General features: G+C 29.2%; 105 protein-coding genes, 1 other RNA gene and 7 pseudogenes (1 of these 113 cut by a window edge). 100 read left to right on the top strand and 13 right to left on the bottom strand.

Features of this window, described 5'->3' with window-relative positions; all coding sequences use genetic code 11:
* From ACYUDJ_RS03310 to ACYUDJ_RS03260, 11 genes and pseudogenes are all read left to right on the top strand, one after another.
* Positions 1-331 (top strand): annotated as a pseudogene (locus ACYUDJ_RS03310) (VanZ family protein); the annotation flags it as partial.
* Positions 214-567, top strand: a complete 354-nt coding sequence (locus ACYUDJ_RS03305; RefSeq protein ID WP_347477339.1) for a VanZ family protein — start codon at positions 214-216, stop codon at positions 565-567. The pseudogene ACYUDJ_RS03310 and the gene ACYUDJ_RS03305, both read left to right, overlap by 118 nt.
* A 127-nt stretch (positions 568-694) precedes the next feature.
* Positions 695-1,060 (top strand): hypothetical protein, encoded by a 366-nt coding sequence (locus ACYUDJ_RS03300; RefSeq protein WP_030035407.1) that lies wholly within the window; start codon positions 695-697, stop codon positions 1,058-1,060.
* Between the two features lie 203 nt (positions 1,061-1,263).
* Positions 1,264-1,935: an HAD family hydrolase gene (locus ACYUDJ_RS03295; RefSeq protein WP_085333425.1), complete on the top strand. Its 672-nt coding sequence runs from the start codon at positions 1,264-1,266 to the stop codon at positions 1,933-1,935.
* Positions 1,936-2,221: 286 nt separating this feature from the next.
* Positions 2,222-4,955 (top strand): annotated as a pseudogene (locus tag ACYUDJ_RS03290) (CehA/McbA family metallohydrolase).
* Positions 4,930-5,145 (top strand): sortase family protein, encoded by a 216-nt coding sequence (locus ACYUDJ_RS03285; RefSeq protein ID WP_321161465.1) that lies wholly within the window; start codon positions 4,930-4,932, stop codon positions 5,143-5,145. Before ACYUDJ_RS03290 ends, ACYUDJ_RS03285 begins: the two are co-directional and overlap by 26 nt.
* A 525-nt stretch (positions 5,146-5,670) precedes the next feature.
* Positions 5,671-6,459 (top strand): YwqG family protein, encoded by a 789-nt coding sequence (locus ACYUDJ_RS03280; protein WP_093481299.1) that lies wholly within the window; start codon positions 5,671-5,673, stop codon positions 6,457-6,459.
* A 125-nt stretch (positions 6,460-6,584) separates the two neighbouring features.
* A non-coding RNA gene (ssrS, locus tag ACYUDJ_RS03275) (6S RNA) lies at positions 6,585-6,772 on the top strand.
* A gap of 412 nt (positions 6,773-7,184) precedes the next feature.
* Positions 7,185-8,291, top strand: coding sequence for a tRNA 2-selenouridine(34) synthase MnmH (mnmH, locus tag ACYUDJ_RS03270; RefSeq protein ID WP_460289520.1), 1,107 nt, complete (start codon positions 7,185-7,187; stop codon positions 8,289-8,291).
* Between the two features lie 156 nt (positions 8,292-8,447).
* Positions 8,448-8,687, top strand: coding sequence for a DUF1963 domain-containing protein (locus ACYUDJ_RS03265; protein ID WP_460289519.1), 240 nt, complete (start codon positions 8,448-8,450; stop codon positions 8,685-8,687).
* Between the two features lie 156 nt (positions 8,688-8,843).
* Entirely contained in the window at positions 8,844-9,572 is a 729-nt protein-coding gene (locus tag ACYUDJ_RS03260) for a LysM peptidoglycan-binding domain-containing protein (RefSeq protein WP_460289518.1), read from the top strand.
* 238 nt (positions 9,573-9,810) lie between these two features.
* On the opposite strand, the gene ACYUDJ_RS03255 is transcribed toward ACYUDJ_RS03260, so the two are convergent.
* Entirely contained in the window at positions 9,811-10,710 is a 900-nt protein-coding gene (locus tag ACYUDJ_RS03255) for a GNAT family N-acetyltransferase (protein ID WP_460289517.1), read from the bottom strand.
* A gap of 106 nt (positions 10,711-10,816) precedes the next feature.
* Here ACYUDJ_RS03255 and ACYUDJ_RS03250 point away from each other — a divergent pair.
* A pseudogene (locus ACYUDJ_RS03250) lies at positions 10,817-11,068 on the top strand (MFS transporter); the annotation flags it as partial.
* A gap of 108 nt (positions 11,069-11,176) precedes the next feature.
* On the opposite strand, the gene ACYUDJ_RS03245 reads toward ACYUDJ_RS03250, so the two are convergent.
* Complete coding sequence (locus ACYUDJ_RS03245) at positions 11,177-12,478, bottom strand: MATE family efflux transporter (RefSeq protein ID WP_460289516.1); 1,302 nt, start codon at positions 12,476-12,478, stop codon at positions 11,177-11,179.
* Positions 12,479-13,001: 523 nt separating this feature from the next.
* Here ACYUDJ_RS03245 and ACYUDJ_RS03240 point away from each other — a divergent pair.
* The 39 genes and pseudogenes from ACYUDJ_RS03240 to tnpA all read left to right on the top strand — a co-directional run bounded on the left by ACYUDJ_RS03240 (position 13,002) and on the right by tnpA (position 54,002).
* Entirely contained in the window at positions 13,002-14,144 is a 1,143-nt protein-coding gene (locus ACYUDJ_RS03240) for a 1-propanol dehydrogenase PduQ (RefSeq protein ID WP_043032020.1), read from the top strand.
* A gap of 102 nt (positions 14,145-14,246) precedes the next feature.
* Positions 14,247-15,077 carry a MerR family transcriptional regulator gene (locus ACYUDJ_RS03235; RefSeq protein ID WP_043032019.1) on the top strand — a complete coding sequence of 277 codons (831 nt, stop codon included), beginning with the start codon at positions 14,247-14,249 and terminating at the stop codon, positions 15,075-15,077.
* 485 nt (positions 15,078-15,562) lie between these two features.
* Positions 15,563-16,675 (top strand): membrane protein, encoded by a 1,113-nt coding sequence (locus ACYUDJ_RS03230; protein ID WP_043032018.1) that lies wholly within the window; start codon positions 15,563-15,565, stop codon positions 16,673-16,675.
* Complete coding sequence (locus ACYUDJ_RS03225) at positions 16,662-16,928, top strand: hypothetical protein (protein WP_003358216.1); 267 nt, start codon at positions 16,662-16,664, stop codon at positions 16,926-16,928. Before ACYUDJ_RS03230 ends, ACYUDJ_RS03225 begins: the two co-directional genes overlap by 14 nt.
* A gap of 314 nt (positions 16,929-17,242) precedes the next feature.
* Entirely contained in the window at positions 17,243-17,539 is a 297-nt protein-coding gene (locus ACYUDJ_RS03220; protein ID WP_003358244.1) for a BMC domain-containing protein, read from the top strand.
* A 23-nt stretch (positions 17,540-17,562) separates the two neighbouring features.
* Positions 17,563-17,871: a BMC domain-containing protein gene (locus tag ACYUDJ_RS03215; protein WP_012343795.1), complete on the top strand. Its 309-nt coding sequence runs from the start codon at positions 17,563-17,565 to the stop codon at positions 17,869-17,871.
* 37 nt (positions 17,872-17,908) lie between these two features.
* Entirely contained in the window at positions 17,909-19,402 is a 1,494-nt protein-coding gene (locus ACYUDJ_RS03210) for an aldehyde dehydrogenase family protein (protein WP_045518182.1), read from the top strand.
* Positions 19,403-19,451: 49 nt separating this feature from the next.
* Positions 19,452-21,992 carry a choline trimethylamine-lyase gene (gene cutC, locus ACYUDJ_RS03205; protein ID WP_042384851.1) on the top strand — a complete coding sequence of 847 codons (2,541 nt, stop codon included), beginning with the start codon at positions 19,452-19,454 and terminating at the stop codon, positions 21,990-21,992.
* Positions 21,993-22,155: 163 nt separating this feature from the next.
* On the top strand, positions 22,156-23,109 hold the full coding sequence (gene cutD / locus ACYUDJ_RS03200) for a choline TMA-lyase-activating enzyme (protein ID WP_012100101.1): 954 nt from the start codon (positions 22,156-22,158) through the stop codon (positions 23,107-23,109).
* Between the two features lie 39 nt (positions 23,110-23,148).
* Complete coding sequence (locus ACYUDJ_RS03195; RefSeq protein WP_003358362.1) at positions 23,149-23,502, top strand: BMC domain-containing protein; 354 nt, start codon at positions 23,149-23,151, stop codon at positions 23,500-23,502.
* A complete protein-coding gene (locus tag ACYUDJ_RS03190) occupies positions 23,499-23,945 on the top strand; it encodes a EutP/PduV family microcompartment system protein (RefSeq protein WP_003358207.1) in 447 nt (148 codons plus the stop codon). The genes ACYUDJ_RS03195 and ACYUDJ_RS03190 overlap by 4 nt, the downstream gene beginning before the upstream one ends.
* A 6-nt stretch (positions 23,946-23,951) precedes the next feature.
* Positions 23,952-24,680, top strand: coding sequence for a cobalamin adenosyltransferase (locus ACYUDJ_RS03185; RefSeq protein ID WP_265203316.1), 729 nt, complete (start codon positions 23,952-23,954; stop codon positions 24,678-24,680).
* A complete protein-coding gene (gene eutJ / locus ACYUDJ_RS03180; protein ID WP_460289515.1) occupies positions 24,662-25,507 on the top strand; it encodes an ethanolamine utilization protein EutJ in 846 nt (281 codons plus the stop codon). Before ACYUDJ_RS03185 ends, eutJ begins: the two co-directional genes overlap by 19 nt.
* Positions 25,508-25,584: 77 nt before the next feature.
* Entirely contained in the window at positions 25,585-25,887 is a 303-nt protein-coding gene (locus tag ACYUDJ_RS03175) for a BMC domain-containing protein (protein ID WP_003358168.1), read from the top strand.
* Complete coding sequence (locus tag ACYUDJ_RS03170) at positions 25,884-26,147, top strand: EutN/CcmL family microcompartment protein (RefSeq protein WP_003361873.1); 264 nt, start codon at positions 25,884-25,886, stop codon at positions 26,145-26,147. The genes ACYUDJ_RS03175 and ACYUDJ_RS03170 overlap by 4 nt, the downstream gene beginning before the upstream one ends.
* A 198-nt stretch (positions 26,148-26,345) precedes the next feature.
* Complete coding sequence (locus ACYUDJ_RS03165) at positions 26,346-27,008, top strand: cupin domain-containing protein (RefSeq protein ID WP_106901317.1); 663 nt, start codon at positions 26,346-26,348, stop codon at positions 27,006-27,008.
* A 20-nt stretch (positions 27,009-27,028) separates the two neighbouring features.
* Entirely contained in the window at positions 27,029-27,832 is an 804-nt protein-coding gene (locus ACYUDJ_RS03160) for a BMC domain-containing protein (RefSeq protein ID WP_460289514.1), read from the top strand.
* A gap of 34 nt (positions 27,833-27,866) precedes the next feature.
* Positions 27,867-29,465 (top strand): acetaldehyde dehydrogenase (acetylating), encoded by a 1,599-nt coding sequence (locus tag ACYUDJ_RS03155; protein WP_460289513.1) that lies wholly within the window; start codon positions 27,867-27,869, stop codon positions 29,463-29,465.
* Positions 29,465-30,115 (top strand): phosphate propanoyltransferase, encoded by a 651-nt coding sequence (locus ACYUDJ_RS03150; RefSeq protein WP_040108433.1) that lies wholly within the window; start codon positions 29,465-29,467, stop codon positions 30,113-30,115. The genes ACYUDJ_RS03155 and ACYUDJ_RS03150 overlap by 1 nt, the downstream gene beginning before the upstream one ends.
* A 73-nt stretch (positions 30,116-30,188) precedes the next feature.
* On the top strand, positions 30,189-30,479 hold the full coding sequence (gene eutM, locus ACYUDJ_RS03145; RefSeq protein ID WP_003358305.1) for an ethanolamine utilization microcompartment protein EutM: 291 nt from the start codon (positions 30,189-30,191) through the stop codon (positions 30,477-30,479).
* A gap of 253 nt (positions 30,480-30,732) precedes the next feature.
* A complete protein-coding gene (locus ACYUDJ_RS03140) occupies positions 30,733-31,125 on the top strand; it encodes a bacteriohemerythrin (protein ID WP_460289512.1) in 393 nt (130 codons plus the stop codon).
* Between the two features lie 243 nt (positions 31,126-31,368).
* A complete protein-coding gene (locus ACYUDJ_RS03135; RefSeq protein WP_003358414.1) occupies positions 31,369-31,644 on the top strand; it encodes a metal-sensing transcriptional repressor in 276 nt (91 codons plus the stop codon).
* 181 nt (positions 31,645-31,825) lie between these two features.
* Positions 31,826-33,688, top strand: coding sequence for a heavy metal translocating P-type ATPase (locus ACYUDJ_RS03130; protein ID WP_460289511.1), 1,863 nt, complete (start codon positions 31,826-31,828; stop codon positions 33,686-33,688).
* 409 nt (positions 33,689-34,097) lie between these two features.
* Positions 34,098-35,684: an AAA family ATPase gene (locus ACYUDJ_RS03125; protein ID WP_460289510.1), complete on the top strand. Its 1,587-nt coding sequence runs from the start codon at positions 34,098-34,100 to the stop codon at positions 35,682-35,684.
* Between the two features lie 573 nt (positions 35,685-36,257).
* A complete protein-coding gene (locus tag ACYUDJ_RS03120; RefSeq protein WP_460289509.1) occupies positions 36,258-38,213 on the top strand; it encodes a GTP-binding protein in 1,956 nt (651 codons plus the stop codon).
* A 52-nt stretch (positions 38,214-38,265) separates the two neighbouring features.
* Positions 38,266-39,435 (top strand): HNH endonuclease domain-containing protein, encoded by a 1,170-nt coding sequence (locus ACYUDJ_RS03115; RefSeq protein WP_460289508.1) that lies wholly within the window; start codon positions 38,266-38,268, stop codon positions 39,433-39,435.
* A gap of 564 nt (positions 39,436-39,999) precedes the next feature.
* Positions 40,000-40,161, top strand: a complete 162-nt coding sequence (locus ACYUDJ_RS03110) for a hypothetical protein (protein ID WP_460289507.1) — start codon at positions 40,000-40,002, stop codon at positions 40,159-40,161.
* Complete coding sequence (locus ACYUDJ_RS03105) at positions 40,158-40,550, top strand: AAA family ATPase (RefSeq protein WP_460289506.1); 393 nt, start codon at positions 40,158-40,160, stop codon at positions 40,548-40,550. Before ACYUDJ_RS03110 ends, ACYUDJ_RS03105 begins: the two co-directional genes overlap by 4 nt.
* Before the next feature lie 224 nt (positions 40,551-40,774).
* Positions 40,775-41,392, top strand: coding sequence for a DUF4435 domain-containing protein (locus ACYUDJ_RS03100; RefSeq protein ID WP_460289522.1), 618 nt, complete (start codon positions 40,775-40,777; stop codon positions 41,390-41,392).
* 90 nt (positions 41,393-41,482) lie between these two features.
* Positions 41,483-43,150, top strand: coding sequence for a DUF262 domain-containing protein (locus ACYUDJ_RS03095; protein WP_460289505.1), 1,668 nt, complete (start codon positions 41,483-41,485; stop codon positions 43,148-43,150).
* Between the two features lie 818 nt (positions 43,151-43,968).
* Positions 43,969-46,719 (top strand): type I restriction endonuclease subunit R, encoded by a 2,751-nt coding sequence (locus tag ACYUDJ_RS03090; protein WP_460289504.1) that lies wholly within the window; start codon positions 43,969-43,971, stop codon positions 46,717-46,719.
* 139 nt (positions 46,720-46,858) lie between these two features.
* Positions 46,859-48,394: a type I restriction-modification system subunit M gene (locus tag ACYUDJ_RS03085; protein WP_460289503.1), complete on the top strand. Its 1,536-nt coding sequence runs from the start codon at positions 46,859-46,861 to the stop codon at positions 48,392-48,394.
* Between the two features lie 12 nt (positions 48,395-48,406).
* A complete protein-coding gene (locus ACYUDJ_RS03080; RefSeq protein ID WP_460289502.1) occupies positions 48,407-49,573 on the top strand; it encodes a restriction endonuclease subunit S in 1,167 nt (388 codons plus the stop codon).
* A 17-nt stretch (positions 49,574-49,590) separates the two neighbouring features.
* Positions 49,591-49,812: a YdbC family protein gene (locus ACYUDJ_RS03075; protein ID WP_460289501.1), complete on the top strand. Its 222-nt coding sequence runs from the start codon at positions 49,591-49,593 to the stop codon at positions 49,810-49,812.
* Between the two features lie 337 nt (positions 49,813-50,149).
* A complete protein-coding gene (locus ACYUDJ_RS03070; protein ID WP_460289500.1) occupies positions 50,150-50,464 on the top strand; it encodes a hypothetical protein in 315 nt (104 codons plus the stop codon).
* 44 nt (positions 50,465-50,508) lie between these two features.
* Positions 50,509-50,868 (top strand): hypothetical protein, encoded by a 360-nt coding sequence (locus tag ACYUDJ_RS03065; protein ID WP_460289499.1) that lies wholly within the window; start codon positions 50,509-50,511, stop codon positions 50,866-50,868.
* 206 nt (positions 50,869-51,074) lie between these two features.
* Positions 51,075-52,094 (top strand): restriction endonuclease, encoded by a 1,020-nt coding sequence (locus ACYUDJ_RS03060; RefSeq protein WP_460289498.1) that lies wholly within the window; start codon positions 51,075-51,077, stop codon positions 52,092-52,094.
* Between the two features lie 428 nt (positions 52,095-52,522).
* Positions 52,523-53,149, top strand: coding sequence for a hypothetical protein (locus ACYUDJ_RS03055; RefSeq protein ID WP_460289497.1), 627 nt, complete (start codon positions 52,523-52,525; stop codon positions 53,147-53,149).
* Between the two features lie 427 nt (positions 53,150-53,576).
* Positions 53,577-54,002: pseudogene (tnpA, locus tag ACYUDJ_RS03050) on the top strand (IS200/IS605 family transposase).
* A gap of 246 nt (positions 54,003-54,248) precedes the next feature.
* On the opposite strand, the gene ACYUDJ_RS03045 reads toward tnpA, so the two are convergent.
* Positions 54,249-55,520 (bottom strand): hypothetical protein, encoded by a 1,272-nt coding sequence (locus tag ACYUDJ_RS03045; protein WP_460289496.1) that lies wholly within the window; start codon positions 55,518-55,520, stop codon positions 54,249-54,251.
* A gap of 600 nt (positions 55,521-56,120) precedes the next feature.
* Here ACYUDJ_RS03045 and ACYUDJ_RS03040 point away from each other — a divergent pair.
* From ACYUDJ_RS03040 to nagB, 11 genes are all read left to right on the top strand, one after another.
* Entirely contained in the window at positions 56,121-56,342 is a 222-nt protein-coding gene (locus ACYUDJ_RS03040) for a YdbC family protein (protein WP_043031998.1), read from the top strand.
* 229 nt (positions 56,343-56,571) lie between these two features.
* Positions 56,572-57,600 (top strand): DUF1835 domain-containing protein, encoded by a 1,029-nt coding sequence (locus ACYUDJ_RS03035; protein WP_043031997.1) that lies wholly within the window; start codon positions 56,572-56,574, stop codon positions 57,598-57,600.
* A gap of 151 nt (positions 57,601-57,751) precedes the next feature.
* Positions 57,752-58,678: a GntR family transcriptional regulator YhfZ gene (gene yhfZ, locus ACYUDJ_RS03030; protein WP_003485475.1), complete on the top strand. Its 927-nt coding sequence runs from the start codon at positions 57,752-57,754 to the stop codon at positions 58,676-58,678.
* 95 nt (positions 58,679-58,773) lie between these two features.
* Positions 58,774-59,127 carry a PRD domain-containing protein gene (locus ACYUDJ_RS03025; protein WP_460289494.1) on the top strand — a complete coding sequence of 118 codons (354 nt, stop codon included), beginning with the start codon at positions 58,774-58,776 and terminating at the stop codon, positions 59,125-59,127.
* Positions 59,128-59,214: 87 nt separating this feature from the next.
* Positions 59,215-59,574, top strand: a complete 360-nt coding sequence (locus ACYUDJ_RS03020) for a DUF2620 domain-containing protein (protein ID WP_061329521.1) — start codon at positions 59,215-59,217, stop codon at positions 59,572-59,574.
* Between the two features lie 30 nt (positions 59,575-59,604).
* Positions 59,605-60,903: a YhfT family protein gene (locus tag ACYUDJ_RS03015; protein WP_003485483.1), complete on the top strand. Its 1,299-nt coding sequence runs from the start codon at positions 59,605-59,607 to the stop codon at positions 60,901-60,903.
* Positions 60,904-60,970: 67 nt separating this feature from the next.
* Positions 60,971-61,843 (top strand): phosphotriesterase family protein, encoded by an 873-nt coding sequence (locus ACYUDJ_RS03010; protein WP_098927053.1) that lies wholly within the window; start codon positions 60,971-60,973, stop codon positions 61,841-61,843.
* A gap of 68 nt (positions 61,844-61,911) precedes the next feature.
* Entirely contained in the window at positions 61,912-63,021 is a 1,110-nt protein-coding gene (locus ACYUDJ_RS03005; protein WP_460289493.1) for an aminotransferase class V-fold PLP-dependent enzyme, read from the top strand.
* Positions 63,022-63,066: 45 nt separating this feature from the next.
* Complete coding sequence (locus ACYUDJ_RS03000) at positions 63,067-64,227, top strand: YhfX family PLP-dependent enzyme (RefSeq protein WP_460289492.1); 1,161 nt, start codon at positions 63,067-63,069, stop codon at positions 64,225-64,227.
* Positions 64,228-64,580: 353 nt separating this feature from the next.
* Positions 64,581-65,789 carry a phosphopentomutase gene (locus ACYUDJ_RS02995; RefSeq protein WP_460289491.1) on the top strand — a complete coding sequence of 403 codons (1,209 nt, stop codon included), beginning with the start codon at positions 64,581-64,583 and terminating at the stop codon, positions 65,787-65,789.
* A 381-nt stretch (positions 65,790-66,170) separates the two neighbouring features.
* The gene (gene nagB, locus ACYUDJ_RS02990; protein WP_460289490.1) at positions 66,171-66,896 is read left to right on the top strand and encodes a glucosamine-6-phosphate deaminase; all 726 of its coding nucleotides are present in this window, start codon (positions 66,171-66,173) and stop codon (positions 66,894-66,896) included.
* Between the two features lie 84 nt (positions 66,897-66,980).
* On the opposite strand, the gene ACYUDJ_RS02985 is transcribed toward nagB, so the two are convergent.
* The gene (locus tag ACYUDJ_RS02985; RefSeq protein WP_460289489.1) at positions 66,981-67,943 is read right to left on the bottom strand and encodes a helix-turn-helix domain-containing protein; all 963 of its coding nucleotides are present in this window, start codon (positions 67,941-67,943) and stop codon (positions 66,981-66,983) included.
* Between the two features lie 350 nt (positions 67,944-68,293).
* Between ACYUDJ_RS02985 and ACYUDJ_RS02980 the strand changes: the two genes are divergently transcribed.
* The 7 genes and pseudogenes from ACYUDJ_RS02980 to ACYUDJ_RS02950 all read left to right on the top strand — a co-directional run bounded on the left by ACYUDJ_RS02980 (position 68,294) and on the right by ACYUDJ_RS02950 (position 73,590).
* Positions 68,294-68,905, top strand: a complete 612-nt coding sequence (locus ACYUDJ_RS02980; protein WP_043031988.1) for an MptD family putative ECF transporter S component — start codon at positions 68,294-68,296, stop codon at positions 68,903-68,905.
* A complete protein-coding gene (locus ACYUDJ_RS02975) occupies positions 68,902-69,627 on the top strand; it encodes an energy-coupling factor transporter transmembrane component T (protein ID WP_460289488.1) in 726 nt (241 codons plus the stop codon). Before ACYUDJ_RS02980 ends, ACYUDJ_RS02975 begins: the two co-directional genes overlap by 4 nt.
* Positions 69,628-69,641: 14 nt before the next feature.
* Positions 69,642-71,105 carry an ABC transporter ATP-binding protein gene (locus tag ACYUDJ_RS02970; RefSeq protein ID WP_460289487.1) on the top strand — a complete coding sequence of 488 codons (1,464 nt, stop codon included), beginning with the start codon at positions 69,642-69,644 and terminating at the stop codon, positions 71,103-71,105.
* 226 nt (positions 71,106-71,331) lie between these two features.
* Positions 71,332-71,526, top strand: a pseudogene (locus ACYUDJ_RS02965) (hypothetical protein); the annotation flags it as partial.
* A gap of 68 nt (positions 71,527-71,594) precedes the next feature.
* Positions 71,595-71,945, top strand: coding sequence for a hypothetical protein (locus ACYUDJ_RS02960; protein ID WP_043031985.1), 351 nt, complete (start codon positions 71,595-71,597; stop codon positions 71,943-71,945).
* Between the two features lie 214 nt (positions 71,946-72,159).
* Positions 72,160-73,284, top strand: coding sequence for a radical SAM protein (locus ACYUDJ_RS02955; protein WP_043031984.1), 1,125 nt, complete (start codon positions 72,160-72,162; stop codon positions 73,282-73,284).
* Positions 73,285-73,458: 174 nt separating this feature from the next.
* Positions 73,459-73,590, top strand: a complete 132-nt coding sequence (locus ACYUDJ_RS02950) for a hypothetical protein (protein ID WP_043031983.1) — start codon at positions 73,459-73,461, stop codon at positions 73,588-73,590.
* Between the two features lie 118 nt (positions 73,591-73,708).
* Here ACYUDJ_RS02950 and ACYUDJ_RS02945 read toward each other — a convergent pair.
* A pseudogene (locus ACYUDJ_RS02945) lies at positions 73,709-73,822 on the bottom strand (transposase); the annotation flags it as partial.
* A 91-nt stretch (positions 73,823-73,913) separates the two neighbouring features.
* Between ACYUDJ_RS02945 and ACYUDJ_RS02940 the strand changes: the two are divergent.
* Both ACYUDJ_RS02940 and ACYUDJ_RS02935 read left to right on the top strand, forming a co-directional pair.
* Positions 73,914-75,155: an RNA-guided endonuclease InsQ/TnpB family protein gene (locus ACYUDJ_RS02940; protein ID WP_003485517.1), complete on the top strand. Its 1,242-nt coding sequence runs from the start codon at positions 73,914-73,916 to the stop codon at positions 75,153-75,155.
* Between the two features lie 61 nt (positions 75,156-75,216).
* Positions 75,217-75,447: pseudogene (locus tag ACYUDJ_RS02935) on the top strand (cytosine deaminase); the annotation flags it as partial.
* A gap of 47 nt (positions 75,448-75,494) precedes the next feature.
* Here ACYUDJ_RS02935 and ACYUDJ_RS02930 read toward each other — a convergent pair.
* Together ACYUDJ_RS02930 and ACYUDJ_RS02925 are read right to left on the bottom strand one after the other, a co-directional pair.
* Positions 75,495-75,863, bottom strand: coding sequence for a transposase (locus ACYUDJ_RS02930; RefSeq protein WP_431732702.1), 369 nt, complete (start codon positions 75,861-75,863; stop codon positions 75,495-75,497).
* A 79-nt stretch (positions 75,864-75,942) separates the two neighbouring features.
* Positions 75,943-76,353, bottom strand: coding sequence for a transposase (locus tag ACYUDJ_RS02925; protein ID WP_003485518.1), 411 nt, complete (start codon positions 76,351-76,353; stop codon positions 75,943-75,945).
* A 288-nt stretch (positions 76,354-76,641) separates the two neighbouring features.
* Here ACYUDJ_RS02925 and ACYUDJ_RS02920 point away from each other — a divergent pair, with 288 nt between their 5' ends.
* From ACYUDJ_RS02920 to ACYUDJ_RS02855, 14 genes are all read left to right on the top strand, one after another.
* Positions 76,642-78,807, top strand: a complete 2,166-nt coding sequence (locus ACYUDJ_RS02920) for a radical SAM peptide maturase, CXXX-repeat target family (RefSeq protein ID WP_042384874.1) — start codon at positions 76,642-76,644, stop codon at positions 78,805-78,807.
* Between the two features lie 64 nt (positions 78,808-78,871).
* The gene (locus ACYUDJ_RS02915; protein ID WP_003485526.1) at positions 78,872-79,159 is read left to right on the top strand and encodes a CXXX repeat peptide modification system protein; all 288 of its coding nucleotides are present in this window, start codon (positions 78,872-78,874) and stop codon (positions 79,157-79,159) included.
* 85 nt (positions 79,160-79,244) lie between these two features.
* Entirely contained in the window at positions 79,245-79,397 is a 153-nt protein-coding gene (locus tag ACYUDJ_RS02910) for a hypothetical protein (protein ID WP_187648971.1), read from the top strand.
* Between the two features lie 42 nt (positions 79,398-79,439).
* Positions 79,440-79,595, top strand: coding sequence for a hypothetical protein (locus ACYUDJ_RS02905; protein ID WP_003485531.1), 156 nt, complete (start codon positions 79,440-79,442; stop codon positions 79,593-79,595).
* Between the two features lie 185 nt (positions 79,596-79,780).
* Complete coding sequence (locus ACYUDJ_RS02900) at positions 79,781-81,547, top strand: peptidase domain-containing ABC transporter (RefSeq protein ID WP_043031982.1); 1,767 nt, start codon at positions 79,781-79,783, stop codon at positions 81,545-81,547.
* An 812-nt stretch (positions 81,548-82,359) separates the two neighbouring features.
* On the top strand, positions 82,360-82,665 hold the full coding sequence (locus tag ACYUDJ_RS02895; RefSeq protein ID WP_042384877.1) for an AbrB/MazE/SpoVT family DNA-binding domain-containing protein: 306 nt from the start codon (positions 82,360-82,362) through the stop codon (positions 82,663-82,665).
* Positions 82,658-83,839: a macrolide family glycosyltransferase gene (locus ACYUDJ_RS02890; RefSeq protein WP_043031981.1), complete on the top strand. Its 1,182-nt coding sequence runs from the start codon at positions 82,658-82,660 to the stop codon at positions 83,837-83,839. The genes ACYUDJ_RS02895 and ACYUDJ_RS02890 overlap by 8 nt, the downstream gene beginning before the upstream one ends.
* Before the next feature lie 797 nt (positions 83,840-84,636).
* Positions 84,637-86,028, top strand: a complete 1,392-nt coding sequence (locus tag ACYUDJ_RS02885) for an RNA-guided endonuclease TnpB family protein (RefSeq protein WP_003485538.1) — start codon at positions 84,637-84,639, stop codon at positions 86,026-86,028.
* 324 nt (positions 86,029-86,352) lie between these two features.
* Complete coding sequence (locus ACYUDJ_RS02880; RefSeq protein WP_003485540.1) at positions 86,353-86,982, top strand: VanZ family protein; 630 nt, start codon at positions 86,353-86,355, stop codon at positions 86,980-86,982.
* Between the two features lie 1,032 nt (positions 86,983-88,014).
* On the top strand, positions 88,015-89,304 hold the full coding sequence (locus ACYUDJ_RS02875; protein ID WP_043031980.1) for an esterase/lipase family protein: 1,290 nt from the start codon (positions 88,015-88,017) through the stop codon (positions 89,302-89,304).
* A gap of 103 nt (positions 89,305-89,407) precedes the next feature.
* Entirely contained in the window at positions 89,408-90,172 is a 765-nt protein-coding gene (locus ACYUDJ_RS02870; protein ID WP_043031979.1) for a MerR family transcriptional regulator, read from the top strand.
* A gap of 62 nt (positions 90,173-90,234) precedes the next feature.
* A complete protein-coding gene (locus ACYUDJ_RS02865) occupies positions 90,235-90,954 on the top strand; it encodes an ABC transporter ATP-binding protein (protein WP_043031978.1) in 720 nt (239 codons plus the stop codon).
* Positions 90,954-91,697 carry an ABC transporter permease gene (locus ACYUDJ_RS02860; RefSeq protein ID WP_043031977.1) on the top strand — a complete coding sequence of 248 codons (744 nt, stop codon included), beginning with the start codon at positions 90,954-90,956 and terminating at the stop codon, positions 91,695-91,697. Before ACYUDJ_RS02865 ends, ACYUDJ_RS02860 begins: the two co-directional genes overlap by 1 nt.
* 485 nt (positions 91,698-92,182) lie before the next feature.
* Positions 92,183-92,683, top strand: a complete 501-nt coding sequence (locus ACYUDJ_RS02855) for a nitroreductase family protein (RefSeq protein WP_003485549.1) — start codon at positions 92,183-92,185, stop codon at positions 92,681-92,683.
* Between the two features lie 207 nt (positions 92,684-92,890).
* Here the strand turns inward: ACYUDJ_RS02855 and ACYUDJ_RS02850 are convergent, their stop codons facing one another.
* The gene (locus tag ACYUDJ_RS02850; RefSeq protein WP_043031976.1) at positions 92,891-93,358 is read right to left on the bottom strand and encodes a RidA family protein; all 468 of its coding nucleotides are present in this window, start codon (positions 93,356-93,358) and stop codon (positions 92,891-92,893) included.
* 19 nt (positions 93,359-93,377) lie between these two features.
* Positions 93,378-94,157 (bottom strand): PhzF family phenazine biosynthesis protein, encoded by a 780-nt coding sequence (locus tag ACYUDJ_RS02845; RefSeq protein WP_043031975.1) that lies wholly within the window; start codon positions 94,155-94,157, stop codon positions 93,378-93,380.
* 117 nt (positions 94,158-94,274) lie between these two features.
* Between ACYUDJ_RS02845 and ACYUDJ_RS02840 the strand changes: the two genes are divergently transcribed.
* The 3 genes from ACYUDJ_RS02840 (at position 94,275) to ACYUDJ_RS02830 (ending at position 97,709) form a co-directional block, all read left to right on the top strand.
* Complete coding sequence (locus ACYUDJ_RS02840) at positions 94,275-95,669, top strand: aminotransferase-like domain-containing protein (RefSeq protein ID WP_043031974.1); 1,395 nt, start codon at positions 94,275-94,277, stop codon at positions 95,667-95,669.
* A 404-nt stretch (positions 95,670-96,073) separates the two neighbouring features.
* A complete protein-coding gene (locus ACYUDJ_RS02835; protein WP_043031973.1) occupies positions 96,074-97,567 on the top strand; it encodes a sodium-dependent transporter in 1,494 nt (497 codons plus the stop codon).
* A 16-nt stretch (positions 97,568-97,583) separates the two neighbouring features.
* Complete coding sequence (locus ACYUDJ_RS02830; RefSeq protein ID WP_043032414.1) at positions 97,584-97,709, top strand: MetS family NSS transporter small subunit; 126 nt, start codon at positions 97,584-97,586, stop codon at positions 97,707-97,709.
* A gap of 149 nt (positions 97,710-97,858) precedes the next feature.
* Here ACYUDJ_RS02830 and pepI read toward each other — a convergent pair whose 3' ends face one another.
* Complete coding sequence (gene pepI / locus ACYUDJ_RS02825) at positions 97,859-98,740, bottom strand: proline iminopeptidase (protein WP_003401983.1); 882 nt, start codon at positions 98,738-98,740, stop codon at positions 97,859-97,861.
* Between the two features lie 80 nt (positions 98,741-98,820).
* On the bottom strand, positions 98,821-99,909 hold the full coding sequence (locus ACYUDJ_RS02820; RefSeq protein ID WP_043031972.1) for a M24 family metallopeptidase: 1,089 nt from the start codon (positions 99,907-99,909) through the stop codon (positions 98,821-98,823).
* A gap of 496 nt (positions 99,910-100,405) precedes the next feature.
* Here ACYUDJ_RS02820 and ACYUDJ_RS02815 point away from each other — a divergent pair, with 496 nt between their 5' ends.
* From ACYUDJ_RS02815 to ACYUDJ_RS02795, 5 genes are all read left to right on the top strand, one after another.
* Positions 100,406-101,752 (top strand): peptide MFS transporter, encoded by a 1,347-nt coding sequence (locus ACYUDJ_RS02815; protein ID WP_003485564.1) that lies wholly within the window; start codon positions 100,406-100,408, stop codon positions 101,750-101,752.
* A 322-nt stretch (positions 101,753-102,074) separates the two neighbouring features.
* Positions 102,075-103,427, top strand: coding sequence for a peptide MFS transporter (locus ACYUDJ_RS02810; protein ID WP_042384898.1), 1,353 nt, complete (start codon positions 102,075-102,077; stop codon positions 103,425-103,427).
* A 403-nt stretch (positions 103,428-103,830) separates the two neighbouring features.
* Entirely contained in the window at positions 103,831-104,226 is a 396-nt protein-coding gene (locus ACYUDJ_RS02805; protein WP_003485570.1) for a hypothetical protein, read from the top strand.
* 4 nt (positions 104,227-104,230) lie between these two features.
* Positions 104,231-104,434: a helix-turn-helix transcriptional regulator gene (locus tag ACYUDJ_RS02800; protein WP_042385521.1), complete on the top strand. Its 204-nt coding sequence runs from the start codon at positions 104,231-104,233 to the stop codon at positions 104,432-104,434.
* Between the two features lie 221 nt (positions 104,435-104,655).
* Positions 104,656-105,366: an alpha/beta hydrolase gene (locus ACYUDJ_RS02795; protein WP_003485572.1), complete on the top strand. Its 711-nt coding sequence runs from the start codon at positions 104,656-104,658 to the stop codon at positions 105,364-105,366.
* 358 nt (positions 105,367-105,724) lie between these two features.
* Here the strand turns inward: ACYUDJ_RS02795 and ACYUDJ_RS02790 are convergent, their stop codons facing one another.
* Positions 105,725-106,138 carry a hypothetical protein gene (locus ACYUDJ_RS02790; protein WP_003485574.1) on the bottom strand — a complete coding sequence of 138 codons (414 nt, stop codon included), beginning with the start codon at positions 106,136-106,138 and terminating at the stop codon, positions 105,725-105,727.
* A 468-nt stretch (positions 106,139-106,606) separates the two neighbouring features.
* On the opposite strand from ACYUDJ_RS02790, the gene ACYUDJ_RS02785 reads away from it, so the two are divergent.
* From ACYUDJ_RS02785 to catA, 4 genes are all read left to right on the top strand, one after another.
* A complete protein-coding gene (locus tag ACYUDJ_RS02785) occupies positions 106,607-106,828 on the top strand; it encodes a YdbC family protein (protein WP_003485575.1) in 222 nt (73 codons plus the stop codon).
* A gap of 279 nt (positions 106,829-107,107) precedes the next feature.
* On the top strand, positions 107,108-108,043 hold the full coding sequence (locus ACYUDJ_RS02780; protein ID WP_003485577.1) for a DMT family transporter: 936 nt from the start codon (positions 107,108-107,110) through the stop codon (positions 108,041-108,043).
* A 258-nt stretch (positions 108,044-108,301) separates the two neighbouring features.
* On the top strand, positions 108,302-108,514 hold the full coding sequence (locus tag ACYUDJ_RS02775; RefSeq protein WP_003496114.1) for a zinc ribbon domain-containing protein: 213 nt from the start codon (positions 108,302-108,304) through the stop codon (positions 108,512-108,514).
* Positions 108,515-109,083: 569 nt separating this feature from the next.
* Positions 109,084-109,749: a type A chloramphenicol O-acetyltransferase gene (gene catA, locus ACYUDJ_RS02770; RefSeq protein WP_042385525.1), complete on the top strand. Its 666-nt coding sequence runs from the start codon at positions 109,084-109,086 to the stop codon at positions 109,747-109,749.
* 362 nt (positions 109,750-110,111) lie between these two features.
* Here catA and ACYUDJ_RS02765 read toward each other — a convergent pair whose 3' ends face one another.
* Positions 110,112-110,468: a hypothetical protein gene (locus tag ACYUDJ_RS02765; RefSeq protein ID WP_460289486.1), complete on the bottom strand. Its 357-nt coding sequence runs from the start codon at positions 110,466-110,468 to the stop codon at positions 110,112-110,114.
* Positions 110,469-110,813: 345 nt separating this feature from the next.
* Here ACYUDJ_RS02765 and ACYUDJ_RS02760 point away from each other — a divergent pair, with 345 nt between their 5' ends.
* From ACYUDJ_RS02760 to ACYUDJ_RS02750, 3 genes are all read left to right on the top strand, one after another.
* Positions 110,814-111,953: a pyridoxal-phosphate-dependent aminotransferase family protein gene (locus ACYUDJ_RS02760; RefSeq protein ID WP_042384902.1), complete on the top strand. Its 1,140-nt coding sequence runs from the start codon at positions 110,814-110,816 to the stop codon at positions 111,951-111,953.
* 374 nt (positions 111,954-112,327) lie between these two features.
* Positions 112,328-113,608: a lactate racemase domain-containing protein gene (locus ACYUDJ_RS02755; protein WP_042384906.1), complete on the top strand. Its 1,281-nt coding sequence runs from the start codon at positions 112,328-112,330 to the stop codon at positions 113,606-113,608.
* A gap of 86 nt (positions 113,609-113,694) precedes the next feature.
* Positions 113,695-114,445, top strand: partial view of an ABC transporter substrate-binding protein gene (locus tag ACYUDJ_RS02750; protein WP_003485591.1) — the 5' portion only. 68 nt of this gene lie beyond the right edge of the window; the window shows 751 of its 819 coding nt (coding positions 1-751); it begins with the start codon at positions 113,695-113,697; its stop codon lies off the right edge, out of view.

Raw genomic sequence — 114,445 nt, 5'->3', positions numbered from 1 at the left:
TGTGACTTTCTTGATATTCAATAATATGAATAAACGTAAGGGTATATTAACATCAAGAATTCATTGTGGAATTACTATTGCTTTTGCAATTTATATAATTTCCGTATTTTATTTTACAGGAACAGGAACTTTATATGATATACTTCATTATCGCTTTGAAATAACGCAAAAGCTAAACTTTATGCCATTTTCTAATGAAATTGATATAGTGGCATATTTACAAAACATATTACTTTTTATTCCTTTTGGTATTTTACTTCCTTTTTATGGAAAAAGCAAGATAAAGTGCTCTATATTCTCGTATCAGGATTTTCATTTTCAATGTTTATAGAAATCACTCAATTATTAAACAATAGAAGTACTGATATTGATGATTTAATATTGAATACGATAGGTGGACTCATTGGATATGGTATATATAAAATGTTTACTTGTGTAATAAAAAGTGAACCCGAATCATACGATTGCTGTAAATGGGAGCCCATCATATATATAGTTGTAATGTTTATGGGACGTTTTCTTTTATTTAATCAATTTGGATTTGCAAAATTACTTTATGGATTTTAAATGATTAGACAAATTCCAATCTGAGATTGAGTAATATAAATAAGAATTTGTCAGTGGGCTGTTTTCGGTTAAGAACAATTGTATTATAATACAAGCTAGATAAATTATGAATTTGAGGTGAAATGCTATGGACAAATATACAAAAGAAGAATTGATAGAAGCACTACGAGTTGTATCCTCAACTATCAGTAAGTGTGAAAAAATACAGCCAAAATTTGCAGAAGGTACCTCTCAGCACACACTCCTTAAGAACAGGATAAAAGCAATGTATATTTCAAAATCATTAATAACAGATGAAAATGTTATGGATAAATATACAAAAGAAGAATTGGTAGAAGCACTACGCCCAGTATCTTCAGTTATCAGCAAATGTGAAAAAGCACAGCTAAAATTTGCGGAGGGTACCTCTCATTACAAGCGCTTTAAGAACATAATAAAAGCGATGTATATTTCAAAATCATTAATAACAGATGAAATTAGTAAAAGAGGTTAATTCCAGTTTTGGGTGAAAATGTGAGTATAACTCGAAGCTAGACAAATTCTAATGTGTAGAGTTGAGGAACATAATTTTAGATTCAGTTCTATCATAGTTATATTAAGAAAGTCTAAGCTGCCCATTATCCATAAAATGTGACATATGAATGATATAAACAAGTAAATAAATAGTAAGTTTATAAGAAAGAGGGTAGATTTATTATGAATATAAAGGGTGTAATATTTGATTTTAATGGAACTATGTTCTATGATGGAGAAATTCAAGAAATATCTTGGAGAACATATTTACAAAGAAAAATAGGTAAAAAAGTGACAGATGATGAATTTCAAGAATACGTTCATGGCAGAAATGCAGATGTTACATTACCATATTTTTTAGGGACAGAGTTGTCTAAAAAAGAAATAGAAGAATTAGCAGAAGAAAAAGAAGTAACATACCGTGAACTATGCCTAGCAGATAATAATAAATTCAAATTAGCTAATGGATTAATAGATTTTTTAAATTATTTAAAAGAAAGTAAAATTCCTTTTACAATTGCTACTGCTTCAGGATTGAATAATGTTAAATTCTTTTTTGAGCATTTAGATTTAGCAAAATGGTTTAATATATCTAATGTAGTGTATGATGATGGAACAATTCCAGGAAAGCCAGAGCCAGAAATTTATATTAGGGCTGCTAATAAAATCGGAATTCATATAAATGAATGCATGGTTTTTGAAGACGCAAAGTCTGGCATAATGTCGGCACATAGAGCTGGTGCTTATAAAATAGTTGGAGTTGCTTCTATGCTTGATAAAGAAGCAATGTTAAAAATAGATGGTGTAGATGAAGTGATTGAAGATTATACAAACGTTATAAATTTACTAAAATAAATTTTAATTTAAGGTTAATTATTATTAATATTAATTTACAATTTAATTTAATGAGTTAAAAATTTAAAATATAAAAAAGCACTTTGATTTTATTGGGAGTTGTGTTACAATTTACAATAAAAAGAATTAATATAGGTTATATTGCATTTTTTACCTATCAGTTAATTAATATAATTTGTAAGTTTTTTTATTAACTCAAGTATTAAATAGAAACAAGTTAACTTTGATTGTTAATTTTTAAATTAATATAAAATTTTTTATTATCCGAATTAAGGGGGACATAATTATGAAATCTAAGAAATTAAAATTATCATTGTTATTGGGTGCTTATGCATTGTGCTCGATGTTATTAACAAGGCCTGTCAAAGCAGATGTTGGAGTTGTTGAGGGTGCTACACCTATTAATCAAGGTATGGCTATTCACGCAGACGACTTTACAATATACAATGATAAAATTGCTGCATCTTTTGCAGTAGGAACAAATAACTACTGGAACATGACAAATGGAAGTATCCTTGATGTTGCCATTATGAAAGATGGTAAATTTGGTGTTGATTTAGTAAATGATATTGAATTTTTAAACAATTACTGGACATCTACAGGAGCATTTAACGGTGAAAATCTACAGAAAAATCCAAAGGAAAATATTACATACAAAAAAGAAGAGAATAAGGTTGTTGTTACTGCTAAAACAAGATATTGGACAGCGGGACATAAATTACCTTTAAATGTCACAATTGAGTATACATTAGAAGATGGTAAAAATTATATTGGTTTAAAAACAACTGTTGAAAATCCAGCAGGAAATGATGTTTATGAAAACATGTATGGAGGATATTCAGTTAGTACTTTAGCTGCTAGCACTTTTGGACCTTTTGGATATTATCCTGACAAAAAAATAACTGGTATCGGAATTGGTGCTGATAAAGATGTTAATGAAAGATTTGGAAATTACGTTGTAACTTATGATAAAAATTATGCTGTTTCCGTTCAATTAGATGGGGCAAATACATATAAAGGGTCAAGTGGATATAAGGATGTCTATGTAAATAATACAATTGAACCAGGAAAGAGCTGTATTTATACAGGTGAAATTTTAGTCTCAGATAAAGGTGAAACAACACCTATTATTGAACGTTTCATAGAAAAAGATCCAACAATTCAATCAGCGAATGTAAACGGTGTAGTTAAGGATTCGAAGGGAAATTCTGTGAAAGATGCATTTGTAGTAATTAGTAAAAAAGGTTCTTATAAGGAAACTGTAAAATCTCATGGTAAAGAACAACTTAAAAAAGATATTATGCAGCCATTTGCTTGGAAAATAACAGATGAAAATGGTCACTTTGAATTTGATTTACCAGAAGATGAATATGAGGTTCATGTTGAAGCTAAGGGATATACACCGTCAGATATTCAGAAGTTAAACTTAACAGGAGATTCAAAGTTAGATTTTATGGTTAAAGATGGAGCTCACGCTTCTCTTAAAGCTGTTGATGAAAATGGAAATCCAGTTGATTTCAAGGTAACTGTATCAGGAATTACATCAACATTTAAAACACTTGGGGGAACTGTATTCTTTACAGATTCAAAAACCCATGAAGCTAAATTTGAGGTATCAGCTCCTGAAAATCCTGTAACGTTTACAATTACACGTGCCAGTGATTATGAATCACTTCCAGCTACAATAACAAAAACAATAAAGCCAGGTGAAACGATTGATGAAAAAGTTGTACTTCCTACATTAATAAAAACAAATTCAAGAAATTGGTATAGTATGGACAACCATCAACATGCAGACTTTGGTGATGGTGCAACACCAGTTGAAGAACTATATAAAGCTCAAGTTGCAGCAGGTTTAAATTATAACCTTGTTTCTGATCATGATTCAGTAGTAAATGATCCTCTTATGGCTAAATTAGCTAAAGAAGGTAACAGGCCATTTATTCCAAGTATTGAAGTTTCTCCAGGTTGGGGTCATTGGGGTATTTTAGGTGCTGATTATACAAAGAATCCGATTTCACCAGACTTAACCCCAGCAGAAATAATTAAAGCTGGACATGATATGGGCGCTCTTGTAGTTGTTAATCATCCATATACAGAATATGGTTTCTTCTATAATAGAGATAGCGTTAAAGGTGGATATGATGAAGGTACTGAAGATTTCGATTTACTTGAATTACAATCTACAATTGATTTAACTGACAGTACTAACATGGATAAAAGAGCATTAGATTCTGCAATGGGATATTGGAATAAAGGTATTAAAAAATATTTAAGTGCAGGTTCAGACCAGCACGATGCAACTTCAGGATTATACCCAGGAATTATCAGATTATACGCTTATATTGAGGGTGAAAATACAACTGAAAAGTATCTTCAAACAATAAAAGATGGTCATAGTTATGTAACAATGGGACCTATATTTACACCAAAAGCAAACACAATGTTTGGTACAACACAAAAAGTTAATGCAGGTGAAAAATACACATTAAATACAGAAATCCAAGCTGTTAATGGATTAAATCATATTGACGTTTACAGCGAAGGTAAGATTATTGCATCAAAAGACTTTAATAATACACAAGATACTGTTAACTATAAACTAGATGTAGAACCAACAAAAAATACATGGTATAGTTTTGTTGCAACTGATGGAAAAGGTCACTATGCAGTTACAAATCCTATTTGGGTAGAGATTGCGGATGATACTAAAAACCAGGGTCAACAGAAAAACCGGGGTAAACAGAAAAACCGAGGTCAACAGAAAAACCAGGGTCAACAGAAAAACCGAGGCCAACAGAAAAACCAGGGTCAACAGAAAAAACAGGGTAAACAGAAAAGTCAGGGTCAACAGAAAAGCTAGGGTCAACAGAAAAACCAGGATCAAATAAAGGGACAAAAGCGACTACAGTTGGAAAAGGGAAACTTCCAAATACTGTACATACGGAATATTACTAGCAGGTTCTATATTATCATTACTAGGTGCAGGTGTATTTGTATTTAAAAAGCGTCATGAGTAAATTTAAGTTATCATTTAAAAAGTTATCATTGGTAAAAGTCTTAAGTCTAGGAATTATAGTCATAGGCCTAGGATGTATTTCTTGGTCATTTAATGCGAAACTTACTATGACCACTTGTTATCCATTTTATTTTATTGGATATGCTCCAGAGCGTTATATAGTTTTGGCAAACTTAGTGAAGAATAAATAAAACAGCATCTTAGGATGCTGTTTTTTCTTATGGATAATTTCAGAACAATTTATAGTGAACCGGTGCAGCTGAGCTAGGTTATGTAATTTAAATGGTGGAAATCTATTTAAAAAAAGTTTTATATCCTTCAATAAATTCTAGATAAAGTATTATATAGTTCATAACTAAATAACTAAAAATAGACCTATATTTAATAAAATGATAAGTAGTACCAAAAATGTACACAAAATTAATAAATTTAAACGTAAAAATACCAAAGATTTCATCTTAATGGTCGAAAATAGTAAAAGAGGGTTAAAAGAGGAATTTAATTTTTGATGGATAATGGATGCGTAATTATAATGAGATATATAAAAAAAGATGTTTAATTGATTTCAAAAACATAAAAAGATGAATTAAAAAAGTACTTTTAATGGACAAGATTTTATGAATTTACTAATACATAAATAGAAAATCTTAAAGGTAGATAGAGTATAACTAAAGTGATTAGTGTATGGTGAGATTAATTTTAGTAAGAATGGAGAGATATTAATGAACAAATTAGAATTACCTAAAAGCTTAGAAAAATTTAGAGGCGAAATAGAAAAAACCATGAAACCTCATATAAAAATTAAATTACAAGAAAAAGAAACTATGCCCTGGGAAAGTAAATTAGGAGGAGATCCTTATTTAGAAATTGGTATGGAATACCCTAAAACATCCAATGGAGAATATTTGCGATTACTAGCTCAGATAAATTTTGAGGAAGTTCCACACTTAGAGTCCTTCCCACAAAAAGGCATATTGCAGTTTTACATATTAGCTGATGATGTTTATGGACTTGCTCTTCAGGATCAGTGCATACAAGATACATTTAGAGTAATATACATACCTGAAGTTGTAAAAAATGAAGAAAACTTAATAAAGGACTTTTCATTTTTAGGAGAGTTAGAAGAAGACTGGTACATGCCTTTTAGCCATGAAGGAAAAATGGAGTTTTCATCAGAAGAATATATGCCTGTATCCTGGGAGGATTATAGATTTAATGAGATATATGGTAGCATTAATTTACCAGAAGAAGTAGTAGATGATTATATGGAGAAATTAAGCTCTGATGGATGTAAAATAGGAGGGTACCCTGCTTTTACTCAATGTGATCCAAGATATTATGATAAAAATCTAGAAAGATTCAATACATTATTGCTTCAATTAGATTGTGAAGATGAATGTGATTTAATGTTTGGAGATGCTGGAGTAGCCAACTTTTTTATAAATGAAGAAGATTTAAAGAAACTTGATTTTACTAAAGTTTTATATAATTGGGATTGTTGTTAAGTATAAATTTTTTTAAAAAAAGTTCTTTTCTTACCATTAAAAACTTATTGAATTTTATTTGTAATCTTTATATAATAGTTTTACAAAGAAATTGTTCCAACAATTTTAGATATAAACAATTGAAATATGGTCTGGAATATTTGTAGAGCTTTTATTTTGAACCTACATTATTTATACGGGAGTTCAATACTTAAATGTGGATTAGTCTTATAAGACCAACTATTGAGTGGCAAAGACAGCAAAGCATTTGTGAGAACACCCACCTATCGAGAGATAGGTGTCAAAATTGGAGCAGCGGTATTTTGGATGCATAACTTTAAAAATATAGCATGAATGTTGTTATGAGAGGAAGGTAACCTCTCTTTTTATATTTTCCTCAAGGGGGAAAATTTTATATAACAAAAATAAAGATGAATATGAAATGATTAATGGTGCAGGGGTTAAGTTTGCAGATAGAGATATTCTTAATAAATACTAAAATTAAGTTCTAACTACAGATAATGTAGTTAGGCTTTTTTTATTTTTTAAAAGACAAAAGATGTCCATGTTGTTTCATTATAATCTAGACATAAATTAAGGTTAAAGGGGCAAAGCTTAGATGATAAGAAATAAAATGTTAATCCTTATTTAGTACTAAATAATAACCATTTATTTTTTCATAAAAGAAATGTATAATTTATAGTGGCAAAAAATAATATGAAAAATATGAAACAGAAGGGTAACAAATGAATAATTTAAGGGTAACAAATGATTTTAAAAGTATAGTATTAAATGATACAAAGTTAATAGATGTTAGAGCTCCAATTGAATATGAAAAAGGAGCAATATTAAATTCAATAAATTTACCTATATTATCTAATGAAGAGAGACATATTATAGGTATATGCTATAAAGAAAAAGGTAATGAGGAAGCTACAAAGCTTGGATTTAAGCTTGTATCTGGAAGTGTAAAAGAAGAAAGAGTGAATTCATGGGTAAAATATTTTAGGGAAAATACTAATACTATAATTCATTGCTTTAGAGGGGGGTACCGTTCAACTATAGCACAGGAGTGGATATATGAAGCAACAGGTCAATATATAGTAAAGCTAGAAGGGGGATATAAGGCATTTCGTAATCATCTTATAAACTCATTAGAGCCTGAAAATATTAAATCAAAGCCTTTAGTTTTAACTGGATATACAGGTTCAGGTAAAACAATATTATTAAATAAACTAAAGAATTCTATAGATCTAGAGGGAATTGCACATCATAGAGGCTCCACCTTTGGTCATTTTATTACACCACAAAAAACACAAATAAACTTTGAAAATAGCTTAGCCTATAGCGTAATCAAACATGAGGATAAAAATTATAAATATATGATTTTAGAAGATGAAAGTAAAAACATTGGGAAGAATTTCATACCAAAAGGTTTTTATAATCATTTTCACAGTGGGGATGTAATATTCTTAGATGCTACTGTAGAAGAAAGAGTGGAAAATATATTACAAGAATATGTGGTAAATGGTCAAAAGGAGCATATTGAAGCACTAAAATATAGAGATTTAGCATTAGAATCTTGGTTAAATGATATGGTTTCTAGTATAGAAAGAGTTAAAGGCAAGCTTGGCGGAGACAGAATGAAGGTAATAATAGAAGAGCTTAAACTAGCTTACAAAACTCAAATAGAAACTAATAGCATTGATAGGCACAGAAATTGGATAGAATTATTTTTAACTAATTATTATGATCCTATGTATAAGCATTCCATAGATAAATCTAATAGGAATGTAATATTTAAAGGTAATAGTATAGAAGTATTAGAGTATATAGAAGAATTAGAAAGATAATGGATAAACAGAGTTTTAAGCTTTAGAGGGAGTTTTTACGCCCTCTAAAGCTTAAAAATCGTTATCTAGGGGCGTATCTGCTCTTTACTCCAACTTTGAAGAAGATGAGAGTATTAGAGCAGGTAGTCATCAGATAAAAGTAGAAGTGAATCTTTAATGAAAAAATTTACAGGCGAAATAAAAAAAGCTATAAAACCTTATATAAAGATTAAATTAGAAGAACAGAAGACAATGCCTTGGGAAAGTAAATTAGGAGGATATCCTGCTTTTACTCAATGTGATCCACGATATTATGATAAGAATCTAGAAAGATTTAATACATTATTGCTTCAATTAGATTGTGAAGATGAATGTGATTTAATGTTTGGAGATGCTGGAGTAGCCAACTTTTTATAAATGAAGAAGATTTAAAGAAACTTGATTTTACTAAAGTTTTATATAATTGGGATTGCTGCTAAGTATAAATTTTGATATATATGTAAGAATACATGTAACTTTGTTCCTCACACGACCATATTATAAAATGTAAAGATTATTAAAGTGGTGAGAAGGATGTATTTATATCCAATGACAAATTTTTATGGTAGTGAACCATATGGCACAGATGAATTGTTAGAACAAATATATGCTACAAACATTTATCCAGTTACCGAAGCAGATTCAGGAGTAGACCCTAATTATATATATCCCGAATACAGATCTATAGATGATATGGATTATATTGATATGTTTAGAGTTACTGAATCAGAAATGGCCCTAAGAGATACCATGCGTATGCTTTGGGAACAACATTCTGTTTGGACAAGATTGGCTATAATGAGTATAGTAGCAGGTTCACCTAATGAGGATCTTGTTGTAGCTAGGCTTCTTAGAAATCCTAAAGATTTTGAGGAAGCATTAAGACCTTTCTATGGCGATGAGGTTGCTGCTGAATTTAATAAGTTGCTTACAAATCACCTTGTTATAGCTTCAGAAATTGTTAAGGCCTCTAAGGCAGGAAATACTGATGCAGCAGCAGATGCTGAAAAAAGATGGTACGAAAATGCAGATCAAATTGCTGAGCTACTTAGCAAAATTAATCCTTATTGGTACTTTGAAGATTGGCAAGCAATGTTACATGAACATTTAGCACTTGTTAAAGCTGAAGCAGTTGCTATACTTACATCAGATTATGAAAAAGGTATTTCTATATATGATGATCTTGAAATGCAGGCTTTAGAAATGGCAGATATGATGGCAGATGGCATTGTAAAACAGTTTCCCGAAAGATTTCAAGATTAAACTTTAAAACAATTAATTTTTTATTAAAAAGATCTATTAGATTAAAAGATTGATTTATAACACAAAATAAGGTAGTCAACACTGACTACCTTATTAAAACTTTATTTATCTTTAATTAAATTTACATGGATTTTTCCTTTTGTTAAGCAATAACACATATACACTCCAAGTCATTATAAATACAAAAGAAATCCCTTCGCAGAAGCCAAATGTAAAATCAGATAATGATTTGTTTTACCTATTTTGTTTGTTGTTTTATCTTATTTATAAAATCCTGCTTCTTTATTACAACAGGGGTAACTGGCTCACCGTAAAAATCTATTGGTTTTCCTAATACTTCACACCCAAGCTGTTTTAATATTATTACAGTTACATCTCTTGCATCTATAAAAACTTCTTCTACATTAAGATTAAAAATTTCATTTAGAGAAAATATAGCCATTTTTTTGCCTATTCCTAAGCCACGGAGCCTTTTATCCACTGCAAATCTTCCCCAATGCCATTGATTATCTTGGCACCAACAGGCTACTACACCGATAATGTCTTCACCTATTCTTGCACACCACCAAATTTGCTTCAAATCTTTATTTAGAGGTATTAATTCTTTAGGGATATTTTGTTCATAAGCAAATATTTCTGTGGTTAACCTTATTGCATCATCCAGATAATTTGATGATAATCTTTCTATTTTTATTCGAGAATCATCCTTCATAAGATTATTTTTTAATGCAAGAATACGAAATTCTTTTAAGGATTTTGAAATGTCATCATTAACAGTGTCATTTCCTAGATCTAGAATTTCATTGATAAACTTATTAGCTTCCATATCTCCATTTATCATAGCTTCCAATCCTGATGAAAGAAGGCTAATGTGTTTTATTCTTTTGTCATTAGGAGACTTTTCTATTTTAATAAAATTTTTAGCTTTTAAACTATTAAGAATTCTACTTAAGGAAGCTTTATCAATTCCTAATTGTATTGCCAATTCGTTAAAAGGAGTAATGCCATTCTGTTTAAGATAGTCCAATACATGGGCTTGTACTAATGTAAGTCCAGAGTTTAGACAATTATAATTAAGTAGTCCTAATTCTCTTATAATTAGTCTTAGTTCTTTTCTAACTATTTCTGCCTTATTCAATTTAACACCTCACTTTGTTGATATTATCAATGAATTTATTTTATTATATTATATTGAGATTTATGCTGCAATATATAAAAGGGCAAATATGATAAAATTATCTTTACTATTTTTGAGGTTTTTTAGTTTACGTACGGAAAATTCAAATGAAGCGGCTCAACTGTCTGGAATGGCACAGTCATTTGGATATCTGCTTGCCGCCTTTGGACCAATATTGTTCGGATTTCTTCACGATGTAACTAATGGCTGGAAGGTTCCACTTCAAGCACTAATCGGTATTACAGCCTTATTATTTATATTTGGTCTAGGCGCATCTCGTAATAGGTATATAGGTTCATCCTTAAAAGTGGTAAGGTAGATGAAATCTATGTAAAACAAAAAGAAAACTCTCCATCATTATAACTATGATAATGATGGGGAGTTTTGATAATTTTGGGTTATTTTGATTTTCAGCTTATGTGTTTGCTCATAATCTTTTGAAGGATTTTTTAGCAAGGAATACTCCTAAAATTAGTGTTATTATTTCTGACAAAGGAAAACTTAGCCATATTCCAATCATTTGAAAGAAATAAGATAGAAATAAAGCTACAGGAGCAATAATGCAACCACTACGTAAAATTGAAATAGTGAAAGCATGTCTTGGTTCATTTATAGAACTTAATACAGCTGATGTAATAATATTAATTCCTGCAAAGAAGAAACCAGCAAAATAAATAACCAATCCATTAGATGCAGTTTTTGAGAGAATTTTTATATGATCTCTATTGAATATTTCTACTAATTGATTATTAAAAATAACAACAAGAAAATATAAAACAACTGAAACTACAAAGGATGCATAGATTGCATATTTAAATAATTGTAGAATTTTTTTATTATTTCCTTGCCCAAAATTTTCACTCAATAAAGGTTGTGTTCCTTGAGCAATGCCTGTGAAAATAGAAGTTGCTACCAAAGCCAAATTAGCCACAATACCATAGGCTGCCACACCTATATTCCCGGAAATATTTAATATAAGTAAATTAAATACAATAAGAATAATACCAGAAGCAATTTCCGTAATGAAGGATGATATTCCTAAACTACAAATATAAGTTATCTGCTTTATTGATAATTTTGACTTATGAAAATGGAAGTGATTTTTCTTTTTAATATAGTGCCTTGTTAAAATACACATACTAATAATAGGTGCTAGTCCTGTTGCAAAAGCCGCTCCAAACATTCCCCACTGAAGAGGAAAAATAAAAACATAGTCTAAAATAATGTTTGCTAGACTTCCGATTAACATTCCAGCCATTGACAGCTTAGGATTTCCGTCATTTCTAATAAAAGCTATAAAAATATTATTAAGAATAAAAAAAGGTGCAAAACACAGTAGTGTTTTTAGATAGGTATTTGTCATACGAAAGATATTTTCATCTGCTCCTAATAAACTACTAAGTGTTGAAGATCCCAATAAACCAATCAGTAAAAAAAATATTCCCAAGAGAATCCCAATTTTAATGGAGTTGGTAAAAATAATATTTGCTTTGTTATGCTTATTTCGTGCTTGATAAATAGAATATTTTGTAGCACCACCAATTCCAATTAAAAGTCCTGTCGCATTAATAAAACTGTAAATGGAAATTGATAAATTTAGAGCTGTTAATCCCGTTACTCCTAATCCGTTAGATACAAAAAAAGTATCCGCTAAAATATAGCATGAAAGACCAAGCATTCCTATAACATTTGTTAAAATATAGCGCATAAATGTATTTTTAATACTCATTTTCATGATTCCTCCTAAAAATAAACATAAAAAAATACCTAACATTTATTCCTACTAAGACCTAAAGGAATAAAGTTAAGTACTATGAAATGAGTTACCCGGTGGCAACTTATTGGTGTTTAATTATTAAATTTTCTAAATAATATCATATTCCATTAGATTTTGTCAAGAAGATATAAACTTAAAAGCTGATGCGGATAAAAGAATAAAGAAAGGTAAGTATAACCCTATACAGCAAACAAGTATGGCATTTACAGGTGACTATATAACTAAGAGAAGAAAATGCAGAAAGAAACTTTGGCGAGCTTATTTATTTAGAGGGAAATCACAATTTTTCACTATAATTTGACACAAATCCCGTTGTAATAGTATTGTATTCTTAATATAATATTGGTATAATACATTAAGAAAAGTTTATTATAAACTTAGTTTGATTGTTATAATTGTAGGTTAATTTTATATTTAAGTTAAAGAATACCAAATTCATTCATATCTTGATATTTTTTTATAGGAGAAAATGCATATGAAAGAATTTAGTATTAATACAGATGTCTATTTTGGAGAAGGATCTTTAGATAGACTAAAGGAAATTAAAAATAAAAGAGTACTAATTGTATGTGATAAATTTATGGAAACTTCAGGTATGGCTGCAAAAGTACAACAAAAACTTGTTGATTGTGAAGTAGCTATATATAGCGATATTGTACCTGATCCATCTGTAGAAGTTATTGCATCTGGTATTCAAAAACTTCAAAGTTGTAATGCAGAGGTTATGATAGCTCTTGGTGGAGGTTCATCAATTGATGGAGCTAAGGCCATGAAAGAATATGCCAAAAAAATTACTGGAGGAGTTTCCACTATAGAAGAGTTTTATGCTATACCTACTACAAGTGGTACAGGCTCTGAAGTAACTGAATATGCAGTAATTACAAACAAACAAGAAGGATTAAAGTATGCTCTTACAGATAAATCACTTCTTCCTACGGTTGCTATTCTTGACCCTGAGTTGGTTAAATCTGTACCCAAAGCTATAACTGCGGATACAGGAATGGATGTAATCACACATGCCATGGAGGCCTATGTTTCAAAAAATGCTACTGATTTTTCAGATGCTCTTGCAGAAAAAGCCTTTACTTTAGCTTTTAGATTTTTACCACAGGCTTATGCTGATGGGAATGATATTATAGCAAGAGAAAAACTTCACAATGCATCATGCCTTGCTGGTATGGCTTTTAATGCAGCAGGACTTGGAATTACTCATAGTTTAGCTCATGCAGTAGGTGGGAAGTTACATATTTCTCATGGAAGAAGTAATGCAATAATACTTCCTTATGTAGTTGAATATAACGCTAGTTTAAATAAAGAAACCTTTAATGTTGAATATGACGTAGCAGCTAAGAAATATCAAAGGCTTGCTAAGTTATTAAAATTGCATGCGCCAAATGTAAATATTGGTGTTAATAATCTAATTAAAAGTATTGTAGAACTTCAAAATACATTAATGATTCCAGCCACATTAAAAGAACAAGGCGCTGATATGGCTTTGGCTGAAGCGTCAAGAGAAGAGATTGTTAATGCAGCTCTTAAGGATGTGTGTACAACAGCAAATCCTAGAGAAGCTACAAAGGAAGATTTATTAAAAATTTTAGAAAAAGTTTTAGGATAGACTATTTTATACCACTCAGTAATGGGTGGTATTTTGCTCAAATTTTCAGAAAAATTGAAAAATTAAATACAATTTATAATATAAAAAATAAGGGGGATTAATATGGAAGATGAATTATATTCAATAGGTAAAGTTGGTAAGATATGCAAAATAACAAAAAAAGCATTAAGATATTATGACAAAATGGACATATTATCACCTGATAAAGTAGCTGATGAAAGTGGTTACAGATATTATAGCAAGAATACTTTATTATCTGTTCCAGTTATAAAATATTATAAACAAAGTGGATTTAAGCTTGAAGAAATGAAAGGTTTTTTAGAGGGGAAGACCTATGATTTTTTTCATACAAGTTTTAGAAATAAAATAGATGAATTAAAAGATCTTGAAAAAGAAATAAATTTAAAATTAAGATCCGTTAAGGATTGGGATGATCTTATAGTTGAAGCCCAAATGGTAATTGAAAATAATGTTTCTGATGTAGCTATAAAATATATAGATAATCGTACTTTAACTTTTTTAGATCAAGATTTTGAATATGACTATATGGATTCTATAATTAACATAGAATTTACAAATTACATAGATAGTATAGATAATGCAATAACAGGGCCTGTAATCATACGTTTTCCATGCTTTCAAGATAAAATGAATGGAAAATGCAATAAGATGAGGATAATGCAGGAGACAATTTTAAAATGTAAGGAAGAATTGAGTGTGGAATTTGGTGGTTGGATGGTAGCCGCTTGTTATCATATAGGACCTCATGAAACTATTAATGAAACATATAAAAAAATAAAGGATTGGACTGAAAAACATGGTTATATATGTTCTGAAGAATCCTATGAAAGATATGTAACAGATTATTGGACAACTAAAAATAGAAATAGATTTGTAACAGAAGTTTTAATAAAAATCAGTAGAGAAAAATAATTTAGCTCCGGTGAAAACGTTGACCCTAGGGTAGACTATAAAGGGTTAATAATACTCCTTTTGTTAAAAAAAACACAATAATATCAAACAAAACACAAATTTATTGTTTTTATAGAATTGAAAATACCTGGATTATTATCCAGGTATTTCTATATTTATCCCTTAAGAACATCAAATGTAACTTTAACTTAATGAAGGGTTTAGAAGTATTTATTGAGTTTCCATTGGTAGATATAATACTAATTTTTTTAATCTTATTTAAATATTCTTGAAAAATACATATTGACCTTACCCTATAGGGCAGGGAATATAATCTACTTAAGAATAAAGTACCTACAAGATAAAAAGTGAAAAGGTGTTCAGTAATTTTAATGTAGAATGCACCAAATTATAACAATCTTAATGTATATTTATTATAAATTTTTATTTAACAATATGAATTTATAATATTATTAATTTTTTACAAGCGAAAGGAGAATTATTTTATGAATGGAGATTCAAAAGCAGTAAGCTTAGAAGCGGTTGCTGCGAAGAAGAAATTATCAAGTGATTTCTTCAAAAAGGGTATATCCCTGGCTTTATTTTCAGGACTTGCCTATGGATTATATACCGCGTTTTTAACTATGGGTATGACTAAAGGAGTTTGGGGGGACTGGTATGGCCCTAATACAGCAGGTTTATCAGCATTTGCTATAGCATATTTGCTTGCAGCCCTTGGTAATGCCATAAACGACACATGTAGTGCTGTTTGGGCACTTTTGTATGCAGGAGTTAAAGGTAAATTTGGAGACTTTTTAAGATGCATCAATACAAAGCCAGGTCGTATTATGATAGTTGCAGCACTTATTGGAGGTCCTATAGCTGGTACTGCTTATGTTGTAGCTCTTCAAATGGCTGGTGCAATAGTTGTTCCAATATCAGCTCTTTGTCCTGCAATTGCAGCTATATTAGGAAAAATTTTATATAAACAAGAATTAAATAAACGTATGGCTTTTGGTATTTTAATATGCGTATGTGCTAGTTTCCTAATTGGTAGTACAGGTTTTAGCGGTGGCGCTTCAGCAAGCACATTAATCGGTATTGCAATAGCTATTATTGCAGCTTTAGGATGGGGATTTGAAGGTTGCGTAGCTGGATATGGTACAGCAATGATTGATCCTGAAATCGGTATTTGTATTCGTCAAGTAACATCAGGTATAGCAAATTTATTCATATTAGTTCCTATTTTAGGAATGATGGCTGGTGGAATTGGAATTTCTACTGATCTTGCTGCAAAAGCATTCACAAGTTCTCCTGCAATGGTTTGGTTTGCATTAAGTGGACTTCTATCATTTGTAACATTTATGACATGGTATGCTGGAAACAGTATGTGTGGAGCAGGACTTGGTACTGCATGCAATGGTACATATTCTTTCTTTGGACCATTATTCTGCTTATTAGTATTAGGAGTATATGGTGGAATGGACGGATGGTCATTACCTCCTGTAGCCTGGATTGGAGCTGTAATAATGATGGTTGGTATCCTTACAATATCTATGAATCCACTTGATTTATTCAAAGGAAAGAAGATGGAGGTAGATATAGATGAAACCGCTTAATTATGCAATTTTAAAATATTTTACTAAAGTTTCAGAAGCTTGTGCTGATGATGTTATAAAGGCGTTAAAAGGACAATATGGAAATTTTAAGGCTCTAAACAAGAAGGCTGTAATTAATGCACTACTTACAGCAGAAGCCAATGGTCTTATTGAAGAAACAAAATTCGATTTAGATAATAACAATGAGTTAAGAGTTTACTATCATGCACATGCAGAAGGTGCGGAAACAATCAACAAGTATATTCCGGATTAATTTCTAACATTAACCATAGGGGAATCCTTGTGAAAAATAAATCTTATGAAATTCTATAATAATAGCTTTAAATATTTAATTTTAGTAAGCATAATAATTAAATTTCAACTTAAAATATAAGATTTACTATAAGTTTTTTCAATATTTTTACTATAAAAAATATATTGACTTTACCCCAAAGGGTAAGGGATATAATCAAAATATAGTAATAAAGAATGCATGAAAACCTACACAGAATATATAGAAGAGTTAATAATAGAAGTTATAGTTAATAAAAAGTATATTGGGCTAAAATTAGGAAGGAGGAATTAAAAATGAGATATTATGGAGATGAGGCTTTAGGCCTTGTGGAAACAATAGGATTAGTTCCTGCACTTGAGGCTGCAGACAAAATGCTTAAGGCAGCTAATGTTGAATTAATTTCTTATGAAAATATTGGTTCAACCCTTGTAACAATTATGGTAAAAGGGGATGTTGGTGCAGTAAAATCTGCTGTAGAAGCAGGTGCTGAAGCAGCTAGAGCTATCGGTAAATTAACAGCACACAATGTTATGCCACGTCCTATTAGAGAAGTTGGAGATATTGTTTCAGTACACGATATCGATTCATAAAATAGAAAGGAAATGATATACATATGGCAAGATATGAAGCTTTAGGATTAATCGAAACTTTTGGTCTGGTTTTTGCTTTAGAAGCAGCAGACGCTATGTGCAAATCAGCAGATGTTGAACTTATAGGATATGAAAATGTTGCATCAGGTTATATATCTGTATTAGTTCGTGGTGATGTTGGTGCTTGTAAAACAGCAGTAGATGCTGGTGTTGCAGCAGTTAATGGAATGGAAGGTGGAAGCCTATATAGCTCAATAGTTATTCCAAGACCACATGAAGATCTTGAAAAAATAATAAAACGTTATGCCATTACAGATCTTATAACAGAATAGAAAAATGAATTTTTTCTAAAGAAAAGGAGAGAGAAAGATGAATATTATAGATAATGATTTACTCTCCATGCAGGAAGCTAGAATTCTTGTTGAAAATGCCCGAGAGGCACAAAAAAAATTAGCTACTTTCCCACAGAGAAAACTTGATGAGATAGTTGAGCGTATGGCTGAAGAAGTTGAAAAACATTTAAAAGAGCTTGCAAAAATATCTAATGAAGAAACAGAGTATGGAAAGTGGCAAGATAAATATGTTAAAAATCACTTTGTATGTGAGTATTTAAAAAACAAACTCAAAGGTATGAGGTGTGTAGGTATTATCAATGAAGATAAAATTAATAAAACCATGGATGTTGGTGTACCAATGGGGGTTGTTATAGCCTTCCCACCAGCAACAAGTCCAGTATCTACCACTATATATAAAGCATTAATTGCAATAAAATCAGGAAATGCAATTATATTTTCACCTCATAAAAGAGCTAAAAATACAATTTCTAAAACAGTGGATATTTTAATTCGAGCTGCAGAGGGTGTAGGACTTCCAGAAGGTGCTCTTGCATATCTTCACACAGTAACTGAAAGTGGTTCATTAGAGCTTATGAAGCATAAAGATACATCTTTAATAATGAACACTGGAGTTATAGAAATGCTTGATGAAGCCTATAAATCTGGTAAACCAGTAATATATGGAGGCAATGGAAACGGACCTGCCTTTATAGAACGTACAGCTGATATAGAAAAAGCGGTTAAAGATATTATTACAAGCAAGAATTTTGATTATGGAATTGTATCTGCCGCAGAACAATCAATTGTTGTAGATAGCTTAATTGCATCTGAAGTAAAGCAAGAACTTATTAAAAATGGTGGATATTTTATGACAGAAGAAGAAGCTTTAAAACTAGGAAAGATTTTGTTTAATCAAAATGGAAGCCCAGATTTAGAGATGATAGGTAAATCTCCACAGTTTTTAGCTAAAAAAGCTGGCTTTACAGTTTCAGAAGGTGTAAAAGTGCTTATTTCCAATGAGAAGTTTGTTTCTAAAAACAATCCTTATTCAAGAGAAAAACTTTGCCCGGTTTTAGCCTTTTATATAGAGGATGACTGGATGCACGCTTGTGAAAAATGTATAGAATTATTACTTACTGAAAGATATGGACATACACTTGTGATACATTCAAAGGATGAAGAAGTTATTCGTCAATTTGCACTTAAAAAACCCGTTGGGAGAGTACTTGTAAATACTGCAGGAACTTTTGGAAGCATGGGAGCTACTACAAATTTGTTTCCTTCAATGACATTAGGTAGTGGTTCTGCAGGACAAGGAATGACTTCGGATAATGTTTCACCTATGAATCTACTTTATATACGTAAAGTTGGATATGGAGTTCGCATGGTGGATGAAATTGTTAAAACAGTAAATTATAAAGAGGATTCTATCCCTGCAGTTTTAAATGGGAAGTTAAATGGAAATGAAATAGATAACTATAAGTTATTAGAGAGTATTTTAAAAAAAGTTCTACAGGACTTAAAATAAAAAATCATATTTAATATATGAAATACATTAAAGAATGTGAGGGAATAAATTGGATATACGTGAATTTTCAAATAAATTTATGGAAGCTACTAAAAATATGTCTGATGAAGAACGCGCTGGCTTAATGAAGATGTTTCAAAGTGTTTCTAATGAAATAACAAAAGAAGAACCAGCTACATCAAAGGTTGCGTGTGATAATAATGGTGAAATACCAGATGGAATGACAGAACGTCTAGTTAAGTTAAAAGAAAATTATATGAAACATGTTCCATCAATAACAACTCATAGAGCAAGAGCTATTACTAAAATAGCTAAAGAAAACCCTGGTATTCCTAAATCAGTTTTACGTGGTAAATGTTTTAAACATTGTTGCGAAACTGCACCACTTTTAATTCAAGACCACGAACTTATTGTTGGAGCACCAAACGGAAAACCTCGTGCAGGAGCATTTTCTCCTGATATAGCTTGGAGATGGATGGTTGATGAAATTGATACAATAGGAACTCGTCCACAAGATCCATTCTACATCTCAGAAGAAGATAAGAAAATTATGCGTGAGGAACTATTCCCATATTGGGCGGGTAAATCCGTTGATGAATACTGCGAAGATCAATATCGTGAAGCAGGAGTATGGGAACTTTCAGGAGAATCTTTTGTTTCAGATTGTTCATACCACGCAGTAAATGGTGGAGGAGACTCTAACCCAGGATATGACGTTGTATTAATGAAAAAAGGTATGCTTGACATAAAAAGAGAAGCAGAAGAAAAATTAGCTGAACTTAAATATGAAAATCCAGAAGATATAGATAAAATCTATTTTTACAAATCATTAATTGATACTGCTGAAGGTGTTATGATATATGCTAAACGTATGTCAGATTATGCTGCTGAATTAGCTCAAAAAGAAACTAACCCTAAGCGTAAAGCAGAACTTCAAAAGATTTCTGAAATAAATGCTAGAGTTCCAGCACATAAGCCAAGTACTTACTGGGAAGCTATCCAAGCAGTTTGGACTATAGAATCATTACTTGTAGTTGAGGAAAACCAAACAGGTATGTCTATAGGACGTGTTGACCAATACATGTATCCATTCTACAAAGCTGATATTGAAGCTGGACGTATGACTGATTATGAAGCATTTGAATTATCAGGTTGTATGCTTATAAAAATGTCTGAAATGATGTGGATAACAAGTGAAGGTGGTTCTAAATTCTTCGCAGGTTATCAACCATTTGTAAATATGTGTTTAGGTGGTGTTACTAGAGAAGGCCGTGATGCAACAAACGAATTAACATACCTTTTAATGGATGCAGTTCGTCATGTTAAAATATATCAACCATCTTTAGCGTGCCGTATACACAAAGGATCACCACAAAAATATCTTAAAAAGATAGTTGACGTTATTCGTGCAGGTATGGGATTCCCAGCATGCCACTTTGACGATGTTCATATAAAAATTATGTTAGCTAAAGGTGTTTCTATAGAAGACGCAAGAGATTACTGCTTAATGGGATGCGTTGAACCACAAAAATCCGGAAGACTTTATCAATGGACTTCTACAGGATACACTCAATGGCCTATATGTATAGAACTTGTTTTAAACCATGGTGTACCATTATGGTATGGTAAACAAGTATGCCCAGATATGGGAGATTTAAGCCAGTTTAAAACTTACGAACAATTTGAAGCAGCTGTTAAAGAACAAATTAAATTTATTACTAAATGGACAAGTGTTGCTACAGTAATTTCTCAACGTGTTCATAAGGAACTTGCACCAAAACCACTTATGTCTATGATGTATGAAGGTTGTATGGAAAATGGTAAAGGAGTAGAAGCCGGCGGAGCTATGTACAACTTCGGACCAGGAGTAGTATGGAGTGGACTTGCTACTTATACAGATTCCATGGCAGCTATAAAGAAATTAGTATTTGAAGATAAGAAATATACACTACAAGAAATGAACGAAGCTTTAAAAGCAGATTTCGTTGGATATGAACAATTAAAAAAAGATTGTTTAGAAGCACCTAAGTATGGTAACGATGATGATTATGCAGATTTAATTGCTGCTGATTTAATTAACTTTACAGAACAAGAACATCGTAAATATAAGACATTATATTCAGTACTTAGTCATGGTACTTTATCAATATCAAACAATACTCCATTTGGACAAATGACTGGAGCTACAGCAAATGGACGTAGAGCATGGATGCCTTTATCAGATGGTATAAGTCCATCACAAGGCGCTGATTTTAAAGGCCCTACTTCTATAATAAAATCTGTTTCTAAGATGTCTTGTGAAGATATGAATATAGGTATGGTTCATAACTTTAAGTTAATATCTGGTCTTCTTGATACACCAGAAGGAGAACAAGGAATCATTACATTATTACGTAGTGCGTGTGCCCTTCAACTTGGAGAAGTTCAATTTAACTATTTAGACAACAAGACTTTAATAGAAGCTCAAAAACATCCAGATCAATATCGTGATTTAATTGTTCGTGTTGCTGGATACAGTGCATTCTTCGTTGAGTTATGTAAAGATGTTCAAGATGAAATTATAAGTAGAACTATGCTTACACATTTCTAATAAAAATTTGATGGAAAATATATAACTTATAGAAAATATATAACTTAGTCCCTTTAAAATAATTTATATAAAGTCTGCAATCTACAGCCTGTTTTGTAGATTGCAGATGTAAATTAAGATATATATTAAAAATCAAAGTAAATGAAACTGGAGAATGAGTAATATGAGTAATGGAAATTTAGGTATAATCGAGAGAAAAGCAAGGATTTTTAATATACAAAAATATAATATGTATGATGGAGATGGAATAAGAACTTTAGTATTTTTTCAAGGATGTCCACTTAGATGTAAATGGTGTGCAAATCCTGAAGGACTAGAAAAAAAATATAGAGTTATGCTTAAAAGTAATCTATGTGTAAATTGTGGAGCTTGTGTTTCTGCATGTCCTGTAGGAATTCATACTATTTCTAATAAAACTTTAAAGCATGAAGTTAATCGTGACATAGATTGTATAGGATGTGGAAAGTGTAAAGAAGCTTGTCTTAAATCTGCTATATCAATAGTTGGAGAAGAAAAAACTATCTCTGAACTTTTAAAAATAGTAGAAGAAGATAGAACCTTTTATGAAATGTCCGGCGGTGGAGTTACATTAGGTGGTGGCGAAGTTTTAATGCAGCCAGAAGCTGCTACTAGTTTACTAATGGCATGTAAGCAAGAAGGTATAAACACTGCAATTGAAACTTGTGGTTATACAAAACTTGAAACAATACTTAAGGTTGCAGAATTTGTAGACTTATTCTTATTTGATATTAAAAATATTAATTCTGATAGACATCATGAATTAACTGGAGTAAGAAATGAGAGGATTTTAGAAAATCTTCAAGAATTACTCAAGAAAAAATACAATGTAAAGATTCGTATGCCTTTACTTAAAGGTATAAATGATTCTCAAGATGAGATTGAAAAAACTATGGAATTTTTATTACCTTATAAAGATTATAAAAACTTTAAAGGAATTGATTTACTTCCTTATCATAAGATGGGGGTAAATAAATATAACCAATTAGGAATGGAATATCCTATAAAAGATGATCCAAGTCTTAAAAATGAGGATTTAGATAGGATAGAATCTTGGATTAAAAAATATGATTTACCTGTAAAGGTGATCCGCCATTAAATAATTTTCAAATAGATAATAAGATGGAAGGTAAGGTTTATGGGAGATTTTTCTGATAGAAATATACAGCGTGTTATACAAGAGTCAGTGCCAGGAAAGCAGATTACTATAGCTCATGTTATTGCATCACCAATGCCTGATATATATGATCGTCTTGGAATTGATGAAAAAGGAGCAATAGGTATTTTGACTCTTTCACCCTTTGAAACAGCTATTATTGCTGCAGATATTGCTACAAAGGCTTCTGATGTTGAAATTGGATTTCTTGATCGTTTTACAGGATCTGTTGTAATAAGTGGTGATGTTCAAAGTGTTGAAACAGCTCTTAGTGCAGTTAATGATACGCTAAAGGATATGCTTGGATTTACCACCGCTCCCATTACAAGAACATGAGAAAAAAGCGCATAATGGTAATTGGCCCTTCAAAATGCGGCAAAACTACATTAGTTAATGCATTAAACGATTATGATGGTCCATTAAGGCGAACACCAGATTTAATTTATGGTAAGAATACCATTGATGTTCCAGGCTCCTATATAGAGAATGCATGGATGTATAAACATATAATTGCAGCAGCTCAGGATGCATCTTGTGTGCTTATATTGGTTGACCAATCTAATTGCACTGAAATATACTCCCATGGATTTGCAAAGTCTTTTAGATGTCCAGTAATTGGGGTTATAACAAAATGTGATTTGATGCCTAAGAATAAAGAAAAATGTGAAATGCAGTTAAAAAAGATAGGGGTATCAGAGCCATATTTTCATATTAGCTTTGAAATGGGAACAGGAATTGATGCTTTAAAAAAGTATTTATTTGAAAAAGGTGAGGAGTAAAGGTCAATGATGAAATTTATTACGGAAGAGTATTTAAGAGATTTATATAGAAAAGAACCTTTTAATACCTACAAGTTAGAACAAGGACAGCGCCTTACCCCTGGAGCAGCTGAGTATTTATCTGATAAAGGAATAGAATTGAGTGATGATTCAAAAGTAAATAAGTCTTCAAAAGTAAATGCGAATATTTCCCCAAAAAACTCAGCAAAAACACCGGAAGAAACATCTAAAGAAATAATAAAAGATGTGGGAAATAGTGATGTAAATTTCAATTTGAATAAGAAGCTTTGCTTAAAATTGAAATCCATGGAGGCTAAATTTCTTGTTGTTAGTAGTGAAATATTAAAAGAAGATATTATTTTAGCACAGAATATTATAAATTTAGGTAGGAAAATATCAAACATCAGAAATGTTTTAGATGGGAAAGGTACTCTTGAACCTATTTATTTAAAAGAATGTACCGGGATGAATTCATCAAATTCTGAAGCGGATCTTGATGATTGTTTTGAAATAACAGAATTTCATATGCAGCTTCCAAAAAGCAATGCAATTTTAAAAATGAACGTACTTCGTTGTGCGGTGCAGGAATTACAGTTTGAAATAATTGATACATATAAAAGTGATGATGAAAGTTTAAAAAGCAAAATTATGGACAATGTTAATTTAATAATTAATTCACTGTCCCAATTAATTTGTTTAGCAGTAGGAGGAAAAGAATGTCAGAGGAAAAATTAACTTTTGAATATTGTGATAATATGGTTCGAAAGTTTGAAGAAGTTATAGAAAAGCCAATTGTTAATGGGTCTTCTGTTTATTACACAGGTGTGGACCTAGGTACTGCCTGTGTGGTATTAGCTGTTTTAGATGAAAACTACAACCCAGTGGCGGGTGCATATAGATATGCTGATGTAGTTCGTGATGGTATGGTTGTTGACTATATTGGAGCAGTAAGGATTGTGAGAGAACTTAAAGAAGAAATTGAAGAAAAATTGAATACAGAACTTATTTATGCTGCTGCTGCAATTCCACCTGGAACGGATGCCTTAGATTCTGGAGCAATTAAAAATGTAGTTCAATCAGCAGGATTTGAATTGACATGTCTTTTAGATGAACCTACTGCTGCTAATGCTGTACTTAAAATTCAAAATGGTGCAGTTGTAGATATCGGCGGTGGAACAACTGGAATATCAATTTTAAAAGATGGAAAAGTTGTTTATGTTGTTGATGAACCTACAGGTGGTACTCATTTTTCATTAGTTATTTCAGGTGCATATGAAATGCCTTTTAATAAAGCAGATGAATACAAAAGAGATAATAAAAATCACAAGGAAATTTTACCAGTACTAAAGCCAGTGGTTGAAAAGGTGTCATCAATTATTAATAATCATATTAAAAATTATGATGTTAATGAAATTTCTTTAGTAGGTGGTACTTGTTGTTTAACAGGAATTGAAGAAATTATTGAAAAGCAAACAGGAGTATATACTCACAAGCCTAGAAATCCTATGTTCGTTACACCACTTGGAATAGCAGTAAGCTGTACACAAGATATTATAGAATAAGACACATGAAAATAAATATACTGCCATTTTTGACTTGTTATTTATTTTCATGTGCCTAATAAGGAGAGTGTTTAAAAGTGGATTTTAGAATTATAAAATCACCTTCTAGTAGCACTAAAGATATTCTTAGAAGACGAATGGGTGGAAACTGCAAAACGGATTTAGAAAGTGCTGATGCAATAGGACTTGTTCAAGGTAAACTTATCGATATGATTTATGCTGCAGATATTGCTGAGAAAGCTGTTGGAGTTACCGTTGAAGATATTAGAGGCACATGTCCTCAGCACATGGTTTTACTTGGTATTTTTGGTGACACATCATCAGTTGAAGCCGCATTAAATGAGATTAAATTAAAAATGAAAGAGGTAAAAGCAATATGATAGCAGCGAGACTTATTGATAATGTATGGGCCACTAGAAAAGCAGAATCCCTTAGCGGACTTAAATTTATGCTTGCTGAGGAAATTGGTGGGATAGATGAAGGACGCAGATTTATTGTTGTTGATATTATCAGTGCAGGTATTGGTGACAGAGTTATTGTTAGTACTGGATCATCTGCTCGCAGAATGTTAGGTGATGATAATATTCCTGTAGATGCAGTTGTTATTGGAATAATTGATGAGGATTGCAATTTTGGTTAGAACACAACTTTCTTAAAATAAACATAATATTTAAAACACATGCAAAATCTTAAATAAGCATGCAAAATCTACAATTTTGAAGTGATCATTTACAAAGAGTGTTGATTTTGATATGCTAGCTTGCTCACTCCATAATAGGAGAAGGAGTTTTATATAGAGATTTTGATATTATTTGAAAGTTTGAAAGGATGTGAGAACATGAAAAAATTAATCGCTGCAAAAGACATTGAAGCCCTAATATTAAAGGGTGAAAAAGTACTTTATGTAGATGGTACTGAAATAATAACACCATCAGCTAAGGATCTTGTAAAAAATAATGGAATAGTGATTACTACAGAAGCTCCTGCACCTAAAGTAGAGCATTTAATAGGTAAAAATGTTCCAAGTATAGAGGGCATTGATAGTGAAATGATGCTTAAATTCCTTAGAGCAATGATGGACAAGGGCCTTCTACAAGAAATGCTTCAATGTTTAAAAGGGAAGGATCTTCCATTTAAAGCTGAGTGTGATCCTAATGGACTTAAAGTTGTTAGAGGAAATTCAGTGAAAATGGATGTATTTGATACTGGTAATCCAAATGCAAAGGTTCAATTTCAAGAATTAGTGAGTAAAGAAGAATCAAAAATGAGTGCAGGATTTTTAATTATCGAAAACTCAAAATTTGATTGGGAATTAACTTATGAAGAGATTGATTATGTCATTGAGGGAACTTTAACCGTTGAAATTAATGGAAAGACATATACAGCTTATCCTGGAGATGTATTGTTTGTACCATCAGGTTCTAAAGTGGTTTGGGGATCCCCAGATAAAGCTAGGGTATTTTATACAACATATCCAGCAAATTGGGCGGATCTTTTATAGAAGATTAGGAGGATTTACCTATGCAAGCGCTTGGTTTAATAGAAACAAAGGGATTACTTGCAGCTGTTGAGGCAGCTGATACAATGGTGAAATCAGCAGATGTAAGTATTATCGAAAAAACTTATGTAGGTGGCGGCCTTGTTACAATTTCAGTTACAGGGGATGTAGGTGCAGTAAAAGCATCTATAGAAGCTGGAGTAGCAGCTGTAAAAAAACTTGATGAAGGATTTTTAGTCTCAGAACATGTAATTCCACGTCCCCATGAGGAACTGGAAAGCATAATAGGACCTAATACTCCACCAGAAGATCCATCATCTAATGATAATACAGAAAATGTGGAAGATGCAGAAGATACAGAGGCTGTAGAAAAAGCAGAGGATACAGAAAAGGTAGAAAATACAAAAGCTGTAGACAGTGTGGAAGATACAGAATCCGTAGAAGTTACAAAAGATATAGTAGATGCAAAGAATGTAGAAAATACAAAAAAAGCTGAAACTGTAAAAGATGTAAAAGCTGTAGATAACACAGAACCTGTAGATGTAGATACTAAAAATAATATTAAAGAAAATCAACATGGATTAGATGGGGATTTAGATAAACTACATAAGTTAAATTTAGAAAATCTAAACAAAGAAGATGTAGACAATTTAATAAGACAAAATGGTATAGAAAAAACCATTTTAATATTAGCTAAGCTAAAAGTTGTTAAGCTTAGAAATCTAGCTCGTGAATATAAGGATTTTGGAATTGCAGGTAGAACAATTTCAAAAGCAGGTAAAAATCTATTAATTAACAAATTTAAATTATATTACGAGAAAAATTAGCTATTTTAAAGGTTACGAAAGGAAGTAAGGAATAATGGAAAACTTTGATAAGGATTTGCGTTCAATACAACAAGCGAGAGATCTTGCTAGACTTGGAAAAGTAGCAGCTGATAAAATTGCTGATTATACTGAAGAGCAAATTGACAAAATTTTACGTAATATGGTAAGAGTTGCAGAAGAAAACGCTGTTTGTTTAGCACAAATGGCAGTTGAAGAGACAGGCTTTGGTAAAGTTGAAGATAAAACTTTCAAAAACCACTTAGCAGCTACTATACTTTATAATTCAATTAAAGATATGAAAACTATAGGTGTAATTAATGAAGATAAGGAAAATAAGCTTATAGAACTTGCTGAACCAGTTGGCTTAGTTATGGGTATAGTACCTTCAACAAACCCAACTTCTACCGCAATTTTCAAGGCTATGATTTCAATCAAATCTCGTAATGCTATAGTGTTCGCACCACATCCAGCTGCTGCAAAATGTACAATTAAAGCAGTTGAATTAATGAGAGATGCAGCAATAGAAGCTGGAGCACCAGAAAACATTATAAGTGCTGTAACTATTCCAACAATTGGAGCTACAAATGAATTAATGAAAAGCAAAGAAGTAGCTATAATAATAGCTACAGGTGGTCCAGGAATGGTTAAAGCAGCTTACAGTTCAGGAACACCAGCTATTGGTGTTGGTGCAGGAAACTCTCCAGCATACATTGAAAGAACTGCTAATGTAGAAAAAGCTGTTAAAAACATTATTGCAAGTAAAACTTTTGATAATGGTACAATCTGTGCATCAGAACAATCAATAATCTGTGAAGAATGTAATCATGACCTAGTTGTTGCAGAATTTAAAAAACAAGGCGGATACTTCATGACAGAAGAAGAAACTGAAAAAGTTTGTAAACTATTATTCAAAAAAGGCAATGCTATGAATGCTAAATTTGTTGGAAGAAGTCCACAAGTTATTGCAAGTGCTGCAGGATTCACAATTCCAGCAGGAACTAAAGTACTTATAGGAAGACAAAATGGAGTAGGAGAAGGTTATCCATTATCTTTTGAAAAACTTACAACAGTTCTTGGATTCTACACAGTAAAAGATTGGCATGAAGCATGTGAATTAAGTATTGAATTACTTCAAAATGGAATTGGTCACACAATGAGCATCCATACTGAAGACAGAGATATGGTTATGAAGTTTGCTAGAAAACCAGCTTCTCGTATCCTTGTTAACACTGGTGGAACTCAAGGTGGAACAGGTGCAAGTACAGGACTTAATCCTTCATTTACTTTAGGATGCGGTACTTGGGGAGGAAGCTCAGTATCTGAAAATGTTACTCCAAAGCACCTTATGAACATTAAAAGAGTTGCTTATGGTATAAAAGATTGCACAAATTTAGCATCTAATGACCCAACTTTTAACTGCATAAAAACTGCTGAAAACTGTCATGGAGTTCAAAATCAATTTATGAATATGAGCCCAGCACAAATTGCAGCAGCTGCAGAAGTTTTAAATAAGGCTAATAACTGCGCTGAAAGTAGTAATACTTGCACTGAATGCAGTAGTGAAAATACAAAAAATGAAGAACTTTTAGATTTAGTTAATCAAATAGTTGCCGCTATGAAGGGGGCAAACTAATGGATAATTGTGAAGAAGTATTAAAACTTTTACTAGAAGCTGTTAAAGGTAAAGAATTAAATAATGCAGTTAATAGAAATTCATCTGAGATTCCAGTAGGGATTTCTAATAGACATATACATCTTTCACAAAAGGATTTAGATAGTCTTTTTGGCGAAAATTATGGGCTTACTAAGATCAAAGATTTATCTCAACCAGGACAATATGCTTGCAAAGAAGTTGTAACAATTTGTGGACCAAAGGGTGCAATTGAAAAAATTAGAATCTTAGGTCCTGTAAGAAGCAAGACTCAGGTTGAAGTATTAGCTGGAGACTGCATTAAGCTTGGATCCGTATCCCATGTAAAATTATCTGGAGATTTAAATAGAACATCTCCTATTACAATAGTTGGACCAAAGGGTTCTGTTCAACTAGAAGAAGGATTAATAGTTGCCCAAAGACACATTCACATGACACCTGAAGATGCTAAAAATTTAGGGGTACATGATGGAGAAATAGTGTCAATAAAATTTGAAGATTTAAGAGGCGGAATATACAATAATGTAGCTGTTAGAGCTAATGACGCTTCAAGCCTTGAATGTCATCTTGATATTGAAGAAGCTAACGCAATGGGTATTAATTCAAAGTCAAAAGTAACAATAGTAAAGTAAAAAATTAAATAAATAATTGCTTATAATTAAAAATTAAAATAAATAAAAAAAGATATTTTAGGAGGATTTTAAAATGAAATATGATGCATTAGGAATGATAGAAACAAAAGGATTAGTAGGATCAATAGAAGCAGCAGATGCTATGGTTAAAGCAGCAAACGTATATTTAATAGGTAAAGAATATGTTGGAGGCGGACTTGTAACTGTTATGGTTAGAGGTGATGTTGGAGCTGTTAAAGCTGCTACAGATGCTGGTGCTGCAGCTGCACAACGTGTTGGAGAATTAGTATCAGTTCACGTTATACCACGTCCACACTCTGAAGTTGAAGTAATTCTTCCATCATCTAAAGAAGTTGCAAAATAAGATATAAAATAAGAAAACGTCGCTAAATCTAATTTAGCGGCGTTTTTCATTTCTCTTAGGAGATTTGTCCAAGCACTATACGTATTCCTTATAGTATCAATCACTGTCTTTTAAAATTTACTATTAAATTTCATAATACATGTTCATTCACTTAAAAAATTTGTTTTAATTAAAATGATAATTTTTATATATACAAATGATAATAACATTCGATATAATATTTTAGTATAAAATTATAAGGAGGAAAAAATTTATGTTTGAAATGAAAGAGGAATATAAACTAGGAATACCTAGTATTGATGAGGAACATGAAAAACTTTTTGAAATTGGTGAAAGGGCATATAAATTATTAAAAGATCCATACATTATTGATAAATATGACAAGATAGTTGATGTAATTTCAGAATTAAGGGATTATACTGCTTATCATTTTAAAAATGAAGAAGAATATATGCAAAGCATAAATTACAAAAGATTATTTACCCAAAAAATTGAGCATGAAGGTTTTATTAAAAGACTAAAGGAGTTAGATTTAGATAAAATTGATGAAAATCAAGATGAATACATAATGGATGTGTTGAAGTTTTTAAATAATTGGATAATCAATCATATAGTTGAGAAAGATTTGCTTATGGTATCAAAATAAAGAAGTAATTTTTAATGCTTTATTATTTTGATATTGAAGAAAGAACAAGGTGAACAATTTGATTTGTTTACAAAATTATAAAAGAAATAAAAGGAGTTTTAATACTAGAATTTAAGAACTAGTGTATAAAAGGTGTAGTTTTAGGGACATACATATTGAAAAATAACTACATATTGCATTGACAGGTAGCAGATTAATCAGTATAATATACACATACCCCTAAGGGTATGTGGAGGTGTTTTTATGAAAAAATGTATGGATTCTGAAAACTTACATAGAAGATTAAAAAAAATAATTGGGCAAATAAATGCTATCGATAGAATGATAGACGAAGATGTTCCATGTGAGGATATATTGATGCAAATTAATGCAGCAAAATCTGCACTTCATAAATCAGGCCAGGTTGTACTTGAAGGTCACTTACAACACTGCGTACGTGAAGGAATTGAGCATGGTGATGCAGATAAAACTATTAAAAGTTTTGCAAAAGCTGTTGAACGTTTTTCAAATATGTCTTGATAAGATGAATAGTATATTAATTAAAAAATTTATAATCACTAAAGTTTTATCTTTATAAAAGTTTCATTAGAAGAGCAACTATTAAATTATTTTTTAGTTTGTTCTTTTTTTATTGACATACCTATACCCATAGGGGTACAATGTACATATACCCCTATAGGTATGAAAGGAGTGTTATAACTTGAATAAAGTAAAATCTATTTTTACTGATGAAACAAAACGAAACATATTTTTTCTTGTTTTATCCGGTATTGCTCTTATAGTTAGTTTTTTTGATGTGGGTCACTTACCTGTTAATGTGGCATGGATTTCTATTGTTCTTTGTGGAGTTCCTATTGTTATTGGAGCTATCAAGGGACTTATTACAGAATTTGATATAAAGGCTGATGTGCTTGTTTCAATGGCACTTATTGCATCTGTTATTATTGGAGAAATTTTTGCTGCTGGTGAGGTGGCTTTTATTATGCAAATCGGTGCATTACTTGAAGAACTTACTGTGGCAAAAGCACAGGCAGGAATTGAGAAATTAGTGCATCTGACACCGAGAACCGCAAGGGTTATTCGAGAAGGTAAAGAAGAAATTATTGATGCAAAAAAGGTGCAGGTTGGTGATATCTTGCGTGTTCTCGGGGGAGAGACAATTGCAGTTGATGGAATAATTACAAAGGGACAAACATCTATTGATCAGTCTGTTATGACAGGGGAATCTATGCCTGTGGACAAATCTCTTGGAGATGAAGTATCAAGTGGAACAGTTAATCAGTTTGGTACATTTGAAATGAAAGCAATTAAGGTTGGAGAGGATAGTTCACTACAGCGTATGATACGACTTGTTCAATCTGCTGATGCAGGCAAGGCAAAAATAGTTGGCATTGCTGACAGATGGGCAACTTGGATTGTAGTTATTGCCGTTACTGCCGCAATTCTCACTTGGATTATTACAGGAGAGATTATCCGTGCTGTAACAATACTTGTTGTATTTTGTCCATGTGCTTTAGTGCTTGCCACCCCAACTGCAATTATGGCCGCAATTGGCAATGCTACAAAATATGGTATCTTAGTTCGTGAAGGTGATGCCTTGGAAAGACTTTCAAAGGTAAAGAAAATTATCTTTGACAAAACAGGCACATTAACTTACGGCAAACCAGAAATTGTAACAGTAAAAAGCTATTCAGATAACTATACAGATGAAGATTTGTATGAAGTATTAGCATCTGCAGAACTGAGAAGTGAACATCCTCTTGGGAAAGCAGTTGTAGAGTGTTACAGACAGATTGGGAATATATCTACAGAACCTGAAAAGTTTACTATGCTTCCAGGAAGAGGTGTTTTGGCAAAAGTCAATGGGAAAAAAATTTTTGCAGGAAACGAAAAACTAATGAAAGATAATTATATTTCTTTAAAAGATGAAGTGCTAAAGGAAGCAAAATCTTATCTTTCAAAAGGATGTACTATTATTTACATATCAATAGACAATATTATGATTGGTTTTTCTGCTTTGTCCGATACATTACGTAAAAATGCTCCATATATGATAAGAAATATTAAAGCTCTTGGAATCACCCCTGTTTTGCTCACAGGAGACCATGCTGAAGCTGCTGGATATATATCTAATAAGATTAGCATCTCTGAGGTAAAAGCAGATTGTTTACCAGAAGATAAGCTTGATACAATCCATAATATCCAAATTGCTGGAGAGATGGTCTGTATGGTAGGTGATGGTGTTAACGATGCACCTGCATTGAAAAAGGCTTATGTAGGCATTGCAATGGGAGGTGTAGGAAGTGATATTGCTGTAGATGCTGCGGATATTGCACTTGTCAGTGATGATATAAGTCAGCTTCCCCATTTATTTGAACTTTCGAAAAAAATGATGACCACCATCAAGATCAACTTGAGCTTTTCAATGATACTGAATTTTGCTGCAATTATACTTGCAATAACAGGAGTACTTAATCCTATAGTAGGTGCCCTTGTTCATAATGCAGGCTCTGTACTTGTTATTATTAATTCTGCATTATTGCTTAAATGGAAAAAGAAATAAGTAATAATACAAAAGGTACTAGATTTTTTTCTTGAAGTTGTAGCAACGCATCAGAATTTGTAATGAACTCTAGTGATAGGTGGACATTAATTAAAGAACATATTATACCAGCTATAACAGATTAAATTTAAAAAGCACTATAAAGTAGTAGTCAAACTTTAAAGGAAGGATATAAAATCGAACTATATCACCGTAAGCCATCACTTTTAAAAGTTAGAGACAATAAAATATAAAATTACTAATACTGGATTTGAAAAATCTTCAGAGGATGAAATTAAAAAATTGCTACTTAAATATGCAGAATATGATTTATCACAAGGGGTATTTCACTAATAAAGTGGGATACTCTTTTTCTGTTTAAATAGTTTATTCTATGGTAATATAATAGTGTGAGGAGAGTGAAAGTTATATGGAAAAGAGATTTAATGTAACTGGAACCTGTATACCAGAAAAGCACTATATGGTAGATATATCAAATAAGTTAGATAGTATATTAAAATTAGTAAATAATGAAGAGTATTTTATTATAAATAGACCAAGACAGTATGGAAAAACAACTACATTATATTTATTAGAGAAAAGACTAAATAGTATGGAAGAATACTTACCTATAAAAATAAGTTTTGAAGCTATAGATACAGAGGGATATAGTGAAGTTAAAAAATTTTTAAGTAGTATAATGATGCAAATGGTGAATTATTTTAGGTTTTCAACTAACAAAGAAATGTATAAATTTATTAAAAATCATGAGAATGAAATTACTACTATGAATGAGTTTAATGGTTTTATAACAGATTTAATTGAATTCGCAGAAAAAAAAGTGGTTTTAATAATAGATGAGGTTGATAAAAGCAGTAATAATCAACTTTTCTTGGATTTTTTAGGGATGTTAAGAAGTAAATATTTATTAAGAAATGAAGGAAGAGACTATACTTTCCATAGTGTAATTTTAGCAGGAGTACATGATGTTAAGACTTTAAAATTAAAAATTAGATCTGATGAAGAACATAAATATAATAGTCCATGGAACATAGCTTCGGATTTTGATGTAGAGATGAGCTTTTCTATAGATGAAATAAAAACTATGTTAGATGATTATGTTGAAAATAAAAAAGTAGATTTGGATAAAGAATATTTTGGAGAAAAGCTATATTTTTATACTTCAGGTTATCCTTTTTTAGTAAGTAAACTTTGTAAAATCATAGATGAAAAAATAATGCCTAAAAATGAATTGAAATGGGAAAAAGAATACTTAGAGTTAGCAGTAAAAGAACTTTTAAAAGATAGCAATACTAACTTTGATAGTTTAATTAAGAATATAGAAAACAACAAAGAATTACAAGAATTAGTAAGGAAGATAATTTTAGATGGATATGAAATTACTTATAATCAAGATAATTCCTTAATAACCATGGGAATAATATACGGAATATTTAAAAATTCAAATGGGAAGGTCAAGATTCATAATAGAATATATGAACAAAGAATATATAATTACATGATTTCTTTAATAGAAACTAAAATGAATTTGGGACTTTATAATGAAAGAGAAAAATATTTAAATAAAGATGGAACTTTAAATATTAAAAAAGTATTATTAAAATTTCAAGAGTTTATGAAGCATGAGTATTCACGAAAGAGAGAGGCTTTCCTAGAGGAAGATGGTAGGTTAGTTTTCTTAGCCTTTTTAAGTCCTATTATAAATGGCAGTGGATTTGCATTTAAAGAGGTAAAGGGTGGAGAAGAAAAAAGATTTGATATAGTTATAACCTATAATAAAAAAATGTATATTCTAGAACTTAAAATATGGAGGGGAGAAGAATATCATAAAAAAGGGTTGATACAGTTAGGAGAATATTTAGATCAGTACGGATTAGAGGAAGGATATCTTTTAATATTTGACTTTAGAAAAGCTGCAAGCTTAATAGGCATAGCAGAAGAAACCTATGTGGATATAGAAGAGCATAGGAAAAAAATAATAGAAGTTTATTGCTAAAATGATAGTAGGATTGATATAGAAGAAATTAAGAATATATATATAATATTAAAATCACATTCATTATTTATTGATTTTATATTAATAAGTGAACATGGAATAATTAAATAATATATAGATATGTTTTAAGTTTAAAAGCTCTCACGTTGTGGGAGCTTTTGTTTTTCTAATTATTAAGTTGATTTTTACCAAATGACTACTCTTCACGATACTTCGATTTTTTTCAAAGAGGGAGTAAAGAGCGGCTGAGGATAAAGGGAAAGATTTAGTTAAATAAGGAACGATGAGAGTGGATATAGGGGCAAAGCTAAAGGCATAAAGCAGAAAAAATAAGAAACATGGAGTTAGATTACTTAAATATAATTATGTAAAGTAAAAATAAAAGTAAACCTAAAAAATTCCTACAATATAATACAATTCTTTGATACATTAATACACAATACCTATGATAAAAATATTAAATAATTTATATAGTTATTAAATTATTATAAAGTTATGTTTCTGGCTTAAGTAGTTTATTCTATGGTAATATAATAGTGTTATTAGAATCAAAATTATAATGGGAGATAAATTATGAATAAGACAATAGGAATATTAGCACATGTAGATGCAGGTAAAACTACTTTTGCAGAACAAATATTATATCATACAAAAAGTATTAAAAATAGAGGAAGAGTAGATCATAAAAACTCTTTTTTAGATAATCATAAAATTGAAAAAGAAAGAGGAATAACAGTATTCTCAGAGCAGGGAACCTTTAATTATAAAGATTCTGCATACTATCTTATAGATACTCCAGGACATATGGATTTTTCATCTGAAATGGAAAGAGCCATTCAGGTTATGGATTATGCTGTAATTATAATAAGTGGAGTTGAAGGAATACAAGGCCATACAGAAACAGTATGGAATCTCTTAAGAAAACACAATATTCCTGTTCTTTTTTTTATAAATAAAATAGATAGAGTGGGAGCTAATGTTGAAAATGTAATTGAAGATATAAAACTTAATTTTACTAAAAAGGTTTGTTTTATTGATAAACCATTAAATAGTGATGAGCTTTCACCTGAGCTTATAGAATTTATTGCGGAGCAGGATGAATATCTTTTAGAGAAATATTTAGAAGATAATTATGAAAAAGGTTTATGGTTAAAGTCTATGAAAAAACTCATTAAGAAAACTGAGCTTTTCCCTTGTTTTATAGGTTCAGCATTACAGGATATAGGCATAGAAGATTTTTTAGAAAATCTACATCTTTTAACCTATACAGAATATAATGAAGAAGAAAAATTTAGTGGAAGAGTATATAAAATACGACATGATGAACAAAACAATAGATTAACTTATATAAAGGCATTAAGTGGCAGCTTAAAGGTAAAAGAAGAGATATCCTTACCTAATATTGAAAATGATTTTTGTGAGAAGGTTAATGAAATAAGAATATATAATGGAGATAAATATATAAATGTAGATAAAGCTGAAGCAGGACAGATTTTTGCAGTAACAGGCTTAAGTGCTGCTAATATAGGTGATGGAATTGGAACTTTGAAGGATAAAGCTACATATAATATGGTTCCAACTTTAAAATCAAAGGTTATATTTGATGAAAGCTTAAATGTAAAGGATGTTTTAAAATATTTTAAAATTTTAGAATCAGAAGATCCTTCTTTAAATATAATCTGGGATGAAAAATTTCAAGAAATTCAGGTTTATATTATGGGTGTTATTCAATTAGAAGTTTTAAAGAATTTGATGGAAGAAAGATTTGGTATATTAATAGATTTTGGCCCTTGTGAAATATTGTATAAGGAAACTATTTTAGATACATCAGTAGGTTATGGGCATTTTGAACCTTTAGGTCACTACTCAGAAGTCCATCTTAAAGTAGAGTCAGGCGAGAGAAATAGTGGCATTACATTTGAAAATTTATGCCATACAGATAATTTAACAGTAGGTAATCAAAATTTAGTAAAAACTCATATTTTTGAAAGAGATCATCATGGAATTTTGACAGGCTCTCCTATAACAGATATAAAGATAACGCTTTTAACTGGAAGAGCACATAATAAACATACCAGTGGAGGAGATTTTAGAGAGGCTACTTTTAGAGCTCTAAGACAGGGATTAGAAAAAGCTAAAAATGTATTATTAGAGCCTTATTATTCTTTAAAGATGGAAGTGCCATTAGATTATATGGGAAGAATTTTATCAGATATCCAAAAGTTAAAGGGAGATTTTAATCCTCCAGAAACAATCCATAATAAAGCTATTATAAAAGGAAGAGGACCAGTTGCAACATTTATGAATTATAGTGTAGAGTTTATCTCTTTTACAAAAGGGAAGGGTAAATTTAATTTTGTATTTGATGGATATGATATTTGTCACAATGAAAAAGAAGTTATAGAAAAGATAGGCTATGATAAAAATGCAGATATTGAGTATACTTCAACTTCAATCTTTTGTTCAAAAGGACAAGCGTTTTTAGTTAAGTATAATGAGGCAGAAGAATATATGCATTGTTTGAAATAAATATAGAATAAGGGGGAAAAAGAATTACTAAAGAAGTGATTCTTAGAAATATATGAATAATGTTTTGGAAAATTCAATTAGTGATGTATTAGTTAAACAAATAGATGCAGCTATGGTACCTAAAAGTAATAAGGTAGATTCAAGAACCTTTTCTAGGTTACTTGATGATGATAAAGTTGTTGCTAGCTACAAAATGTATTGGATTTTTGGAATATTAGAGGAAGTAACCTTAGGAAATACTGAAATAGAATTTAATAAAATAGTAGCTAGAATGATAGTGGCAGCTTGGTATCCTATTATGCAATATAAATTAAGTTTTGGTGTTTTTGATAACTTACAAAAGCCTATAAATTATGTAGCTTTAAAATATGGATTTGCTTCAAATTGTAATGAAAATGAACTTTTAAAATTCTTATGTGAAAGTGAAGATAAGGAACTTAAAAAAATGATGAGGGATTTAACTTGTATGGTTCCCTATAGATTACTATCGCCATTTTTTACAGAGGACCTTAAAGGTAAAAACAAGAGTAGCATAAATAAAATAATTCAAGAGCTATCAGTAGAAAGTGATACATGTTTTTATAAGATTACTAAAGAAGGTAAAAATAGAATTTTAATAAATGAATATTGGGCTCAGTATCTTAATGAAAATTATAGAGTAATAAAATCTTGGATATATTATAAACTTGTATGTTTTCTTCAAAAAAGGAATCCCAATGTTCCAGCTATAGCCTTTAAGCTTGAAGCACCTAAAAATAGAGATTTAGCTTCAGCTACAAAGATTTGGAAAGAAATTATTGTTTCAAAGGGGCCTAAAGACATTTATACAGGTAAAGATTTTACAAAAGAGAACTATGAAATTTATGGAGGCCTTAGTATAGATCACTTTATACCTTGGAGTTTTGTACTTCATGATGAGATGTGGAATCTTGTGCCAACATTTAAAAATATAAATAGTTCTAAAAGTGATAAGTTGCTTAATTATAATAGATATATTGATGATTTTTGTGATATGCAGTATATGGCAGTTACATATATTTTAGAAAAAAGAAAGCAAAAAGATTTAGAAAGCTATATAGATGCTTTAAGAATAGAAAACTTCCAAGAATACTTAAAGTACAAGCCTAAAGAAGACTTTATTAAGAAACTAAAGCAATGTATTTCACCACTTTATCAGATAGCTGAGAATCAAGGCTTTGAGGTGATGGATAGAGTGTTTTAGAGAGGTATATAGCTAAGTTTTGGATATGATGGCTGATAGATATGTTTATGTATACAGGGCACATTGAGTGCGTAGTAAAGCTTAAAAGGAAACACAGTTAGAAGTATTCATATATCTAGGCTTAGAAAATGGTTAAAATAGTATATGTTTCTTGATACGGGATTAGGAAACAGGGAGAAACGAAAATATAGTTGGATAGAGCCCTTGAGTGTTGATATGCGCTTGAGGACTTTTGTTAATATACACAAAAATAAGGTAAAATGTAGAAAAAAATAAAAATAAAATATATAATAGAAAAAGATGTATATATATTTAAATAAGAGAGTATTAATCATATAATATTTATTATGTATAACTATTGGAGGTGTTGGAAATATGAAAATTACGTTGCCATAAAAAGAAGTAACTGTAAAAGAATTTGATATAAAAGAACAATCAATTATAATTATTGGAGCAAATGGTTCTGGAAAAAGCCGATTAGGTGCGTGGATAGAGATTCAAAATGCTAATAAAACACATAGAATTTCAGCACAAAGATCCCTAATAGTTCCAGACTATATTCAGATGAAAAGTTATGAACAAGCTGAAGATGATTTGTTTTATGGAGATTGGAAAAATAAAGATAATCGAAAAAATCAAAGATGGAATTGGGGAAAGTTTACTACAACACTATTAAATGATTATGATAAAGTATTGTCAGTTTTATTTGTTAAAAAAGTAAGTTGAACGAAGATTATGTTGATGAATGTAAACGGAAGGAACAAAGGAATGAACCAAAGGCAAGAGTTCCAGAATCAGATGTTGATAGGGTAATAAAAATATGGAAGGATATATTTTCACATAGAGAATTAGTTTTAAAAGATGCAAAAGTTACAGCAACATTTAATAGTTGTAATTATAGTGGGACAGAAATGAGCGATGGTGAAAGAGTTGTATTATACCTTATGGCACAAACATTATGTGCTCCAAGTCAATCTATTATAATAATAGATGAACCGGAAGTTCATTTGCATAAATCTATTATGAATAGGCTCTGGGATAAGCTAGAAGAGTATAAAAAAGATTGCTTATTTTATATATATAACTCAGGATATTCAATTTGCGACAGCACATAAAAATTCAAAGAAACTGTGAGTACATAAATATTTTGGAAATAATGATTGGAATTATGAGTTTATTAATGGAGGTGATGATGTACCTGAAGAATTACTATTAGAAATTTTAGGGACAAGAAAGAATGTATTATTTGTAGAAGGAAAGAGAGAAAGTTTAGATTATTCTTTATATCAACATTTTTATTCTGATTATTCTGTAATTCCATGTGAAAGTTGCATAAAAAATTATAGAATCTACTAAAGCATTAAGAAAGCATAATCACTTACATCATTTAAGTGTTTTTGGACTAGTAGATAGGGATTATAGAACAGGAAAAGAAATACAGTCACTTATGAAAGATGGGATTTATACATTATATATAGCCGAGGTTGAGAATCTATTTATAATCGAAGAAATATTTAAAGTTATAGCCGAACAATTAGTACGAAATGAAAATGATGTGAAAGAAGTTAAAAATTTTGTGATAGATTTATTTAAAAAAAATATTGAAACACAAATAAAAAATGCAGTAGTTAGTGAAATAAAATATAAATTAAGCATATATGATGTTAACAAAGGCAATGAGCAGGAAATCAAGTTGGCTATTGATAAAATAGCACAATTGATAAAAGTAGATGAAATTTTTATGGATAAAAAAGAACAATTTGATAGATTAAATCAAGAGAAAAACTATGCAAATATATTAAAATATTTTAATAATAAAGGACTTTACAAAAGTGTAGGTGGATTTTTTGGACTTCAGAATAATGAATACTCGGATTTAGTAATAAGATTATTACGAAGTAGTAAAAAATCTAAAATAATAGAAGGCTTAAAAAACTATCTTCCAAGTATAAATTAAATATAGTAATTCTAATAATTTTATATTACTGGATTAAAAAATTAAAATGAAAAATAAGTGTATATAAAACAGATAAAAGGTGGGAGAAAAATGGGGATTCAAAATTTTGCATTCAGACCAATAGGATCATATTTGCAAGATGGTATATATTTTATTCCGGATTATCAAAGGGAATATTCATGGGTAGAAGATATAGAGATAGATGATTTTTGGCAAGATCTTGAGAATTCAATTAAGGAAAACAGAGAACAACATTTTTTTGGACAAATTGTTATCCATAATTCTATAGAGGAAAGTAAAAAATATGTAATCGATGGTCAGCAGAGGACAAGTACATCAGTTATATTTTTAGCAGTATTAAGAAATATATATGAAGAAATATATAATAATTATAAGCTTGCCAGTGCTAGAAATAAATTAGAAGATATACGATTAAAATATATTGGCAGATGGTCAGAAGAAGAAAATGAATTAAGACTTCATTTAGGTAAAATAGATAGAGAGTATTACATGAAAAACATTCAAATAGGTTATCCATTATTAGAAGAAGAGTGTGAAAAAGAGTCGCATAGAAGAATAAAAAAAGCGTATTATTATTTTAAAAATAAAATGAAAGAAAAAATAGAAAGTTTTTCTGATTATAGAGCTAAATATGAAGAAGTAACTAAGTATTATAATAAGTTTATAGAGTGTTTTAAAATTATGTATGTAGAAACTGATGATATAAATGAAGCATTTATTATATTTGAAACATTAAATGCCAGAGGAAAGGATTTAGAAACATCTGATTTGTTAAAGAACCATTTGTTTAGGATATCTGGAAACAGCCTGGGCATAGTAAAAGAAAAATGGCAACAGACTATAGATAACTTGGATAAAATTGATACTACAAAGTTTATAAGGCATTATTGGAATTCAATATCAGAATTTACAAGAGAGAAAGATTTATATAAAAGGATAAGAGAATATATTTTTACACCAAAGAAAAGTGAAGAATTCATACAAAATTTATATGAAATGTCAGAAGTCTATAAGTGTATGGTAAATCCTGATGAAGAGATTTATTTTTTAGATAATGATTTAAATAAAATACTTTCTAATTTGAAGACTTTAAAAGCTAGTTCTTTTTATCCGATAATTTTATCAATGGTTAATATGAATTTTAGTGAGCAAGATATAAGATTTGTAGCACAAAAAATCGAAGTTTTAATATTTAGAAATTGTGTTCTTGCTGGTAAGGTTGCAAATAAATATGAAGTACTTTTTGCAAAGATTGCTCATGGTATATATGAAAAAGAACTTATTAATACAGAGGATATTTATAAAAAGATATTAAGAAATACTATTAGTGATGAAGAATTTAGGAATTCATTTAGAGTTTTTATAATAAAGTCAGTGCCAGTGGCTAAATATGTACTTAGAGAAATAAATAATTCTATAAATAATGAAGTTTATGTAATAGAGGATAACCAAAAAATTCATTTAGAACATATAATGCCAAAAAAGAAAGGAGAATGGGATATAACAACAGAAATTTGTGAAAAATATTTGAATAGAGTTGGTAATTTAACTTTATTATTTAATGAGTATAATAGGAGTATATCTAATAAATTATTTGGTGAAAAGAAGAGTATGTATAAAAAATCTAAAATTTCAATATCAAATGATATATGCAAATATGATAATTGGAGTGTAGAAAATATTAATAAAAGACAAGAAGAACTTTGTGAATTTGCGATACATAGATGGAGTATTTAATTTATAATGAAATTTTAATTGGTAAGATACACGTTTTAAGCAAGCTCAATTAGGGTTTTGCAAGAATCCCGGGGGTTGTGAACATTCAAATAAATTTAGACATATAAGGAACATATGTAATGGAACAATTATATGGGAAAAAGATACGATTGATAAATGAAGTGATCTTATTTTAAAGTAATACTAGCTTAGTATATTAATATTAGGCTAGTTTTTATTCTAAATATAATAATACTATAAAATAGAAAATATAAGTAAGTATGTAATTATAGATTTAGTTTTAGATGTAAATAGAGATTATAAGTATGGCGTTGAATTAATACTATATGTTTTTGCAAATAAATTTTTAAGCGAAAAAGTTATCCTGGATATTTACTTAAATATAATCATAATAGATCTAATTTTAATGTAAAAGTAATTCAAATTAAATTATAGAGCATAGGTTATGTTATAGTGTAGGCAAGTATTGAGCAGATGGGGATTGGTGAGATGAGATGTTAATTGTAGTTAAATGTTCTCAAAAGGATTTGAACCTTATTATAAATGTAATTATAGGAAAAAATACTTATAATAGAATAATAAGAGAGTAGAAATAGTATTGTTTTTTATATTTTCATCTTAAAACCTATCTTAAGCTTTTAATTATAAAGTTTTAAGATAGGGTTTGTAGTATTTGTATAAATTGTAGAACATTATATAAATAAAATATTTTATGGTATAATAATTACGTTAATATGGTAATATATGAATTATTTCCATAGAAATTTTATGTAAATTAATCAGCAGTGTAAACAGTAATAAGGGGGATTGGGGTTAATATGGCATACCAAAGCGAAGCAGAGCTTGAGAAACATTTAATAAAACAGCTTGAAAGTAAAGGTTATAATAAGGTTAAAATAAGCAGTGAAAAAGAGTTAATCAAAAATTTCAGAGTACAACTTAACAAATATAATAAGGAAAAACTTGGAGGGACACCTTTAACAGATAAAGAATTTGAACGTGTTATGCGTAAGATTGAAGGTAAAAGTATATTTGAAGGTGCAAAGATTTTAAGAGATAAATGGCCTTTAAAAAGGGATGATGGTTCAGAAGTTTACATAGAATTTTTTAATTCTAAATCGTGGTATAAAAACATATTCCAAGTAACTACTCAAACAACAGTAGTAGGAAAATATACTAATAGATACGATGTAACATTATTAGTTAATGGACTTCCACTTGTTCAAATAGAACTAAAGAGAAGAGGAGTAGATTTTAAAGAAGCCTTTAATCAAATACAGCGTTATAGAAAACACTCCTATCAAGGTTTATATAGATATATACAAATATTCATAGTAAGTAATGGTATGGATACAAAATATTTTTCCAATAGTGACAGAGATATTTTATATACTTATACCTTCTTTTGGACGGATGAAAAAAATCAAAGAATTAGTAATTTAAATGATTTTACAGATACATTTTTAGAAAGAAGTTTTATATCTAAAATTATTGCTCGTTATATGATAATAAATTATACAGAAAAAATACTAATGGTAATGAGACCATACCAAATATATGCTGTAGAAGCTCTTATAAATAGAGCATTAGAAACAAACAATAATGGGTACATATGGCATACAACAGGAAGTGGTAAAACTTTAACTTCCTTTAAAGCAAGTCAGATACTTTCAAAAGAACCTAAGATAAAGAAAGTATTTTTCCTTGTGGATCGTAAAGATTTAGACTCCCAAACTATAAATGAATTTAATAAATTCGAACAAGAATCAGTAGATACTACAGATAAGACAAGCACTTTAATAAAGCAAATAAAAGACGTAAACAAACCTCTTATAGTAACTACTATACAAAAGATGTCGAATGCTATAAAGTCACCTAGATATACAAAGATAATGGAGCAATACAAAGATGAAAAAGTTGCATTTATTATAGATGAGTGTCATAGATCACAGTTTGGAAGTATGCATACAGCTATCGAAAAGCATTTTAAAAAGGCTCAGTATTTTGGATTTACAGGAACACCTATACTTAAAGAAAATAAAAGTCAAGACGGGCGTACTACAGCAGATTTGTTTGATGAAATGCTTCATAGTTATCTTATTAAAGATGCTATAAAAGATAATAATGTTTTAGGATTTTCAGTTGAATATATATCCACTTTTAAAGGTCAGTTTGATGAAAATGATGGGACTAAAGTAAAGGCTATTGATAAGAAAGAAGCTTTTATGGATGATGAGCGTATATCACAAATTGCACAGGATATAATTAGAAATCATAATAAGAAAACAAAAGATAGACAATATACAGCTATATTTGCAGTTGAAAGTATTGAAATGCTTGTAAAATATTATGATAAGTTTAAAGAATTAGATCATAATTTAAAAATAACAGGCATATTTAGTTATGGAGCAAATGAAGACGCAGAAGGGAAAGATGAACATTCAAGAGATAGCTTAGAGAGAATAATTAAAGATTATAATGAAATGTTTGATACAAAATATTCTACAGATACATTCCAAGGGTATTTTGCTAATGTATCTAAAAAAGTTAAATCAGGACAAATTGATATACTCATAGTTGTAAATATGTTCTTAACAGGATTTGATAGCAAAACATTAAACACACTATATGTAGATAAAAATTTAGTATATCATTCATTAATACAAGCTTATTCAAGAACTAATAGAGTTTACAAATCTACAAAACCTTATGGAAATATTGTATGTTATAGAAACTTAAAGAAAAAGACAGATGAAGCTATAAAATTATTTTCATTAACAGATAATGCTAATGAAGTTCTTATGAAAAGTTATAATCATTACTTAAAAGCTTTTAAAGAAAGTGTACTAAACTTATATAAGATAGTTCCAAGACCAGAAGATGTGGATTTTATTGAAGGTGAAAAAGAGAAAAAAGAATTTATAGTAGCTTTTAGGGATTTATCGAAAATACTTATAAAATTACAAACTTTTGTAGAATTTGAATTTGATGAAGATAAACTTTTAATTAATGAACAAACTTATCAAGATTTTAAAAGTAAGTATTTGGCTATTTATGATTCACTTAAAAATGATGAAGAGGGAAAAGCTTCTATTTTAGATGATATTGATTTTGGCATTGAGCTTATGCATACAGATAAAATAAATGTAGATTATATAATGAATTTAATAAGAAATATAGATTTCTCTGATAAAGAAAATAAAGAAAAAGATATAAAACATATTATTAAAGAATTAGATAGGGCAGATAGTGAACATTTAAGATTAAAGGTAGATTTATTAAAATCATTCCTTGAAGAAGTAGTTCCAAATCTTACTGAAGAAGATTCTATTGATGATGCTTACAGAAATTTTGAAGATATTAAAAGAAATGAAGAAATAAAAGCCTTTTCAGAGCAAGCAGCAGTTAAAGAGGAAAAACTTAAAGATTATATTTCAGAATATGAATACAGCGGAATGATAGATCGTAAAGATATGAATGATAATATAGAAGGAAAATTATTAAAACGAAAAAAAGTATTAAGAGAAATGACTACTTTTATTAAAAATCATGTGGAGAAATTTAATTAAATAATATTATCTTAAAAGATAGTAGAAAGGTAAGTGCTTTCTACTATTTTTGCAAGAAAAATATACATTAGTGTTAAAAATATAATATAATTAAATAGTGATTTTATAATAACTAAAGATTATTAAAGGAGGATTTAAAATGTCAGTAAGTAGAGAACAACAGGCTAATCTTCATGCAAGATTATGGGATATAGCAAATGATTTAAGAGGAAATATGGAAGCTAATGAATTTAAAAATTACATATTAGGATTAATATTTTATAGATATCTTTCAGAAAAAGTAGAAGGTAGAGCAGAAAATCTTTTAAAAGAGGACAATATATCTTATAGGGAAGCTTGGGAAGATGATGAATATAGAGAAGCTCTTCAGGAGGAACTATTAGCTCAAATAGGATACTTTATAGAACCTAAATATTTATTTTCTTCTTTAATGAAAGAAATAGAAACTGGAAACTTTGATGTGGAAATGCTTCAAGGAGCTATAAATGATATTACAGAATCAACACTAGGACATAAAAGTCAAGATGATTTTGATCACTTATTTGATGATATGGATTTAACGTCAACAAAGCTTGGCCGTGATGTTAAAAGTAGATCAAATCTTATAGCAAAGGTAATGGGGAATATTTCACAAATTGATTTTAAACATGATGATGCAGAAATTGATGTTTTAGGAGATGCTTATGAATATTTAATATCTCAGTTTGCAGCAACAGCGGGTAAAAAAGCAGGGGAATTTTATACACCTCAACAGGTTTCAAAAATACTTGCAAAGCTTGTTACCCTAGGAAAAAAGGATTTAAAAAGCGTATATGATCCAGCCTGTGGTTCTGGTTCACTACTTTTAAGAGTTTCCAAAGAAGCAAATGTTCGTTACTTTTATGGACAGGAGCTAACTTCTACAACATACAACCTAGCTAGAATGAATATGTTACTGCATGATATATCTTACCAAAGATTTGATATAAGAAATGATGATACATTAGAAAATCCTCAGCATATAGATATGAAATTTGATGCAGTAGTTGCAAATCCACCTTATTCTGCTAAATGGAGTGCAGATAAAAAGTTTTTAGATGATGAAAGATTTTCAGCCTATGGGAAACTTGCTCCAAAATCAAAAGCAGATTATGCTTTTGTACAGCATATGATTTATCAGTTAAATGAAGGTGGAACAATGGCTGTGGTACTTCCTCATGGAGTTTTATTTAGAGGAGCTGCAGAAGGGTTTATAAGAAAATATTTAATTGAAGAAAAGAATTACTTAGATGGTGTGATAGGGCTTCCAGCTAATATATTTTTTGGAACAAGTATACCTACAGTTATTTTAGTATTTAAAAAGAGCAGAGAAAATAGTGACAATGTGATGTTTATAGATGCATCAAGAGAGTTTGAAAAGGGTAAAAATCAAAATGTACTTAGAGATAAAGATGTAGAAAAAATAATTTCAACCTATGTAAAAAGAGAAACTGTAGATAAATATGCATACAAAGCTACTTTAGATAAAATTAAGGAAAATGATTATAATTTAAATATTCCAAGATATGTAGATACCTTTGAAGAAGAAGAACCTATTGATATTGATGAAGTTAAAATTAAAATAGAAAACATTGATAAAGAAATAGCTGATATTGATAAAGAGCTTGAAGTTTTCTTAAAAGAGCTTGGAATATAGGGTGGTGATTATATGAATAAAACACCAAAATTAAGATTTCCTGAGTTTAGTGGAGAGTGGGAAGAAACTACTGTAGAAAAAATTGCAAATGTAAGTACAGGTAGCAAAGATACTAAAGATAAAATAGACAATGGTCAGTATCCATTCTATGTTAGATCACCAATTATAGAACGAATAAATACATTTTCATTTGAAGGTGAGGCAGTATTAACGGTTGGTGATGGGGTTGGAGTTGGTAAAGTGTTTCATTATGTTAATGGAAGGTTTGATTTTCACCAACGAGTATATAAAATAAGCGACTTTAAAGAATATAACGGTAAATTCTTTTATCAGTACTTTGCTAAAAACTTTTGCAAAGAGGCTATGAAATATAATGCAAAAACTTCAGTTGACTCAGTTCGAAGAGAAATGATTACTAAAATGAAAATTCCTGATATTAGTTTAAAAGAACAACAAAAAATAGCCAACTTTTTCTTTTTAATAGATAAAAAGATTCAAAAGCAACAAGAAAAAGTAGAAGTTCTTAAAGATTATAAAAAAGGTATAATGCAGAAGATATTTTCTCAGGAGATTAGATTTAAGGGGGATAATGGGGAAGAGTATCCGGAGTGGGAACATAAAAAATTGAATGAAATAGTTCAACGTGTAATAAGAAGAAATAAATCACTTATATCAACGTTACCACTTACTATTTCAGCACAATATGGTTTAGTAGATCAAGAAACATTTTTTAATAAAACAGTTGCAAGTTCAAATTTAGAAAATTATTTTTTATTATACAAAGGAGAGTTTGCATATAATAAAAGTTACTCAACTGGTTATCCATGTGGGGCTATAAAGCGTTTAGATAATTATAATATGGGAGTGCTATCAAGCTTGTATATATGTTTTTCAATATTAAAAGGAATAAATTCGAATTTCTTAGTACATTATTTTGAAACTAATTGTTGGCATAAAGAAATATCTATGATTGCAGTTGAGGGAGCTAGAAACCACGGACTTCTAAATATAAGTGTAAATGATTTTTTTGAAACATTACATTATATACCATCGCTAGAGGAACAACAAAAAATAGCTAATTTTCTATCCAAGATAGATGACAAATTAAACAAAGAAAAAGAAAAGTTAGACTTGTTAAAAAAATTGAAAAAAGGATTGCTTCAACAGATGTTTGTATAATAAGGAGGTATACCCAAATGGCAGAAATAAAGTTTGAAATTAAAGAATCTGTAGGTACTCTTTCAGAATCACCAAAAGGATGGACAAAAGAATTAAATATAATTAGCTGGAATGGAAGAAATCCTAAGTACGACTTAAGAGATTGGACACCAGAACATGAAAAGATGGGGAAAGGAATTACTTTGTCAGTTGAGGAATTGAAAAAGCTTAAGGATATCTTAAATAATATACAACTATAATATTTATAATTATGATAAGTAATATGATGAATAAAATTTAGAATTGTAGGATTTGTTAGTAATAAAACGTGAGAATATTAAAACAAAACTATGTTATAGATAAAGAAGATAATTAAATTATAATCATTAATGGGATAAATTGGACAAACTTAAGTATTCCTTTAATAATGATATAAAAATTTAAAGGGGGATTATTAATGGATGAGAAAGAAGAAGTAATTAATGATATATATAAAACATATGCGAAGTGTATTGGGCAGGATTATAGACCAAAAAAATATACCACTATACTGGAGTAGAGGGAGTATATAATATTATCAAAAATAAATGTTTTTGGATGACAAAAAGTGATCTTTTAAATGATGAAAAAGAACTTGTTTATTTCTATGATGTTTTAAAAAAAGTTGTTGAAGAAACCAGATTTATGGGTATAGATGAAAAATTTATTGATTCATTAAAAAGAGAATCGGATAAAATATTAGAGAATACATTTATTCTAAGTTTTACAAAAGATTCAGATTCATTACCTTTATGGGAAATGTATTCTAAGGGAAAAGGTTATAACTTAGAAATTACTTATGATAAATTTTTTGACGCACGATGGCAGGAAAAAGTATATATATCTACTACTAATAATAAAAAATATATTTAGCAAGAAATAATTATAATAGACAATTCTTTGGACCTACAAACTTTGTGGTATATGATAGGAGTTTACAAAAGGGAAAAATTTACGAACTTTTAAAAGGAATAGATTTATCAAGGGACTTTAGACTAACGTATCCAGAAGATATAAAATCTATTCCTATAATAGAAATGCAGCAGAGAATATTAAGTGAATTTGTAGATTATATGGTGTTATTTAAGGATGAATCTTTTTCTTATGAAAATGAATTTAGAATAGTATATAATATTATTGATTGTGATCAGTTAAACATTGTAAAACACAGAATAATTAATGATAGGATTGTCCCATATATAGAGCTAGGAATTGAAGAAAATGTTATTGACTCAGTTACTATAAGTCCAAGATTAAAAGCGATATATTATCTGTAAAAGGATTAAATTCATTTATAAATAGTATAAATAATCTTAATTAATCAGATAAAATAAGTGTTGCTTGTTCACAACATTCTATTAGATAAAAAATTATATCAAATTAATAGAAATATAAATCTTAAAATTAATATAAAAATATAGAAAGTCTGTCTGAAGTAATAAATTTTTAAACGTATATAAATAACAGATTGGGGAAATATTTAATGAGTATATGGCTATTTAGAGCAGGAAAAAATGGGGAATATGAAAATAAATTTATAAATGAAAAAAGAGTATATTTAACTTGGGATGATTTGAATATAAATCTAAATTCTATAAAGTCTAAAGAAGATTTATATAAAATTCTTATTGAGCATTATAACCTTAAAAAAGAAAAAACTGCAATTAATTGGGCATCACAGATATGGCCAATAGCGCACAGAATGAAAAAAGGGGATTGGATAGTGTTACCGAGTAAAATTAATAGAACAATCCACTTTGGTGAAATCGTGGGAGAATATCAATATGATGAATCTCTAGGAAACCCTTATTATCATTATAGAGATGTAAAATGGTTTGCATTGGATGTTCCAAGAGAGCGGTTTGATCAGGATATTCTATATTCATTAGGAGCTTTTATGACTGTGTGTAAAATTCATAAAAATAATGCAGAAGAAAGAATAAAGAATATGTATAAAAATAATTGGAATGCTAAGCCTATAAGTTTTAAAGGGTCAGTGAATGATCCAGAAGAACCAGCAACTATTGATTTAGATGAGTATATTTTTGATAGGATTTCTGAAAGAATAATACAGAAGTTTAAAGGGCATAAAATGGAAAACTTGATTAATGAAATCCTTAAAGCAAAAGGATTTACAACATATAGGAGTCCCGAAGGTTCAGATCAAGGTGTTGATTTATTAGCATCAGCAAATACTCTTGGATTTGGTTCACCTAAGATTTGTGTTCAAGTAAAAACACAAAATGACCCAGTAGATAGACCTACTTTAGATCAACTTATTGGTACAATGAGTAATTATAGTGCTGATTATGGATTATTAGTTTCATGGAGTGGGTTTAAAACATCTGTTATTAAAGAAATTCCTAAACAATTCTTTAAGGTTAGATTATGGGATTCCAAAAATATAATTGAAGAGATTTTTGCAAACTATGATAAATTAAATGATGAAATAAAAACAGAAATACCTTTAAAAAGGGTATGGATGTTGAATGTGGAAGAGTAAGCTAGTTCAAAAATAAAATACAATTAAGCAATAAATGCTATCTTAAGAGTTGTTTGGGATGGCATTTGTTTTTCAGTATTAAATAAGAATTGCTATGTGGGATTCCATATAATAATAGTTTTTAGATTTTAATTTTTTATTAGTATGCCAAAATGGTACGTTCTTTTTTAAAAGTAATAATAATTTATTAAATCTGGAAATCTGAAAATTAAGGAGGGATTAAAATATTTATTTTTATGAAAATAAAAATGCGTTGTAGGGTTAATAAAAAATAAAATAGTAAGTTGGTAAAAATGTTAGATTTTGATATTATGATGAGCTGTAAGGAGATAAATAAATTATGAATGTAGAGTTAGTTTAAATAATAAGATAAATAAAATAAATGGTAGTAAAATGTAGAAATATAATGCTTTAGGGTGGTGGTTTTATTGGATAAGTTAATAGAAATTATTAAAAATATTTTTATTAGAAAACAATATTCTAAAATAGAAATTGTCATTATGACAATATTTATTATAGTTACTCCTAGCTATATATATTTATATTGCTATAATAATAAACTATTTAAAGGATTAGAGTTTATGAAGTTACTAATTTTAAGTATTAGTTTAAATGTAGCTATTTTTATATTTTTATATTGTATTAATTTTATAATTTTGTCTTTATCAAAAATTAACAAGAAAAATGAAAAAATACAAAAAAGACTAGATAGATCTTATAAAGTAATTAAAAAGATTAGTTCAGATATAGATATACAAGAGGAGGATTTAAATGATATTTTAATCAATATTGAAAGTTTAAAATTAAAGCTTATAAATTATAAATATCAAAATCATAAAAATATAGATTTTGAAGAGGAAAATATTAGGAACAATTTAATAAGACAAGGAGCATATGCAATTTCTACATCATTATTAGTGGCATGTGGAATTATTATTATTATTTTTAAAGTTATAAATATTGACCGGAATACTTTTATTGGAACAATAGTAGGTATTATACTGATATTTGAAGTAATTATATTTATATTAAAAAACAAAATAATGAATAAATAAATGATGATGAATATTAAGCAAGCTCAAATGGCTTTTCTCAAGTATCCCTGGGGTATGTAAATAAAGGCTACAGAATTTGAAATCACAAGATTAAATTACTGCATAGATAGGCTATAATCCAAAATTAAAGATGTTGTAAAACAAATATTTATAGAAAAATGCTCATAGAATGAAGCTTGTACTAAGTGTTCTATTAATGAAAAAACTTTAAATAAATATAAAAATAAAGGTATTGATGAAATAACATTAATGTTTGATTTGGGGAGACTAGTGAGTTAATCACTGGTCCTTTTATTGTCTACAGAGAAAACCACCTGCTATGCAGGTGTGTTCAGAAAAGCTTAAGCGTTGAAAAAAAATACCTCACTTTGATAAAATAGATATGGTTTCGCTAGCCAATCTAGAATCAAAGGAGGTATTGCCCAAAATGGACAATAATAGTTTAGCACATACTAAGTGGAGGTGTAAATATCATATAGTGTTTGCACCTAAATATAGAAGAAAAGAAATATATGGAGAAAAGAAAAAAGAGATAGGAAAAATACTGAGAATGTTATGTGAATGGAAGGGAGTAGAGATAATAGAAGCTAATGCATGTAAAGATCATATACATATTCTTGTATCAATACCGCCGAAAATAAGTGTATCATGATTTGTAGGATTCTTAAAAGGAAAAAGTAGTCTAATGATATTTGAGAGATTTTCAAATTTAAGATACAAATATGGAAATAGATATTTTTGGTGTAGAGGATATTATGTAGATACAGTAGGAAAAAATAAAAAAGCAATTGAAGAATATATAAAAAATCAGCAAAAAGAGGATTTGATAGCTGACCAAATAAGTATTAAATAGTATATCAACCCTTTTAAGGGTGGCAAGTAATAATTAAATTGCGGCTGGCGAGACTTTTATAGGTGCCTTAAGGCACAACGCTAGTAAAGTGCCCTTATAGGGCTTATGAAAAACCACCAGCTAAGCTGGTGGATATTTATTTTAAACATATCTTATTTAAACATATCCATAGAGTGAAAATAAATTTGGAAAGCCTCAGAAGTACCTAAAAATAGTTTTTTTCTGTGGCTTCATTTCTAGTTTGGATTATTGGTTTATTTTGGTGTGGAAAGCTATTGATTTTGCAATAGAAAGAGGTCGTGATTTCTCTAACTGTTCAATTTCATCAAAGGAGCCAAATAAATATATTTGGTTGCATGAGTTGTAAATTAAAAGGATTGCACACATTACATCATTTTTTTCAATCATTTGATATGGAAATATGCTTTCATAACATTTTATAATGCCAATAATGTATGGTACAAGATCTAATGATTTATTGATGGAGTTACTTAATAATATTTTGAATTTGAAAAATAGTTTTTTTCCACCGGCGTTAGGCTGTATGCTTTTATTATCTATATCTAAGTTTTCACAAAAATAATCATCTGAAAGTTCTATTTGAATTCCATAATTTAATAAATAAACATTTAAGTCTGTAGTTACTGTATTAATATGTATATTAGTTACATTCCTAAGTTCTGGGTACTTTGCTGTAAATATATCAAATATGTAACCAGAAACAGTTCTACAAAATATTCTTATATTAAAAATATTAAAAAATATATGGTACAATTCTGAACTAGTTAATTTTTGACCTTTCATTCCTTTTTCTGTTATTATACATAAATTATTATCTAGTTTGTAGTTTCCGTGTTTAAAAGCATTTCGAAGTATTCTTATAGCATCTAACGAATTAATTGCTTTTGTTTCTGAGTATATTATACTTTGGTATTGTGTTGGAAATAATTCTGAATATACGTTATTTAATAAAAAAAATAGTTCCTTCTTTTTTTTATTATCGTTAATATGGTTTTTAGCCATGTATGCATTAATAAGTAAAAATGAATCTAGTCGCAACATAGGCTCAATTAAATTTTGAATCATTTGAATAGTAGGTTCTATTTTATTTAATGGATTAGCAAATTTTTTATCAGCCAAAAGTTGTTGCTCTTCAATTTTGGGAGCAATATTTATCCAGTACAATTTTAATCCTTCATCACGATCTTTTATTCCCAGCTTTACTAAATTATATAATTTTGTTAGATGATTCTTGTATTCTTCAATTATGTAATCGATGGTTTGCTTTAGAATATTGCTTGTTTCTTGAATTATATTATTTAGTTCTTTGCTTTTTCCATATAAGGAACATTGCTGTTTTACTAATGATGTAAATCCTGGAAGTTCAGCAGATACATCTGAAAACTGGAAATTTAATTTTTGTGCAACATAATTGCCCAATCGTTTATTTTCATTATTACATAATGCTTGAAAATGCTTTTCAATTTCTTTGCTTATCTCTAATGAATTAGTACACATATTATTCCTCCTTTCAAAAAATTAAATAGATTATACAGTTTATATTTGAAAAAATAGAGTTAATGATGTATAGTATAATTTTAAAATTTAGTTATCAACTTACATTTTACATTCAAAGGATTAATCCACGGTAATTTCTTTATTTACACAAAATTAATTTATATAATTTCATTCAATTTTATTATAACACAAGTCGTATGTATAAATAAAATTCTTATATTACTACATTATTGGTAGAGGAAAATATCAATTTGACACAATATTATTGTAGTAGTACACATAAATTAACCAACATATTTAATTAATGGCCATATTATATTAAGTGATTTAATTTAATATTTAAATAATTCAAGAAAAATGCACAATAAGGTAAATAAATAATATGTATAGGACTATCGGAAGGTGGAACAGGTAGACGCTATCACTCAGAAATGTGGTAGGAGATGTATAGCAAGCTCAACTCAGGTTTCACAAAGTTCCCCGGGGCATGTAAATAAATTGTAAATACAATTTGTTTCGCTAAAAGAAATAGGCAATGAAACTATAAAAGAAACAGATATGTTAGTTCATTGAGAATGTATAAATGGAGGTAATGGATTTATGGCAGATATTAAATTTGAAATAAAAGAAACTTTAGGAGTTGTATCAGAATCAGCTAAAGGTTGGACTAAAGAATTAAATCTTATAAGTTGGAATAAAAGAGATCCTAAATATGATCTAAGAGATTGGGGACCTGAACATGAAAAGATGGGAAAGGGAGTTACATTAACTAAAGAAGAATTAAAGGAACTTAGGAAAATATTAAATAAAATGGAACTTTAGTTGAATTTTAAATGAAAATTGCTTGTTTAAAAAGATACATATAAAATGATTCCAATAGAGTAGTGTTCTAAATTGATAAAAAGGGAGATATAATTAGGAATATTTGTGGTATTATTTTTATTGGAATGATTTGTACTTGTAAAGTAGACTGATAAATAGTAAGTTATCTTTTCTATAAATATTAATAAGTGTTAAAAAGCACTATAAGTAAACTAGAAAGGAGAGTTTTATGAATAAAATAATTCATATATGTTTTTCACAATCTGCAAGAGGAAGTTTAAAATATGCCGTTAATAAAAAAATTATAGAAGGTGAAAAAGTTATATCATTTTATGATGATATTTCACAAGGCCCTATTAAAGGTGGTATAGATAAAGATAAAAGAATTGATTGGTTAAAAAAAACAATTAGTAAAGATGAGTTTTATTATGAGGATATAGACGAATTAATGGAAAGTTATGTGGAATTTCAAAAGGAAATTTCTAATGTAAGGGATACTGATACTATCTATTTTTGGTATGGACAAAATGCTATTGAAATTTGTGGGTTAATGTATACATTAGAATTACTAAAGGATAAATGGGAAAATGCTTATTTTATAAATGTATCTGATTTACCTATGAAGTCAGAATATGGAATATACATACCGAGATGTACAGGGGAAATTATGCCAGAAAAGTTTAGTGAATATATTAAGATAAATAGGAAGATAGATGAAGATGAATATATAAAATGGTTAACACAATGGAAGGTATTAAAGAAAGAAAATTCAATTCTTCGTATTTTTAAAGATGGAAAAGTTGAAAATGTAGATGAGGATTATTTTGATATATTTATATTGAAATATACCCCAAAAGAATTTAAAAAATCAGCAAGAATTATAGGAGAGGTACTTGGAAATAGTGAGATTTTAATTTCTGATGGATATATTTTTGGGAGAGTGAAAGAACTCGTTAAAGCTGGAAGGATAAATTATAGAGGAAACTTTAATATTATGAGGGAGATGGAGATAAGCATCACCGAACAAGGATTAGAATATTTAAAAAAGGATGATAATGCTATTGAGTTTTGGGAAAAAAGAAACAGAAATACAGAAGAAGAAAAAGAAATTATAGAAGAATATATAAATATGGGTAGACTTGAAGAAAAGATAAGTATAGCAAAGAAACTATTAGATGTATTAGAAATAGAAGTAATAGCAGAAAAAACAGGATTAACTATAGGGCAAGTAAAAAATTTAATAAATGCTGATATGTAAAAGAAAGGTTAGGTATATTTTTAGAAAATGAATAGTTTTTCTAGAAATATATATTTATAATATTCTAATTTTTTCTTGAAAATGTTTTCAAAATATGATATTATCTATTTAAAGCAAAATACAAAATATTGTACATTGAGAGAGTGAGCTTATGGATATAAAATCAAAACTTATGCAAAAAAACGGATTAATGGCTATGACTTTGGCAAAAGAATTTTTGCCTATGGAAGAAGGAGATAGAATTCTTACAGTAGCCCAAATATCTGAAAAATATAAAACTGCTAGGGGAACAATACAGGCGGCCCTAAAATTTTTACAAGAATATGGAGCAATTGTATTAGAACCAAGAGGCCATTTAGGAACTTTTATAAATAAAATATCTTATGAAAAATTATTAGAAATATCAGATATAAAGACTATAGTGGGAGTTATGCCACTACCTTATTCTAAAGGTTATGAAGGATTAGCAACTGGACTTTATAATACTTTAAGTGCCACATCCTTTAATATATCTTTAGCATATATGAGAGGAGCTAATAATAGAGTTCAAGCTTTAAAAGAAGAAAGATATGATTTTGTCGTTATGTCTAAATTGGCAGCTGAGTATTATATAAATAATGGTGAAGATATAGAGATAGTTTTAGGTTTTGACCCTCATAGTTATGTAAATGAACATATAGTTATATTTAAAAATAAAGAAGATAAAGAAATAAAAGATGGAATGAATGTAGGAATAGATTACTCTTCTATAGATCATGAAATTTTATCTCTTCATCAATGTGAGGGTAAAAATGTTAATTATGTATCTATGATTTACAGTCAAATTTTAAACAAGATTTTAAGTGGAGAAATAGATGCAGCTATATGGAATAAAGATGATATAAAAGATAATGATAAGAAATTTAATTACTATTCTATTAGAAATGAAAAATTCAATTATGCTGATACAGAAGCCGTTATAGTAGTTAATAAGAATAATGAATATCTAACAAAGCTATTAAAAAAATTTCTAGATAAAGATCAAATACTAGATATACAAAAGAAAGTTGTAAATGAAGAAATTATTCCAAATTATTAAATGAAGTGGTGGGAAGGAGCGGATAATAAAAATAAAATAATTTTTTTAATGTTAATGTACAAAATTCTGTATATTGAGTAAAGGGAGGAAAAGAAATGGATTTAACTTTAAGACTTAAATTACTAAAAGATGGGGCTCAAATTGATGAAGATACTTATAACAATCTTCTTAAAATTATTGAAAGCTTTAAAAAAGATTTTCAAATTGAACTTTCTGAAGAGAATGGGGGTATGTTTATAACCCATCTTGCAGTAGCTTTAGAAAGAATAAAGAAAAAAGAATTAGTAGAACCTATAGAAGAGCTAATATTTGAAGAAGTTAGAAATGATAAAAATTTTAAAAAAGCTAATGATATTCTAGAATCACTGGAAAAAGATATAAATATTTCAATGCCAGAAGTAGAAAGACCTTTTATATTAATGCATATAGTTACTCTTCTTAGTAAATAAAATGTTTAATTTAAGGCACATTCAAATAAATAACTAGTTAGTATTTATTTTTATATGTCTAATATATAAATTTAGGAGGAATTATAAATGATAAAGATAGTTATTGGAGGACAAATAGACAAAGAAAAGGTTGCAAACATTGTAAAGGATTTAGTAGGGGACAAAGCAACAGTGGAAATAAAAACAGATATTGAAGCTGCAATGGAAGTAAAAAATGGTCAGGCAGATTATTATTTAGGAGCTTGCAACACTGGTGGCGGTGGAGCATTAGCAATGGCTATAGCACTTTTAGGTATGAATCTTTGCGCTACAGTTTCTATGCCTGGTAATGTAAGATCAGACGAAGAAATCATAAAAGAAATAGAGTCTGGAAAAAAAGCATTTGGATTTACACCACAGCATGCAGAACAAGTAATACCCGTAATTATAAATAAAATTTTAACTTAAAATAAAAGTAAATAAAAGGAGGATCTTTTTATGGAATTTCTATTAAAATATGTAATAATAGCTTTACTAGGCGCCTTAGCATCAATCCTTGCCAATAAAGGTGTTGCAGTATTTAATGATGGATTAAGACCAATAGTTCCAGAGTATCTTGAAGGAAGAATTGATAAAAAAGCTTTAGCAGCTACTTCCTTTGCATTAAGTTTTGGTTTAGTTATTGGATTTGGTATACCAGTTTCAGTAGCAGCTTCAATAATATTAGTACATAGTATATTATTAGGAACTGATATTATAGGAACTTGGTGCCCAAAAGGAAAAACTGGAGTAGTAGTATCTGGTGTAGTGGGAGCCTTATATGGTGTAGGTATTGTATCAGGACTTGAATTTATAGTTGATGCCTTTGCAAAACTTCCAGTTAACTTTTTACCTCAACTTGGACAAGTTGGTTCCCCAGTAATTGCAGCTTTTGCTGTATTCCCAGCATTAGTTGTAGCTTACCAATATGGAGCTAAAAAAGGTGCTATAACTTTAGTAGTATCATTTTTAGTAAGACAACTTACTTTATATTATGGAAAATTCAACTTTGATGGAGCTACAATAAAAATTGACCAAGAAGGAATGGCACTACTTGCGGGTATGATAATAATGCTTACTTTTGCAATAAGAGAAAAACCAGACCCTAATGCACCTAAAGTAGATTTAGTTTCTATATTTAGTGAAAGGGTTGCAAAAATTAAGAAAAACCTTCCTATATTAGCAATCATGGGTGGATTGATTTCAGCAGCTACAAGTTTAACTTTATTAGCAGGAGATCCTATCTCATTAAACCTTCTTAAAGATGGAAAAAATATAGAAGCAGCTATGACAGCTTTTGCAAGAGGTATTGGATTTATTCCATTAGTTGCAACTACAGGTATAACTACAGGAGTCTATGCTCCAGCGGGAATGACTTTTGTATTTGTAGTAGGTCTTTTAGTTAAAAACCCAATAATATCTTTTGTTGTTGGTGCAGCAGTAATGGCTTTAGAAATACTTTTACTTGATGTTTTAGCAAAAATGTTAGATAAATTCCCAGGAGTTAAAAAATGTGGGGACAATATAAGAACTGCTATGAGTAGAGTTTTAGAAGCAGCACTACTTTTCGGAGGTATGATGGCAGCAAATGCTATGGCTCCAGGATTAGGATTATTCATAGTTATAGGTATATATGTTATAAACAAAACTTCTAAGAAACCAATTGTTGATATGGCAGTAGGTCCAGTTGGTGCAATATTTGTAGGTATATTGATAAATGTACTTTATATATTCGGATTATACTTACCAGTTAAATAAAAAAATAAGGATTTATTAGGAGGCAAATGTACCTCTTAAAATTAGTAATAAATTAGGAGAGAATAATATGAAGCTAAAGGATGGTATGACTTTTTCCCATGAACATGTAACTATAGATTTGTCTGGGGTAAAGAAAACCGATGATTGTAATGTTAATTGTTTTGATGAAACAAAAGCAGAGTTTAAAGAATTAAAAAGCAAAAATGTAAATAATATTATTGATCTTACTAATAGAGGAATGGGAAGAAATGTAGAATATATTTTAAGAATGGAAGAAGAAACTGGGATGAATATTCTATGTTCAACAGGATACTATAAAGAGCCCTTTCTTCCTAAAGAAGTTTATGATTTATCAGAAGTAGAATTATCTAAAATAATGATAAAAGAAATTACCAGTGGAATTGAAAATACCGGTGTAAGACCAGATATTATTGGTGAAATAGGTACTAGTAAAAATACTATGACAGAATTAGAAAAGAAAGTATTCCAAGCTAGTTCTAGAGCCCATATTGATACAGGAAAACCAATAGTAACTCATACAACCCTAGGAACGTTTGGTTTAGAACAAGTGGAATTTTTCAAAAGTTATGGAGTTAATTTAGATAAAGTAATAATTAGTCATGTAGATTTAACTGGTGATTTAGACTATATTTTAAGATTAATAGATAAAGGCGTTAATGTAGCTTTTGACACCATTGGAAAGGAAAATTATCAGCCAGATCATCTTAGATCAAACATGCTAAAAGAAATATGTAATAGAGGTCTTAGCGAAAGAGTTTTATTGTCTATGGATATAACTAGAAAATCTAATTTAAAAACAAGAGGTGGAATAGGGTACTCTTATTTAATAGATAATTTTATTCCAAGATTAAAAAAAGAAGGGTTAGATTCTAAAGAAATAGATAATATGACAAGAGATAATATTAAAAGGATTTTATAATATAAATCTTATAAACTTAAAAATATTTAAGGATTTTTGAATATGGATACGGAAAGGAATGGATAAAAATGAACACATATCCCTTAGAATCTATATCACTTAAGGACGCAAAAGCTTTTCAATTTAAAATGATAGATATAATAACAAAGCATTTTAAAGGTACAGAGATTTTATCCCTAGGTGATTTAGGTGTTGTAAAAGGATTAAACAAACCTAGCTGTACCAAAAAAGCAGAGAGTGTTGTAGCGGAATTTTTTAACGAAGAAAAGGCAGTATTTCTTAGGGGAGCTGGTACAGGGGCATTAAGATGGGGAATTATTAGTTTTATGGAAAGTAAAGATACACTATTAGTACATGATGCTCCAATTTATCCAACTACTGAAGTTACTATCCAAACCATGGGTATTAAAGTTGTTAAAGCTAACTTTAATGATAGAGATGAAGTAATAAAGGTACTTAAAGAAAATAAGGAAATAAAAGGTGCTTTAGTACAATATACAAGACAGAAAATTGATGATAGATATAATATGGAAGAAGTAATAAAAACTATAAAAGAATTTAACAAAGACATAAAGATAATTACTGATGATAACTATGCTGTTATGAAGGTTGGAAAAATTGGAACTCAATGTGGTGCTGATTTATCTGCTTTCTCATCTTTTAAGCTATTAGGTCCTGAAGGCGTTGGAATATTAGTTGGGAAAAAAGAACTTATAGACAAAGTAATAAGCTTAAATTATTCAGGAGGGAGTCAAGTACAAGGCTTTGAAGCTATGGAAGTTTTAAGAGGCTTAGTATATGCTCCAGTATCTTTGGCGCTTCAAGCTGAGGTTAATGAAGAGCTTGCATACAGATTAAATTCTGGTGAAATAGAAGGAGTAAAGAATGCTTTTCTTGCTAATGCACAATCAAAGGTTTTATTAGTAGAACTTAAAAAAGAAATTGCAAATGAAGTGCTTTTAGAATCAGAAAGGCTTGGAGCGGCACCAAATCCAGTAGGCGCAGAATCAAAATATGAATTCGTTCCTATGTTTTATAGAATTTCTGGAACATTTAGAGCTGCTGATAGTAGTTTAGAAAAGAGAATGATAAGAATTAACCCAATGAGAAGTGGAGCAGATACAGTTATAAGAATTTTAAAAGAAAGCATTAAAAGAGCATATGAAGGGGCTAACTAGTATGTTACAAATAGATAATAGTATTACAGAAAAGAGGATAAAAGAATGTTTTTAGATATAACTAAAAAGAGAAATCCTAATTTAATAAAAGCAGCTTTTCACCTTCATCAAAAAGGATTAATTCAGCCAGATACTTATATTATAGATTTAGATAATATAGTAGATAATGCTAGAAAGATAAAAGAAGAAGCAGATAAGTATGGTGTAGAGTTATATTTTATGACAAAGCAATTTGGAAGGAATCCTATTGTATGCCATGAATTAATGAAATTAGGTTATAAAGGGGCTGTTACAGTAGATTTCAAAGAAGCCATTACTTTAAAAGAAAATAACATAAGCCTTGGGCATGTAGGACATCTTGTTCAAATACCAACTCACTCTATGGAAGATATAATTGAAGCCAAACCAGAGGTAATTACAGTATATTCAGTAGAGAAAGCTGTGGAGGTATCAAAAGTAGCACAAAAACTTGGATTAGTTCAAAATATAATGCTTAGAGTATTAGATGACGAGGACACTCTTTATCCTGCTCAGTATGGAGGCTTTTATTTAAAGGATCTTATAGAAAAAGCTAAGGAAATAAAAAAACTTCCTAATATAAATATTTATGGTATAACTTCTTTTCCCTGCTTTTTATATGATGAAAAAGAAGGGGATATAAAAGCAACTAATAATGTACAAACTTTGAAAAAAGCACAGAAACTTTTAGAAGATCATTTGAAAATAAAAATAGAGCAATTAAATATGCCATCAGCTACCTGTGTTTCAAATATGAAAAATATAGCAGAAAATGGTGGAACTCATGGTGAACCGGGACATGGATTAACAGGAACTACACCTTATCATGCAGAACATGAAGGAGCGGAAATACCTTGCTTAGTTTATGTTAGTGAAATATCCCATAACTTAAAGGAAGAAAGCTTTTGTTATGGTGGTGGAAATTATAGAAGATCTCATATGAGTAAAGCCTTAGTAGGTAAGAGCATAGAGGATTCTATTAAAGTTAAAACTAGTGTTCCCCCTTTAGAAAGTATTGACTATTATATTACTTTAAAAAGCAACGCTAATGTAGGAGACACTGTGGTTATGTCCTATAGAACACAAATATTTGTTACACGCAGCAGTGTAGCTGTAGTTAAAGGAATTAAAGAAGATAAACCAAAATTATTAGGAATATACGATTCCCAAGGTAGAAAAATTAAATAGTTCTACTATCTATATTGTTTAATGAAATAACGAGTTTATTAGTAATATAGGGCTTTTAAAGTAAAAAATTAAGTAGATTTATTATCTTATGAAGTGAAGCAATTGCATAGTTAATTTTAAAATTAAATTTCTTCAATATATTATGTCAATAGTAATGATTAACTACAATATATTGTATGAATTCTAAGAACTTTTTAATTATATAATTTAAAGTACCAAGATTATTAGGAATACAGAACTTTTAAATTAGAAAAGTTAACTATCTATATTGTCTAATTAAATATAATATATAATTCTAAAATGACAAAAATTAAATAGTTATACTATCTTGAAAGGGAGGTAGAAAAATAAAAGTGAATAGATTTATAGTAATAGTTTTAGATGGTTTTGGCGTTGGTTATATGAAGGATGTAAAAGTAGTAAGACCATTGGATGTAGGCGCTAATACCTGTAAACATATATTAGAAAAAAATCCAGAATTCAAATTACCTAATCTAGAAAAATTAGGACTAATGAATGCCTTAGGGGAGGAAATTGGAATTTTAAAATTTCAGGAAAATGTTACCTTTGGAAAGGCTGAATTAACTCATTTTGGGGCAGATACTTTTATGGGACATCAAGAGATTATGGGAACACTTCCTAAGCTTCCTATAAAAGAGGGCTTTATAACTGTAATTAATAAAGTTTATGAAGAGTTAAAAAATAGAGGATACAAAGTTCAAATAAAAGAAGGTAAAGAAGGTAAATTTCTTATAGTTAACGATGCTCTTACAATTGCAGATAATATTGAAGCGGATTTAGGACAAGCTTATAATATTACAGCAGCTTTAGATATAATGCCTTTTGAAGATGTACTTACTGTAGGAAAAATAGCTAGAGAACATTCAAGAGTATCAAGAGTTATTACTTTTGGAGGAGAAGATATAACACTTGAAAATATTTTAAATGCTGTAGAGGAAAAAGGTAATGGATTTATTGGTATAAATGCTCCTAAATCTGGAGTGTATAACAAAGGATATCAGTGTATTCATTTAGGATACGGTATAAATGCAGGGGTTCAAATCCCTACTATATTAGGTAAAAAAGGAATAGATGTAACTCTTTTAGGTAAAGTTGCTGATATAGTTTCCAATGAATATGGGAAAAGTATTTCTTGTGTAGATACTGAAGAGGTACTTAAGCTAACTATTAAAGAAATGAAGTCAATGGATAAAGGATTTATTTGTACTAACGTTCAAGAAACAGATCTTTGTGGACATAGAGAAAATGTTGAAGAATATTTTAAAAAGCTTTCTATAGCAGATAAATATTTAGGGGAAATAATGAAGGAACTGCAAGAAGATGATATATTGTTAGTTATGGCGGACCATGGAAATGACCCAACTATAGGACACAGTAGGCATACTAGAGAAATGGTACCACTTTTAGTCTATGGACCAAAGGTTAAGAAAGTATCTTTAGGAATAAGAAATACACTATCAGATGTAGGAGCTACTGTAGCAGATTATTTTGGAATAACTTGCCCAGAGAACGGAACATCATTTTTAGATAGTATTACTTAAAGTACTTTTAAAAAATATATGTGTAGTTATTGGATAGAATTGCTTAAAACACTTTTAAATATACGTGTAGTTATTAGATGGTATTGTTTAAAATATTTTTGAATATATGTGTAGTTATGTGGAATTGTGATAAAAGTTTAGATTCAATATACAAAATAACGTATATTGATTTATTAGTAATAAAAACTAAGTCACATTCAAATAAATGAATAGTCATATACTAGCTTGTTTTATGAACTACTTTTTCTTTGGAATCTATTAATAGCAAAACTATTAGAAGGCTTCAAGTCAGTGTAGTTCACAAAATATGTATAGCATATTTGATTAATTATTTATTTTCATATAACTAATTAAAACTGTTATAGAAAGGTGATTATAATTATGAGAATAATAGTTGTAGAAAATTATGAAGAAATGAGTAAAAAGGCAGCAGTAATGATAGCAAGTCAAATAATTCTAAAGCCTAATAGTGTATTAGGATTAGCTACAGGAGATACACCACTTGGTATGTACAAAGAATTAATAGACATGTATCATAAGAAACAAATTGATTTTTCGGAAGCAAAAAGCTTTAATTTAGATGAATATTATGGTCTAGAAAAGAATAATAGCCAAAGTTACCACCATTATATGATGGAAAATTTCTTTAGCCATATTAATATAAATAAAGAAAAAATAAATATACCTGATGGAAAAGCTGAAAATATTGAAGAAGAATGTAAAAGTTATGACAAGAAAATAAGTGATGCTGGTGAAATAGATATTCAAGTATTAGGAATTGGTGTGAATGGTCACATAGGTTTCAATGAACCCTCTGTTGAATTTAAAGCAGGAACTCATCTTGTAAATCTTGACAAGAAGACTATTAAATCCAATTCAAGATTTTTTAATTCAATAGAAGATGTACCTACAAAAGCTATAAGTATGGGAATAAAAACTATATTGAATTCTAAAAAGATAGTTTTATTAGCAAATGGCAAAGGAAAAGCAGATGCTATAGCTAAAACAGTAAAGGGAAAGATATGCCCAGAAGTTCCAGCCTCAGTTTTACAGTTTCATAAAGATGTTACAATAATTCTAGACAAAGAAGCAGCAGAAAAACTTTAAATAATAAAAAATAAGACAGCAATTATTTGTTGTCTTATTTTTATACAATAATTAGATATATTTTTAGCGTTTTTAGAGTACTGATTAAGAACGCTTTGATAAATGTCTATATTCAATGGGACATAAACCAGTGCTTTTTTTAAAAAGTTCTGAAAATCTACTAGCACTTTTATAACCTACAATTTTAGAAACTAGACCTATTGTTAAATCCGTATCTACTAAAAGATGCTCAGCTTGGCTCATACGACGATGCTGTATATATTCAGTAGCAGTGCATTTATATAATTCTTTGAAGGATTTTTTGAATTTAGTACTTCCCATGCAAGCTATTTTACACAATTTACATAGAGGTAATTCATTAGCATAATGATCATTAATATATGAAGCTACACTTTGTAAATGGTCTATATCTATTTGAGAAAGATTTGAATAAGTTTTTTTATGTTGATTATATCTTTCATATATAAGTGCCATTGCTTCTGAAACTTTGCCCTCATAAAATAATTTAGCAGAAATACCATTGCCTTTATATTTTAATATCTGATGTAGTAACAAGACCATCTCTGGGAAATCCATTGTTTCATTAATGTTTATTAGAGCTGAGCGAGGATTTATATACTCATCTGAAAGTTTATTTGATAAAAATTCGTCGCAATATTTTGGCATAAATTCTATTCCTATAGATTTTATAGGAATGTTTTTATGGAATAATGCTTTATAGGTGGTTTTATTACACCAGTAACTTTTAACACATCCTGCACTTAAGCGAGAATAAGGATTTAATTCTTCACCAGAAACAGATTCATAATAAGAAATACTAAAATACTCAGGAAGTAAACTTTCAAGATAAAAATCCTGGTGAAAATAAAAATCATGAATTACTATAGAAAAAAGATTTTCATGAATATAAATCCAATAATAACCTGATCCCATGGCAGGGTCTAATTCATAACAAGTTCCAATAGAATTATATTTTTTACAGTTATTACATTTATGAAAACCGTTATCTAAAAGTAACGATTCATGAATATTTAATTGTTGATTCATTTATAGCCTCCTTTGCCGCGATTAGACTCTAATATATCATGAATAGACGAATGACAATGATGTGCATTCTCAATAGCACTATTGTAGTATATACTAAAAATATAAACAGAGTTCTTGGTTTCAGAGGGGGTTTTTACTCCCACTAAAGCTTAGAAAATGGTTATCCAGGGACGTAGCCGCTCTTTACTCCCACTTTAAAGAAGATGGGAGTATTAGAGTGGGTAGTCATCGGATAAATTATACATAATTAAATTGATTTAATTTAAGTCTAAAACCTATTTTATAAAATGTCAATTAGAAGATAGGTATAGACCTAAATTAACTAACTTAATATTTTAGGGGGAATACTTATGTCAAAACAATTAAGCAAGGCAAATAAATTAACTGTAAAGGATATGGTAACCACAGGAATCTTCTCTACAATTTTTACAGTGTTTATGCTTTTAGGAGGAGTATTTTTTGCAACCAATCCTGTTTTAACCTTTCTTATGCCATTAGGTGCAGCATTACTTCCAGGTCCAGTGTATTTGCTTTTATCTGCAAAAGTTCCCAAGAAAGGCAGTATTACAATTTTAGGAATTTTAGTAGGAATTTTTATGTTTATAACTGGTATGCACTGGAGCATGGTTGTTGGATTTATGGTTTTAGGAATTATTGCAGATATTATTACAGCAAGTGGGAAATATAAAAATTTTAAACTTACAATAATAGGTTATTCATTATTTATGTTAGCTAATACAACATCATATGCCATGTTTTTTTTAGATCAAAAGAATTATTTGGCTTATATGCAAAAGAACAGTACAGCAAATCCAGCATATTTTGATACAATGGTTTCAACTGGTCAGAGTTGGATGTTGCCAGCTATTATTATAGGTACAATTATTTGCGCTGTTATAAGTGGTTTAATAGGTAAAAAATTATTAAGAAAGCAGTTTAGAAAAGCAGGAATAGTGGCATGATTAATTATATTACATTAGAAAATAAAGGGGAAAAAGGTGTTTTAAAAATTGATCCTCGAACAAAGATTATTTTAATGATATTAGGAAATGTGGCAATATTTCTTGCATTTAGTATTCAAATGAAAATAAGTCTTATAATTTTTTATTTAATTTTTGGTTTTTTATGTGGTGCATATAAGTCTCCAGTAAAGATATCACTTGGATATTTTTGTCTTATATTAATAGAATATTTGGCTGGAAAATATTTAAGTGGAACATTGGCACTTATGATAGTGACATTTTCACAATTTGTAAAGATGATATTACCATGTGCATTATTAGCAAGCATTATGATTTCTACAACAAAAGTTAGTGAATTTATGGGAGCTCTAAACAAAATGAGGGTATCCAAAAAAGTCATTATTCCACTAACAGTTATGATTAGGTATTTTCCAGTAGTATTTGAGGATTGGAAGAATATAAAAGATTCAATGAGAATGAGAGATGTGAGTCCTACATTTTTGGGATTTCTAAAAAATCCATCAGATACTATTGAATGTATATATGTTCCAATGCTTATGTCAGCTTCTAAAGTATCAGATGAACTATCAGCAGCAGCTATAACAAGAGGAATTGAAAATCCAAATCCAAGAACATGTATGGTAAAAATGAAAATGAAATTTTGTGATTATTTATCTATTAGTTTAATGGTTATAGTTATTGTTTTAGAAGTATTAATGTAGGGAGATGGATTTTTTTGATAAATTTTAAAGATGTTTCATTTAAGTATAAAGGAAAGGAAGGACATTCCATAAAAAATATTAATCTTAAAATAGAGGAAGGTCAATGTATAGTTTTATGTGGAAGAAGTGGTTGTGGAAAGACAAGTAATACGCGTCTTTTAAATGGCCTTATACCAGATTTTTATCAAGGAGATTTAAGTGGAATTGTAGAGATTGATGGTAAATTAATTTCAAGTCTTCCAATTTACAAAATATCAGAAAAAGTAGGATCTGTATTTCAAAATCCTAACACTCAATTTTTTAATACAGATACAGATAGTGAAATTGCTTTTGGTATTGAAAATCTTTCAGTTTCAGAAGAAAAATTAAGACCAATTGTAGATAAGGCATTTTGTGATTTTAAAATAGAAAAATTAAAAAATAGAAGTATTTTTCAGTTATCAGGAGGAGAAAAGCAAAAGATAGCCTTTGCCTCTATTTATGCTATGAATCCGGATATTTATGTTTTAGATGAACCATCTTCTAATCTAGATAGTGATGCAATTAATGCTTTAAAAGACCTATTAACCTTTTTAAAAAGTAAAGGAAAAACAATTATTATAACAGAGCATCGATTATATTATTTAAAGGATTTAGCAGATATTATTTGTTATATAGAAAAGGGAGAAATAAAGTCGATATATTCTCCAGAAACTTTTTTAAAACTTTCTGTTAAAGAAAGAGAAAATAAAGGATTAAGAGCATTAGACCTAAGCAAAGTTGAACCAATTAGAAAAGAACAATTAGAAAAAAATAACTATTTAACAATAAAAAATATGATTTTAAGATATGGAAAAAAACAGATTATTAAAAAAGGTTTTGATATAACTGCATCCAGAGGTGAATGTATAGGAATTATAGGTCATAATGGAGCCGGAAAAACAACATTTTCAAAAGCTTTATGTGGATTACACAAAGATTATGATGGAAAAATTATTATAAATGATAAAGAATTTACAGATAAACAGCGTCTAAAAAAGTGTTATTTAGTTATGCAGGATGTTAATTATCAGCTTTTTGCAGAAAAAGTTGAAGAAGAATGTTATTTTGGAATAAAAAATTTTAATAGAGAAGAAGTGCTTCAGGTACTTAAATCTTTAGGACTTTATGAATATAAAGATAATCATCCGAACACCTTATCAGGAGGTCAAAAACAAAGGCTTGCTGTTGCAACAAGTATTGTAAGTAAAAGAGAAATTTTAATATTTGATGAACCAACAAGTGGATTAGACTACGATAGTATGATTAGAGTTTCAAAACTTATAGAGAAACTTAGAAATGAAGGAAAGCTTATATTTTTAGTTACTCATGACTATGAATTTATTTGTAATACTTGTACTAGAATATTGCATTTCGATAAAGGTACATTAATGGAAGGTTATTTTTTATCAGATGAAGAAGGAAAAGATAAATTAAAAAAATTTTTTATTCAACAATAGAATTATTGAGATTAAATGATATTAAAGGTGAAAAACTTACATTTAACAAGTGGGGCCAAAAGGTTACTGGTTGGTCTAGTATTAGAATTTATGATTGGGTTCTAATTAAGTATAACGATAAAATAGAAAAGAGAGACAATTCCTAAATGGAGTGATCTTATTTTAAAGTAATACTAGCTTAGTATATTAATATTAGGCTAGTTTTTATTTTGAATATAATAATGTTATCAATAAAGGGAAAATAGATTTAAGAAGATTTAGAGCCTATGAAGCATTATTAAGTCATCAAACAGGAAAAGATGCAGTTACATATGTTTTTTATTCAGGCAATATAAAAAATCCAGGAAATGCTTTAGAAACTAGAATAAATGAATATAAAGTTAATTCCATATCTATGGCTGATAAAGATGGAGATAAGATATGTATAGTAAGTACTGATTCAGAAGAACAATTAAACAGTATAATTCTCATGTAGAGCATTATAGAAATATGCTTGAAGTTAATCCACAGAGGAGTCTCGTTGATATTTATGTTGATGAAGGAATAAGTGGGATACAAATAGATAAAAGAACAGAATTTCAAGGGATAATAACTTTTATATTTAATTCTAGTATGAGTCATTCACTAAAAGGCGAAGATGTGGTAGAATTATACGTGGACAAAAATGCAGAAAAAGTTTGTTCGAACACATGTGGAAACTATAGTGAAACTAAGCAAGTAATATCAAGGATTCAAATAATTTTAAACTATAAAAATCATGTATTTGCTACTGCTTTTTTAGAGCTGGTAGCAAACTATTTTATTATACATATAATAGATTCAAATTTATTAATATTGTGAAGTTTTAGGTTGTTAGTAATATCAATGATTTGGGGCCCTTGGGTGTATATACACATATTCGAGGGCTTTCCTGTGTGGAAACATATAAATAGAGCAAAATATTCTGGGAAATATATCCCAAAAGGCAATATGTGGAGTGAGTTTGTCTTTAGAAGAAGAGTATGTGAAAAAGTACAGCAACAAGATTTATATTGTAATTAGAGGAGGATACATTATGAAAATTTCAAAGAAAGATGCGTTGATATGGTTCGAGTTTTTTGCCATGTTGCCAGAAGAAGAAGAAGTTATGCCAAAACAACAAGAAATCATTTATGCTACCTTTGCACAAATTGAGGCAGCAATTGATCATAGAAATGATATGTTGATGTCAGAAATTAAGAATTTAAAAACTTTAGAAAATAGAACTCTTTTTGTAGGAAATGAAAGCAAATTCCCAAAAGGATGTCGTTCTTGTCTGTTGGGGACTGGTTTAAGTGCAATTAGAAAAACGAATAAATGTAATGCAGAGTGTAAGTTCTGTTATAATTATGGAGAATTAGATGATATGTTTCCTATTGGTGAAGGTATGTGGGAAATCGGAGGTACAAAATTTTATGAAAAGGATATTGACTTACTTCTTTCTATCCACAAAAAACCTACTGGCGTTTCCTACGTTTATTTAGAGCCATTTATGGAAATTGAAAAATATTATTCTGTTATAAAGAAATTTAGGGATGCTCAAGTTTATCAACATTTATATACAAATGGTACTTTAGCTACAGAAGAGACATTGAAAGCATTAGGTGAAGCTGGTCTTGACGAGATACGTTTCAACTTGGGTGCATCTAATTGTTCAGACAAAGTTATTGAAAATATTAAAATAGCAAAAAAATATATTAAAAATGTAGGCATTGAAACTCCAATGACTCCAGAGTTTTTTGAAGCCTTTTTTAAGAAACAGCAAGCAATCTTAGGGACAAACCTTGATTTTATAAATTGTGCAGAACTGCATTTAAATGAAAACAACATAGATAATTATTATGGGGAAAATATGTATATCTCAAGACATGGCTACATATCTCCAATTTGGAGCAGGGAATTAACTTTGAAATTTATGAAGATAGCTGATGAAGAAAACTGGGATTTAGTAATTCATGATTGTTCAAATCATACAAAGTTTGCTAGAGATTTAAATTTGAGTAGTAAAGAAGGTAAGTGGTTTGGAGCAAGTAATTATGGCTGTGAATTTCCGAGGATTCCATATGAATCATTTTTACCAATACTACGTGATGACAATTTTAAATTTTTAACTGAAGAAGAATTGCCTGAAGACTATAAGGCAGGAAAATTGCTTTTTTAGATAAATAAAGGTTATTAATATTGAAGAGAAAAATAGCGAAAATATTGAATTTCCCGCTATTTTTACATTGATGTACAAGTTATTATGAAATTTTATTATTTCATATAGATGTATTAAAAAAAACCTATTGTAAAAAATAATATAGAAATCTAAGTGAGAAGAGGTGGATATATTATGGCTAAGAAAGGAACTGAAAAACGTTCTGGGTCTAAGGAAACTAATCAAAATAAAAAATCTAAAGAACCAAATCCAGTTGTTATAGATGGAGATTCCAATATGTCAAAACCAGTAAGAGGATTAAATTAAGGATTATATAATTTATAGATTAATGCGTAAAACCACTGTGCCTTGTGCCTGTGGATATAAGCATTTTCAAGGGAATAAGTTCCATACTTATTCCCTTAAACTATATATTCTTTTGGTTTTAAATATACTTCACTATTATTTCAGAACTTACTGTTCCAGCAGTTCCAACATAATAACCTTTGTTCCACAATCATTTACTTCTCTTTAACTTTGGAAATGCTTTAAATATCTCCTTTTTGTAGTGCCAACATTCGTATTTCTTTGTATAAATCTCATCTATTGTAGTATTATATACATAGATAACAATGTGAGGAGGTGAAAAAATGAAGTTAAGTTTTAAATTTAGACCTAATATTAATCCAACGCAATTAGAGATTATAGAAGAATTAAGCTATCATATAACTAAACTCTATAATATAATCAGCTATGACCTAAGAAAGAATGGTTTTAAAAATTATTATGAAATTGAAAAGTTATATAAAAATAATTGGCACTGTGATTTTTTACATAGTCATACTAGACAACAAATGTTTAAGATTTTAGAACAGAATTGGAAAAGTTATTTTGCTAGTATTAAAGATTTCGGAGTTAATCCTAGTAAATACAAAGGATTACCAAGACCTCCTAAATTTAAAAATACAGAAAGAAACAAGAATGAAATTATATTTACTAATTTAGCTATAAGATTTCAAGATGGAATTTTAAAATTATCATTATCAAAATCTATTCAGAAACTATTTAAGGTAGATAGTCTTAATTTTGAAGTTTCAAATAAACTTCAGAGCCTTATAAATTGGAATAGATTACAACAAGCTAGATTTAATTATGATAAAGTACAAAAATGTTGGTATTTAATCGTTATCTACAATAAAGATGAAGTTGAAAATAGCAATGATAATGTTATGAGTATTGATATTGGTTTAGATAATTTAGCTACTATAACCTTTAAAAATGGAATTAATCAATATGTCTATTGTGGCAAGAAATTAAAATCCGTAAACTCTTATGCTAATAAGAGAATAGCTTATTTACAAGCTATCGAAATGAAAAAATATGGTTCTGATAAATTCAAGAACACTAAAGAAATAAATAGAATTAGGAAATATAGAAATAACTATATTAATGATTATCTTCATAAGGTTAGCAAGAATATAATAGACAAGGCTATTAAAAATAATGTAGGTAAAATTGTTATAGGAAAATTAAAAGATATAAAGCAAGATATGAATTATAATAAGTCTTTTGTACAAATACCGATACAACGATTAGTTGAGTTAATAACTTATAAAGCTAAACTGAAAGGTATTAAAATTAAATTGCAGGAAGAAAGCTATACAAGTGGTTGTAGTGCCATAGATTTAGAGCCAGTAACTAAGAAATATTATAATAAGAGTAGAAGAATAACAAGAGGACTTTTTAAAAGTGGATATGGAATATTAAATGCAGATATTAACGGTAGCTTAAATATATTAAGAAAATCCGAGAAATGTATTCCCGACTTAGTAAATGCTATGAGGGATAAGGGTAATTGGACTCACCCGCAACGAATAAGGATTGCCTGTTAAGGTGGAAACTTAATTATCAAACTTTGTTAAAACAATCCTCGTGGTCTTGCACCCGAGGTAGTTCAAAACAACTAATTCGGCAAAAACTTTAAATATAGAAAATAAGTATGGTATAGCAGTAGGTAAGCCTGGTAAATTTATAATTTTACCAGCTGAAAATGGCTATGATGCTATAAGACGTCAAGTTCCTGTTTGTTACTCTATAAGAGCTGGGAAAATAATAAGTAAGACAGAGCCGTCTTTAACTAAGGTATATTTAGGAGAAGAAATTAACGTAAATTTTAAAAAATAAATATGATAATGATAATATTTTAAAGCTCTTGAGGTATTTATTTACACTCAAGGGCTTTTGTTTGAGAATGGGAGAATGATGTTATAGGTAAAAAAGGCAATGCTAATTTCACCACCTACTTGTCTAAATCCTCTTGTAAGGAGATGGTAAAAATTCATTGTTCTTTTTATTGTCTCAAATGGATGTTCAACTATAGCTTGTCTCTGATTATATTTTAATTTATTTTTCTTTGTTCTTATATCAACAAGTTCACCAATCTGTTTATTGGTTTTTGGCGTTATAGTTCTACCTTTTTTAGATGTTGTATACTTACATTTATTCTTACATTTGCTACAAGCATCATAATTTATATACTTTCTTTGATTAGCATCATTTTTTTTAGTTGTACAAACTAAGATTTCACCCTCAGGACAAATATAAGTATTATCTTTGGAGTTATACCTGAATTTATTAGAAAAATACTTAGAATCATCAATGCTATTTGAATATACAGGTTTAGAAACGTAAGGAACTATATTGTTTTGTTGACACTTTGTAAATCATATGAAAATATCCCTTATCAGTTAGAATTTCAATGCTATCAACTTCTAATTTTTCTATTGCTTTAGTACTTATATTATATAACTGTCCTTGATCTGCAGAATTATTAGAAACATCATAAGAAACTATTAATTTGTTTTTACTATAATGTTTTCTTTTAGATGCTGAAGCTTCTATTTTTGTCCCATCTACAGCAATTAATTCTTTACCATATAATCCAAGTTTAATACAAAGATCAACAAAAGACTCAAATACATTATGCAATGCTTCTGCATTATCTTTTCTAAAATCAGCTATAACTCTGTATTTAGGCTGAATTCCTTTAAGAAGCCAAAGTATTTCTCTATTTATTTTTGAAAGTATCAACTATTTTATCTATAATTCTAACTTCATTTTCTTGTTCAACAAATTCTTCTAAACATTCCATTTGCATTTGATTTCTGTATAGTTCATTTATTTCCACCTTTATCTTTTGTAATGCTTTTATATCATATCATTATTTAAGGGGTTTTCGCACAGCCTGTCGGGAGACATAAATACAAGTATTTTAAAAACGAAAAAGTAAAATATTGACATATTTTACATATCGTGATATAAATGTATTGTAGTTTGAATACAACTAAGCACAAAATAAAAATTTGGAGGAATTTAGATATGGTTAGCAAAGATTATAAGCTTGGAGGAGGAACCCCGAATTGGATGAGCGGAAGAGCTCATAATATAACATTTATTGTTACTGAAGGCTGTAATTTGCGTTGCAAATATTGCTATCAGGTCCATAAAAATGGTGAAAATAGGATGGATTTTGCAACTGCTAAAAAAATTGTAGATTATATTTTAGATAATAGAGAAATATTTTCAGCGCCAGGAGTGGTTTGGGACTTTATAGGTGGAGAACCTTTGTTGGAAATAGAATTAATGGATCAAATAACTGATTATATAAGACTTCAAACATATAAAAAAGATCACGAATGGTTTGCTATGAATAGAATTAATTTCACAACAAATGGAATATCATATGATGATCCAAGAGTTAGAAAATTTATAGCAAAAAATAAAACTAAATGTGGGGCTACAGTAACAATTGATGGCACTAAGAACAAACATGATCTTCAAAGAATTTATCCAAATGGTAAGGGCTCTTATGATGATGTAGTAAAAAATATTCCATTATGGTTAGCTGATTTTCCATATGCAGCAACAAAAGTGACTTTTGGTAGTGATGACCTGAAATACTTAAAAGAAAGTATAATCCATTTATGGAAGTTAGGTATAAAAGACGTTCCAGCTAATGTTGTATTTGAAGATGTATGGAAAGAGAATGATGATTTAATATTTGAAGAGCAACTTAAACAATTAGCAGATTATATAATAGAAAATAAGTTATGGAATGAATACAATACAACTTTATTTGAGGATTTTATAGGGAGACCTGTAAGCGAAGAGAATAAAAATCGTAATAGATGCGGAGCCGGAATGATGCTTGCGGTAGATGGGAAAGGAAATTTTTACCCATGTTTGAGATATTCAGCTTATTCATTAGAAAATAAAAATGGCTATGTGATTGGTAATGTTGAAGAGGGATTGGATTTTGATAAGATAAGACCATTTGTAGGCTTATCATTATTAACTCAATCTGATGTTGAATGTGCAGATTGTGAAATTGCTGATGGATGTTCATGGTGTCAGGGTCACTGTTATGATGAAACAAATTGTGAAACAAACTATAAAAGAGTTAAATATATCTGTAAGATGCATAAAGCTAGATATAGAGCGAATGAATATTATTGGGGAAGACTTAGAGATGAGTATAATATTAAGAGACCGTTAGCTGGAACTAAAAGTAAATTTTTATATTTCATTATGGATGATAATTGTGTAGAACATTGTAATTATGAATCTTCAGATAATGAAAATTTTATGAGAGAAGATGTACTAAAAGATGGGTTAAAGTTTACAGAAGAAAATTATTTTACACCAGTTATACTAAATTCAAAGAATGAAAATAATTTCTATGATATAAATAAGTATTCTTATTATGAGAGAATAGAGATTTATTCATCATATAATAAGAATGTTAATAATAATCATCAAAAATTTCAAGTTGTTACTCCGAAAACAATTGGCAATATCACTAAGCAAGATTCATGTATTTTAAATATTAATGTAGATGATATTCAATATTTGTATCAATATTCAAAAACATTATTTGAATATTGCAATAGAATTAATTTAAATATCAAATATAATGATAGAAATTTTCCAATTGAAAAGTATAAAGAAGAGCTTGCTAAGATATCGGATTATATATTTGATTTATACAAAGAAACTGGACAAGTTAAAGAAATGAATAAGATAACTGATGATTTATTTAACTCCAAAAAGGATTGCTGTGATGCAGGAGAAAAATCCTATGCCTTATCTCCAGAGGGAAAAATCTATCCATGTGCCAAATTTTATTTTGAGGATAAAGAAAGTTATATTGGTGATTTAAAAACTGGAATTTATAAAAATGAAAATAAGCTTTTTGAATTAGATAAAGCGCCAATTTGTAAAGAATGCGATGTAAATCATTGTGATAGATGTGTATTTTTAAATAAAAAATTTACTAATGAGTATAATACGCCATCGTACATACAGTGTAAAATATCATTAATAGAAAAAGAAATAACGTATAATCTTTATGAAAGAATGAAAGAATTAGATAAGAATTTTATTGAGTCTACAATAAATAATAATTTTGATGATCCGATAAGTACTTTTTTAAAAGATAGGCCTTATCAACCATATGATGTAGAGATGTATAAAAACCATATGTAATATTAGATATATAAAAAGCATATGTAATATTAATTAAAAAAGCTAATACGTAGGGGGTAGTTTTATGAGTATAGAAACAAAAATTTTAGAAAGCGAAAGAGATGAGGTTCAAATGCTATTTGAAAGATTAGCATCATTAAATGCACTAGCAGCAACATTATCTGATGCTAGATTAGAAATAGATGAACAAAATTGGTTTTATAATAAGTTAATAAATGATTTAACTGAAACTAGAAAAAAATTCGGTATTTGGTGGGATAGAAGTTGCGAAAAATATAAATTAAATTTAGAGGATAGACATAAGTATGCTGTAGATTTTGAGAATAAGACAATAGTAATAGATAATGAGTAGAGGATAAAGATATTTTTACAATGCAAGTTATATATTAATATATATTAATAAAAATAACTTAATAAAATGAGAGGGGGAACAAGATATGAGGTTAAATCAAAAAACTGTAAATGGGATACACCAAATTAAATGGTGGTGTTCCGATTGTTTAGGACCATGTAAATCAGACTGTACGGGAAGATGTGCAGATGGTTGTACAGGACCATGTAAGGCAAATTGCAGGGGATCTGCACTTTAATAATCATTAGTATAAAATTATAAGATATTGGAGGAAAGAAATATGAAATTAAATCAAAAAGCTATAAATATAAATGAGGGACCTCAATATGGATGGTGTTCAGACTGTTTAGGACCATGTAAAGATAGCTGTTTGGGAAGATGTACAAGCGATTGCTTAGGACCATGTAAATCAGATTGCCTAGGATCTGCACGTTAATAATTAATAGTATAAAAGTGTATAATATAATTGGAGTTTATGATTAATTTTCCCTAATAATTGTACAAGTATTCTTTGTAAGGTAAGTATTTTTAAATAGACTTATAATTTATAAATATTATTTAATATTGAAGTATTACTTTTTAAAAGTAATACTTCATATTAAATAATAAGAAGGAGAAAGTATGCACTATAATATAGATGAAAAAAAATTATTAAAAGAAAAAACATTGTTTTATTTAAAAAAACATAAGTTTAGAATAATATTATTATATATTGCAACAGCTACAAGTAATTTAGTTAATCTAATTCCTATGTATTTATTTGGTCATTCGATAGATTATACAATAGCTGGTGACTTTAAAAAAGTATTAAATACAATAATTTTAATTATTTTGATATTTCTATTTACATCTATACTAAGTATAATTGAAACAGTATTACATACTTATATTAATCAAGATATAGTTATACATTTTAAAAGTGAAATTTATGATAAAATATTATACTTGAAGAAAAAAGAATTTGATAAGATTTGCAATGGAGAAATATTATCAAAGATAGAAAGAGATACAGTATGTTTAGCTGAATTTATCACAGAAGACCTTATTAATTTATTTATTTCAATTGTTACATTAATTGTAAGTTTATACTTAATAATTAGGCTTTCACCAACTTTAACCACAATTTCTTTAATAATTTTTCCTATAACTGTACTTCTATCAAAAATTTTAAGTAATAAATTGAGAAAATATATTTTAAAGGGAAAATTGTTAGGTGATAATTATTTCTCAATTACTCAAGAAACATTATCTGCTATTGAAGAGATAAAATCATTAGGAATGGAAGGATTATATAAAAACAAATATAAAGAAATATTGAGTGATATAAGAGAAAATGAAGGGAAAAAGACAATCATTTCAACTATAATAAATTTTATTAGTTCTATAATTTCATCATCAGGTGAATGGCTAATTTTATTAGTAGCATCATGGATGATTATAAATAAAACGTTGAGTGTAGGGACTTTAATAGCATTTAATTCTTTCAATTCAAGAGTTACTCTTTCTATATCTCAGATATCTAAATTTATCGTAAAAACCCAAAATATATTTGTATCTTTAAAAAGGATAGAGGAATTAACTAATTTACCAGATGAAACTCAGTATAAAACAAAGTTTTGTCCTGAGTTAAGTGGCAATATAGAGATTGTTGATTTAAGTTTTTCTTATTATTCTAAATTAGGAATATTAAAAAATATTAATTTAGATATAAAAAATAATGATTTCTATGTTATAGTTGGTAGAAATGGGTGTGGTAAAACAACATTATTAAATATTGTATCAAACTTTTTAGATGATTACAAAGGAGAGATTTTATTTGATAATTATAATGTAAGGGATATAGATATAGATTGGCTCAGGAAAAAAATAAGTTATATTCCTCAGCAACCTCATATTTTTCAAGGAACAATAGATTTTAATCTATCTCTCTCCAATGAGAATTTGTCAGAGTCTTATAAAATAGAAGCCTGTAAGCTAGTAGGATTGCACTCTTTTATAGATACTTTACCTGATAAATATAATACTATCTTAGGTAAGGATGGGGTTATCTTATCAGGAGGACAAAAACAAAAATTAGCTATTGCAAGAGCAATATTAAGAAATCCCAAGATTATGATTTTAGATGAAATTACTTCTGATTTAGATAGTAAATCAGAAGTAGAGATTATGAGTCTATTAAATCAATTAAAAAGGAAATATACAATAATAACTGTAGCACATCGTATAAGTTCAATATTGTATTGCTCTAATATAATAGTTATGGATAATGGAGAAATTGTTGGAATGGGGGATCATGAAAAATTAATTACAGAATGTGATAGTTATATTGACTTATATAGGAATCAATTAAATAAAATTAGTGAAAAATTAAACAATAATGTAGTGTAATTGAGTAATAAATAAATTAAATTTGAGTGCTAATAAATGATGAAGAATTAAGAAAACTTGAATCAGTAGAATATCTTTAGTTATGTTGTATTTAAATATCTAAGGATATTTTTTTTATTTTGTAAGGAAGGAATAATTAACTCATTTTATATAGAAAAGACGTATGGTAGAATAGGTCAGTAGAATGCATCGGGGATTATTGAGATAAGTTTGTTAATTGTAAGTGTAGTTTTTCGTCTGCTTTGTTTATTACTGGATTATTTGAATCCTGCAAAAAGGAATGTATATAATATATGATAGAGTAATACTTATACATTTGAGAATTTTGTTCCCTCAAAGGGTTTTAAGCAAAGAATAAGTTCAAATTTTAGAATGTTAACAGCCTAGTCGTTTTTTAAAAAAAATAGAGAGGATTTGTAAATACAAAATGACTACTATGTGATTGATAAATTTGTGTAGCAACTAGAAAACGACCTTCGTTGACACTATAGTCATTTTTTGGAATCCACCCGGAGGACATGAACAAATTGCGAATACAATTTATAAATATAAGACTTAAAATGCATGAAAAGTTTAAAAAGCAGAAAATGCCTAGCTAAAAAACTCCACCTTATCGCAAAAAAATCAAAGGGACGGTTCTAGTTACTTGTTTTCAAATATATGCAAAAAACTCCTAAACAATAGTCTAGGAGTTTTTTGCAATAGTATATTTTTATTTAGTAATATTAAAGTTAGTTATATTGACAAAATATTCATATAAGAGTATGTTAAGTATAACTAGTATAACAAGTAATACTGAAAGGAAGATTAATATGAATAAAAAAGCTTCGGAAGATAAATATATGGGTTCTGTGAAGGTAGGTCCAAAGGGGCAGATTGTTATTCCAAAGGAAGTGAGAGATATGTTTAATATTTCTTCAGGAGATACTTTAATTTTGCTTGCAGATGCTAAAAAAGGTATTGCAATTGAACGGTATGAGATTTTTTCTAAGATTGCTGATGCAATTTTTGCAGGTAAAGCGCGGGAGATTTATCCATCAGAATCGGAAGAAGATTCACTTATTTTTGCCAAAGAAATAAAAAAATTTAGTGAGTCTGAAGGAGAACATGATGAGTAAAATAGTATTTTTTAGTATCCCAGCTCATGGGCACACTAATCCTACTATAGCAGTAGTAGATGAATTAGTAAAACGTGGTCATGAAGTTTGGTATTATTCATTTTATGAATTTCAGGAGAAGATTGAAACTGCAGGTGCAAAATTTATTCCATGTGATAACTATTTGCCAGAACTTACACCGGATATAGAAAAGAAAGTGGGAAAGGATTTTGCATCCCTTATAGAGATGGCAGCAGATATGACTATGAGTCTAGATGAAAAGGTATGTAGAGATCTTAAAGAATTTCAGCCACATTGTATAGTATCAGATTCTATGTGTATTTGGGGAAAATTATTTGCAATAAAATTAAATGTACCATATATTTGCTCTACTACGACTTTTGCAATGAATAAATATACTGCAAAGCTAATAAAACAGGGGTTAAAAGAAATGTTTCGTATGTTTATAGGTATTCCAAGAATTAATAAAAAGATAAAGCTCCTCAGGGAAAAAGGTTATAATGTAAAAAACTTTATAAGTATTATCCAAAATGACAATGATACTGATACAATTGTTTATACATCTAAAGAATTTCAGCCTATGGTAGAAACATTTTCGGATAAGTATGCTTTTGTAGGGCCTTCTTTCCGGGTTCCAGAAGTAGAACAAATTAAAAAGAAATATCCGCTGATTTACATTTCATTGGGGACCGTACTGAATCAAAATAGACATTTTTATGAAAACTGCATTAAGGCATTAGGTGATGTGGATTGTCAAGTTATTATGTCTGTTGGAGAGAAGGCAGATATTTTTAGCTTGGGTAAGTTACCAGATAATTTTAAGGTTTATCCTAAAGTTGAACAATTAAAAGTTTTACAACAAACTGATGTATTTATTACTCATTGTGGAATGAACAGCATAAGCGAAAGTTTATATTTTGGTGTACCATCAGTTTTATTTCCATTACACAGTGAACAAGCTATGGTGGCAAATCGAGTAGCAGAATTAAATGCTGGAAAAAGGTTGAAGTCAGATGCTGTAAATAGTATTCCAGAAACTGTTTTACAAGTATTAAATGATATATCCTACAAAAGAAATGCAGAAGTGATTTCTAAAAGCTTACGGAAAGCTGGAGGAGCTAGTGCAGCTGCAAATAAGATAGAGAAGGTTTGTAATGAAAGCACTACAAAATAAACATTCAGAAAATCTTAAGATTGTATTCACTTATTCTTAAATTTTTGTTGATATTATAATCATGCCAATAATTAAATTTTGATTCAACAACAAGGAGCAACTAATTAGTTGTTAAAAATATACTCAAATATAAATAAATATAGACAAAAGTATATTTTTAAAACAAAAGCTCCCTACATTCGTAAAGAGTGTAGAGTGATGATTTAAAATCATACAAAACTCCTTTAATTGCTGGAAGTCCCTAAAGCCTAGTTAACTAAAACGTAAGGATGAAATAAACCTAGACGTGAATGTTACGAAAGTAGAAAAAATAACTGGGATAGCATAAGGTTAAATCCTAAGTGCTAAAGTAATGGGTAATCAGCAACCAAGCCCCGAATAGGGGAAGGCTCAACGACTAGAGAGGAATCTCGTACCTGCAAGTGTGGGAAAATGGGGAGTTCCCTAAAAATAGGGAAGTGATATAGTCTGTGCTCATATGAAAATATGAGAAGTTCATAAGAGAACTGGTATGGAGTAACGAACCATATTGAACGCTCTAAAAATATATACAGATGTCGATTAGATAATTAAACAACCGTATTTTAAAATTTTATAAATACTTATACTTTAAAAGTAAACCTTAAAGAATTAATTATTTTTCTAAATCTTTAACTATTAAATTATAGACGTAATTACTAATAGTCATTTTATTCACCTTATCAATATAGCGTTATAAATAATAAGTGTTAATAATGTGGGAACACTAATATATAAACAAGTTATAGAAGATACTAGAAAAAATGAGGTGAAAGATAATGGGAACTATTATTAAAAATGTTAAACAATATTCTTATAAATTAGATACAGAAATGTTAGATGAATTAAAATTTATAGCTAATCAATATAAGAATGTAAAGAATTATGTTTATTCAAGATATAGCGGAATTAATAGTATCCCATTATTAAACAAGGAAAGACAAATAAGAAATGAATGGGTAAAATCAGAGTTTGCAAAACAATGGAAATTACCTGCTCGTTATTGGAAATTAGCATTAACTGAAGCTATAGGAAATATTAACTCTCAATGGTCTAATATAAAGAATAAAATTAAAAAACAGGTTAAGGTTAATGAGAATTTATCATATGAAGATAAACATTATATAAATTATATTGTTAAATTTAATAGTTATTATCATAAAGTATTAACCAATCAAAAATTTGATATTCCTAAGATATTTGAAAACAAAAACTTAAATTTTAAATATCTAAATAATCTTATTAGAAGATATACTAGAAAATATAAAGGACATATACCATATTCTAAAGTAGGGAAAACATTTTCTATAGATACTGGACTATATTCTTACAAAAATGATTGTATTAATATAACTTCTACAAAGAAAGGTAAAAGAATATCTATAGAATTAACTGACAACAATAAGTATGATAGAACAATGATAGTTAAAATAATAGATAATAGAATAGTTATAAATTGTCCTTTAAAAATAAAAACTAGAAAGAATAAAAGTACTAATATTATAGGAATAGATAAAGGTTATAGATATTTATTTGCAGTATCAAGTGAAAATTTTTATGGAGAAAATCTTAATAATTATCTTAGTAAGGAAACTGAAAGATTAAATAAAGTTAATACTCAAAGAAATAGATTTTGGGCATTGTATAACCAATATATTGAACAAGATAATATTGAGAAAGCTAATAAAATAAAAGAAAACAATCTAGGAAAAGTAAAATATAATCATAATAAATTAAAACATGACCAAACAGTAAAATCTTATATAAACTATTCACTGAATCAATTAATAAAAGAAGAAAAACCGAAAGAAATAGTTTTGGAAAACTTAGATTTTGTTAATTGGAACGACAAGTATCTTAAAGATGTAAAACGTAAATTATCAAGATGGATTAAAGGTTATATAAGAGAAAGATTAGAGTATAAATGTGATTTTTATAGTATTAAATATACTTATATAAATCCAGCCTATACAAGTAAAGCATGTAGTGTTTGTGGCGGCTTTGGTAAAAGAGATGGTGATGTATTTACTTGTCCTAAATGTGGTGAGTTTCACGCTGATATTAATGCAAGTAAAAATATACTAAATAGAAAATATGATAATGACATTACTTTATATACAAATTATAAAAAAGTTAAGGAGATATTAGAAAATAGATTAAAAGTAAGTTAATTTTGAATTGATATTAAAAGAATATTTAATCACAAATATATGTACCTCAGAAATGAAGCATATATTTTACTGGAAGAACTAGGGGTTAAATAAATCTTTAAATTATAAAATTTTAAAATACGGTTGTAGGATAATTTAGTGAGTTGTAACTAGGAATCAGTTAGTTATAACGAGCTTTATGAACTGGTACATCCAAGACTTAAAACTATCATAAGATAGAATAAGTGCGAATTATCTAATTTGAATACATTTGTATACATTTTTAGAACCAGGACTATTGTGTTAATAATTAAATATTTAATTGCCTATATTCGTACATGTATTATGTATGTTGCTCATACTGATTATTTAATTAACATTATTCGCATATGTATTTTATGTATTGTATTTCAAAAAGGATTTTATCTAAGGGCTAAGAAGAGGGAAGGAGGAGTTTCCCGTAAGCATCTTCTATGGGTATTTATTTTTTTATTGTATCTGGGAGCTGTTTATGGCGTAACAGGTATAGGAACAATCTGGGATGTGCAAAGGTTTGTTACCGCATCTACATCTGAATTTGATCGAATTTATTTAGTTCCATTTTCTAGTTCTGAGGTAATCATGCCCTATGTTTTGAATATTATAATGACGATACCATTAGGATTTTTGTTACCATTGATTTGGAAACAATTTCGAACAATTAAAAAGGTTGCCTTGTCGGGCTTTTTGTTATCCTTATGTATTGAGTTAAGTCAATTGTTCACTCAAAGTCGAACCACAACGACAGATGATTTAATTATGAACACCCTAGGAGCTATTATCGGATATTTCATCTTTAAAGCATTCTTTCACATCATCTTGAAAAAAAATAGCAACGAAAAAGATGAAATAACATCATCTTCAGTTGTCATCAAACACGAAGCAATCTTTTATTTAGTATTATCATTTTTGGGAATGTTTTTATTTGCTATTTAGGGCTTTTCGCCATCAATAATACTTGATAAAAAATAAAATCAATATATTATAAATGACAGACTACAATCGAATGGGAGTAGGACGTATAGTCTTAGGGACTTGGTATTATCAATGTTTCTAAGGCTTTTTCTTTGCTTGTAATATGATATATCCTATAAAAAAATGCAGAAGTAATTTCTAAAAGCTTACAGAAAGCTGGAGAAGCTAGATGCTCTCCGCTTTTTTATCTTGGGAGAAATAGGAAAATACTGTAATAGTCAAAAAAAGGAAGGTTTTTTTGGCTATTTAGAATTTTAGGCTTACCATAGTCACTACATAAGATTGACTGTAATATAACAGTTATGCTATAACGGAGACATTAACTCCACTAATAAAATACTGTGAACCATACCATAATTTTAACATAATTACGATATGGACAAGCAAAAGAATAAGTTACTAAAATTATAGGCTATTTCTTTTCTATAGAGATAAGTGATTTTTTGTAGCTAACAGTCATTTGTGGATTTAGGTAATAAATATAAGTATTGTATGGAAGCAATAAAGCACTAGCAGAAAGAAAGTTAGCCATTGTATGTGAAGAGGAGGTGAATTTTAAGGCAATCATAACGCGGTTAAAAGTGTTGTCAAAGAAAAAGGCGGAAAAGTTTATTAGTAACCTTATTCTCGATGATATCACTACCTCTCTATAGAAAAGATTAATGAATCAGAAAAGGAATATCCTAAGCAAAAATACTGACTAAAGCATCATATAATCAGGTTTTATCTAATGAAAATACCTTATTGTGGGCTACCATTAGAGATGCAACATCTGAGTAAGCAGCATGTGATACTTAAGACGATGGGACAAGCTCTTGTAACAATACAATTAATGTAATGCTCTGTAAAAAATGAACGAACTAACCTTCTCTAATGTCCTGTTAAGAATAATTAACATTAGGATACTCCAATTAAAAGTTACTATTAACTTAATCAAAATAAGTTATAGCCTAGCTGCTGGCTACAGAATTTATAATGTAAAGGAGCATAGGTATGAAAAGATCTTATTTTAAAAGGATTATGGCGTCTATTATTATCATCTGTATAGTTTTTGGTTTTACCTCAACTTCTACTGTAAAAGCTGCTGATAACAGTGATGCTACAGTAGTTGGAAATGATTATCCCATAGTTATGGTACATGGATGCTTTGGTTGGGGAAGCAATGAAGGAGCCGGTCTCTATTACTGGGGAGGTAAAGAAAGTCTGACTCAAAAGCTTACCGAGAAGGGTTATACTGTATATTCTCCATCTATCGGACCTGTTTCAAGTAACTGGGATAGGGCATGTGAGCTGTATACATATATTGTAGGCGGCACAGTTGATTATGGTGAATCACATTCTAAAAAATGTGGACATGCAAGATACGGACGTAGTTATCCAGGCGTGTACAAACAAATTGGAACAAAAGATTCATCTGGAAATACTAGAAAAATTCATCTAATTGGACACAGTATGGGAGGACAGACAATCCGTTTATTGGCACAGCTTTTGGAAAATGGAGATCCTGATGAATTAGCATTTACCACAGACGGAAGTATCAATTCCCTTTTTACTGGCGGAAAATCATGGGTGTCCAGTATTACATCTATTGCTACTCCACATGATGGAAGTCAGGAAGCACATATAAAATATGGTATTGAGCCTCTTACACATCAATTTGTTGCAGCTATTGCCGCAATAAAAGGCAAGAAGGTTGATTTGGATGACTTAAATTACGATTTTCAATTAGATCAGTGGGGTCTTAAAAGAAAACCTGGTGAATCACGTTTAGCCTACAACAATAGAGTAATTAAAAGTGCAATTTGGAAGAAAACAAAGGATTTAAGTGTTTGGGATTTGTCGCCAGAAGGAGCTCAGGAATTTAATTCTTATGTTAAGGCACAAAGTGATATCAATTATTTTTCAATTGCATGTGTAAATACTCATGAAGATAGATTGACTCATTTTCAAGTGCCAAATAAAAATATGAATCCTATTCTTGTAAAAAGCTCCATATTTATGGGGAGGTATACAAACAATAAGAGTGGTGAAGTTCCTATAGATAAAAGCTGGTGGAGAAATGATGGCGTTGTGAGTGTAATATCAGCTACAAATCCTAAGGTCGGTTCATCAGACCAAATAGTTGATTATAGCGGAACTGCAGTAAAGGGTACATGGAATTATCTTGGTGAATTTGATAATACAGATCATATTGAAGTTTGTGGAATGAAATATGATCGAAACAGAATTGAACAAATGTATTTCAATGTGGCAGAAATGCTTTCAAAACTTCCTGTTGAATAATTCATAAAATTTGATATCAAGAAATTATTAATAATAAACTATACACTAAAACACCAGACTTTAAATATGCATTATGATAGGGATAAACGGAGGTAAGAATGTTATGAAAAATGGATATAAGACAGCACAGGTAGCAAAGATAATAGGTATACATCCTAATACAGTGAGATTGTATGAAAAACTAGAATTGATACCTAAACCTCAAAGATTATCCAATGGATATCGAGTTTTCTCAGATTTTCATATTGCACAATTTAAGCTGGCTAGGACAGCGCTTAAAGTGGAGGTGCTGCAAAGTGGTCTTAGGAAAAATATGATTAATATTATTAAATTATCTGCCCAAGGTGAATTCCAAAAGGCAATTGTATCTACTAACAACTATATAGATCAAGTCAAAATAGAACAAAAAAATGCAGAAGAGGCAATAGAAATTACAAAAAAATTACTCTCTGGTATACAGGAGACAGAAGATAATATAGCTTTCACAAGAAAACAAACTGCAGATTACTTGAACATTACCATAGACACGTTAAGAAATTGGGAGATGAATGGGTTATTTTCTGTGAAAAGAAAACAAAATGGATATCGGGTATACACTAAAAGTGATATTCAATTATTGAAGATAATACGTTCTTTACGTTGTGCAAATTATTCTCTTGCAGCAATTTTGCGCATGGTAAGTGAGCTATCTAATAATTCAGAAATCGATATACGAGAAGTTATTGATACCCCAAAAACTGATGAAGATATTGTAACAGTATGTGATGAGCTTCTTACTTCACTAAGTAACGCAAAGTTATATGCAAATTGTGTTTTAAGTCAACTAAAAGCCATGCAGGAAAAATTTAATATAAATCCTACAGTATAACACCAGACTTTATTCTGGTGTTATTCTTTTTTATGTATTAAAAAAATAGGAGGTTTTTAGACATGGAAACAGTTAAAATTCATGGCTTATGCAAATCATACGGAAATATACAAGCTGTAAATAAGGTTAGCATATCCGTTAAAAGTGGAGAAGTATTTGGATTACTTGGCGCTAATGGAGCAGGGAAAAGTACTACCATTGAATGTGTTTTAGGTACGAAAAAATTTGATAGCGGCTCAATTTCTATTTTAGGAATGAATCCACAAACACAGAGAAAGGAATTATATCAGAGAGTTGGAGTCCAATTTCAAGAATCGAACTATCAAGACAAACTAACAGTAGCAGAACTTTGCGAAGTTACACAAGCTCTTTACAAACAGCCAGCAGATTATGAAGAATTGCTAAAACAGTTTGGCCTTTCAGATAAATGTAAAAGTCAAGTCAGTGAGCTATCAGGGGGACAAAAGCAACGGCTATTTATTATACTTGCTTTAATTCCTAACCCAAAAGTTGTGTTTTTAGATGAACTGACTACAGGACTTGACACTAGAGCAAGGAGAGAAGTATGGAAAGGACTTTTAGATTTAAAAAAGAAAGGACTTACTATCTTTTTAACTTCACACTTTATGGATGAGGTAGAAGTATTGTGTGATAGGATTTGTATTCTTAAAAAAGGAGAAAGCATTTTCTATGGAACAGTGCAGGAAGCAATTGCAAAAAGTCCATATGAAAAATTTGAAGAAGCATATTTATGGTATACAGATGAGAGGGGAGATAATTAATGAAAGCATTTAGAAAAATGTTGAAAACAGAGCTGAAATTATCACTGCGAGGAATGGATATGTTTATTTTTGCAATTTGCATGCCAGTAGTGGTAACAATCCTTATTGGTATAATCTATGGAGATAAATCAGCATTTAATGGTGCGGAATATACTTTTTTAGAGCAATCATTTGGAGCTATTACTACAATTGCAATATGTGCAGGTGGTGTCATGGGATTGCCATTGGTGGTATCCGATTATCGTCATAAAAAAATTCTAAAAAGGTTTAAAGTAACACCTATAAGCCCAGCTATGATTTTAATAGTGCAGGTAGTAATTTATGCATTTTACGCTATTGTTTCACTTATACTTGTCTATGCTGCTGCAGTAATTTTCTTTGGCTTTCGATTAAATGGTTCTTGGATCCAGTTTTTAGCTTCTTATTTCTTAGTAATGGGTTCTATGTTTAGTATGGGGCTTATGGTGGGCGGAATTGCTCCAAATTTAAAGACAGCAAGTGTTGTAGCAAGTATATTATATTTCCCTATGTTGATTTTTTCAGGAGCAACGCTGCCTTATGAAATTATGCCAAGGGCACTTCAAAAGTGTTCCAATATACTACCCTTAACGCAAGGAATAAAGCTTTTAAAAGCGTCTTCACTTGGCTTGACTGTAGATAGTGTAATGACGCCAATCATTGTGATGATTACCCTTATGGTAATATGTACTAGTATAGCTATTCGATTTTTCAAATGGGAATAATGATAAATCACATGATGATGGATTATTTAAAAATACCTTACCATATGTAAGATAAATAGAAATACTTTTTATTATTACTACACAGATATATACAATTCCTAAATGGAGTATTCTTATTTTAAAGTAATACTAGCTTAGTATATTAATATTAGGCTAGTTTTTATTTTGAATATAATAATGCTATAAAATAATCTAGGAACTTACTGTTTTTGAAGCAAGATCTACTAAGATTTCGTAAAGGGTCCTGAGGATTGTGAACAAATAACCTATATTATTATGATACTTATATTTTTACCATTAAGTGACCCGTTTTTCTAGCAATATATGTCTTTGTTCTTTTAGTATTTTAGATATAAATTATATGCAAATACTTTACATAAAACATTTTTGGTATTATAATACAAAATATCATATAATTGTTAGTAATTTTAATTCACATAACAATAGTATAAAGTATTTAAAATAAGAATTAGGGGGAATTATAAATGAATGCTATATTAAAGAGAAGAAGTATAAGAAAATACAAGGATAAAAAGATAAGTGATGATATTGTTGAAGAATTATTAAGAGCAGGAATGGCAGCACCTTCTGCTGTAAATGAACAACCTTGGCAATTTATAGTCTTAAGAGATAAAGAGACTATGAAAAAGATAACTAAGGTGCATGAATATTCAAAGATGTTATTAGAGGCAGATGTTGCAATTGTAGTTTGTGGAGATAAATCAAAAGAATTGGTAGATGATTTTTGGATACAAGATTGTTCAGCAGCTACAGAGAACATATTAATAGAAGCACAAGATAAAGGATTAGGTGCAGTATGGTTAGGTGTTTATCCAATAAAAGAGAGAGTAGATGGAATAAAAGAAATTCTAAATTTACCAGAAGGTATAACTCCTTTATCTGTAATACCTATAGGATATCCAGATGAAAAAAAGGAGCCAGCAGATAGATCTAATAAAGAAAGAGTACATTATGATAGATGGTAATGAGTTCACCGGATCTCTATGGGGTGTGAATATATGGAAAAACTACAGGCACAACTATTGTAGGTATTGTAACAATGTCAATTATGGCTAGGTTGGATCAGATATAAGGTATATTAGTCAAGTCTATTATATTCACTAATTACTAATAGAATGAAAACAGGTCACATCATGGAACTTATATCCATGATGTGATTTGTTTATATATTATTATTTATTTGTTTCGATTTCAAAAATAGCTTCAATTTCGACAGTAATATCCAGTGGAAGCTGGTTTGTACCAACTGCTGTACGAGCATGACGTCCTGCATCGCCGAACACATCATACAATAATTGAGAAGCTGCATTTACAACAATATGCTGCTGAGTAAATCCAACTGTATTGTTAACAAAAGCTTGAACTTTAACTACATTTACAACACGATCTAAATCACCAAGGTACTCCTTAACTGCTGTTAGCATATTGATAGTGCAGAGTTTAGCTGCCTTTTCTGCTTCCTCTAATGTTCTTTCTTCACCAACTTTTACTGTATAAGCAGGTTCTCCATTAACAAGGGGTGCCTGTCCTGATACAAATAGAGCATTTCCTAACTGCTTTACAGGTACATACATTGCATTGGGAGTAGATAGTTCAGGAAGTTTAATGCCTAATTCTTTAATTTTTTGTTCTATTCTCATAATATGCAAACCTCTTCTTCTAATTTATTTTAATATCAGCTATAGAATACAAAGCAGCTGAGCCGCTGATAGTTACTCTGTCTCCACAATATTTGCAGTATAATGTTCCACCACGATTAGAAAGTTGTCTTGCTACCATTTCATCTTTTCCAAGGCGTTTTGCCCAATAAGGAATAAAATTACAATGTGCTGAACCACATACAGGATCTTCATTAACTTTAATCTTAGGAAAAAAACATCTTGAAACAAAATCGTACTTTTTACCTTTGGCAGTAATTAAAACCCCCATACCATCCGGAAGTTTTTCTAGCTTAGAAAAATCAGGTGATGCCTTTTGAACATCTTCTTCATTTTCAAGCACAAACATTAAATCTCTTCCTAGATAGGCTTCTAAAGGATTCACACCAAGAGCTTCAATCATTTGCTCTGTCAATGAAAATGGTTCAGGCATTCTGCTTGGGAAATTCATTTCGTAAAGATCACCTTTTTTTACAACAATAAGCTCCCCACTTATTGTTTGAAATTTGATTTTGTCTACATTCTTTTCGTAATAATTGGCAATTACATAAGCTGTTGCCAAAGTAGCATGACCACAAAGATCAACCTCTTTTCCAGGAGTAAACCATCTTAATCCATAGCTGTCTCCCTCTTTTACAGCGAATGCTGTTTCAGAAAGATTATTTTCAATGGCAATTTTTTGCATGGTTTCATCAGGTAGCCATTCCTTCATGATGCATACACCAGCTGGATTTCCTTCAAACACCTTTTCTGCAAATGCATCAACAACATAATATTTCATAATAATAACCTCCTTATTTTTATGTAAAATCATACTATGATAGTAAGTATATCATTGTAAGTGTATGGTCTCAATGATATAATTGTATGCAAGACAATTATTTTAAGGAGGTTCCATATGCCTGTAAATTCATTTGAAAATTATCCAATGTCATGGAAACCCGATAAAAGACAATTAGGTTCTCCATTATACCTATCTATTGCTAGTTTGTTAGAATATGATATACTTAACGGCTATCTTGCACCTAATACAAAACTTCCACCTCAAAGAGAACTGGCAGATTACCTTGATATTAATCTAAGTACTATAACAAGAGCCTTTAAAATCTGCGAAGCCAAAGGATTAATTTCTGCTGTTATTGGAAGTGGAACCTTTGTCTCTCCTAATGCTGGGAGTGCTATTTTCCTAGCGGACAACGATGCAAATAAGAATTATATAGAGATGGGTGTTATAAAACCACTGGATTGCTCTAATATATTAGTTGCAGAAACTATTAAAAGCATTGCCAATAAAAATTATCTGGAAAAGCTATTGGATTACAGACATCCTTTAGGATGTCCTTATCACAGAATGGCTGCAAAAAAATGGATGCAGCGCTTTTCTATGGACGTATCTATTGAAAATATAGCTATAACGTCAGGAGGGCAAAATGCTATTACGCTGCTCTTAATCTCTATTTTTAATCCTGGTGATAAAATTGCAGTGGACACTTATACTTATCCTAATTTTATTGAATTAGCTAATATGTTGAATATTCAATTAATACCTATTGAAGCAGATGAATTAGGAATTATACCAGAACGATTAGATATTGTTTGTAGTATAAATCATATAAAAGGAATATACATAAATCCTTCTTGTAGTAATCCCACTGCTGTAATTATGGATATGAAGCGCAGAAAGGAAATTGCAGATGTGATAAAGAAGCATAAACTTATTCTAATGGAAGATGATATTTATTCTTTTCTTGCTCCACAAGATTATTTACCAATATCACATTTTGTTCCAGAACAGTTTATTTATATACTAAGTATATCAAAAGCCTTAAGTTCTGGCATGAGAGTGGGATTTATGGGTTACGCAAATCAGTTTGTTGAAAAAATTACTAGAGGTATTTACAATATAAATATAAAAACTTCCTCACTAAATGCAGAGATCATAACTGAACTGATTAACACTGGAATTGCTGATAAAATTATTAGGCAGAAAAAAGAAATTGCTGAAGAACGCAATGAACTATATGAACAATATTTTGAAATTACAAATCCTCATGAAAATCCGCTAAGCTTTTTTCGCTGGCTTCCACTGTGTCAAAAGTATCAAGGAAAGCAATTTGAACAGGATGCTTTAAAACATGATATTCGCGTATACCATTCCTATCGATTCTTAACTGGAAAAGATGAATCAGCGCAATTTATTCGCATTTCCCTAACCTCTGTGACAGACTCTCAAGAATTAGATAAGGGACTTCGAATGCTTAATGATTTTTTACTCCAGACAAAAGAAAGTTGATAAAGAAGTTAATTGAGTAATCTTTTTTATATTATTTTTAAGATTTTATTGACATTACTAGAATGGTATGATACTATAACATAAAATTACCAAGAGGGGGATTATTATGAATATTAAAATAAATATATCTGTTTCAAAATTGAATAATCTACTCTTATTAGCTAACTTAAGATAGCGATTGCATATATAGGTTACATACTACTATAGATGCAATCGCCAAAACAGGCGTTTTGCATCTATGGTGGCTAATTATTTGTATTGAAATAAATGGGGGCCCATAGATAGACTATGGGACTTTTATAATATCCTAGGTAAAAAAGTCTCATAGTATAAACTGTGGGGCTTTTTTATTTATAAATATCAATATTTGGAAAATTCAGATAAATAATTTAGGAGGAATAGACATGAAAAAATCCAGAGAACAATGGGGGACAAAAGCAGGATTCCTACTTGCAGCTATTGGTTCTGCTGTAGGACTAGGTAATATATGGAGATTTCCTTATGTAGCTTACTCAAATGGAGGTGGAGCTTTCTTAATACCATATTTTTTCGCTATATTCACAGCAGGAATACCTTTATTAATTCTTGAATATGGAATGGGACATAAATTTAGAGGTTCAACACCACTAGCCATAGCAAGAGCAAATAAAAAATGGGAATGGCTTGGTTGGTGGCCTATAATTAGCGCAGTTATAATTTTATCCTATTATTCAATGATTTTGAGTTTGGCTATGAAGTACTTAACATTAAGCTTTAATAAAGTATGGGGAAATGACACTAACAGTTATTTTTATGATGAAGTATTAAAATTATCATCATCACCTTTTGATTTTAGAGGTATAATTATTCCAATACTAATAGGAATAACTTTAGTTTGGTTAATTAACTGGTTTATATGTTATAAAGGAATAAAAGCTGGAATTGAAAAATTAAGCAAAATATTATTACCAACTCTATTAATAATAATGATAATTATAGTAATAAAGGGGGTAACTTTAGAAGGAGCTTCTTTAGGCTTAAACACACTGTTTACACCTGATTGGCAAAAAGTTAGAGATCCTAAAGTTTGGATTGCAGCATATGGACAAGTATTCTTTTCATTAAGCATAGCTACAGGAATTATGATGACTTATTCCAGTTATCTTCCTAAAAAAACAGATATAAATAATAGTGCATTCATGACTGCTTTTGCCAACTGTGGCTTTGAATTTTTATCTGCCATAGGGGTTTTTGCAATACTTGGATTCATGGCAACCAATCAAGGAGTATCTATTGATAAAGTTGCATCTGGTGGTATAGGACTTGCATTTATAGCATTTCCTAAAGTATTTTCAGTAATGGGTGCATGGGGAAACATACTATCTGTATTATTCTTTACTTGCTTAATATTTGCAGGATTAACATCAGCAGTATCCTTAGTTGAGGCAATCTCCTCAGCTATAATAGATAAAACAGCATGGGAACGTAAAAGAGTAGTAACAGGAATTTTGTTAGTTGGATTTATTATAAGTCTCTCCTTTGCAACTAGAGCAGGATTATACCTATTAGATATTATGGACAACTTTATTAATAATTATGGAGTAGTTGTAGTTGGATTACTAGAAACTATTTTAGTAGGATGGATTGTAAAACCTAAAACCATTCGGGATCATACAAATTCAGTATCTTATTATAGAATAGGAAAATGGTGGGACATAATTATTAAATGTATAAATCCAATTGTTTTAACTTTCATTCTAGTTCAAAGTTTTATTACAGAAATGCGTACACCTTATGGTGGATATGATTCGCTGGCATTGATTGCTTATGGATGGGGAGCTATTTTAATAGGGATTACTGGATCAATCTTAATAAGCAAACAACCTTGGAGAGATAATATTAATTTCAAAAATGAATAAAGGCGTGGTGATAAAAATGACATTAAGTGCAATGATATTCTTCGGCATAGGCGCAACAGTACTTTGGGGAGGATTATTGACTACTATAATAATTTCAATGAAAAAAGATGACTATTCAGAAAAGAGCGAAATACAAAATTAAGATTAATGGATTTGGAGTCTTACATGAAAGTATAAGCTGCTTTATTATAGAAGAACTTAATAAGAGGGTCTGTCATATTTTAATGACAGGCCCTCTGCAATTTGCGTGAGAATATATCACAGGAATAGAAATCTTACGGAAACTATATATTAGTCATTTTTATTCAACCATTTATTAAGTACTTCTATATATTTTTCATTTTCTTCTACGAATGGCATATGACGGCTGAATTCAAATAATTCCCATTCTGAATTAGGAATCTTATCATACATTGTTTTTGCAACAAGTGGTGAACAAAGATCAAGTAAACCGCTTGTTATTAAACAAGGTTCCTTTATATCTTCAATTTCTTTCATAAAATCAAAGTTTTTTAATGTACCAGATGGGCTAAATTCATTTTGACCCCATGCAGTTACATAAGCTTCTGTTCCAGCAACTTTTGGACGTCTTAAGCATTCTGGTGAATCTGGTCCTACTGCACCTGCACAGTGACGAAGCATGAATTCTGCTTCTGCCTCTTGATATTCTTTTGAAGAATAATCTCCAGCTTTTTCTGCTTTTGCAATGGCATCTTGCATTTCTTGTGGAAGGTATGCAACTCTTCTACGTTGTTCTTTTTCCCATAATGAAGCGGCTGGTAAAGTACTGGATAAGATATAACTCTTGATTCCTTCTGGTTTGTATTCACAAGCGTATTGAATTGCTTGCATTCCTCCCCATGATTGTCCTAATAGGTGAATTTCATCTAAGCCTAAGTGTTTACGTAATTGAATTAATTCTTCAATCCAAGTTTTTGCATTCCATAAGTCAGGACGAGAAGGTGTTGAGGATAATCCGCATCCTAGTTGGTCATACATAATAACTGCACGTCCATCTTCTGCAACTTTGTCAAGTACTTCAAAATAATTATGTGTAGAACCTGGTCCGCCGTGTAATAAAACCAATGGCTTTTTATTTCCTGTACATTCACCTACTATACGATAATAAGTTTTATATTCTAGATATGGCATATAACCTTCAGTAATTTTCATAATCAATCTCCTTATCTATATCTTGTAATTAGTTTTAGTTGTTAAAAGTTTTATAAAAATTTTAACCAATTTCTTTATCTTTATTTGGATTCAGGAACAACAATTAAGTCTTTTGTATATTTATTTAATACCTCGCAACCATCTTCAGTTGTGATAACAAGGTCTTCAATACGAACACCTATTCCCTCTTCCGGAAGATAAATTCCTGGTTCAACAGAGAAACATTGGCCTGGTTTGATGATATCTTCATTTACAGAAGAAACATCACCGAATTCATGGTCTTCCAAACCACAGGAATGTCCTGTTCTGTGTGTGAAATATTTTCCGTATCCTTTTTCTTCAATGTAGTTTCTTGCAGCTAGATCTACGTCACACATTCTGTTGCCAGGTTTTGCAGCAGCAATACCTCTTAAGTTTGCTTCTACAACGATGTCATAGATTTCTTTTTGTCTTTCAGAAACCTCACCGATAAATACAGTTCTTGTCATATCAGAAGCATAGTTTTTGTAGAAGCCTCCAATATCAAGGATAACGCAGTCACCATATTTTCCTTTTGTATCATCTGTTACATGGTGTGGATCTGCTGCTCCCTTAGCATATGCTGTAATAGGATCGAAAGATACTTCGTTAATACCATGTTTCTTGTAAATTTCACGAACTTTAGTATTTAATTCTTTTTCAGATAAACCTTTTCCTACCCATGGGATCAATTCATCCATTACAAGGTCATTTAATCTTGAAGATTCTCTCAAGATAGCGATTTCTTCTTCATCTTTAATCATTCTTACATAGTCAACAATAAAGGAACCGTTTACAAATTTACTTCCACCACCAAGTTCTTGTAACCTTAATAAGAATTTAGATGGCCATACTTTATCGATACCTATAACTTTATCTTTTTCTACAAATTTAGATAAGATTTCAACTCCGTCTTGAATATCGTTGTACCATACTATTTCTACGCCAAGATCTTCTTCCTGTGGGAATAATTCATTAATAACAATTTTGTGATTTCCATTAACATTTAAGTATAATGCTAATAATCTTTCTCCCGGAATAATCCACTTTCCTGTTAAATAAAAAATAGCTGTGGGATCAGAGATAATCATTTGTGGAATCTCATGTTCCTTCATAGATTTTAATACTCTGTTCAGTTTATTTATATCCATAGGTAATCCCTCCTATATTTAGTTATTAAATACTAATATAATAATATGCTTGTCTACAAATGTCAATGAAGATACTAGAATTATTGCAATGAATTAGTTTAAATCTTTCCTTTTTAAAAATTTTTAATTTTTTTATTTTTTTATAGAGATTTTTAGAATATTATATGATATAATGATGAAAAATAATATTTTTTTAGTATATGTGTAATAAAATAAATTTTAATGTTATAACATGATGTTGCGCTTAATGTACAATATACAGGCTTTAAGAGAATAAATTTATTTTAATTATAAATAATGTTGGTATAGTAATACTAAAAAACAATTTAAATATAATTTAACTTTAATTTTTACTAAATATTTATTTTTATTAAATAAAAAAGAAAAGGATACCATATGGTATTTGAAATTATTTCATATCCTCTGTAAAAAGAGGAGGGGGAAATAGTTTTTAAAATACACACGCAATATTAATTTTTTATAGGGGGAATAAAAAATGGAAAACACAAACAAAAAACCATTTGGGTTCTATGTATGCTCAGTTGCTTTCACACTTGAAAGATTTGCATTCTACTCAGCAAAATGGCTACTTGCAGTATTCGTAGTTGCTAAAATAGCGGACGGAGGACTTGGTCTTTCTGCTGCAGAAGCAGCAAAAATGTCTGCAAATTTAGTTGCATTTACTTATGCTGCACCATTAATAGGGGCATTTATATCCGACCGTTTTGTAGGTGCTAGATACCTTGTTCCAATCGGGATGGTTTTAATGGGGGCAGGTTATTTAGTAGGATGGCAAGCTTCAAGTGCTGGCATGGTTAACTTAATGATTGTCCTAGTTTCTCTTGGGACAGGCTTATTTAAATGTCAAACAAACGCTATTACAGGTAGACTTTTTGATGATCCAAGACAATTAGATAGTGCTTTCTCTGTTCAATATTCTTTTGTTAATATTGGTTCTTTCATTGGTACAACAATTATCGGTGTACTTGTAGGAACTAAGGGATATGCTTTCTGTTTCTTAGTTTGTGGAATAATGATGTTTATTGATGCAATTTGGTTTACCTTTGGATGGAGGTTTTTAGGAGAAACAGGTAAAAAGCCATTCAAAGTTGATGAACATGAAGAAGTAAAAGCAAAAGAAACTAAGGAAGAAAAGAAGCCACTTACATCAATAGAAAAGAAAAGGGTTGCAGCAATTATATTAGTATCTTTCTTCTCAGTAATTTTCTGGGTATTCTGGTATTTAGCATATATGCCTGTATATTTCTACTGGGGCGGAGATAATGCAGCTGCTAACTGGATGATAGGTAATTTTCAAGTTCCAACAGCTTGGTTTGATTCATTAAATGCATTAGCATGTATCACATTAGGACCAATTCTTGGTAGAGTTTGGTCAAAATTAGCTAAAAGACCTCAAGGTGATTTAAGCATGTTTAAGAAAACTGCTTTAGGTATGATACTTTTAGGTTTATCCTATGTAATCTTTGCAATGGCAGATGTTACAAGAGGAGGTAATCTTGCATCACTTGCTTGGATTGTTGCATTCGGTATAGTATTATCTCTTGGTGAAATGGTATTCTCACCACTTGGAAACTCTTTCATCAGTAAATTTGCGCCACCTAAATTATTATCAAGCATGATGAGTGTTTGGGTACTTGCTGTTTTCTTTGCAGCTAAATCTTATGGATGGGTATATGAATTTACACTAAAATTTAAATTCGCACCTACCTACTTTGTAATAGCAGGTATTGCTGCTGGAGCAGGTATTATTCTTTGGTTATTAGATGGAAAATTGAATAGCTTAGTTGTAGAAGAGGAAGAACCATTAAACGAAGCTGTTTAATCAATGTAAAAATTTATATTAATATGAAATTTTATAGAATATTTATTTAAAGAAGTCATTGTTTTTCAATGGCTTCTTTTTTTATAACTTTTTTATTTTTCACAATTATTAAAATTTTTCTTTTGCTATGGGAAATTTTGTGTTATTATATGTTATGGATGGATAATATATTATATTTTTAATATATATGGAAAAAAAGTATGTTTAAGGGGGATATTTTGATTCTGGTGTTTAAAACTATTGTGCATTATCTTGAAAAAGATGGAGGCATATGGTTTTTCAAATACACATGTAATATTAATTTTTTAAGGGGGAATAAAAAATGGAAAACACAAGTAAAAGACCTTTTGGGTTTTATGTATGCTCACTTGCGTTTACTATGGAAAGATTTTCATTTTATTCAGCAAAATGGTTGATTGCCATGTTTGTATCTCATTCAATAATACAAGGAGGTCTTGGTCTTACTCCTGCAGATGCCGCAAAAATGTCTGCTAACTTAATTGCATGGACATATTTTGCACCACTTATTGGATCAGTTATATCTGACCGTAAAATAGGTGCTAGATACCTTATTCCAACGGGAATGATGATAATGGGAGCAGGCTACTTAGTAGGATGGAAGGCTACAAGTGCTGGTATGGTTAATGCAATGATTATATTAGTTGCAATTGGTACAGGTTTATTTAAATCACAATTAAGTGGTATTACAGGTAGACTTTTTGACAATCAAAAGGATTTGGACAGTGCATTTTCTACACAATATTCTTTTGTTAATATTGGTTCTTTTATTGGAACAACAGTTTTAGGACTAATTGGAGAATCTATAGGATACTCATTTTGTTTTTTAATTTGTGCAATTGTTATGTTTATTAATACTGCTTGGTTTGTATTTGGATGGAAGTTCTTAGGGGATGCAGGTAAAAAACCATTTAAAATTGATGAACATAAAGAAGTAAAAGAAACAAAACAAGAAGAAAATAAACCTCTTACAACAATAGAAAAGAAAAGAGTTGGAGCTATTATATTAATATCTTTCTTCTCTATAATTTTCTGGATATTCTGGCAACTAGCATATATGCCTGTATATTTCTACTGGGCTGGAGATAATGGACTAGCTAATTGGATGATAGGTAGCTTTAAGGTTCCAACAGCGTGGTTTGATTCATTAAATGCATTATGCTGTATTGTATTAGGACCAATCCTTGGTAAGGTATGGGAAAAATTAGCTAAAAGACCTCAAGGTGATATGAGTATGTTTAAGAAAACTGCTTTAGGTATGTTGCTTCTAGGTTTATCTTATGTAATATTTGCAATGGCAGATGTTTTAAGAGGAGACAATCTTCTACCTCTTGCTTGGCTTGTTGTATTTGGGATTGTATTAGCTCTTGGTGAAATGGTATTCTCACCACTTGGAAACTCATTTATAAGTAAATTCTCTCCAGGTAAATTATTAACAGGTATGATGAGTGTTTGGGTGTTTGCTAGTTTTATTGCAGGCCAATCCTATGGATATGTATATGAATTTACACTAAAATTTAAATTTGCACCAACATATTTTGTAATAGCAGCAATTGCTATTGTATGTGGTATTATTCTTTGGGCATTAGATGGAAAATTGAATAGTTTAGTTATAGATGAGAAAGTTGTAGAAGATAATTCTGTAAGTTTAAATTAAAATTCAAAAATCCACTTGCATACTTTACAATTGTAGATATTACTATTGTAAATGGTATAATTTTTTAATAATTATATAATAAATTAAATAGTTCATTTGTAAAAGATTAAGAAAAATAAAATATTAAAGAGAAGAAGTCATTGTTTATAATGGCTTCTTTTTTGATCTATGGACATAAGTATTTTGGAAGGTTTATTAGTTATATATGCAGTACAATTTAAAGTTTAGTTTAAAAGTTCTCACATGGTGGGATGTTTTGCTTTGATAATAATGAATTATAAGGTAATCTATTTCTAATTAATTTCCTCATAAGTGAATTAATGTATATATTTGTATTGAAAATGCCAAATCCATGTTATATAATTATAACATAAGTTATAATTATATAACATGGAGGGATAGTATGAATAAAGTAATGAATTTAAAGACAAAGGATTTTTTTGAAAACGGATGTTGTGGCATACTATGGATTCTAGTTGGAATTGCAGAACTGCTTAAATTTAATGCTAGTGCCATTAGTACAGCTGTTTCTGCGATTTTAATACTTGATACTGTTTTCATGATAATTCCACAGCTTTTTAAAGCAGAAATAGAGGATGAAATGGCAGAATATAATAAAAAAAGAGCATCTTCTAATGCATTTATTATTATATATACATGCATTTTGTTTGCTACAGTATTCGGTGTTGGTTCAGGAGGATTGATAGTAGATTTAGAATTAATATTACCCTTTTTAGTAGGTACAATGAGTCTTCTAAGATTTGGATTTTTCCTTTTTTATGAGAAAGTCGGTGACTAATAATATGCCACGATTAAAAACAAAAATTCATGAACTTCGTAAAGAGCATAACATGAAGCAGGAAGAGCTAGCAAAGTTAGTAGGAGTAAGAAGAGAGACTATAGGGCATTTAGAAAATGAAAAATATAATCCATCATTAAAATTAGCTATGGATATAGCTAAAGTATTTGGAAAATCAGTAGAGGAAGTATTTCAATTTGTGGATTAAGATGAAGTTTAAAAATAAAAAAAACAATAAGCTAAGGTACTAGAAATATTAATTTAATGCCTTAGCTTATTTATTTTGTGTAAATAAATTCACTTATAGTTTTGGACAACTTTATTACAGAATTATTTATAAACTAGATAAATCATTTGATATAGGCTTATAATTTAATAGAAAATAAATTAAATTATATTTTCACTTATATTTTATGGAGGAAAGTTATGATGATAAGAGAAAATTTAAAAATAAAAAACATACCTGCAATTTTATGGGGTAATAAATCAGATAAGTTATTTATAGCTGTGCATGGGAATATGTCAAATAAGGAAGATGAAATAATTCTTGCATTTGTAGAAGAGATAACAGCTAAGGGGTATCAAGTGATTAGCTTTGATTTGCCTGAACATGGTGAACGTAAATATAAAAATTATCCCTGTAAGGTACAAAACTGTGTCAAAGATCTTAATATAATTATGGATTATGCAAAAACATTATCAAATAATATAAGTTTATTTGCTTGTAGTATGGGGGCATACTTTAGTTTATTAGCATATAGCCATAAATTCTTAAAGCAAAGTTTATTTCTTTCCCCTGTAGTAAATATGGAAGCTATTATAAATAATATGATGACTTGTTTTGGTGTAAGTGAAGATAGATTAAAAGAAGAAAAAGAAATTTCTACACCTATTGGGCAAAAACTTTACTGGGATTATTATTGCTATGTAAAAGAGCATCCTGTTATTACTTGGAATACTAAAACTTCAATTCTTTATGGAGCAGAAGATGATTTATGTGAGTTTGAAGTAATATCTGCATTTGCAAAAAGATTTAACTGTGATTTGGAAACAATGAATAAAGCAGGACATTATTTTCATACAGAAAAGCAAATTAGCTTCTTTAAAAACTGGTTAAGAACACAGATTTATATTAAATGAAGATAATATACTAATAGCTAAATAATTAAAATCAAAAATTAGAAAGTTATTATATATATGTAATGATAATCAAAAAAGAACTAAAGTAGTGCTTTCAATAATAAACGTTATTTAGGAAAAACTGCCCACTGTTATATAAACAGGGGGCAGTTTAGGTCTAGCAATACGTATATCTAGTTATTTTTTAACATATTAATTTTAAAATTCATATGGATATTTACATAAAATTCTTGACAAACCTAATTTCTGGCAGATTCCATGTTTACACAAAATTTTTCACAGATTCTAAAATTTAGTTTCTTTATTTTTTTAATAAAGAATTCAATTTTAACTTATTTATAATTTCTATGCTTAAGTATTATTGATTATAGGATATATTAAAAAATCCCTTTGTATCTTTCCCAATTACATGTATGAATAACTTACCATCATAATTTACCTTGATTTTTTTAGCATCTTCTTTATTTGTTGCTGCATTAGCTAGGATTTTTTCATTTTCATCCTTTATTTGTATTTTTAAATTCCCATTTTCTACTTTAGAATTAAATTTAAATGAAAGTTCAGCACCCTTAGAAACATATAAAGATTTTATTTGAGTACCATTAAATTTTTTATAAGAAACTTTATATTCATTTCCAGAACTATTATCTGACCACATAATTTTTTCACCATTCTCTTTTTCTATTGAATAATTACTTGGCTCATGCTTTTTATGAACATTTAATGAAAGTGGACTAGATTCTTTGTTTAATTTTGAAGATAAAATAGTCAAAAAACATCCTATAAATAAAACTATAATTACTCCCGTTACAATTGCTATTTTTTGCTTAGATTTGATTTTACCGTTAATAATATCACAACCTTTTCCCTAATATAATATTTAAATATTATAAATTAATAGTAATACACATTATGGTTCATTTTTAATAATATATCCTTATTATAATATTATTTGGGAAATTATTCAAATATATTACATATTATGCTTTTAGGATTATACTGGGTATAGTTTATATTTTTATGTATTCATTATATGAATTTAAAATAGAAATGTATGTTTAATTTTATGACAATTAGAAACTGCAGTTTCATTTCCCATGGCATATTAAATCATCTCCTGGTAATATTATATTCATTGTTAACATAAGATTGAAAAAATAACTATAACAGTAAGACAATTATGTATTATAATAATGTTTAGGAGAATGTTCTCCATATTTATACAAGAGGAGGAACAAGAATGGCAGATATTAAATTTGAAATAAAAGATAAACTAGGAGTTATTTCAGAATCACCAAAGGGCTGGACAAAAGAGCTTAATCTTATTAGTTGGAATGGAAAACAGGCTAAATATGATTTAAGGGATTGGGCACCAGAACATGAAAAAATGGGGAAAGGAATTACTTTATCCATTGAGGAATTAAAGAGTTTAAAAGAAATATTAAATAATTTAGAATTGTAAAAATTGGTATAAATATTGTATCATTATATTATTATATTGTTAGAAATATAATGATTACTTACAATTATGAAGATAATAAGTGAAAAATATAAAATTATATATTAAAAATAAAGTATCTTAAAACATATTAAATTTTGAGATACTTTATTTTATTGTAGATGTTTTAGTAAATTAATCATAATATTCTAAATGTTAGATAAGTTTTATTGATTTTATCTACATAAATAGTATACTATTTATGTAGATAAATGCATATTATTTGAAAGGAATTGGGCTAATATGAGTAAATATGTAAAAAATAGAAAAATAAGAAGTTTAATAGCAGATTTATTCCTATTATTAGTTGCATTAATGTGGGGTGGTGGATTTGTTGCAGTTAAAGATGCATTAGATAGTATTACTCCTTATTATATGATGACTATTAGATTTATTTGTGCAGGATTACTTTTAGGATTAATCTTTTTTAAACAAATGATAAAAATAACTAAAAAAGACATTGTAAATGGAGTTATTATTGGTATTTTTTTATTTGGAGGTTTTGCTGTTCAAACCATTGGACTTCAATATACTACTGCTGGTAAACAGGCTTTTTTAACTGCAGTATATGTTGTTATTATTCCTTTTTTCGCTTGGTTTGTAGATAAAACCAAGCCAGATTGTTATACTATAGTATCAACGGTATTGGCTCTTATAGGAATAGGGTTATTGACTATTACTAAAGGTTTTGAATTTAACATTAATATAGGAGATACTCTTACATTAATAGGAGCTGTTTTATTTGCTGCCCATATTGTTGCTGTAGGTCATTTTGCAAAAAAATCAGATCCCATTATACTTTCAGTAATTCAAATGATATTTGCAGGCATACTATCTTTTATATGTGCTCTTATATTTGAGCCTAAATTTACAGGAGTTAGCAAAGGTGCCTTTAGTGCTATTTTTTATCTAGTGTTTTTTAGCACTATGTTAGCATTTTTTATTCAAAATATAGCTCAAAGATATACTCATCCTAATCATGTAGGAATAATTCTTTGTTTAGAATCTGTATTTGGGGCTATTTTGGCAGTTATATTTTTAAATGATGTTTTCACTGTAAATATGATTATAGGATGCGCTATTATATTTATTGCTATAATTACTTCTGAAACAAAACTAAGCTTTTTAAAAAGTAAATCAAATAAAAATGAAAATTCTAAGGATGTAAACATAGATTAATTTAAATTTACATATTAGTGGAAGGGTAGTTACTGGTAGTATTATTACATCAAAGTATTTAAAATGGATTATGATTTATGCTTTAGATCATCAGCTACATTTTAAAGAATAACTAAAGAATCCTATATGAATTTATAATTTTTATTATATTTAGCTTAATTTTTTATTTGAAAATTTAAGTAAAATTTTATGATTAGGTATTTTATTACATGGTATAATTATTTTAGGATTATATATAAGTTAAATAGGAGGTTCAACATGGAAAAACAACAATACGTTTGTCCTAAATGCGGAAATAGAGGATATGAGTCAGATCAATTTCAGGCAACAGGAGGAAATTTCGCGAAATTATTTGATGTACAAAATAAAAAATTTACAACTATTAGTTGTAAAAGATGCGGCTATACAGAATTGTACAAATCACAAACTTCAGCTGGATGGAATGTTTTAGATTTTCTTATAGGTAATTAGTCTATTAGGTATATTATTTTGATAGATGTTATTATCTTTAATATAATATCTATTTTTAATATAACAAGTAAGCAAAACAATATTTACCATAATACCATATTAGAGTCATATGCTCCTCTTAAGATAGGTAGATTACAAAATAAAAATCTTCTATTAGAAAGGGGAGTATTTTTGTATTCAAAAGAACTAAACATACAGTTGAAAAAAATATGAAATCTTAAAGGATTATGGGGATGAGAACTATATAGGAAATTATCATTAAGTTTAAGATTGGTATAACAAGAGAGAGAGACAAAACTTAATAAATACAAAATTTAATAAATACAAAAGACTTTTTCTTTTATGATTTAACTTATACATTTTCTCTCTCTTGTTATAAATAGTATAAATAAAAATAAGAAAATTATACTTTAAAATAAGTATTTAATTAAATAATATGAATTTAAGTTTAACAGATTTAACATTTTAATCATAATGGATTATACTGCATATATATAGTGTAAGTATAAAATGTTGTTACAAGGGGGTTATAATACTTAGCACAGGATATATGAGTGGGAGTTGATTTTGTGAAGTTTAATTTCATAGATAAAGAAAATTGGAGTAGAAAACCTTATTTTGATTACTATATGAATAATATTAAATGTACTTATAGCATGACTGCTAATATTGAAATTACAGATTTACTTATGCAAGTAAAAAGAAATAATATAAAATTATATCCTATCCTAATTTATATGACCTCAAAAATAGTAAACAACCATGAAGAATTACGTACTTCCTTTGATAAAGAAAGAAACTTAGGTTATTGGGAAAGTATGAGTCCTTCCTTTACTATATTTCATAAGGATGATGAGACCTTTAGCAACATTTGGACAGAGTATTCTGATGACTTTAAAACATTTTATAATAGTTGTCTTCAGGATATAGAAAAATACAGTAATGTAAAAAAGCTTTTTGCAAAAGAAAATCAGCCTAAAAATACCTTCCCTGTTTCTTGTGTTCCTTGGTTTAGTTTTACAGGAGCTAATCTTAATGTTTATTCAGATGGAGAATATCCATATCTTTTGCCTATAATCACTTATGGTAAATATTTTGCACAGAGTGCTAAAGCCTTAATACCTATTTCTCTGCAGATGCATCATGCAGTTTGTGATGGTTATCATGTAACTAGATTTTTAAATGAATTGCAAGCTATGGCACATAATTTTAAAGAGTGGCTAATAATTAAATAAGCAGAAAAACAAGGGAATGGCTCATGAAAATTTATTATAGACTAAAGATGAAGTTGTTTCAAAATAGCTTTAATTTTGAAACCGTAAATATAAATAATACATTCATAAAACAATTCATTTTGCTAAGTAGTTCTAAATTTGACTCCATTAAAAATTTTTTACCCAGTAAAAGAGGCAACCTCCTCTGGCTTCACTACTGGCTCCTCACGTCCTGTGAGGAATTAAATTTTTAATTACGTCAAATTAAGAACTACTAAAGCTCATTTATATGTTTATTACATGTATTATTTATATTTACTATATTAAAATTAAAGCTATTTTTATTTTGAGATACCCTTATATCATTTTAAAAGCACTATGGATTAATAATTTTTAGATGATAGGGCTTTTTTTATAGATTTAGTTATTAAATAGGCGATTATTCCACAAGTTAAATAAATTAAATTATAAATAAAGGCAGATTCATTCATATAAACAAACATTAATATTATAAAATCTAATATGGACACTCCAAAGGATAAAAATATGTTTGTATGGCTTATAGCACATAGTATTCCTTGGATTATAAATAATATAGGAAATAAAAGAATTAATGAAATAATAAATATACCTTTAAAATCTATACCATTGAAATTAAGCATATTTTGAAATGAAATTATGGTTATTATGGTCATAAGCAATGCAGGAAATGTTATAGTAATTATTTTTCTCTTTTCCATTATACTAAATCCTTTCTTTGAAATATATATAATCTCACTAGAGTATATCTTATATATGTCAATTATATCATTAAGTCCTATACATGTATTTAATTAAATGAATATTATAGCGAAATATATAAACAGAGTTCTTGGCTTCAGAGAGAGTTTTTACTTCCTGTGAAGCTTAGAAATCGTTATCCAGGGACGTATCCGCTCTTTACTGCCACTTTGAAGAAGATGGGAGTATTAAAGCGGGTAGTCATCGGATAAAATTTTTAATAGTGTATGGGTTCACTTTAGTTTATAGAATAAATGGAATATAATTCTACTTAGATATGTTTGAAAGTAGGAGGCGTTGATTTTATGAAGGTACCATATGTTATGACACCAGGACCTACTATGGTAAGAGAGAATGTTAGAATGGCAAGGGCTATGGAAACGACAAATCCAGATTTAGATTTACAATTTTATGATTATTATAAAGAGACCTGTGAAAAAATAGGTGAATTTTTAAAAACTAAAAATGAAGTAAGAATATTAAGTGGAGAAGGTATATTAGGATTGGAAGCAGCTTGTGCTTCATTAACAGAAAAAGATGACAGAATTCTTGTAATTGACAATGGAATTTTTGGCGAAGGTTTTGCAGATTTTGTAGAAATCTATGGAGGAGAAGTAGTATTTTTTAAAGGAGATAGAAGAAGGGATATAGATATAGAAAAGTTGAAAGAATTTCTAGATAAGGATAGTAACTTTAAATATGCTACTGTTGTACACTGTGATACTCCCTCAGGAGTTATTAATGATATATCAAAGATATGTCCAATGCTTAAAGAAAAAGGCATAATAACTGTAGTAGATTCTGTATCTGCTATGGGTGGACAGGAACTAAAGGTGGATGCATGGAAAATAGATATGGTCCTTGGAGGATCTCAAAAGTGTATGTCAGCCCCGCCAGGACTTTCATTCCTTAGTATGAGTAAAGATGCTTTTAAAGTTATGGAAGAAAGAAAAACACCTATAGCATCTTATTATTGCAATCTTCTTGTATGGAAGGATTATTATAAAAATAAATGGTTTCCATATACTCCACCGATAAGTGATATAGTTGGACTAAGGGCAGCGGTGGATAATATTTTAGAGGACAAAGATATTGTATCAAGACACAATAATATAGCAAAGGCTTGTAGAGAGGCTATAGTAGAAAGTGGGCTTAAGCTCTATTTAAAGCAAGGTTATTCCAATACTGTCACTGTTATAGAACTACCTAAAGAAGTAGAGGATAAAGTTTTAAGAACATATATGCAGGATAAATATAATGTAATCATAGCAGGTTCCTTTGGGTATCTTCAAGGTAAGGTTATAAGAATAGGTCATATGGGTGAAAATGCTAATATAGATAAGATGGACTATACACTATTTGCACTTCAAAACAGCCTAGAGTATTTAGGGTATAAACTAAAAGGGAGTCTTACAGAGGCATTTTTGCAGAAAATCATGGAGTAGGAATTATAGAAATATAATTAAATATTTTTCACATCAATTAATAGAAAATTATTATTTTTACTATTATATTAATCATAATTCATTTTGTACAAGGGTTAAAAAGCTAAAGGTAAACAAATAAAAGCGCTTATCTCAAAATAAATTTAATTTTAATATAAAAAATACACTTAATAAACATAGAAATAAGTTTGTTAGGTGTTTTTTTATTTTCTAGAGATAAAATTAAAGCTATTTTTACATACCATTTTTGCTTTTTTTGAATAAATCTGCACTTGACATGTATAAATATTCATTGTATAATTTTTAAAATTAACATATACAAACAAAAACAGGATAGATATATACATATAATTTTAGGGAAGTGGGGTGTTTATTTGGAGAAATGTAATCTAAAGTATGGGGATGAATATAAAAATATACTGTTTAAACCTAGTCATAATGTGGACATTCTAGACAAAAATTTATTGTCACAAAAAAAAGAAGAGGAAGTTATAAAAAGGGCTCTTTTAAATCCTATAGCATCTAGAAAAATAAATGAAATTGTTATTCCAGAAGATAAGCTTTGCATTGTGATATCTGATGTAACAAGACTATGGCAAAAACCTAGGGTTTTTTTACCTATACTTATTGAAGAAATAAAAAAAAGTGGTATAAAAGATGAAAATATAATTTTCTTATGTGCTTTAGGTTCCCATAGAAAACAAAGTAAAGAGGAACATATAAAGATTTTAGGGGAGAACTTATATAAAAGATTTAAAATTATAGATCATTATTCTAAAACTAAAGATGAAATGGTGTATATAGGTGAGACCTCTTTTAAAACTCCGGTAGTTGTTAATAAACTAGTAAAGGAATGTACTAAAGTAATTATTACAGGTGGAATAACTTTTCATGATATGGCAGGATTCGGAGGGGGAAGAAAATCTATTTTACCTGGTGTAAGTTCCTATGAAACCATAATGGCAAATCATGCATTAGTTTTAAACCCTGATAAAAATGGCATAAATCCTAATTGTAGCTGTGGAAATCTAGAAAATAATCCTATGCATTTAGATATGATGGAGGCCTGTGATATGATAAAGCCTTCATTTTTGTTAAATGTAATAATGGATTCTAAGGGTAATATTACTGAAGCTGTTGCAGGAGATTATGCAAAAGCCTTTGAAAGAGGCTGTGAACTTTTGCAAGAAAACAATGGTTTAAAAATTAAAGAACTAAAGGATGCAGTAATTGTTTCTGCTGGCGGATTTCCAAAGGACATTAACCTGTATCAATCATCTAAAGCATTAAGTAATGCAAAGGAAGCAGTTAAAAAAGGTGGAAAAATAATTCTTTTTACACAGTGCATAGAGGGCATAGGAAATAAAGAAGTAGAAGAAATCATAAATAACTTTAATAACAATGAAGAAAGAGAGCAGGAATTAAGAAGAAAGTTTACTGTTTCAAAGTTTGCGGCTTACTTAATATGCAGTATTGCAAAGGAATATGAGCTTATTCTTATATCTGATATAAAAGAAGAACTAGTTAGTAAAGCAGGTATTAGGGTATTTAGAGATGAGAGTATGATAGATGAAATTTTAGAGGAAAATGAAGAAATATATGTGATGCCAGATGGTAGTAGTTTATTACCTTTATATTCTAATAGGCAAAAATAGTTGAAAGAATTTATACAAATATAAATCATAATAAAAAATCTATATGCATAATTATACAGAAAATAATAAATAAGGAGTGAATAGAAATGAGTAAAAAAATATTAGGTAAATTAGGGGCAATTATAATTTCGTTAACTATGGTAATATCATTAGTTGCCTGTGGAAAGAACACTGCAAGTAATGAAGGAAAATCAAAGGTAGATAAAATAAAAGAAAGTGGAAAATTAGTTATTGGTACCTGTGCAGATTATCCACCCTATGAGTTTCATAAAACTATAAATGGAAAAGATGAAATAGTAGGATTTGATATTACAATAGCAAAAGAAATAGCAAAGGATTTAGGCGTAAAATTAGAGATTAAAGATATGAAGTTTGATGGATTATTAGCAGCCCTACAATCAGGAAATGTTGATATGGTTATTGCGGGAATGAATCCAACAGAGGATAGAAAAAAGAGTGTGGATTTTTCAAAGGTATATTACCAAGCTATACAAAGCGTAGTGGTTAGAGCAGAGGATAAAGATAAATTTAAATCCATAGAGGATTTTAAAGGTAAGAAAATTGGAGTACAAAAGGGTACAACACAAGAGGAAGTAGCAAAGAGAGAAATGACAAATTCAGAAATTAAATCTTTAGGTAAAGTTACTGATTTAGTATTAGAATTACAGAACAAAAAAGTTGATGGTTTAGTACTTGAAAACCCAGTAGCGGTTTCTTATGCTAGCAATGGTAAAGATTTAGCAGTTTCAAATGTTAAATTTGAAAATAAAGATAAGGGTGCATCTGTAGCCGTTAAAAAAGGTAACAAGGAATTAGTAGATGCTATAGATAAAACTT

Source organism: Clostridium sp. CTA-6, from assembly GCF_054768115.1.
This window is presented reverse-complemented; position numbering and strand designations above follow the sequence as displayed.

What these genes read in the sequence shown, in the direction of transcription:
- ACYUDJ_RS03165 (WP_106901317.1), top strand. Translation starts at nt 26,346, where the DNA reads ATGAAAAAATTAATCGCTGCAAAAGACATTGAAGCCCTAATATTAAAG.
- ACYUDJ_RS02775 (WP_003496114.1), top strand. Translation starts at nt 108,302, where the DNA reads ATGGAAAAACAACAATACGTTTGTCCTAAATGCGGAAATAGAGGATAT.
- pepI (WP_003401983.1), bottom strand. Translation starts at nt 98,740, where the DNA reads ATGAAAATTACTGAAGGTTATATGCCATATCTAGAATATAAAACTTAT.
- ACYUDJ_RS02955 (WP_043031984.1), top strand. Translation starts at nt 72,160, where the DNA reads ATGAAAATTTCAAAGAAAGATGCGTTGATATGGTTCGAGTTTTTTGCC.
- ACYUDJ_RS03245 (WP_460289516.1), bottom strand. Translation starts at nt 12,478, where the DNA reads ATGAGTATTAAAAATACATTTATGCGCTATATTTTAACAAATGTTATA.
- ACYUDJ_RS02760 (WP_042384902.1), top strand. Translation starts at nt 110,814, where the DNA reads ATGAAGGTACCATATGTTATGACACCAGGACCTACTATGGTAAGAGAG.
- ACYUDJ_RS03000 (WP_460289492.1), top strand. Translation starts at nt 63,067, where the DNA reads ATGTTTTTAGATATAACTAAAAAGAGAAATCCTAATTTAATAAAAGCA.
- ACYUDJ_RS03045 (WP_460289496.1), bottom strand. Translation starts at nt 55,520, where the DNA reads ATGTGTACTAATTCATTAGAGATAAGCAAAGAAATTGAAAAGCATTTT.
- ACYUDJ_RS02980 (WP_043031988.1), top strand. Translation starts at nt 68,294, where the DNA reads ATGTCAAAACAATTAAGCAAGGCAAATAAATTAACTGTAAAGGATATG.
- ACYUDJ_RS03150 (WP_040108433.1), top strand. Translation starts at nt 29,465, where the DNA reads ATGGATAATTGTGAAGAAGTATTAAAACTTTTACTAGAAGCTGTTAAA.
- ACYUDJ_RS02895 (WP_042384877.1), top strand. Translation starts at nt 82,360, where the DNA reads ATGAATAAAAAAGCTTCGGAAGATAAATATATGGGTTCTGTGAAGGTA.
- eutM (WP_003358305.1), top strand. Translation starts at nt 30,189, where the DNA reads ATGAAATATGATGCATTAGGAATGATAGAAACAAAAGGATTAGTAGGA.
- ACYUDJ_RS02875 (WP_043031980.1), top strand. Translation starts at nt 88,015, where the DNA reads ATGAAAAGATCTTATTTTAAAAGGATTATGGCGTCTATTATTATCATC.
- ACYUDJ_RS03015 (WP_003485483.1), top strand. Translation starts at nt 59,605, where the DNA reads ATGGAATTTCTATTAAAATATGTAATAATAGCTTTACTAGGCGCCTTA.
- ACYUDJ_RS03160 (WP_460289514.1), top strand. Translation starts at nt 27,029, where the DNA reads ATGCAAGCGCTTGGTTTAATAGAAACAAAGGGATTACTTGCAGCTGTT.
- ACYUDJ_RS02845 (WP_043031975.1), bottom strand. Translation starts at nt 94,157, where the DNA reads ATGAAATATTATGTTGTTGATGCATTTGCAGAAAAGGTGTTTGAAGGA.
- ACYUDJ_RS03115 (WP_460289508.1), top strand. Translation starts at nt 38,266, where the DNA reads ATGAATAATGTTTTGGAAAATTCAATTAGTGATGTATTAGTTAAACAA.
- ACYUDJ_RS02985 (WP_460289489.1), bottom strand. Translation starts at nt 67,943, where the DNA reads ATGAATCAACAATTAAATATTCATGAATCGTTACTTTTAGATAACGGT.
- ACYUDJ_RS03265 (WP_460289519.1), top strand. Translation starts at nt 8,448, where the DNA reads ATGAAAAAATTTACAGGCGAAATAAAAAAAGCTATAAAACCTTATATA.
- ACYUDJ_RS03235 (WP_043032019.1), top strand. Translation starts at nt 14,247, where the DNA reads ATGGAAGATGAATTATATTCAATAGGTAAAGTTGGTAAGATATGCAAA.
- ACYUDJ_RS03155 (WP_460289513.1), top strand. Translation starts at nt 27,867, where the DNA reads ATGGAAAACTTTGATAAGGATTTGCGTTCAATACAACAAGCGAGAGAT.
- ACYUDJ_RS02820 (WP_043031972.1), bottom strand. Translation starts at nt 99,909, where the DNA reads ATGGATATAAATAAACTGAACAGAGTATTAAAATCTATGAAGGAACAT.
- ACYUDJ_RS03135 (WP_003358414.1), top strand. Translation starts at nt 31,369, where the DNA reads ATGAAAAAATGTATGGATTCTGAAAACTTACATAGAAGATTAAAAAAA.
- mnmH (WP_460289520.1), top strand. Translation starts at nt 7,185, where the DNA reads ATGAATAATTTAAGGGTAACAAATGATTTTAAAAGTATAGTATTAAAT.
- cutD (WP_012100101.1), top strand. Translation starts at nt 22,156, where the DNA reads ATGAGTAATGGAAATTTAGGTATAATCGAGAGAAAAGCAAGGATTTTT.
- ACYUDJ_RS02920 (WP_042384874.1), top strand. Translation starts at nt 76,642, where the DNA reads ATGGTTAGCAAAGATTATAAGCTTGGAGGAGGAACCCCGAATTGGATG.
- ACYUDJ_RS02890 (WP_043031981.1), top strand. Translation starts at nt 82,658, where the DNA reads ATGAGTAAAATAGTATTTTTTAGTATCCCAGCTCATGGGCACACTAAT.
- ACYUDJ_RS02960 (WP_043031985.1), top strand. Translation starts at nt 71,595, where the DNA reads ATGCTTGAAGTTAATCCACAGAGGAGTCTCGTTGATATTTATGTTGAT.
- ACYUDJ_RS03080 (WP_460289502.1), top strand. Translation starts at nt 48,407, where the DNA reads ATGAATAAAACACCAAAATTAAGATTTCCTGAGTTTAGTGGAGAGTGG.
- ACYUDJ_RS02950 (WP_043031983.1), top strand. Translation starts at nt 73,459, where the DNA reads ATGGCTAAGAAAGGAACTGAAAAACGTTCTGGGTCTAAGGAAACTAAT.
- ACYUDJ_RS03300 (WP_030035407.1), top strand. Translation starts at nt 695, where the DNA reads ATGGACAAATATACAAAAGAAGAATTGATAGAAGCACTACGAGTTGTA.
- yhfZ (WP_003485475.1), top strand. Translation starts at nt 57,752, where the DNA reads ATGGATATAAAATCAAAACTTATGCAAAAAAACGGATTAATGGCTATG.
- ACYUDJ_RS02910 (WP_187648971.1), top strand. Translation starts at nt 79,245, where the DNA reads ATGAGGTTAAATCAAAAAACTGTAAATGGGATACACCAAATTAAATGG.
- ACYUDJ_RS02795 (WP_003485572.1), top strand. Translation starts at nt 104,656, where the DNA reads ATGATAAGAGAAAATTTAAAAATAAAAAACATACCTGCAATTTTATGG.
- nagB (WP_460289490.1), top strand. Translation starts at nt 66,171, where the DNA reads ATGAGAATAATAGTTGTAGAAAATTATGAAGAAATGAGTAAAAAGGCA.
- ACYUDJ_RS02765 (WP_460289486.1), bottom strand. Translation starts at nt 110,468, where the DNA reads ATGGAAAAGAGAAAAATAATTACTATAACATTTCCTGCATTGCTTATG.
- ACYUDJ_RS03225 (WP_003358216.1), top strand. Translation starts at nt 16,662, where the DNA reads ATGAAACCGCTTAATTATGCAATTTTAAAATATTTTACTAAAGTTTCA.
- ACYUDJ_RS02900 (WP_043031982.1), top strand. Translation starts at nt 79,781, where the DNA reads ATGCACTATAATATAGATGAAAAAAAATTATTAAAAGAAAAAACATTG.
- ACYUDJ_RS03095 (WP_460289505.1), top strand. Translation starts at nt 41,483, where the DNA reads ATGGGGATTCAAAATTTTGCATTCAGACCAATAGGATCATATTTGCAA.
- ACYUDJ_RS03210 (WP_045518182.1), top strand. Translation starts at nt 17,909, where the DNA reads ATGAATATTATAGATAATGATTTACTCTCCATGCAGGAAGCTAGAATT.
- ACYUDJ_RS03220 (WP_003358244.1), top strand. Translation starts at nt 17,243, where the DNA reads ATGAGATATTATGGAGATGAGGCTTTAGGCCTTGTGGAAACAATAGGA.
- ACYUDJ_RS02830 (WP_043032414.1), top strand. Translation starts at nt 97,584, where the DNA reads ATGACATTAAGTGCAATGATATTCTTCGGCATAGGCGCAACAGTACTT.
- ACYUDJ_RS02905 (WP_003485531.1), top strand. Translation starts at nt 79,440, where the DNA reads ATGAAATTAAATCAAAAAGCTATAAATATAAATGAGGGACCTCAATAT.
- ACYUDJ_RS03085 (WP_460289503.1), top strand. Translation starts at nt 46,859, where the DNA reads ATGTCAGTAAGTAGAGAACAACAGGCTAATCTTCATGCAAGATTATGG.
- ACYUDJ_RS03230 (WP_043032018.1), top strand. Translation starts at nt 15,563, where the DNA reads ATGAATGGAGATTCAAAAGCAGTAAGCTTAGAAGCGGTTGCTGCGAAG.
- ACYUDJ_RS02880 (WP_003485540.1), top strand. Translation starts at nt 86,353, where the DNA reads ATGTATGTTGCTCATACTGATTATTTAATTAACATTATTCGCATATGT.
- ACYUDJ_RS03190 (WP_003358207.1), top strand. Translation starts at nt 23,499, where the DNA reads ATGAGAAAAAAGCGCATAATGGTAATTGGCCCTTCAAAATGCGGCAAA.
- ACYUDJ_RS02885 (WP_003485538.1), top strand. Translation starts at nt 84,637, where the DNA reads ATGGGAACTATTATTAAAAATGTTAAACAATATTCTTATAAATTAGAT.
- ACYUDJ_RS03060 (WP_460289498.1), top strand. Translation starts at nt 51,075, where the DNA reads ATGAGTATATGGCTATTTAGAGCAGGAAAAAATGGGGAATATGAAAAT.
- ACYUDJ_RS02840 (WP_043031974.1), top strand. Translation starts at nt 94,275, where the DNA reads ATGCCTGTAAATTCATTTGAAAATTATCCAATGTCATGGAAACCCGAT.
- ACYUDJ_RS03070 (WP_460289500.1), top strand. Translation starts at nt 50,150, where the DNA reads ATGACAAAAAGTGATCTTTTAAATGATGAAAAAGAACTTGTTTATTTC.
- ACYUDJ_RS03020 (WP_061329521.1), top strand. Translation starts at nt 59,215, where the DNA reads ATGATAAAGATAGTTATTGGAGGACAAATAGACAAAGAAAAGGTTGCA.
- ACYUDJ_RS03040 (WP_043031998.1), top strand. Translation starts at nt 56,121, where the DNA reads ATGGCAGATATTAAATTTGAAATAAAAGAAACTTTAGGAGTTGTATCA.
- ACYUDJ_RS03295 (WP_085333425.1), top strand. Translation starts at nt 1,264, where the DNA reads ATGAATATAAAGGGTGTAATATTTGATTTTAATGGAACTATGTTCTAT.
- eutJ (WP_460289515.1), top strand. Translation starts at nt 24,662, where the DNA reads ATGTCAGAGGAAAAATTAACTTTTGAATATTGTGATAATATGGTTCGA.
- ACYUDJ_RS02785 (WP_003485575.1), top strand. Translation starts at nt 106,607, where the DNA reads ATGGCAGATATTAAATTTGAAATAAAAGATAAACTAGGAGTTATTTCA.
- ACYUDJ_RS03240 (WP_043032020.1), top strand. Translation starts at nt 13,002, where the DNA reads ATGAAAGAATTTAGTATTAATACAGATGTCTATTTTGGAGAAGGATCT.
- ACYUDJ_RS02975 (WP_460289488.1), top strand. Translation starts at nt 68,902, where the DNA reads ATGATTAATTATATTACATTAGAAAATAAAGGGGAAAAAGGTGTTTTA.
- ACYUDJ_RS02855 (WP_003485549.1), top strand. Translation starts at nt 92,183, where the DNA reads ATGAATGCTATATTAAAGAGAAGAAGTATAAGAAAATACAAGGATAAA.
- ACYUDJ_RS02860 (WP_043031977.1), top strand. Translation starts at nt 90,954, where the DNA reads ATGAAAGCATTTAGAAAAATGTTGAAAACAGAGCTGAAATTATCACTG.
- ACYUDJ_RS03170 (WP_003361873.1), top strand. Translation starts at nt 25,884, where the DNA reads ATGATAGCAGCGAGACTTATTGATAATGTATGGGCCACTAGAAAAGCA.
- ACYUDJ_RS02810 (WP_042384898.1), top strand. Translation starts at nt 102,075, where the DNA reads ATGGAAAACACAAGTAAAAGACCTTTTGGGTTTTATGTATGCTCACTT.
- ACYUDJ_RS03120 (WP_460289509.1), top strand. Translation starts at nt 36,258, where the DNA reads ATGAATAAGACAATAGGAATATTAGCACATGTAGATGCAGGTAAAACT.
- ACYUDJ_RS03010 (WP_098927053.1), top strand. Translation starts at nt 60,971, where the DNA reads ATGAAGCTAAAGGATGGTATGACTTTTTCCCATGAACATGTAACTATA.
- ACYUDJ_RS03140 (WP_460289512.1), top strand. Translation starts at nt 30,733, where the DNA reads ATGTTTGAAATGAAAGAGGAATATAAACTAGGAATACCTAGTATTGAT.
- ACYUDJ_RS02805 (WP_003485570.1), top strand. Translation starts at nt 103,831, where the DNA reads ATGAATAAAGTAATGAATTTAAAGACAAAGGATTTTTTTGAAAACGGA.
- ACYUDJ_RS03025 (WP_460289494.1), top strand. Translation starts at nt 58,774, where the DNA reads ATGGATTTAACTTTAAGACTTAAATTACTAAAAGATGGGGCTCAAATT.
- ACYUDJ_RS02815 (WP_003485564.1), top strand. Translation starts at nt 100,406, where the DNA reads ATGGAAAACACAAACAAAAAACCATTTGGGTTCTATGTATGCTCAGTT.
- ACYUDJ_RS03035 (WP_043031997.1), top strand. Translation starts at nt 56,572, where the DNA reads ATGAATAAAATAATTCATATATGTTTTTCACAATCTGCAAGAGGAAGT.
- ACYUDJ_RS03090 (WP_460289504.1), top strand. Translation starts at nt 43,969, where the DNA reads ATGGCATACCAAAGCGAAGCAGAGCTTGAGAAACATTTAATAAAACAG.
- ACYUDJ_RS03260 (WP_460289518.1), top strand. Translation starts at nt 8,844, where the DNA reads ATGTATTTATATCCAATGACAAATTTTTATGGTAGTGAACCATATGGC.
- ACYUDJ_RS02865 (WP_043031978.1), top strand. Translation starts at nt 90,235, where the DNA reads ATGGAAACAGTTAAAATTCATGGCTTATGCAAATCATACGGAAATATA.
- ACYUDJ_RS03195 (WP_003358362.1), top strand. Translation starts at nt 23,149, where the DNA reads ATGGGAGATTTTTCTGATAGAAATATACAGCGTGTTATACAAGAGTCA.
- ACYUDJ_RS03215 (WP_012343795.1), top strand. Translation starts at nt 17,563, where the DNA reads ATGGCAAGATATGAAGCTTTAGGATTAATCGAAACTTTTGGTCTGGTT.
- ACYUDJ_RS02870 (WP_043031979.1), top strand. Translation starts at nt 89,408, where the DNA reads ATGAAAAATGGATATAAGACAGCACAGGTAGCAAAGATAATAGGTATA.
- ACYUDJ_RS03125 (WP_460289510.1), top strand. Translation starts at nt 34,098, where the DNA reads ATGGAAAAGAGATTTAATGTAACTGGAACCTGTATACCAGAAAAGCAC.
- ACYUDJ_RS02940 (WP_003485517.1), top strand. Translation starts at nt 73,914, where the DNA reads ATGAAGTTAAGTTTTAAATTTAGACCTAATATTAATCCAACGCAATTA.
- ACYUDJ_RS02850 (WP_043031976.1), bottom strand. Translation starts at nt 93,358, where the DNA reads ATGAGAATAGAACAAAAAATTAAAGAATTAGGCATTAAACTTCCTGAA.
- ACYUDJ_RS02835 (WP_043031973.1), top strand. Translation starts at nt 96,074, where the DNA reads ATGAAAAAATCCAGAGAACAATGGGGGACAAAAGCAGGATTCCTACTT.
- ACYUDJ_RS03005 (WP_460289493.1), top strand. Translation starts at nt 61,912, where the DNA reads ATGAACACATATCCCTTAGAATCTATATCACTTAAGGACGCAAAAGCT.
- ACYUDJ_RS02915 (WP_003485526.1), top strand. Translation starts at nt 78,872, where the DNA reads ATGAGTATAGAAACAAAAATTTTAGAAAGCGAAAGAGATGAGGTTCAA.
- ACYUDJ_RS03075 (WP_460289501.1), top strand. Translation starts at nt 49,591, where the DNA reads ATGGCAGAAATAAAGTTTGAAATTAAAGAATCTGTAGGTACTCTTTCA.
- ACYUDJ_RS02780 (WP_003485577.1), top strand. Translation starts at nt 107,108, where the DNA reads ATGAGTAAATATGTAAAAAATAGAAAAATAAGAAGTTTAATAGCAGAT.
- ACYUDJ_RS03110 (WP_460289507.1), top strand. Translation starts at nt 40,000, where the DNA reads ATGAAAAGTTATGAACAAGCTGAAGATGATTTGTTTTATGGAGATTGG.
- ACYUDJ_RS03185 (WP_265203316.1), top strand. Translation starts at nt 23,952, where the DNA reads ATGATGAAATTTATTACGGAAGAGTATTTAAGAGATTTATATAGAAAA.
- ACYUDJ_RS02800 (WP_042385521.1), top strand. Translation starts at nt 104,231, where the DNA reads ATGCCACGATTAAAAACAAAAATTCATGAACTTCGTAAAGAGCATAAC.